This window comes from Parabacteroides sp. AM58-2XD, assembly GCF_003463685.1.
In the GTDB taxonomy this organism is placed as follows: domain Bacteria; phylum Bacteroidota; class Bacteroidia; order Bacteroidales; family Tannerellaceae; genus Parabacteroides; species Parabacteroides segnis.
Map to the genome: position 1 here is coordinate 1 of NZ_QSDP01000004.1, position 102,475 is coordinate 102,475.

Here is a 102,475-nt window from a genome sequence, read left to right on the forward strand (position 1 = left end):
AGAATTAGATATTCATTATCCAGTGTTTTTTGACAAAGGTGATTCTTTTAGAGATAGTAATAAATCAATGAACCATAAGGTTTGTCATACCTTTATTATGAATAAAGTAATAAATCAATGAACCATAAGGTTTGTCATACCTTTATTATGAATAAAGATTATGAGGTTATATGGATTGGTTCTCCAATAAAAAATGAGCAATCGTTAATTCGTTATCGTGAGATGATGAACTTATTGTTAAAATGAGATATGTAAAATTTACTTGACAAAAGTGTATTTGTCATATCTGCGGAGTTCAGAGATGATACTTAATTGATGGGTTTTTAATCCGTGCCTTTGGACGATAAGTGCATATGAAATGGATAAATAGGCGCCTCTGTTATGGACAATCTTTCTACCTTTGTGTTCAAAGCAAATAATAGTATCATGAGAACACAGAAATGTTTAACCTTATTTTGCCTGCTATTCGGAATAATAGCATCTGCAAATGCTTATGTCGAACGTGATCTGCTGCAAAAGGCGGCAGATATATCTGAATTGAAATCCGTTTTATTGATGGACCGGCAATGGGTTCCTTATCCGGATTATACCGATCGCACTGCCTGGGAGCAATTTTTGGGAGATTACAGGAATGATTACATCAAACAAGGAGAGAAACGTTTGGGTTATGAATGGAAAGTTGTTAAAGCAACCGACTATATCGAGTATGAACGCAGCGGAAACCGGCGAATCATGGAAGATCCTTTCGGCAGTAATAACGGAGCCATAGCCGACTTGGTGATGGCCGAACTGGCAGAAGGAAAGGGGCGCTTTATCGATCAGCTGATCAATGGTGTCTTTCAGTCCTGCGAGATGACTTCCTGGGCATTGTCGGCGCATTTAAGCGCACAGCATTCAAAACGTTCTTTACCCGATTATAAAGAAGATGTGATCGACCTGACTGCCGGCGACCTGGGTTCCTTATTGTCCTGGACTTATTATTTCTTCCATACCGAATTTGATAAAGTAAATCCTGTTATTTCCGAGCGCCTGCGCCATGAGTTGCAGAAAAGAATACTGGATACTTATATGAAAGAAGACCGTTTCTGGTGGATGGCCTTCAATTACAAACCCGGAACTTTGGTCAACAACTGGAATCCGTGGTGTAACTTTAATGTACTGCAATGTTTCCTACTGTTGGAAAACGATAAAGAGAAACTGGCAGAAGCCGTTCATCGTACAATGGTCTCTGTCGATAAGTTCATCAACTATACCCATTCGGACGGAGCCTGTGAAGAAGGTCCTTCTTATTGGGGACATGCTGCGGGAAAGATGTATGATTATCTGCAATTATTGTACGACGGAACCGGTGGAAAGATCAGTTTGTTCGATCAGCCGATCATCAAAAATATGGGCGAATATATTGCCCGCTCTTATGTAGGGAATGGCTGGGTGGTTAACTTTGCGGATGCCTCGGCGAAAGGTGGCGGAGATGCCCCGATTATTTTCCGCTACGGAAAGGCGGTAGGCAGTGATGTGATGATGCAGTATGCCGCTTATCTGAACAGCCTGTCAACCAGAAAATCGCTTTCTTCCGGGAGAGATATGTTCCGTACCTTACAAAGTCTCCTGTATGCAAAGGAGATGGGAGAGGTGGAACCTTCGTATCAGTCTCCGGCTTATACCTGGTATCCGGAAACGGAATTTTGTTATATGACGAACAAAGCCGGTTTCTTCCTGGCTGCGAAAGGTGGATATAACAATGAAAGCCATAATCATAATGATGCCGGAACTTTTTCTTTGTATTCAAATACGACTCCGGTATTTATCGATGCAGGTGTCGGCACTTATACCCGCCAGACATTCAGTAACGAACGGTATACGATCTGGACAATGCAGAGCAACTACCATAATCTGCCGATGATAAACGGAGTGCCCCAGTCGTTTGGTTCCCGGTATAAAGCGACTGCGACTTCTTTCGATCCGAAGCGGATGACTTTTACCGCTAATATTGCTACCGCTTATCCCGAAGAAGCCGGGGTGGACAAATGGGTTCGCTCATATACATTAAATAAGAATAAGGGCGAAGTGAAGATTCAGGATTCATTTACCCTGAAAGAGTTGAAAGAACCGAATCAAGTCAATTTCCTGACCTGGGGTAAGATAGATGTCTCTTCGGAAGGAATCGTCCGGATAGATGTAAACGGAGAAAAGGTGGAATTGCTGTATGATAAAAATACTTTTACCCCGTCTGTAGAGACAGTCGCGTTGGATGACCCGCGTTTATCCAACGTATGGGGAAAAGAAATCTATCGTCTCTCCTTGAATGCCGGAAAAATGGTGAAATCAGGGACTTATACATTTACAATTAAACAAAACAATAAATAAAAGAAGAATGAAAAATTGGATCGCTTTAGCTTTCTCCGCATTCCTGATCTCTTGCGGGGGAACACCTAAAACATTAGAAAAGAGTTTTATTGACGAGAATATCGATTTCGCCCGTGCACAGCTCGGTAACGAGATAGAAGTCATTGAAGCCAGTGGCAAATGCCTGAATCCTGTGACTTTGAAAAAGGATAGCTCAGTTTATTATTGCGGCTATGGAGACTGGCGTAGTGGGTTCTTCCCCGGCTCGGTGTGGTATCTGTATGAATTGACGGGCGATACGGCATTGCTTCCACTCGCTCAGAAATATACATGGGCCATAGAAGAAGCCAAGAACCTGACCTGGCATCATGACATCGGGTTCATTGTTAATTGCAGCTTCGGTAACGGTTTGCGTCTGACGGCCGATCCGTCTTATAAAGATGTGATGGTACAGGCTGCCAAGTCATTATCAACCCGTTTCCGTGAGGCTCCCCAGGTAATCCAGTCATGGAATGTAGATAAAGGATGGCAGTCGGAACGTGGTTGGGAATGTCCGGTGATTATCGACAATATGATGAACCTGGAGCTGATGTTCGAAGCGACCCGTCTATCCGGTGATTCCTCTTTTTATAACATAGCGATTGCTCATGCAGACCGTACGTTGCAGGAACATTTCCGTCCGGACGGCAGCTGTTACCATGTCATCGATTATAGTCTGAAAGATGGTTCCGTTCGTAACCGCCATACGGCACAAGGATATGCGCATGAATCGGCCTGGAGCCGCGGACAGGCGTGGGCTATTTACGGATTCGTTGTTTGCTACCGTGAAACGGGTGATCGCAAATATCTGGACCAGGCGTTGAAAACATTCAATTTCATGAAGAATCATAAAGCAATGCCGGCTGACCTGATCCCTTATTGGGATATGGATGCACCGAACATTCCGAATGAACCGCGTGATGCTTCAACTGCTTCCTGTATTGCTTCCGCATTGTATGAAATCAGTACGATGGATGTGGAAGATGCCGTAGCGTATAAGACATATGCTGACAGTATCATGACTTCGCTGGGTTCTCCGGCTTACCGGGCTGCTCTGGGAACGAATGGTAACTTTCTCCTGATGCATTCCGTAGGTAGTATTCCTCATAACTCGGAAATAGACGTTCCGTTGAATTATGCCGATTACTATTTCATGGAAGCGTTGAAACGTAAGAAGGAGTTAGAGTCGAAATAATATTTTCTTATGAGAAAAGGTATGAAATGGATATGCGGAGCAGCTGTCATTCTGATGATGGCTGCCTGCAATACGAGACCGGCAGATGAATGGCAGTTGGTCTGGGAAGAAAACTTTGACCAGGCAAACGGGTTGGATACGACAAACTGGTCGAAAATTCCCCGTTGGGCACCGGAGTGGGCAAAATACATGTCTGACAGTGAACTCTGTTATGATTTGGTTGACGGTAATCTTGTTTTGAAAGGTTTAATCAATCCGGACCGCTCGACCGATACGGTTCCTTACATTACCGGAGGCATCTATACCAAATATAAGCGTGCTTTCCATGGAGGTCGGTTAGAGATAAAAGCACAGCTGGGATGTGCCACCGGGGCATGGCCTGCCATCTGGCTAAAACCGTTTGAAGAAGCGAAGTATCCCTGGCCGTCGGGCGGCGAGATAGATATCATGGAGCATCTGAATTATGATAGCATTGCTTATCAGACCGTTCATTCTACTTATACGCATAACCTGAATATCAAGAAATACCCGCCTCAGGGAAGTACCGGGTCTATCGATCCGGCAGGTTATAATGTATATGCGGTAGAAATGTATCCGGATAGCCTCGTTTTCTTTATAAATGATGTACGAAACTTTTCATATCCCCGCATAGAAACCGATAAAGAAGGTCAATTCCCATTTGACAAACCCTATTATCTGTTAATCGATATGCAGCTGGGTGGCCCCTGGGTCGGTCCTGTTGACCCGGAAGATCTTCCGGTCGAGATGAAGGTCGACTGGGTTCGTTATTATCAGAAGAAAAAATAATCGTTGAAGGCAGGCATTAGTCTGCCTTCTTTTTCTTGTATTCCGCCGGTGTCGTATCGAACTGTGCTTTGAAGCAACGGGTGAAATAACGCGGGGAACCAAAACCCAACATGTCGGAGATCTCGGCAATCTGCAAATCCTGACGGGTTATCAACAAGGTGGCGGCCCGCTTCAATTTACAATTCAGGACGAAATCGTTCGGTGTCATTCCGGTCAGGGCTTTGAACTTGGCGTAAAGGGAGCTGCGGCTTAATCCCAGTTCTTTAGCCAGAGTATTCATGTCGAATTCCATATTACTCAGGTTTTCTTCTACGATTCGGTTTACCGTGTCCATGAACTTCTGGTCGATCGGGTTGCTGGCCAGCGATTGCGTATCGAAATCCCGTTGCTCGTTGAACTTCTTTTGCAGGATAATACGGTTGCGCACCAGGTTGTTACAACGGGCAAGCAGCACTTTGGCATTGAACGGCTTGCTGATATAATCGTCGGCTCCCCGCTGCAAACCTTCTATGCTTTGCTCTGCCGAACCGAGCGCAGTCAACAGGATGACCGGTATATGGCAGATGTCGAAATCGTTCTTGATCTTCAGGCACATTTCGGTTCCAGACATTTCAGGCATCATGATGTCGCTGACGATGATATCCGGTTTTTGGGAACGTGTGATCTCCAGTCCCTCTTTTCCGTTCCGTGCCAGTAAGACATTATAAACCGGCGAGAACAGCGAGTTCAGTATCTGGAGCAGTTCTTCGTTGTCATCGACCAACAGGATGGTGTAGGTGGCATCTGTCTCGGCCAGTGATAATTCGGAGGTACTTTCGGGGATTTCCTGAGTCAGGCTTTCCGGCAGTATCTCGTTGCGGATCATCTCTTTCTCCGGTTGTACAAACTGACATTCGCCTTCTTTGAAATGGCTTCGGCCCTTCGGCAGGTGCACGATGAATATGCTTCCGTATCCCGGCGTACTTTCTACCTGTATTTTTCCATGATGCAACCCGATGATGCTCTTGGTTAGTGACAGGCCGATGCCGGTGCTCGGCTGCGATATTCCCGATGAGTTATTTCCTGCCTGGTAGAAACGGTCGAATATCTTGTCGATATCTTCTTTGCTGATACCGATACCGTTGTCTATGATTTTTATGATGATCGCCTGGTCATTCTCTTCGACGACCATTTCGATGGCAGCACCCGGTTTGGAATATTTGAATGCGTTCGACAGCAGGTTGTAGAATACCTTCTGCATCTGTTTCGGGTCGAACCAGCATTCGATATCTTCCGTCCCGGAGGTGAACTGATAAGTCACCGAACGGCTGGAAGCATATTCGTAGAAAGACAGATAGATCTCTTTGAGGAAAGGGATGATGTTTTGTTCATATACTTTCAGTTTCACATGCCCTTGTTCCAGTTTACGGAAATCCAGCAACTCACTGATCAGCATCCGCATATTGTGCGTGTTCCTGTATATCTTCAGCAGTTTGTTGTAAATGGATGGGGCCACCGAACTGCTTTGCAGCAAGAGTTCTATCTGCGAAATGATCAGGGTAAGCGGTGTCCGGAACTCATGCGAGATGTTTGAAAAGAACTGTAGTTTAGCCTGGTTCAGTTCCTCGATCCTCTCTTTTTCTTTCCGTTCAAACTCCAATGAAGTTCTGAGCAGCAATTGCGATTGTTTGAAGCGGAAGAAGCCGTAGATCAACCCGCCGCCGACCAGCACGTATAAGAGATAAAATAACGGTGTGGCATAGAGCGGGGAATGGATCGTGATGCCCATCCGGATCGTTTGCGGTTCGATCTTTGTGTCGTATTGTTTCTCACGCACGACCAGGGTATATTTGCCCGGATTGAGGTTCGTGTATTGGATGCTGTTGTCGGTATTGTTGATCCATTTGTTGTCGAAGCCTTCCAGCATGTATTCGTAAGCCGTCTCTTTCAATGTATTGATATAGTTGTTCGAGTTGAACGAGATGATGAGGTTGTTCTGATTGTGGTTCAACTCTATTTCCTGCGTATAAGGCAAAGCATCGGAGAGAACCCGTGAACGGTCGGAAGGATTTACTAATTCATTGTTGATATACAATTCGGAGAAATATAACCGGTAGTCTTTTGCCGGCCGGAACAAATCCTGTTCGAAGAACGTACTTAAACCGTCTATTCCTCCGACAAAGATTTCGCCGTTCGGGCTGACCAGCAGGCCGCATCCTTTGTTGATTCCGGAAACAGGCAGTGCGGTGCCCAGTTCTACCACCTTAAATAACTGTTGTTCCGGGTCCAGGAAAGAGAGTCCTTTATCACCGGATATGATCAGGTAACCTTGTATCGATTCTTTGATGTCGTAGCAATAGTTGCTCAGGATCATACTGTTTTCGGTGGTATATCCGCTGAAAGTATGGTTCTTCTCATCATACAGATAGAGCCCGGCTCCGAGCGTACCGAAGAAGATACGTCCTTTTTTGTCCTCATAGATGGCAGATACCGGCTGGTTTCCCAATCCGTTTTCGCCGCAACGGAAGACAGTCCTGTCTTCCTGGTTATTCAGGTTGATCTTGTTGATGACTCTTCCTGTTGTTATCCATATATAATCTTGCGAGTCGATCAGGAAACAATGATTACCGTATTGCTTGCCTCCGTCGAAAGTCTGGGTGATCTTTTCGGTATCGAGATCCATTTTGACGCATCCCCATTGCGTCAGGAGTACCAGGTATTTGTCTTTCCAGATGGCCATCTGATTGATACGGTCGCCGGCTTTTACGGCATACGAAGGGTCTTCGAAATAAGGATTCCGGAACCGTTTCTTCGGGATATCGAATATGGATAGTCCGCCGGTGTGGGTACCGATGTAAAGCTTATTGCGGTTGGCACTGTAGGCAATAGATTTCAGATTGTCATGGGCGATAGAGTTTCTGTCGGGATCGGCCATGAAATAGGTAAATGTTTTCTTTTTCCGGTCGAAGAGGTTCAGTCCGCCACCCTCGGTGCAGATCCAGATATTATCGTCTTTATCTTCCGTCATATGCCCGACAAAAGGGAAACTGATGCAGTCTTTCCTTGTTTTGTCTGCCGTATAAATCGTGAAAAGATCCATTTCAGGATTGAAATAGTGGACGCCACCGTAATAAGTACCCAGCCAGATGCTTCCCTGCCGGTCTTTGTAAACCGGGAAAACGGAGGAGTGGGCGAGGCTTCCGGGAAGGTTGTCGCGGGTATATACCTGGAAATGATCGTTGTAGGGATTATATTTGTTTAGTCCGGTGAAGGTTCCTATCCAAAGGTTACCGGAGTTGTCTTCAACGATTCCCCTTACCTGGTTGCTGGATATATTGTTATCGTTGTGCGGATCGAAGCGGTAGCGTTTGAAATTACCCGAAGGTTCGCGTTTGTAAAGTCCGTTCATGCGGGCGGATATCCATAGGTTCCTATGTGAATCTTCGTATAAGGCATAAATATCTTCACTGGGAATGATATAGGCAAGGGGTTTGTCTTCCTCTTTCATATATAATCCGGAATTGGTCCCTATCCAGCAGCGTTTTTGGGAATCGACCATGATACAGGTTGCATGTTGGTTGGAGAGTTCCAGTTTGAAGCGGAAACGAAGTTCTTCCGTCTGTGTATCCCAGACAAAGATAGAATCGGACGCGTTCACCCAAAGTTGTTCGCCACTGAAAGCGATCGCATTCACCCATGCTTGTTTCAGGCAGGTAAACTGCTGGGAACGCAGGTTGTATCGCACCAACGAATTATCCGAATTGAAATAAATATTCCCTTGGTTGTCTCCGGTTATGAAGTCGATGCTGTTACCAACGGTTGTTTCCTTCCCGTTCTCATTCTTTAATGTCGGTTTATGTGAAGTCACGTGAACACCGTCGAAAACGCTTAACCCTTCTTCCGTCCCGAACCACATGCGGCCCAGTTCATCCTGATAGATAGACATGACGGAGAGTTGCGAAAGTCCTTCTTTCATCCCGATATGTTTGAAATAGATAGGGAAGGCGTAAGACAAGGTATGCAGAAATATGAAAAGGATGATTGATTTTCTCATGGCTTTTACATTATTTGAAGGCGAAGATAATGATAAATTCTGAAACAGCTTTACGTATCAGGTCATATAAAATGGTATCTTTGTAAATCAATGTAACCAATAAACTATTACATATTATGAAAGCAGATTTCAATTATGATGAATTCCCGGGTAGTTTTGCCCATTGTCTCAACGAGAAATGCGTGCGTCGTGATACCTGCCTTCGGCATCAGGTATGGCTTCGTGTTCCTCAAACGCGCGGAGGCGTATATATTATCAATCCGGGCCACCTTGCATCTCTCACCGGCGAAGAGTGTCCTTTCTTCCTGCTCGACCAACCGCAGCGGTTCGCCAGAGGCATAACCTGCCTGTTCGATGATATCCCTTTGCGAAAAGCCGAGACAATCAAATCACAGCTTATTGCCCATCTGGGACGTAATACCTATTACCGCTGTAAACAAAAGAAGCGCCTGGTCAGGCCGAAAGAGCAGGCATATATCAAAAAGCTGTTCCTTGCCCAAGGCATTACCGAAGAGCCGCAATATGACGAATATATGGAGTATTATGATTTGGATAGAGATTGATTCATAGTCTGTTACGGACTACTGAATGATCTATCTGTATAGATGCAGAAATATCATATATTGTGATACTCAATTCTCATATATTATACGAATGTTGTATCATAATATATGAGAATATGGTATCCTAATATAAGATACAGAAGTTGTCTGGTTGCGGAATGAAAAACAGGTGCGCTTACATTCTCCGAAAGACCGGATTTCTTGGATTTTTGTGCTTGAAAATGGAAAAAGCCGTAATAGTATGGATTTTTTGCTTCCGATAAATAATAATATTAATGTACGCGCATGTACATTATATATAAGACCTTTAATATTTCTCTAACGGATTAAAGACGGAGATGAATGTGTAGCTATTGAATTATAAAACGTGAAGTGCGAAAAAGGACTGACTAATTTAAAGGTTCCTTTTTTCTCGCCAGCAAAATTACGACATTCTTTTAAACCACCAATCTTTTTCCGAATATTTTTTTCTTTTCTATGTCCTTTCTTATCAATACAATAACAAAGTTAGTACAAAAATCATCCTTTTTTATACGAAAGTAAAAGAGGGGGAAAAACGTGACTAGAAAAAAGGAACGTTTAAACTCGTCATTTAACATTTGGCAGTCTCTGAACGGATCCGTGAAATGGACTTTTATAACACTATTATTAATATTAAATTTATTGATTATGAACAAAAAGTTTTCTACTTTGATGGTTGGCTTTCTGCTGGCCGCAACAGTAGGGGTAACTGCTCAACAGAATCATGCCGGAAATGGTGAAATACCTTACCGTACCGACATGGTTAAAAGTGCAGTCACTTCTATACATTGTGACGGTGTAAACAAAATTGAATCAGACAAATGGTACCAGTTGGTGATTAAGCACGGAATGGAACAAGGAGAAGAAGGCGTTGCTCCATTAGGTTCTGCTACTACTGTCCTGACTATGGAACGTGATTATTCTACGGGTGCATTACATCTGGAAGCAAAAAAAATTGAGGATGCAGCTTTAACTCACTCTCTTTGGAAAATCAAATTTGATGAAGATGCTGTGAGCGGTCATAACTATACCTTTATTAATAAGGAAACAGGTTATGAACTGACTTTCGATCATACCAGAGCTGTAGAATTGGTTGCAGCAGATGCAGCAGCAGCCGTTCGTAATACGGAAGCTACTATTTTGGATGGTTGCAATGACATGTGGACTTGGTATTCAAATGATGACAACGGTGATACTCGTTTTGACAATCATCTGGTTTATTCTTATTATCATAGAACTCAAAGAGTCATGGCAATGGCTTTGAATGCAAACAATGAAGTCGTTTTAGTAAGTGCACCTCAGAGTCTGGCTAAAGTAGATGCTTCTGGTTTGCAGAATATTATCTCTTTCCAGCCGGTAATTGCCGGAGCAAAGGTGTTGAGCGCTGCTGAAATCAATTCTATGATCGATGCTGATGCTTCTTATAAATCATTCCCTCCTGCTGCAGGAAATAATGCTTCAAACCTTGCCGGAAAGTTAGCCAAGTTTAAATTTAATGTCGATATGACAAGCAATCCGCTGGCCGTTTCCGATTATGTAGCAGAAGACACTCAGGTGGCTGCTTTAAGCCGTGATAATTATAGCAATGCTGAAGGTAGCAATGTTATTACAGCTGGTCAGTCTTCTGTATATGCAGGTTATGGCATTCTGTTCAGAAAAAATCTGACTACAGACAAGTATTTGCACGTATCTATGACTTATCATGAAGGTGCAACTACCAGCAATTACAATGGTTTGAAGTTGGAAGATGCTACTTATGCAAACACTGCAGAGATTAATGCAACTAATGCTCGTTTCCATTTCAAGGTAACTTACTATCCGACAAACGATAGTTTGGTAATCGAACCGTTGAATGCATCTATGCCTAACAAGAGCCTTCTTCCTGCTGATATTACAGCTAATCTGGCTGCTTTGGCTGCATTGACTCCGGCTCAATATCTGAACACAATCAATGCCGGTGTAGCTTATGGTACTGCTGCTCCTGCTGTTGCAAATTGTCTTTCAAATAAGGCTGCCGGTGTTCCGGTTGCTTTGGCTGCAATGAACTTTGCTACCCCGGGTAACCAGTCTCAGGTACTGACAGTTAGTGTTCCTTACGGCATCAATGCAGACGAAGCTAAATTTATGGCTATTGCTAAAGAAGGTTATAATTGCTCTGCAAGCAGCCATGCACTGGGAACAGCCGGATATCCTGGCAACCCTGCTTATGTAACATTCAATTGCGACAATCACAATGGTGATGGTACAGGTGCAGTTGAATACAATGCAGACATGAAGATGAAGGTTACTTTCGATAATGCTTACAAACCGTTAGTTCGTACTACTAAAGAAAATGGCGTATATCTGATTCGTCTGTCTACAGCTAATCCGGATGCAAACGATGTAACATTGACTCAAAAACGTGCAGACGGTTCTTATATCGTTGCCGATATGGGTGGTCATCTGGTATATGACGTACTGGAAGCTGATCAGGATTTCAAACGTATGCCTGCAACTCAGTGGGTTATCGAACAGTTAGGTTGCGATGTGGATAAAGATAATGCAGATCCTACTTACAACAAAACTCCGAGAGTTAAAATTACAAACCGTGAATATGAAACTGTTGTTGGTTTCGAAGGACAACTTTATGATGCAGGAAATGGTAAATATTATATTATTAACCATGAATATGCAAATGGTATGACTACCAGCGGTACAGTTCATGCAACAACTCCTGCTGCAAATAACGTCTTCTCTTGTGGTGATACTATTTATTTTGAAAAGGTAGAAACTCCTAATACAGCCGGTTATTCTGTAATTGCCAGCGATGTATTGGCTGAAAATGTATATGCATTGCAGCACTATAATGCAAACGTAAATAATTTGTTCCTGGGTATCAGTGCAACAGATAACTATATCAAAGGTATTCCGGGTGATCCGACTTATTATGAATTGCACTTGATCGAAGGCGCTCAGGATTATGGTTATACGAGTGCTAAAGCTGGTGCAACTCAGTTGAGTCGTGATGTATATGCAGTGAAAGTAAAAGATGCAAACAAGATCGACAATGACCATAAATATATCGCTCTTGACCACATGCATCGTTATATCGTTGCTGACGAAGCTGACATTCAGGCAGGTAAGAATGGTTTGACATGGGCTATCTTCTATTTGAAGGAAAATAATAATGTAGACGGTACTCCTTATTATGCATTGGTAAATCAAAACAGCGTATGGACAAAGACAGGAGCTGATAAGAAGGAAATCATCCTGAACAATAACAAGACAGCCGGTAAGATGGCTATCAAACAGGGTACTAACGAAAGTTATATCGATCAGTTATGCGGAACAACTTCTGATGTATTTGCTTTGACTTCAGATCCTCGTCCTTTGTACAAATCTTTGAGTGCAGATGCTGCTTATGCTGAATATGTAAATAATCTGGCTAAGTCTGTTACATTGTCTTCTCTTTCAGGAAACGAATATCTGTATGAAGATTCACAATCTGGTATCCTGAACTATCTGGCTGTTGAAAACAAATCTGTTCAGACAAAACATGAAGGTCTGTATGTTGATTATGTGGCTAAATCAAAAGATCGTATGCCTCAGTATCTGTTTGCTGTTGCTGCTGATAGCGTGAAAGCATATTACTATTGTGGTGAAAACGCTCATGGTGCAACTCACGGATTGAATCCTAGCTGTGATCATAAAGTTGAGTATCCGGGTTATGTAAGCGGTCGCTTCCTGGTTAACCTGAACGACTCTATCCAGAACTCTATCAACAAGGTAGAAGCTGCAAGCAAATTCCAGTATGACAATTACACTCGTCTTGCTTTTGTTGAAGCTGTTCACCGTGGTAATTCACTGTATGTACTGAAAGCTCCTTATACATTGAGAGGCGAAAATGCGATCACAGGTGCAGATGCTGATGGAAATATCCTGATTATCCCCGACTATCTGGCAGCAGACCAGGCAGGTATTGTTTATGATGAAGTTGTATTGGATGGAACTCATAACAATGTTGCTTTCTCATTGCGTTATGTCGGTGATACGGAAGAAGAAGGTTTCTTGCTGGAATCAAATGACGGTCAGTTCTCTTCTGTAGGTTCATTCGAAGGTGCTTGGTTACGTTTCGTAAACGGCACACCTGTACTTGCTAAGTTCTTCAACACAAATGGAAACCATAATACGGGTGATATCATCGACGGTAATGGCTCTACAGGTGTTACAGACTTCGGTCAGGTATTGAACCAGGCTGCTATTCTGACTTTAGGCACTGTTGATAAAGTTGCTACAGATAATGAAACTATCAACGCTGTTTCAGAAGTAGAAGTTTCAGTAATCAATGGTAATGTAATTGTTAAGGGTGCAGAAGGTAAGAAAGTTGTTATCAGCAACGTTCTTGGTCAGATATTGGTTAACGCAGTGATCACTTCAAGCGAAGCTACAATCGCAGTTCCTGCAGGTGTAGTTTATGTAAAGGTTGAAGGCGAAGCTGCAGTACCTGCAATCGTTAAATAAGAAATTATTTATAATCAAATAATTCTAATAGAGTATCACGCAGCGCAATAGCGTTAATTACCCTGTGACAGGTGAACAAGTGATATTTATTAATACTAAAGTAATGAAATAAAGTTCTTCTGTTCTGCCTCTGTGAAGAGTGAAAACAGACAAAAAAAGCAAGCCCTGGGGATTCGTCTTCCGGGGCTTTGTGTGTTTATCGAAGTTCTCTGTCGGGAAAGGAGATATCAGGTATGCCCCCAGAGGGCGCTTTTCTTTTGTTTATGATAAAGCAGCCTTCCGTAAATAATCCTTTTGTAATGTATTGTCTCCCTGTATTTGTTTATCTTTGCACGAAATAAGACAGTAAACACTATATGACGAAAGATATAACACCCGAATATGTGCTTGGTGATCTGCGTTATCTGCAATTGTTGGCACGTAGTTTCCCGACAGTTGCGGATGCCAGTACAGAGATCATTAACCTGGAGGCGATCCTGAACTTACCGAAGGGTACGGAGCATTTCCTGTCTGATATTCACGGAGAACATCAGGCGTTCAATCATGTGCTGAAAAATGCCTCCGGTGCGATCAAACGTAAAGTGAATGAGATATTCAGCAATACATTGCGCGATTACGAGAAGAAAGAACTCTGTACGCTGATCTATTACCCGGAACAGAAACTGGAACTGGTCAGCTCGAAGGAACCCGATCTGGACGACTGGTATCTGATCACCTTGAACCAACTGGTGAGGGTGTGCCGTAATGTATCGTCCAAATATACCCGCTCGAAAGTGCGCAAGGCATTACCGAAAGAGTTCTCCTATATCATCCAGGAGCTGTTGCATGAGTCGTCGGTCGAGCCGAATAAGTCGGCCTATGTGGACCAGATTATCAAAACGATTATCTCGACCGGGCGGGCAAACGATTTTATTATCGCCATGTGTAACCTGATACAGCGGCTGACGATTGACCTGCTGCATGTGATCGGCGATATCTACGATCGTGGCCCGGGAGCACATATCATTATGGATACGCTTTGCGACTACCATCATTTCGATATCCAGTGGGGTAACCACGATGTCCTGTGGATGGGGGCGGCCTCGGGCAACCTGGGGAGCATCGCCAATGTGATCCGCATGTGCCTCCGTTTCGGTAACCTGGCAACCCTGGAGGATGGCTATGGCATCAACCTGCTACCTCTGGCTACCTTTGCAATGGATATTTATGGCGACGATCCCTGCGAATTGTTCATGCCGAAGACTAATGGGGCCGACTCGGCTTTCGACGAAAAGACGATCCGCCTGATCTCGCAGATGCACAAGGCAATAACGATCATCCAGTTCAAGCTGGAAGGGGATATTATCCGCCGCCGCCCCGAATTCGATATGGACGACCGCCTGCTGTTACACCATATCGACCTGAAACGCGGGACCATCCATCTGGACGGGAAAGAATATGAACTGAAAGACAAAAACTGGCCTACCATCAACCCGAAAGACCCGTACGCGCTGTCTATCGAGGAGGAAGACCTGATGCACCGCATGCTCCACTCGTTCGAATGCAGCGAGAAGCTGAAGAAACATATGCGTTGCCTCTTCCGGCATGGCAGTATGTATCAGGTTTGTAACTCCAACCTGCTGTTTCATGCCTCTGTCCCGATGAACGCCGACGGAACGTTGAAGAACATTTGTATCGAAGGGCAGGAATACAAGGGTAAGGCTTTGCTGGATAAAGTCGACCAGTTGATCCGTACCGCTTATTTCGATTCGGACGGCTCTCCGGAGAAGGACTTTGCCCTCGATTACATCTGGTATCTTTGGGGAGGAAAAGACTCTCCTTTGTTCGACAAGAGCAAGATGGCAACCTCGAACGGGCTTTTATCGATGATAAAGAGGTGCAGAAGGAAGAGAAAGGGGCGTATTATACCCTGCGTGAAGAAGAAAAGGTATGCGATATGATACTGGACGAGTTCGGGGTGACCGGGCCTCACCGCCATATCATCAACGGTCATGTGCCTGTCCGCTCCATCCAGGGAGAAAACCCGATCAAGGCAAACGGCAAGTTGCTGGTTATCGACGGCGGTTTCTCCAGACCTTACCATCCCGAGACCGGTATTGCCGGTTATACGCTGGTTTATCATTCCCGCGGTTTCCAGTTGGTGCAGCACGAACCGTTTCTGTCTACCGACCAGGCGATTAAGGAAGGCCGTGATATCCGTTCCACCACGATTGTGGTCGAGTTGAGCTCTCACCGCCAGATGGTGAAAGATACCGATAAAGGCGCCGACCTGCAACGCCAGATACATGATCTGGAGAAGCTGCTGTATGCTTACCGTAATGGGTTTATTAAAGAGAAGGAACGGAGTGAGTATTGAATATAGAAATAATTGAACCTACTTTTCCCTTGATGGAAAAGTAGGCAAAAGATCAAGGCTTAACCGGCTTCACTGCTCCGGTGAAAGACTTCGCTGAAAAATCCGAAACTCGCTTCGCTCAGACAACGGATTTTTTTAACCGCTTCGTCTTCCCCCTACGCGGACGTTCACCCGCTTAGGCCTTTTCAAGGAAGCTGTGCTTCCTCTTAGGATGGCCGATACCGGTACTTATAGAACAAAAACTTGCGGATTTAACAGGTAGTATCGGCAATCTTAAGAGAACGCAAAGCGTTCTATGAAAGGCCTCATCTGATGAGCGTTAAACGAAGCATCCGTAGAGAGCGCCCGGAGGCTGTGCTGTTTGAGCGCAGCGAGTTCACAGACGACAGCGAACGTAGGATGCGGAGTAGCGAAGCGGATGCAGCCTTGAACTTTTGGTTACTTTTCTATCAAGAGAAAAGTAACATTCAAAACTGATAAGATGTGAAACTCTCAAATAGGATAATAACTAAATAGAAATGTTTAAACAAATCGCTTTACCATACTTCCTCTTGCCGCTTCTCCTGGCCCTACTTTTTATGGGAGGCCTGGTGTACGGTGCCGTTTCCATCCCGCTGGAGAGCGTGATCGATATCCTTCTGGGGAAAGACGTGGGCCGGCCCGCCTGGCAGAATATCATCTTGCAATCCCGTTTCCCGCAGGCGGTTACGGCTTTGCTTGCCGGAGCCTCGCTGGCTACCAGCGGCCTGTTATTGCAGACTCTGTTCCGTAACCCGCTGGCAGGCCCTTCCATCCTGGGGATCAGCGACGGGGCAAACCTGGGAGTCGCGGCCATCATGCTCTATTTCGGCGGGACGCTCAGTATGGTGACGGAGTTGCCCATCAGCGGTTACCTGGCGGTTATTATCGCTGCCTTTGCCGGTGCCGCTTGTATCCTGGGACTGATCATCTGGTTTTCGGCAAAGGTGAAGAGCAATGTCATGCTGCTGATCATCGGTATCATGATCGGTTACCTGGCCTCTTCCCTGATCTCCGTCCTGAATTACTATGCCTCGACGGATAAGGTGCACGCCTTCGTCATGTGGGGCCTCGGCAATTTCTCCGGCGTATCGCTGATGCAACTGCCTTATTTCCTCCTGTTCACGTTGACCGGACTGCTGCTGGCAATCCTCTTGATAAAGCCGTTGAACGCCCTGCTACTGGGCGAAATGTATGCGGCCAACCTGGGGATCAAGATCAAGCGGACCCGTATTGCCATCCTGTTCTGTACCGGTTTACTGACGGCTACGACGACCGCTTTCTGTGGCCCGATCTCCTTCATCGGACTTGCCGTGCCGCATATCGCCCGTCTGATGCTGGGTTCGTCCAACCATAAGATGCTGGTGCCCGTCACGATGCTTGCCGGTTCCTGTATCGCCCTGTTGTGTAATATACTGATGGTGATGCCCGGAACCAATAATATACTCCCGTTGAATGCCGTAACCCCCATGCTGGGTGCGCCGGTCATTATTTATGTGATTGTGAATCGTAAAAATATCCAATACTTCGACTGATGAATATGCAAGAACCTGTAATAGAAGCCAGCCGCCTCAGTATTGGCTACCTGCTGAAAGGCGGAAAGCGCAAGGTCATCCACGACGACCTGAACCTGCGCCTGCGACCGGGCGAAGTCACCTGCCTTCTCGGACTGAACGGTGCCGGAAAGTCAACGTTGCTGCGCACGCTCTGCGGTTTCCAGCCTCCCTTGAGCGGCGAGATCCGCCTGATGGGAAAACCGTTGTCTTCCTACTCTCAAAGCAACTTTTCACTGACGGTAGGTGTTGTACTGACGGAAAAGACGAATGCGGGCGGCATCACCGTTTACGAACTGGTGTCTTTGGGCCGTCATCCGTACACCGGTTTCTTCGGACAGTTGAAGAAAACCGATAGGGAGATTATCGAACAATCGCTGACGGCAGCCGGCATTGCCCATAAAGCACAAAACTACGTATCCGAACTGAGCGACGGAGAACGGCAGAAGGCCATGATCGCCAAAGCCCTGGCACAACAATGCCCGATCATCCTGCTGGACGAGCCGACGGCTTTCCTCGACGTTACCAGCCGGATCGAGACCATGGTGCTACTGCATAAGCTGGCCGTAGAACAACATAAAGCGATCCTGCTTTCCACCCACGACCTCGACCTGGCGATCCAGATGGGCGATTGCCTCTGGCTACAGGAAAAAGGCCGTCCGATGGCGTGCGGTACGCCCGAAGACCTGATCCTGAGCGGCGCCTTCGAGTCTTTCTTCGGAAAAGAAGGGATTGTTTTCGATCCGTCAACCGGAAAACTGAATACGAAGGCACCCGTCGAACCGATAGGAGTGGAGGGCGATTTTCTTGTTTCCTATTGGGTAGGCAATGCTATGATCCGTAACGGCTTCCGTCCTTCGGCAGTGAAAGACGGACAGCTCAATATCAACTGCTTCGACGCCCGTCATCTGTCACTGACCCTGCCCGGAGGGGAGGTGAAGGTCTTATCCGGGGTGGCGGCACTGGTCGAAACGGTAAGGAGAGTAGGACCGATCCCTACTGTTCGCACACTGCCGCATCCCGATGTGGAACACAACTGCATCCCGGTGCGGTAGCCAGCCGCATCCTGATGCGGAACTTTACCGCATCCCGGTGCGGTATCATGCGAACAGCAGGGGGCGACACCTCTCTCCTTACCGGAGCAGCCTGCCAGCATAAGGGCGGGCGTTGTAACCTCCTTGGTGCACAGGGAGGAAAGGATGAATAGAACGAAAGTATAACAAGATAAGTGTAGATGAATTATGGCAAATGAAATAATCGGACGGCTGGAGAACGAGAAAGTGAGCCGCCTGCTGTTGCAGTATGCTATCCCGGCGGTGATCGGGACGATGGTAAATGCTTTGTATAATATTGTAGACCGTGTCTTTATCGGTCAGGGAGTCGGTGCGCTGGCTATTGCCGGACTGACGCTGACCTTCCCGATCCTGCTCTTCTTGCAGGCATTCGGTATGCTGGTGGGGGCAGGTGCGGCTACCCGTGTCTCCATCCATCTGGGGCGGAAAGCAAACGAGATGGCGGAAAAGGTCCTGGGAAATGCCTTTACGCTGACATTCATTATTACGATCATCACGGTCGTTCCCTGTATGATCTGGATGGAAGACCTCCTGCTGGCCTTTGGCGGAAGCGAACAAACGATTCCTTATGCCAAAGACTACCTGAATATTGTGGTCCCCGGAACGATCCTGACTTCGCTCAGCTTTGGTTTCAACGCTGTCATGCGTGCATCCGGCTATCCGAAGAAGGCCATGTTTACCATGCTGATCGGAGCGATAGCCAACGTGATACTCGACCCGATCTTTATCTTCTGGCTGGATATGGGTATCCGGGGAGCGGCTATTGCAACGATCATCTCCATGCTGCTCAGTACCCTGTTCGTCATGAACCATTTTATTCAGAAAGACAGCATTGTCCGTTTCCATAAAGGCACTTTCAAACTGGAACGCCATGTGGTATGGAATATCCTGACGATCGGTGTTTCGCCTTTCGCCATGCAGTTGGCGGGCAGCTTGGTTGTCGTTATCCAGAACTACGCCTTGAAACAATATGGCGGCGACCTGGCTTTGGGGGCCAACGGTATCATCACCAGCGTCGGGATGCTTCTGGTGATGTTGATTATCGGTATTGCGCAGGGGATGCAGCCGATCGTCGGCTTCAACTACGGGGCCGGTCAGCATAAGCGTGTGCAGGATACCCTGTGGCTGGTGATTATCACATCGACCGTTATTATGGGGATCGGTTGTCTGTGCAGTGTCCTGTTTCCGGAAATAATAGCCCGGGCCTTTACCAACGACCCCGAACTGATTGAGGTGACGGCAAACGGTTTGCGCATCAGCCTGCTCGTTTTCGTGGTGGTCGGTTCGCAGATTTCCATCAGCCAGTTTTTCCAGAGTATCGGTATTGCCTGGAAAGCGATGTTTCTGAGTCTGAGTCGTCAGTGTCTTTTCCTGATTCCTGCCCTTTTGACATTCCCGCATGTGTGGGGACTGGACGGGGTGTGGTACGCTTCGCCGTTTTCAGACTTCATTGCGGCCGTAACTGCCTGGGGTTTCCTGTGGTACCATGTTAAAAACATAAAAAGTAAGGGGATAAATTGAACTTACCGGCACGTTATTTGTCTATATATACAAAAAGAGATATATTTGACGCGGATGGCCTGGCTAAGAAAAATGTACATTGATGTTTTATCCGCGTTATCCGTATCATCCGCGTCAAAAATATCTCAGTATCCGATTAACAATTAAAAAGAATAGAAGTATGAAAAGAGTATTATTATTGCTAGCTGTCCTGCTGTTTAGTGCCGGTTCAGGGACAATGATGGCACAACAGGATAAAGCAGCCGAGAAAGCTGCCAAAAAAGCAGAGAAAGAAGCCCGTAAAGCAGCCGAAGAAGCTGAAAATATGGCATTGTTCGAACAAGCCGTCCAGGCTCTTAACGACAAGGACTTCGTGCTCGAAGCCGATCGTGTGGAATTTAAACGCGGACGTTTTGTTTATGTCACTCCGAGTACCAACTTCGTCTCTATGGATGGCAACCGCGCAACCATCCAGTTGGCATTCAACGGAGCTTACGCAGGTCCTAACGGTATCGGTGGAATCACTGTAGAAGGAAACGCTTCGAATGTGGAAATGAAGACCGATAAGAAAGGCAATATTACTTTCAGTATGATGGTACAAGGCGTAGCCGTTTCGGCAAACGTGACTTTCCGTATGGTGAAAGGTTCCAACAAATGTACGGCCACTGTCAGTCCTAACTTCAACAGCAACCGTATTTCATTTACCGGTACCCTGTATCCGACCGAACAGTCTAACGTGTTTAAGGGACGTTCCATTTAACGTAACAGATAACACAGATAACACAGATCGAGCAGATTGACGCAGATATTTTAATTAATAAATCTGTGTTCATCTGCTCGATCTATGTTATCTGCGTGCTATTTGTATTTTAAACGATCACTCTGCCTGATTACTTCTTTATCTGGTCTACCGTGTGGAACAGCATGATCTGTAAAACCGGATTGGCGTCGTCATCGAGTGTTTCGATCAGTTTTTTCAATTCGGCATCGCCATGTTTACCTTCGGCCTCCTGTAAGGCGTAGACCTGGCGGGTACGTACGGCAACGTTGCTATTCTGTGTCGTGCTCCAGTTGGTGATGTGCGGATAATCGTCCATCAGCGTCCAGTATGAATTGCCCGGATAGTCAGTCATCTTGTAGATCTGGTTTTCTTTCTTGTCATAGATGTAGTAATGCTCGTCGACATACGGCTTATACGAATGGCAACGCAGGATATAGAACATCAGGTAGCGCTCGGTCTCGATCGTCGGATGCACCTGGGCGAAAGTGGTGGGATATTTGCTTTGGTCGATGATACGCGGAATGACCTGCAAGTCTTGCCGGATTTCAAAGATGGTATCATTGCCCAAATTAGCCATAAAGGCCCCTTTAGGGCTCTTTACCAGGCTTCCGTAGGCCAGGCGCCCGTGGCTATCGTGAGGCAGTTGGGTTGGGAAGCGGATCGGTAATTTTTTTACCGTGCTTCCGTCTTCTTTGCGGACGACCGAATAGCGCGGACCTCCCGGATTGTATCTGAAATAATTGAGCAGGAGCGAGTCGTTGAGGATCGTGATCTCTTTCGCTTTGTTGAGGAAGGTACGTTTGAAGTTCCCTTCGAGGTCGTAGACATACGTGCATCCCTTCTTTAGGTTGGCATCCTGAACGAAGATCTCTTTCCGGAGGGTATCGACGGCATAGCTGCTTATGTAGCTGTATTCGCCCGGTCCTCCGCCCTTATGGTCGATTTTCCGGACCAGGCTGCCGTCTCTTTTGAATATATAAATAGCCGCTTGGTCTTCTTGCGCGTAGATGAAGTCGTTAGTCAGCAAATATTCGTTGCCTTCGCATGTCCCGATTTGCCTCAGAAGCGTACTGTCGTTGGTCTCCAGTGGTATATACAACGCATCGGAGAGATCGCTCAGGCGGATATTCGTTTCCGGATAATTCTCTTCTACATTAAAAAAGATAGGTTTTTCTCCTTCATACCAGACGGGAGCGGCCGGCTGTATTGCTGTTTCTGCCGTTTCTTCTCCGTTATCCGGTTGTGCGGCGGAATCTTTTTTCGTACCTGAGCAACCGGTTGCCAGGAAAAAAGTAAAAAATAGAAGAGGTAATGTTTTCATGTTGTAGTCTGTTATAAAGTTGGCGTAATATAAGAATAAAGAAGAGTCAGGCAATGCCTATGGCCGTTTTTTATACTTATTCGTCTCGTATATAAAGATATTTTGTAGATTTGTTCTCATTTATTAATTCTATTTATTCAGTAATTATGCAATTATCAATCGACCAAAAAGACATAGACAAATTCATCATGATAGGCGACAAGGTGCTTATCAAGCCGAAGAATCCGCAGAGTCAGACTAAATCAGGCCTTTACCTGCCGCCCACCGTACAGCAGGAGAAGATACAAAGCGGTTATATCATCAAGGTAGGTCCCGGTTTTCCGCTACCTTCGCAGAAGGAAGAGCATGAAGTATGGGAGAAGAAGGAAGACGAAGCCGTCCATTATCTGCCTTTGCAGGCGCACGAAGGCGATCTGGCTGTTTATCTGCAGAATGCCGCCTACGAGATTAAGTTTAACGACGAAAAGTTCCTGATCGTGCCCCATTCGGCGATTTTAATGCTGCTTCGCGACGAAGGATTGTTCGAATAAAGCCTTTTTCTTTGGCAAAATACTAATAGATTCACTTTTTTGATATATTTTTGCAAGCAAATCAACAAAATAAACTATCAACAGTAGCGATTAGAATGAATAAAATTGTAAGTAAAGAACATTTCTCTGCCAATGTCGTGAAGCTGGAAGTGGAGGCTCCTCTGATTGCCCGCTCACGCAAAGCCGGTCACTTTGTGATCGTGAAGGTGGGAGAGAAAGGTGAACGTATCCCTTTAACCATTGCAGGTGCAGATACTCAGAAAGGAACCATCACACTTGTGATTCAGGCTGTAGGCGGTTCATCCAAGAAGATCTGCGATTTGAACGTAGGCGATTATATTACCGACCTGGTAGGTCCGCTGGGACAGGCTACCCATATCGAAAAGGTAGGTACCGTAGTTTGCGCCGGAGGTGGTGTAGGTGTAGCCCCGCTGCTGCCTATCGTTGAGGCTTTTCATAAGGCAGGCAACCGGGTGATCGTTGTTCTGGCGGCCCGTACGAAAGACCTGGTGATTCTGGAAGACAGATGAGTGCAAACTCAGACGAAGTGATCGTTATGACCGACGACGGCTCATACGGTACCCAGGGACTGGTAACAAACGGCGTAGAAAGTGTCATCAACCGTGAGAAGGTAGACCTTTGTGTAACCATCGGCCCGGCCATCATGATGAAATTCGTTTCAGCCCTTACAAAGAAATATGAGATACCTACTGTCGCTTCGTTGAACACGATCATGGTAGACGGAACCGGCATGTGTGGTGCTTGCCGTATCACGGTAGGCGGAAAGACCAAGTTTGTCTGTGTGGACGGACCGGAGTTCGATGCCCACCAGGTTGATTTCGATGAGATGCTTATGCGTCTGGGTGCTTATAAAGATATTGAAAAGAAATAACCACTGAAACAAATGACAACAGCAGAATTAATTGCAGCCCGCCGTTCCGAACCCTGGAGAGAAAAACTGCGCAAAAGCAAAAAAAATAAAGAACGCACGGATATTCCCCGTGTAGAAATGAATGAACTGGATGCCGAATACCGTAGTCATACCCGCCTGGAAGAGGTGAACCTGGGATTGACGAAGGAACAGGCCATGCAGGAGGCACAACGTTGCCTCGACTGCCCGAATCCGACCTGTATGGAAGGTTGTCCGGTAAGTATCAATATCCCGACATTCATCAAGAATATCGAACGGGGTGAATTTCTGGAAGCGGCTAGGGTCCTGAAAGAAACCAGTGCCCTGCCTGCCGTTTGCGGCCGTGTATGTCCGCAGGAAAAGCAGTGCGAAAGCAAATGTATCCACTTGAAGATGAAAAAGGCTCCTGTTGCTATCGGTTATCTGGAGCGTTTCGCAGCCGACTACGAACGGGAGAGCGGCAATATCTCCGTACCGGAGGTAGCAGAAAAGAACGGTATCAAGGTAGCCGTAATCGGTTCCGGTCCTGCCGGACTGTCTTTTGCCGGTGATATGGCAAAACGCGGATACGACGTGACGGTGTTCGAGGCGCTGCACGAGATTGGCGGCGTATTGAAATACGGTATTCCCGAATTCCGTTTGCCGAATAAGATTGTAGACGTGGAAATCGAAGGCCTGCGTAAGATGGGAGTGAAGTTCGTCACGAACTGCATCGTCGGAAAGACTATCAGTTATGACGATCTGCATGAAGAAGGCTTCAAAGGCTTCTTTGCAGCCAGCGGTGCCGGTCTGCCTAACTTTATGAATATACCGGGCGAAAACCTGATTGGTGTCATGTCGTCCAACGAATACCTGACACGTGTCAACCTGATGGATGCCGCCAATCCGGAAAGCGATACGCCTGTATTGCAAGGCAAGAAAGTGGCCGTAATCGGTGGTGGTAACACGGCGATGGACTCTGTACGTACAGCCCGCCGCCTGGGAGCCGAACGTGCTATGATTGTTTACCGTCGTAGCGAAGAGGAAATGCCTGCCCGTGTGGAAGAAGTAAAACATGCCAAGGAAGAAGGTGTGGAATTTATGACACTGCATAATCCTATCGAATATATCGGTGATGAAAGGGGACGTGTCAAACAGATGCGTTTGCAGAAGATGGAGCTGGGCGAACCGGATGCTTCCGGACGTCGTCGTCCGGTGGCTATCGAAGGAGCCATCGATACCATTGATGTGGACGAAGTAATCGTCAGCGTTGGTGTTTCTCCTAACCCGCTTATCCCGCGTGCCTTCAGCGGCCTGGAAGTAAGCAAATGGGGAACAATCGTAGTCGACCAGGATACCATGCGTTCCGCTTTGCCGGATGTATATGCCGGAGGCGATATCGTTCGTGGTGGTGCAACCGTAATCCTGGCCATGGGCGACGGTCGTAAGGCTGCTGCCGCGATGGATGCCGGCTTACAAGGAAAATAATCCGTATCTGATAAAGATAAGGCCCGGTCTGATTGCAGGTCGGGCTTTTTTATTGTTTGTGAAAAAAACGTCAAAATAACTGTTATAAGCCGAATTTTAAGCGCTTACATCCGAAATGTTATTGGAATGTTGAATTAATTCTTATATTTGCGTCTAATGGATTATTCAGAAAAGACATATAGAGAGGTAAAGAAGATATTTATACGATAGTTATAAATATTGGTGTGTCTATGAAGGGAGGGCTGTGGTAGAAATGCTATGGCCCTTTTTGTTAAATTGTAAATATGATATTGTTTGCAACTAATTAATAGTTACATTTGCAAAAAGATTAACCAAATGGGGACTAAAGAAAAACTTATAGAACGTTTTAAGGCTTTACCGTCAGATTTCACATTTGATGAATTAGAAAAGTTTTTAAAATGTTTTGGCTATGAAAAATCGAATAAAGGCAAAACGTCTGGTTCGAGGGTGGTTTATAAGAATAAGGATAAACGTCCGATCATGCTGCATAAGCCGTATCCGGGCAATATTATTAAGGCATATGCTATGAAGCAGGTATTAAATGATTTGATTGATGCAGGATTTATTAAATGAAGGAGGCTACGATGAATACATTAACTTATAAAGATTATATCGGCTCTGTTAATTTCAGCGAGAAAGATAATGTCTTCTTTGGAAAGGTAGAAGGCATTAATGCACTTGTGAATTTCGAGGGAGAAAGCGTGAGTGAATTACGAAAGGCCTTTCAAGAGGCTGTGGATGATTATCTGGTATATTGCGAAGAAGAAGGCATTGAGCCTCATAAAAGCTATTCAGGTTCTTTGAATGTGCGTATTTCGCCCGAAATTCATAATAAAATAGCCATGCTGGCTAAACAAGCAGGGATTTCTATAAATGCATTTATAAAAGAAGCATTGGAAAAACAAGTAGCATCTTCGTTCTGACACACGGCCTCGCTTTTAGAGCGGGGCTTTTTTGTTATCTCTTTTTGCAAAATAAAAAGCCCCGATATTACAAGCAATACCGAGGCCTTTTGGAAGCGAGCGGAAGACGGGACTCGAACCCGCGACCCTAACCTTGGCAAGGTTATGCTCTACCAACTGAGCTACTTCCGCAATTAAATCAAACTGTACTCGAAGCGGGACTTGAACCCGCACAGCCGCAATGGCCAAAGGATTTTAAGTCCTTCGTGTCTACCGATTCCACCATTCGAGCATCCCTTCTCTTAGAGATGAGCGGAAGACGGGACTCGAACCCGCGACCCTAACCTTGGCAAGGTTATGCTCTACCAACTGAGCTACTTCCGCATTGTTTTCGTTTGCGTGTGCAAGGTAGACGAAATTTTTGTATTTGCAAACATTTGACTAAAAAAATCTCTTTAGAGGATGATTTTTTTAATACCGGATTAATAATTTGTTCCCCTGCTGAGTGACATCGAATCTCGTTAATGCAAATTCTGACGGGCCATCTGACGGAGTTCCAGTACCATACGCTATTTCGTATTTGGTTCCGCACTTGGGGCATTCTGCCCAGCCGGTATTGTCAGCTTTGACCGTTGTATTTTTATTTGCTTCGTGAGGACAGCAGAGGTCATAGGCATAATACTTGGTGTTGCCGCTGGAATCGAATCCGCTAACCACCAGTACTCCCGAATATCCGAGCTGCGTACCGTAGTTCTGACCGCTGGTAGATGTTATTTCTTTAAAATTAAGAGCACCTACCAGGTCCTTGTCTTTGTAGGTCAAATCCAGTTCCAGATATACCCGTGCATAAGGAATGTTCGAGACGTTTACCTTATTGCACGACATCGCCAACAGTACTACCAAACAAAAAAATATTCTTTTCATATGTTTATGCTAACAGTTCCTTTTCTGCTTCGTTTACTTTACTAAACGAGAAACCGTCAATAATATTTTGCATCAGAGCAGAAATACTATCATTGCATAGATTACCGATACTACCTTCGTGCGTATGGCTGACCGCTTTATTCGGAGTGAATTTGCCCGCTTCTATATTCAGACCGACCTGTTTGTAAGCGTCGCGGAAAGGTACACCCTCCAATACGAGGCGGTTCACCTCTTCTACGCTGAACAATAAGGCATATTTGTCATCTTCCAGAATATGGTCGTTCACCTTCACTTCGCGCATCATGTGCGTTACCATGCGGATACAATCCTTCAGTTCGTCGAAAGCAGGCAGGAACACCTCTTTGATAATTTGCAAGTCGCGGAAATAACCCGACGGCAGGTTGTTGCATATTAATGTAATCTGCTGCGGCAGGCCCTGTATCTTGTTACATTTTGCGCGCGTCAGTTCGAACACGTCCGGATTCTTCTTATGTGGCATGATGCTCGAACCTGTCGTAAACTGATCCGGCAATTTGATGAATCCAAAGTTCTGGCTATTGAACATGCAAGCATCGAAGGCCAGCTTTGAAAGCGTTGCGGCAATGCCCGCCATAGCGAAAGCTACCGTACGTTCCATCTTGCCGCGTCCCATCTGTGCATAGACAACATTATAGTCCATCGAGTCGAAACCCAGCAGGTCGGTTGTCATCTGGCGGTTCAGCGGGAAAGACGAGCCATATCCGGCTGCCGAACCTAGCGGGTTGCGGTTGCATACCTTATAAGCTGCCTGCATCATCTGCAAATCATCCGCCAGGCTCTCGGCATACGCCCCGAACCACAGGCCGAACGATGAAGGCATCGCAATCTGTAAATGCGTATACCCCGGCATCAGTACTTCTTTGTAACGGTTACTCTGGCTGATCAGCACCTCGAACAAGCCGTTCGTTAGTTCTACCAACTCCCGGATTTGTGCACGCGTGTACAGTTTCAAATCCAGCAGCACCTGGTCGTTACGCGAACGTCCGCTATGTATCTTCTTGCCGATATCGCCCAGGCGGCGTGTCAGCATCAGTTCCACCTGCGAATGGACGTCTTCCACGCCCTCTTCGATCACGAACTCGCCGCGGTCGGCCACGGCATAGATGTTTTTCAGCTCCGCCAGCAGAACCGTCAGTTCTTCTTTTGCGAGCAACCCGATGCTTTCCAGCATCGTTATATGAGCCATCGAGCCAAGAACGTCGTATTTAGCCAGGTAAAGGTCCATCTCGCGGTCCTTACCTACGGTAAATGTTTCGACTTCCTTGTCTACCTGTACATTTTTTTCCCAAAGTTTCTGAGCCATAATGCGGAGAATTAATAGGGCAGGGAGGCAATCACTGTTGATATTTTGTCGAGAGCGTCCTGCAACGGTTTTGATACCATCGGTTTGATGAACGGGTTCAGATCGGCGCGGATCGTCATTTTCAATCGCGTATCGGCCTCTTGCACTTGTTTCAGTTGAATCCACAAGAAGAGTGGCACGGGCGAATTGGTTGTAGTAAATTTGATCGTTTTGTTCGGTTCGCGTTCTACGATCTGAAAAGTTATTTTACCTACGGGATCGACAGCGAAACTGCAAGAGTCGCTGTCGAACTCGAAGTCTTTGATTTTATCTTGTGGAATGCGGTCCTTCACCCGTTCCAGATTGGAAAGGTCGGACAGCATTGCATAGACACGATCCTCGTTATAGGGGATCGTTTTGATCTCACTTACAAATTCTGTCATTCCGGGTCATTTAAGATTAAACACCGGGATTCCAGTTAGAGGGATCCTTGCGCCATTCTTGGAGGATTGAAATTTCGGATTCGTCGATATAATCCGTGCGTACGGCTTCTTCCAGGACTGCATCGTAATTGCTCAAGGTTGTCAACTGTACTTTTGCATCCTTGAATGCTTCTACAGCAACAGGGAATCCATATGTAAAGATAGCAACCATACCGACCACATCGCAACCGAAATTACGTACTGCTTGTACGGCTTTCAGACTGCTTCCTCCGGTCGATACCAAGTCTTCGATGATGACAACTTTCGAACCCGGTTTCAGTTCACCTTCGATCAGGTTTTCCAGTCCGTGATCTTTTGGGGTAGCACGAATATAAACAAATGGAAGTCCAAGCAAATCGGCTACTAATGCGCCCTGTGCAATAGCCCCTGTGGCTACGCCTGCGATAGCATCTGCGTTTTCATATTTTTCGCTGATTACGCGTGCCAGTTCCAATTTGATGAAACTACGAACAGCCGGATAAGAAAGCGTCTTTCTGTTATCATTATAAATGGGTGATCTCCAGCCTGAAGCCCAAGTGAACGGATTTGCCGGTTGTAATTTAACGGCTTTAATCTTTAATAATTTTTCTGCAACTAATCTTTCCAGTGTTTTCATACAATCCTACATATATATTTATATCAGTCTGCAAAAGTAGGTAAACAGAATGAGATAACCTTGTAGAACCTGAAAAAAATGAGGGGTTAAAAAGATGTTATTGAAAATAAAAGGCCACCGGCCAGCCTTCGGGAGGCGTTGACCGGCAGCCTTATCCCTACGGAAACCCTAGCCGTATCCTAAGGGATAGTTTCAAATACAGGGTGATCCCTTTCCGTGCCAGGCGGAGCAGCAGGGCTGGGATAAATTTCAGTAACGATAGCCGTTTTATCATCTGTTGACGGTTTAAAATGAAACAAAAAATTAAGCAAAGCAAGAATGAATTCGATGATTCGTTTGAATTTGGACATGGTCGTTTTAGGATTAAATATGGTTTGAATTTTATCAAAAGTGAACTATCCTGTCCCCGTGCTTGACACGGGGCCGCAAGAGAACTGGAGGTATCAAAAGATATTATAGGAAACGGTCTGTGCCTTTGCGATCCCGTGTCAAGCACGGGAACGGGATAGTTCACCTTTTTCTAAATAATAATCTCAACAATCGCCCGTACCGTCTTCTCCATCTGGACCAGACTTCGACGGTAGGTTTCGCGGTCGTCGCCGTTTAGTTCGCTGATATACGGGCTGTAGGCTATCTCGCGGGCATAGGCTTCCGGATTGTTGCTGGCCTGCCAGGCGGTACGGTAGTTGTTGCGGATCAGGCGGGCGAAGTCGAGAAAGGAATTTTCGCGGGTGTCGTACCGGCGGAAATCCAGGGAGTAGCTGCCGGTGTTCACTGTCGTTTTACCACCGTGCCAGTACTGGTTGCTGCAACCGTAGGCCGTCAGACCGAAATAATTGTTACTGCCCGTTGCCAGTTTGCTCATTCCCCATCCGCTTTCGAAGGCAGCCTGTGCCAGTATCACGGTGGGATTCATGTTGAAAGAGGCTCCCGCGGACACGGCGGCCTGCAGGGAGTTCTTGACGAAGCTGATTTGTTGTGCTGTCATACTTTTTAATTGAAGATTGAAAATTAAAAATTGAAGATTACTCAATTTCCGGGCGGTCGCTTCCGCCTTCTTCCGGCGCTTCCGGCTCCTTGCCGATGCGTTCGAGGCTTACTTTTTCGATCATGGCGCGCAGCTTATCGCCGGGGGTGAAGATGATTTTCGGTTTACGGATCATGTTGGCTTGAAAATCTTTTTCTTCGACTGTTCCGGAACTACCGATCGACAACCGGAAATTACCTAGTCTTCCAAGTTGAACTACTTCGTTGCGGAGTAAAGCTTCTTCCATCGCACGAATCAGGCCGAGAACAACCAGTGCCACGTCGCCGTCGCTCGCTGTGGAACGGTCGGCTATCAATTCACAGATGGAGTCGAAATCCATCATTCCGCTCACCGGAGCAGATGCGTAATAACGTTTCGCATCTGCCGTCGCTCCTTGGGTAAGGTCTTTTTTCAAGACCAGTTTGTACTTTACTGACATGCTGTTAAATGTTTAAGGGTTAGTGTAATAAGAACTTGTTTCTGAACTACATTGCAAAGATAATACAGGCTTTCTCCTTCATGGGAGGCTGCGGGATGGTGCGTAATGTTCAGTATGTATTTTTTATTTGATAAATATTCGTCTTTTGCGGAACAACGTATTGATATAATGCTTATGTTGTGGTGTGTTAATATTATAATTTATAAATAATTATGGAAGACAAAAAAATAGAAGTTTCTCCCTGGAGGAGAGCCTATGGCGTAACGGAATTCGCCCAACTGTATTTTCCCGGTCACACGCCGGTCGTTGCCTATAAACGTATGTGGGAATGGATACGCACCTCCCGCGGCCTGAAAGCCAAGCTGGAAGCCGCCGGATGGGTAAAATTTCAGAAGCTATACACACCAAAACAGGTCGTCGTCCTGGTAGAACACCTGGGCGAACTCTGAAAATGTTTAATTTAATTATAAATCCATGGATTTAGAAAAACGACAAACTGTTGAATGTACGTTGTATTTTTCGGCATTCGACACGCAAACGTTGATGTTAACCACCCTCGAACGCTACATTGCTGACGTCAGAAGCGGAAAACACAAAAAAGCGGTAGAAAAAGTGCAAGCCTATTTAGCTGCCAGTGAAAATGAAAAAGCCGAAGCCGGCAAGAAGAGACTCCCTCTGCTGGTACCCGGCGGAGCGATGGCCGGAGGCCGTAAACTCGAACATATGGTTCGTTACTCCGGTTGCATCTGTATCGATCTTGATGATGTGCTGTTGCCACCTGAGCAAATTCTCGGCCAGGCTGTGCAACTCGGTTATGTGAAAGCCGGGCATATCAGTCCTTCCCATACGGGAAACAAACTCTTCGTGCTGGTGGACAGCGATCAGGAACATCATCTGCAAGCATTCGAACAGGTACGGGCGATGATCGAGAAAGACCTCCCTGGTGTAACGGTGGATATCTCCGGCAAGGATGCCAACCGCGGTTGCTTTGCCAGCTATGATCCGGATGCTTTTTATAAAGAGGTGGCCGAAGTGGTACATGTCCCGCAGGAAACGGTGCTGGTGGCGAAAAAGGCTCCGGCTGTCCGTCCGTCGTCCTATCCGGACAATTCGCTGTCCAACTACATCGATAAATTTGAAGTAAACAATCCTTTTGCCGATGGCGGGCGTCATAGCTTCGTTTTGAAGCTGGCTTCGGCCTTGAACAGTGCGGGGTTCGATGAAAACGAAGTGATGGCCGAATGCCTGCGCCGTTATGTAGAACCGGGGTTCGGGGAGAAGGAAATCCGTGGTATCGTCGCCGACGTGTACCGCCGTTATCGTTCGTCGCACGGCAGCAATCCCTGGTGCCCGCCGACAGCTTCCACCGGCAAGAAGAGTCTCACGAGTCTCACAAGTCTCACCCCCATTTCTGAAAATCTACCAATAGAGGGTGATTCGCCTCTAGGCTTTGATATTGATCCTGACGAGGTCGATTTGCCCCACTTCGACAGAGCGATTTTGGAGCGTTGCCCCGGACTGATCGCTGAGATTCTGAAGGTGGCAACCAACGACCGCGAATACGACCTGTTGCTCCTCTCTTCGCTGACCGTACTGAGCACCATCATGCCCGGTGTTAGCGGCATGTTGAAGAATCAACTGTATAAACCTCCTTTCTATACCTTGATCGTCGGCCCTTCCGGAAGTGGCAAAGGGAGCATCAATGTGGTCCGTAAGCTGGCCGATCCCTGGCAAAACTATGTGTACGACGTTTCGAAAGCACAAGTGAAGGAATACGAGGAGAAAAGAGAGGCATCAGACAACTACAAGGCGCAGGTACGTGCCGCGAAAGGTAAGAAGCCGGCTGGGCCTCCTCCCGAAGAGCCGGAACTGGTCCGTCAGAAGCACCTGCACATGAGTGGCTACACGACGACGGCGCGTATGATCGAACAGTTGGATGTGAACAGCCTTATGCTTCGTTTTTGTATGAGACGGAACTCGAGTCGGTCAATAATACCATTGCGCAAGAGTTCGGAGGGTATAGTTATGTCTTGAACCAAGCTTTCCAGCATGAACGGATCAGCTGTTCGTCGAAGACCAACGGGACTTCTTATATCGAATTTCCCGAACTGGGTTTTCTGGCAACAGGTACTCCCGGCATGTTGACAAAGCTGATCCCTTCGACCGAGAGCGGGCTATATAGTCGCATGTTGATTTACCGCATTACCGGCCGTGCCGAATATCAACCGCTTACGTCGGCCGACGATACGCTTTGCAGCTTGCGTTATTTTGAAAGACTGGGGCAACGGGTGCTTGACATGGCGGTGCATTTGGAGAGTTCACCGACTTTTGTCTCTTTTTCCGACAAGCAGCGTAAAAGACTTGACCGCTTCTTCGAACGTGAATATAATAATGTACGTGTATTTGGCAACAACGACATAGCCTCTGTCGTGTTGCGCCATCGCCTGGTCGTTTTCCGTATGGCAATGACGTTGACGGGGATCCGTAAAGGTGAATCGCGGAATATGGACGGTAAAATCGAGATAGCGGACGACGATTTCGAGATCGCTTTCCATATCGGGAAATGCTGCCTTCGTCATTCGTTGCTGGTGAGCACTTCGTTGAAGCATAGCGACACGGAGCAGCATTACAAGTTGCCGGATGCGCAAGTCGACCTTTTCGAGGCCATGCCGGATGAGTTTAAAACGTCGGATATACTCGAAGAGGCTCGTGTCCGCGGAATTAGCCGTGCGAGTGTGTTCCGTATGTTGAAAAAGGCACAGGAATATGGCCTAGTTCTTTTAGTATCAACCGGTTGCTATCGAAAGACGGAAAAAGGCAAAAATGTCAAGAAATGAAAAAGGGGGGTGAGACTCGTGAGACTTTTGAGACTCATCGGTATTTCATCGGTCTAAAAACGGCCTTTTTCTGAACGGGTAGTTATCGCTCCGAAAACGAGTAGGCATCGGAGTTCTGACGGGTAGGCATCCGTTGGAAAGGTATTAGGGAAAAACGTCTGTTTTACCGGATTCCGAAAGTGTTTATATCGGTTGAATATTAATCATTAGAGTGGGAAAAACGTGTGACTAAAAAAAACGTTCCTTTTTTCTAGTCACAAAATTACAACAATCTTTTTAACCACCACTCTTTTTCTCTATATTTTTTTCTTTCTCTATATCCTTTCTTATCAACAGAATAACAAAGTTAGTACAAAATTCGACCTTTCCGGTATGAACTCAAATCATACACCCAAAAATGACGAGAAAAAAGGAACGTTTAAACTCGTCATTTAACAATTTGTGACATTTTGACGCTCCTACAGATAGAACTTTTATAACACTATTATTAATATTAAATTTATTGATTATGAACAAAAAGTTTTCTACTCTTTTGGTCAGCCTTCTGCTGGCTGGGGCTTGGACAACATTGGATGCAGCGATTGTGAAAACAACTCCTGCGATCGGTGGTAAGTATGCCATTGGTACGGTTGTTGAGGGCGATCAGATGAAAATCTGGAATATTTCTAGCATGAAAGTTGCTGACGCTGCTGAAGTGACTAGTGACAAAGTTACATTTGAACTGGAAGCAGTGGCAGATAAAGATGGTGTTTATTATTTGAAAAGTGGAGACACTTATCTGCAGTATGCCGGAACTGAAACTGACGCTACTGGTTATCTATCTTTTGGTGTCAATGGTACGAAGCTACAATTTAAGATAGAGGGAGGTCAGTTGGTTTGTTTGCCAGGTGTTGACACTTTTAATGGCAAATTGCATATGGATGCGGAAGGTAATGTTCGTGTTCCTTACCCTGGTTATACAATGTCGGCAGATTCTAAAGATCTGACTTTCGTTGTTTACAACGACGATGTTAAATTTGCTGGCGAAAACCTGCCTTTGCAGACAACTATCACAGCTAACGAATACTATGTTATTGCTGCTGACGGTACCCATGTTTTGAAAGCTGATGGTACTACTGGTGCAATGGTTGAAGAAGCTGAGTTGGATCAGGTACTGTGGGCAGTAACAACAGGTACAGCTGCTGACGGTAAAACTGTAACTTACAAATTCACAAACAAAGCTACTGGTAAGGCTTTGGTAATCGAAAAGCGTGACAACTTCATTGTGGCTGGTTCTCCTGCTAGCTTCACACTGGGTGTTGGCGAAGGTCAGTTGCTGGGTAGTGATCTTCAAGTAGGTACTGCTGCTAACTTTGGTATCTACAAATCTCCGATCGTTAAACTGAGCGCTGATAAGCTGAACGCCCTGTTGAACGACGGTTTCAATATGACAATCAATGGTGGTGCTGAAATCGAAGGTGCTGAAGCATTCGCTGGCGACTTGGTTGCAGTAGCTGTAGAGGGAGAACCTACTCGCTTCCAGTTGAAGAGCGATGACAAATTTGTTGTCCTGGACAAGACAAAAAAATGGGGTTCAAACTTAGGTGCTCCTGATAACAGAGGTGCTAAGTTTGATTTGGTGAAAACAGTTGGAGCTAATCAGTTGTCTTATTTCGAATTCACTCAATATGCAGGTTGTGCAGAAGACAAGATTGTTTTAGTTACTGTATTTGCTGCTAGTGACGCTACTGAAGCATTCGGTAACCTGTTCGTTCAGACATTGGGTGACAAAGTTGTTTTGACAACAAGTGCAAATATTGGTAAAGATGAGGTTCTTGAAGAATCATGGCCGACCATCACTTTGGGTGCTAACAACATCGTTAATCCGAAAGAATTCTTACAGAACAAATTTGCTGTAATCAAAGCGCTGAATGAAGAAGGTACAGGAGATGATGAATTCTTGGCTGCAACATGCGATAATGAATATGTTTGGACTAAGACTGTAGCTAACGATTTGGAAAAACAGTGGGCTATTGCTTACAACGAAGAAACAGAAGTGTACACAATTGTAAACCGTGAAGACAAAGATGTTAAATTAACTATCACTAAGAATGAATTGCGTGAAAATGGTGATAAAACTGATAACATCTATGTTTGGAAGGGTAAAGACTACGAAATCAAATTCGTGTCGGTAGATGACAGCAAACTATATTACAAATATCTGGCTGAAGATGCAGCGGAATTGAAGGAAAAGTCATTCGAAATGTCTTTCTGGTCAAATGTATTCGAAGGCTATGCTAAGGTTGGTATGAATGATGCTAAAAATGCTATCGTTGGTACTTCTGTTGATGCAGTAGAATTTACAGCTACAAAGACTGGTGATTATGTTGTGAAATCTTTGATAAACTATTACGAAGGTGGTCAGTTGAAAAAGAACGAACCGGAACTGAAAGCTCCGATTTACACATTCAACGTTGGTGAGACTTTCTTCAGCTTGGCTGGTGAAAAGGCTTCTTGGGCTGCAGAAGCAGGTACTAATGTGGTTATCCGTAAGGCTGATAAACATTTCAATTTGGTTGAAGCAACTACTTCTGTTTTGAAAGGTAAAGCTTATGTAGGAACAGACGATTCTTATATGTATCAGCAGGAATGTGTATATAGCGCAAACAAGAACACCTTGTTCGAAGTTAATGACAACAACCGTCCTGAATACCGTCGCTTGGGTGTAACAGTAAAAGATGGTTACAATGATATCGAAGGCGAACTGAACATCTTGAAGTTCTTCCGTACAAACGATCAAAATCAGTTCTTGTATGAAAACACTGGAAACCGCAATGCTCAGAATGGTGAAGCTTGCTTGAACTTCTTAGGTGAAACTAACTTGGCTGACAAACCTGCAAATGCTCAGTTACCGTTCTTGGTAGATACTGCATACATCCGTAACAATACTCGTAAACCGTTGTATATGCTGGCTGTACGTAGCGAATATCAGGAAGCAGGTGAAGAGATTATCCCATGTCCGGAACATGGATATGATTGCGAACATGCAACAAAAGTTGCGACTCCTGCTTACCGCACTGCTGACTATTTGGTAGCTTTGGATGACTCAACAGAAATCTATCCGCAGGCTAAATACCAGGGTGATGTTCGTCTGGCATTTGTACCGGCTAAACATATTGCAGATACATTGGTGATCGAAAGCTCTAATGGTGCTGAAACTAACTGGTTTGCAAACGACTCTATCATCTTCTCTAATGAAGATGGCAAACAGATCGACGCAACTCCGGCTGCATTTGCATTCAAGTTGGTTGACCGCTCTGTTGATCCGGAAGGTGACAAGGCTGCATTTATCATCGAAAACCAGGATAAGGATGGAACACACGTTATGTACGTATCCACAACACAGTTCCTGTATTGGTTTCTGAAATTGATCAAGCCGCTGAATTTGAAGTAATGGCTGCTGCTGAAGGCGAAACTCCGACAGCTAACGAAGGCGTAGAAACTACTACTGTTAAAGTAATTGCAACAGACGGTGGTGTAATCGTTAAGGGTGCTGAAGGCAAGAACGTAGTAATCACTAACGTACTTGGTCAGACAATTGCCAACACAGTTGTTAGCTCTTCTGAAGCTACCATCGCTGCTCCTGCAGGTGTAGTTGTAGTAGCTGTTGAAGGCGAAGCTGCTGTAAAAGCAATCGTAAAATAAAAAGTAATTTATAATCAAAATAAAATTCTAAATTTTTTACCGCGCATCGTAGAGGCGGTTCGCGAACCGCCCTCACAGTAAGTACCCCGTGAAGGGCGAACAAGCGGTAAATATTAATACTAAAGTAATGAAATAAAGTTCTTCTGTTCTACCTCTGTGAAGAGTGAAAACAGACAAAAACAAAGCCCCGGTTGGATTTCCAGCCGGGGCTTTCGTGTTTTTATAAATAAAGACTTAGCATATTGTGAAGTTTTATCCTATCTTTGTGTTATAACTAAAAAGAAAGGATGAAAGTATGAGTAATACAATACAATTGCAACAGTCGGTATTGCAAGATGTAGCATCTTTGCTAGATGACAATGAGGCAATGAAGAAACTTCAAAAATATCTCCAGCGGCTCAAAAGCGAGAGAATGGCAAAAGAAGAAATGTCTGCCAAAGAAAAAGAGGAAATCCTGGATGATATCAGGGATGGATTGCGGGAACTAAAGTTGACGAAACAGGGGAAACTGAAAAGTCGTCCCGTAGAAGAGCTGCTCAATGAATTATAGTATTGATACCTTGCCAAGCTTTGACAAAAAGGTCAAGAAGTTGGCTAAAAAGTACAAATCGTTGAAAAGCGATCTTCGGGAACTTGTTAAAGAATTAATGCAAAATCCCACTGTCGGTGCCGATTTGGGCAACGGTGTCCGTAAAGTGCGCATGGCTATTAGCGACAAAGGAAAAGGTAAAAGCCATGGAGCACGAGTAATTACTTATACTACAATTATTAGCGTGGAAGAAGGTATAATCACTCTTCTCGCCATTTACGACAAAGCAGAGCAAAATACTATTACCGAGAAAGAAATCTCTCTCTTGTTGAAAGAAATTTAATTTTGTTTACAATTCCTGTGTGGAAATTCACCTTGTTTTTTTTACGCCATCGCTATCGCCAGCACGCTCACCTGTACTCCCGGGATCGTCAGCAGTGCTTCGGCACATGCTCCGATGGTCGATCCGGTGGTGATGACATCGTCGATAAGGAGGATGTGTTTTCCTGCCAGGACTTCGCGGTCGACGACAGAGAAAATATTCTGCATATTCAGCCAACGGTCGTAAGTCTGTTTGTGCGTCTGTGTTTCTGTCTCTTTTGTGCGTCGGAGGCTGGTGGTGTCGATCGGGAGTTTCAAAAGGGTGTTGAGGCCGCGGGCGATCCATTCGGACTGGTTGTAGCCGCGCTGTTTCCGCTTTTTGGGATGGAGCGGGACGGGGAGGAGAAGGTCCGGGCGGTCTGACAGGATCGCTTTTTGATACCTCAGGCCGGCCATACGTCCCAGGCGGAAACCGATCTCACGGTTGTCGTGGTATTTCAGGGAATGGATAAGCTGTTGCACATGGCCACCTTTTTCGTAATGCAGGAAAGCGGCTGCATGGTAAACCGGGACTTTTCCGCCGAACAGGTAGGTGGCGGGGTTCTCTTCCAGAAAATTGTGTCCTGTACGGGGCAGGTCGCAAAGACATTTCAGGCAGATATGTTCTTCCCCTCCGACGAGAGGCATCTGGCACAGCATGCAGAGCTTAGGAAAAAAGAGGTGTAGCAGGTCATTAAAAATCTTCCTCATAATCGTTCCCGTTGAATAATTGTTTCAGACAACGGGATGCTTCCCGGCTTTCAAAGCCACGGCCGGCAGCAAAACGGAGAAGTTTGATGTAGATATCCCGTTCATCTTTGCCTTTGGTCGATTTCTTTTTCGCCTTCAGCAACGATTGGAGGATATCGGCATATTCTTTTTCGTCTATCCCTTCCAGCGCTTCCGAACGGATGGGGGCAGGGATATTCCTTTTTTGAAGTTCGTATGCGATTTTGATGCGTCCCCATTTGTTGAAACGCAGTTTGTCGTTTACGAAATAACGGGCGAAACGATGTTCGTCAATGAATTTTTCCTGGAGCAGACGTGCAATGATTCGCTCGCCTTCCTCTTGGGAGAGGCCGGCGGCTTTAATCTTTTTTTGTACATCCTGGATGCAGCGTTCGGCAGTCGAGCAGTAAGCGGCTGCGCGGCGTAGCATTTCGGGTTCGGTTATCTGTTCCATGTCTGTGCCTTTACGAAGCGGTCTTTACCCGATAGGTCCTGTATCAGTTCCACATTCTTGAATTCCATCATGCGCAGCTATTTACCACGGCTTCGCCCATCTGTGCGTTGATCTCGAAATAGAGGTAGCCTTTCTTTTTCAGTTTCTGTTCGGCAAAGCGGGCGATGTTATTGTAAAACAACAACGGGTTGTCGTCGGGTACGAACAGTGCTAGCGAAGGTTCGTAATCAAGCACGTTTTTCTCCATTTCCGCTTTTTCCTTCTCCATGACATAGGGAGGGTTGCTGACGATGACATCGAATTCATCTTCTATGGAATCAGCCGTTTTGGATGGCTGGAGGATATCTTTTTCGTAGAAAGTCAACTGTACGCGGTTGATCCCAGCATTTCTTTTGGCTATTTTCAACGCCTCCGGAGAGATGTCGAGTGCTGAAACCTGTGCTTTCTTCAGTAATTTTCTTAAAGTGATGGCAATGCAGCCGCTACCGGTACCTACATCCAGGATGTCAATACTCTTTTTGGCATAATCGTGTACGATCAATTCCACCAATTCTTCCGTTTCCGGACGGGGGATCAGCACTGACGGGTTCACTAGAAACTCAAATCCGTAAAAGTCTGTTTTACCGAAAATATATTGGATCGGCTCATATTTTACCAATCGTTCTACGATATTATAAATCTGTGTCTTCTCCTTCTCAGATAATTCTTTATCTTTGCAGAGTAAGAATTGGTGCGGCTGAATATCGCAAACGCGTTCCATTATCAAACGAATGAATGCTTTAATTTCACTTGGCGGATAATAATCTTTGAGCGTATTTTGTATATAGGCGACAGTCCCAGTCATATCAATTTAATTTTAATGCAAAAGTAATGCAAAAACCATTTATAAGCAAAGAAAATGGTCGAGGTTGAGAATAAATATATGGCTCGTTGTATTTCACTAGCCCGTGGCGGAGCGGGCAATGTGGCACCGAATCCGATGGTTGGAGCCGTGATCGTGCATCAGGGTAAAATTATCGGAGAAGGCTATCACCGGAAATATGGCGAAGCGCATGCCGAGGTGAATGCAATCGCTTCGGTTCGTGATGAGTCTTTGTTGAAAGAGGCTACGATATACGTAAGCCTGGAACCCTGTTCGCACTATGGGAAGACACCTCCCTGTGCGGAGTTGATCATAAAAAAGCGGATACCGCGTGTGGTGATCGGGTGTCTGGATCCGTTTCCGGAAGTGTCGGGAAGAGGGGTACGGATGCTGCGTGAAGCAGGTGTGGATGTGGTAACCGGTGTGATGGAAAAGGAAGCCCGGGAGTTGAACCGGGTGTTTATGACTTTTCAGGAAAAGCGGCGGCCTTACATTTATTTGAAATGGGCGCAGAGTGCGGACGGTTTTATGGACCGTGGGCGGACGGATAATACCTCACCGGCTGTCGTATTGTCTTCACCGGAGACGATGCGCAGGGTGCATTCTTTGCGGGCGAATGTGGCGGCTATCATGGTCGGGACGCAGACGGCTTTCCTGGATAACCCTTCGTTAACGGTACGGCATTGGGCTGGAAACTCACCTGTCAGGGTGGTGCTCGACCGGACTTTACGTATTCCCTCGCATTATCATTTGTTTGACGGAACAGTGAAAACACTGGTCTTTACTGCCGGAAAAGCGGAAAACGGGGAGAATGTGGAGTATGTCACCCTCGATTTTTCACAGCCTGTCTTGCCGCAGGTGATGCACGAATTGTATATCCGTAAATTAAATTCGTTGATGGTGGAAGGGGGAGCTGTGCTTCTTGAGCATTTTCTGGAGGAGAATTTATGGGATCAGATATTGGTTGAAACAGCCCCTGTCAATCTGGAATCGGGTGTAAAAGCACCGGATTTGAACAGGGTGGCATCTTTGTCGTTAACGGACGTGAAAAAAGTTCAGAACCACGTAATCACTGTTTTCTCACGGAAAAATCAGTGAGCGAAGTAGTTTAACGGAACTAAAATATTATAAATATTAGCCGATATTGGGAATAAAGCAAAAAATGTTTCTACTTTTGTGGCTTTATATGCAACAAACTTATTTTTGGATGAAAAATAGAATAGTACTATTTGTAGCGGGATGTATTGCATTGTTTCTGTCTTCTTGTCTGAATTCAGACGATCAGGAGTATGAGATACCTAAGGATTGTCAGATAACTTCGTTTTCTGTGAAGAATGATTCAATTCTTGGTGTCAAGGTGGATACAGTGAAGTTTGTGATCGATCAGGTAAACGGACGTATTTTTAACCCGGACTCTCTGCCGTTTGGTACAGAGGTCGAGAAAGTTATTTGTACAGTGTCTGTAGCAACGGGCACCTATACAATCGAAGTGACTCAGGATGCTTTGCCTGACTCTACTTTTTTCTGGAATAGGGAAGACTCTTTGGACTTCTCCAAACCCGTTAAATTTGTAACTGCCGCATACGACGGTATTACAAAGAAAGTGTATAACGCTCAAATAAATGTTCATCAGGTGGTGCCCGATTCCATGAGTTGGGAACTGTATGATTCTAGCGTTTTAGGATTCCCAGTGAAAGAACAAAAAGTGGTTACATGGGGTGAAGAGAATAATGAATATTATTATATGTACGTACAGGGAACTGATGCAAGCAAAGGATATTCATTATATAGTTCTTCTGTTTCCGATGCAAAAAGCTGGACGGAAATGACATTGAACGGTCTGCCGGCTGGTGAGGTTCGTCTTTCTCAGATGACTGAGTATGAAGACGCTTTATTTGTGCCTACAACCAAAGGGGCGCTCTATTGCTCTGTTAACGGACAGGACTGGACGCTTGTTGAGCAGAATTACTCTGTGAAAACTTTATTGGGTGCGATTGAGGCTGTCAATGATGGTAGTCTGAAACAACCTTCGTTCTTGTCTGCTATTGTTGATAATAACGGAGTGTTGAGTTTTGCTTCTCTAAATAATTTGAAGGAATGGCAGCTTGGTGAAGCTGTTTATGACAACTTCCCGGTTACAGGTTTTGGTTCGCTGGCATCTTATTCGACCAGTAGTAAACAAAACAATTTAACAGTGGTTGCTGGAAAAGACAAGAACGGCAAACTGCTAAATTCAGCTTGGAGTACCATGAATGGTTATCAGTGGGTTTTGTTGACCGATATAGAATCTGATTATTTTGATAAGAGAGAAGGCGTAATGCTTTCTGCTTATGATGATAAGTTCTGCCTGATAGGTGGTATTGGTGAATCGAATAAAGCATTTAAAGATATTTATTTCTCCATAGACAGAGGTGTGACATGGACATTGTCGGACACGCTGACTGTGATGCCGGAAGATTATAAAGCGAGAGGTTTTGCTTCCGTTTTAGTGGATAAAGAGAATTTTATGCTAATTTTCGGCGGTAAAGAGAATAATAATGCAAATGATCTGGACCAGATCTGGAAAGGCCGTATAAACCGTTTAGGTTTTAAGGATTGAGAAAGTTCGTGGAGGAAAGTATAATTTTAGGAAGAATTTAGCGTTAGAAAAAGAGGTGTAGAACATAACAGCATTGCATATGACTTCAACTTTTTTTCAACGGATTCTTATACTGATACTGATGGCCGGCTCATTTACCGGTCTCCACGCACAGGAATATAAATATGAAATAGGCGGAATGGCCGGTGGCGCTTACTATATGGGGGATGCCAACAAGAATGCTTTCTTTAAAGGAATGAATCCGGCAGTGGGAGCAGTATTCCGTTATAATGCCAACTTCAGATGGGCTTTCAAAGGCAATCTGATGTGGGGACAGGTTTCAGGCAGCACGGAAGGACTGGAAAATGTTTTTCCGGACAATGCGCAGGCATCGTTCAGCCGTAGCCTGGTAGAACTGGGCGGACAGATGGAGTTTAACTTCTTTCCGTACAGTGATAAATTTGCTTATGCAGGGGCGAAGCGCTTCACTCCTTATGTATTCCTGGGATTAGGAATTACATACGGAACAGGTAATGACGCGTTTTTCGGACCGAATATCCCGTTAGGGGTAGGCGTGAAGTATAAGATCAAGAACAGGATTAACCTGGGGTGCGAGTTCTCGTTCCGTAAATTGTTCGGAGATAAATTCGATGTTACGAACGGGGATAATGCAATACTGGATAATCCGTATCAGATAAGTGGCAGTTTCTTGAAGAACAAAGATTGGTATTCATTTTTACTGCTATCTGTTACCTGGGACTTCGGTCCGCGTAACAGGCCATGTAATAGTATAAACAGCAACAGTACGTTTAGATACTGAGAAACACTATGTCATTGATAGAGGAAATAGACAAAGATCGCTTGCCGCAACATGTGGCGATTATTATGGATGGAAACGGACGTTGGGCCAAAGCGCAAGGGAAAGACCGGAGCTATGGACACCAGGAGGGCGTTATTTCCGTACGTAAAGTGGTAGAGGCGGCAACGACGATTGGACTGAAGTACCTGACAGTGTACACATTTTCGACAGAAACTGGAACCGGCCTGAAGCGGAGGTGAAAGCGTTGATGAGCCTGCTCGTCTCTGCCATCCATCGTGAAACTCCGGATCTGATGAAAAATAATGTACGTCTGATGGCGATCGGTAATTTGGACCGTCTGCCGGAGGATGCGCACGCAACGTTGCTGGATTGTATTAAACAAACTTCTGCTAATACGGGAACTACCCTGGTATTGGCTCTTAGTTATTCTTCCCGCTGGGAAATAACAGAAGCTGTCAGACAGCTCGCCGTCCAAGTACTGGAAAAGAAAATAAACCCCAACGATATAACCGAGACAGTGGTCTCGGACCACCTGACGACCAAAGGCATTCCCGATCCGGATCTGCTGATTCGAACCGGAGGAGAAAAACGCATCAGTAACTTTCTGCTGTGGCAATGTTCGTATGCGGAGTTCTACTTTACCGATGTTTTTTGGCCGGCATTCAGAGAAGAAGAGTTGTATGAAGCTATATTGTATTACCAGCAACGTGAACGCCGTTTCGGTAAGACAAGTGAGCAATTAATCTTATAACAATAGCTGTTATATGTACAAAAGAATAGTGCTGTTTTTTATTTTCCTAGGTTTTGCCTGCGGAGCATTTGCCCAGGAAAGTGACACTACCCAGGTTGAAGTACCGGCAGAAGTGCCGGTCATTAATTATTCGTCGACGCCGAAGCGGTATAAGATTGCCGATATTAAGGTGACGGGTATTAAGAATTATGATGATTTCGTGTTAATCGGTTTCTCCGGATTATCGGTAGGTGACGTGGTAACTATCCCCGACGCCGGAGGTGAGATTACAACAGCGGTAAAGCGTTTTTGGAAACACGGATTGTTCTCGGATGTAAAAATCCTGGCAACCAAGATTGAAGGTGACCAAGTTTGGCTGGAAATTCAGTTGAAACAACGTCCCCGTATATCGGAAGTAAATTATCATGGTATCAAGAAAGGAGAGAGGGAAGACCTTGAGGCCAAGTTGGGTTTGAAGAAAGGTTTTCAGGTGACTCCCAACCTGATGGACCGTGCAAAGATCGTTATTCAGAAGTTCTTTGACGGCAAAGGTTTTAAGAATGTAGACGTTGATATTGTACAGCGTGACGACTTGTCGAAAGAAGGTGAGGTGATCGTTGATATTAATATCGATAAGAACGAAAAGACAAAGATCCACCGTATTTACTTCGAAGGTAATGAAGCTCTATCAGCAAGGGACTTGAAGAAGGCGATGAAGAAGACGAATGAAAAGTTCAGTCTTCCGAACGACTGGAAAACCAGTATCTTGGAAGCATTCAGTACAAAGAAGTTCACTACAGAAGAATACGAGAACGATAAGAATAATATTATCGCTAAGTACAACGAACACGGTTATCGTGATGCAGTGCTGCTATCGGACAGTGTTGTCAACTTTAATGAAAAGAAAGTCGACATCTTCCTGAAGGTAGAAGAAGGTGATAAATATTATCTGAAAGATATACGTTTCGTGGGTAATACACAGTATGCCTCTGATTATCTGGAAGCAATCCTGGGTATGAAACCGGGAGAGGTGTATAACCAGAAGAAGTTGAATGAACGTTTGACGACAGACGAAGATGCAGTTTCCAATGTGTATTATAATAATGGTTATATCTTCTTCAGTGCCGACCCGGTAGAAGTGGATGTGGATAACGACTCTATCTCTTTGGAAGTACGTATTCAGGAAGGCCCGCAGGCTACCATCAACCGTGTAATTATTAATGGTAACGACCGTTTGTATGAAGATATCGTACGTCGTGAGCTTCGTACCAAGCCAGGTATGTTGTTCAGCCGTGAAGACTTGATGCGTTCCGTTCGTGAAATTGCCCAGATGGGACATTTCGACCCGGAAAATATGGAGCCGAAGCCGATACCTGATCCTGATAACGGAACTGTAGATATCCAATATAACCTGACATCGAAGGCAAACGACCAGATTGAGTTCTCGGCCGGTTGGGGACAAACAGGTGTGATCGGTAAGTTGAGTCTGAAGTTTACGAACTTCTCCATGAAGAACTTCCTGAACCCGAAAACTTATAAAGGTATTATCCCGCAGGGTGAAGGTCAGACATTGACATTGAGCGGACAGACTAATGGTCGCTACTATCAGGCTTATAGTATTTCATTTATGGACCCGTGGTTCGGCGGAAGACGTCCGAATACACTTTCTGTAAGTGCTTATTTCTCCAAACAGACTGATATCAGTAGTAACTACTATAATAACAGCATGTCGAATTATTTTGGGGGATATCCTTATTACGGAAGCAGCATGTATGGCGGTTACTATGGTAATTATGGCGGTTATTATAATAATAATTATGAATTGGCATACGACCCGGATAAATCTATCATGATGTTCGGTCTTTCTGCCGGTTACGGTAAGCGTCTGAACTGGCCGGATGACTATTTCCAGTTTATGGCTACATTGAATTATCAGATGTATATCATGCATGACTGGGCATACTTCCTGGTGCAGAACGGTACTTGCCACAATGTAAACCTGGAATTGATGTTGCAGCGTAACTCTATCGACAACCCGTTGTATACTCGTAGCGGTTCACAGTTCTCTATGTCAGTCAGTGCTACTCCTCCTTATTCTTTATGGGACGGAAAGGATTATGCTAATATGTCGGACGATAATCCTGATAAGTTTAAGTTTATCGAGTATCATAAATGGAAGTTCAAAGCAAAGATCTTCTCTCCGTTGGCTCCGAGAGCGATCAAACGTACACCGGTATTGATGACACGTGTTGAATACGGATTCCTGGGATCTTACAACAAGCACAAACGTTCTCCGTTTGAAACATTCTATATGGGTGGTGACGGTATGAGTGGATATTCCAGTACTTACGCGACTGAAACGATTGGTTTGAGAGGTTACGAAAATGGTAGTATTGCCGGTAACGGTGGATATAACTCTTACGGTTATGCTTACTCTCGTTTGGCAATGGAATTGCGTTATCCGTTCCTGTTGGAACCGTCTTCTACGATTTACGGTCTTGTATTTGCTGAAGCAGGTAATGCATGGCGAGATTTGAAGAGTTTCAATCCGTTTGACTTGAAACGTTCTGCCGGTGTCGGTGTACGTATCTTCTTACCGATGATCGGTTTGATGGGTATCGACTGGGCGTATGGTTTCGACAAGGTGGATGGACAACGTAGTGCAGGTGGAAGCAACTTCCACTTCATCATCGGACAGGAGTTCTAATAATAAACAATGGATTAATTTAAAATTAACAATTCATCGTCAAGCGTTAACCATAATTCGTTGGAACAAAGTAAACCCTCTGCTATATTTGCAGTCAGAGAGTGAAACTATAAAAAGAAAGCGTATGAAGAAGATTATTGTTTTGAGTTGTATGATGCTCCTTTGCTCTTTTGCCGGTATGGCACAAAAGTTTGCCTTGATAGATATGGAGTATATACTAAAAAATATTCCGGCTTATGAGATGACGAACGAACAGTTGAGCCAGGTATCGAAGAAATGGCAGAATGAGGTGGAAGCTATCCAGCAGGAAGCACAAAACATGTATAAGACCTATCAGAGTGATTTGGTATTCCTTTCTGCTGAGATGAAAACGAAGCGTGAAGAGGAGATTGTGAAGAAGGAGCAGGAAGCACAGGACCTGAAACGTCAGTATTTCGGACCGGAAGGCGAGTTGTACAAGAAGCGTGAAAGCCTGATGAAGCCTATCCAGGATGAAATCTATAATGCCGTAAAAGAGATTTCGGAAGACAAGGGGTATCAACTCGTTGTTGACCGTGCTTCGGCGATGAGTATTATTTTTGCTTCTCCGAAGATAGATATCAGCAATGAAGTGCTGTTAAAGTTAGGATATTCAAAATAAATGCTTACATTTGTGCGCTTTATGCACAAAATAACATGATTGATTAATAACAATAATATTTTATAGAAAATGAAGAAACTGATTATTTTTTTGTTGATGATCCTCCCGTTAGGAGTTTTTGCTCAGGAAGCAAAGGTGGCAATTGTTAATTCGCAGGAAATTATGATGCTATGCCGGAAATAACTGCTATGCAGGAAACAATGAAGCAGATGAATGACAAATATGCGGGCGAAATGAAGACGATGGAGGATGAATTCCAAAAGAAATATACAGATTATATCGCTCAGCAGGATTCAATGACTGAAAACATCAAACTGAGAAGAACACAGGAATTGGAAGATATTCGTCAGCGTGTTGAAAACTTTACACAGGTTGCACAACAGGATATGAATAAAAAACAGCAGGAATTGTTGGCTCCGATCCAGGATAAGCTTAGAAATGCTATCAAAGCTGTAGGTGATGAAAAAGGCTATGCTTATATCATCGATAACAATCCTGGTATCGTACTTTATACCGGCAATGCTGCAATCGATGCTACTCCGTTGGTAAAAGCTAAATTAGGCTTGAAATAATAGATTCTAATTAGAGATATAACAAAGGATGCCTTTCTATGGAGGGCATCCTTTGTTGTATTATATAAAGAAGGAAGAAATATGTTTTCACAAAAAGCAGGACCTATTGGGATTTTTGACTCTGGCTATGGTGGATTGACTGTCTTTGATAAGATTCGCCAGGCAATGCCTGAGTATGACTATATTTATCTGGGCGATAATGCACGTACACCTTATGGACCACGTTCATTTGAGGTGGTTTACCGTTTCACCCGCCAGGCCGTAATGAAATTGTTTTCCGAGGGGTGTCAGTTAGTGATTCTGGCGTGTAATACGGCATCGGCAAAAGCCCTGCGTACCATTCAGCAGCGTGATCTGCCGGACTGGGATCCTGCCCGCCGTGTGTTGGGAGTTATTCGTCCGACGGTGGAAATGATGGATCAGGTCAGCATTACAAAACATATAGGTATTCTGGGGACAGCCGGAACAATATCTTCACATTCCTATTCACTGGAGATAGAGAAAATGTTTCCTCATATCACTGTGACTGGAGAGGCCTGTCCGATGTGGGTTCCATTAGTTGAGAACAATGAGTTCGGTTCTCCCGGTGCGGATTATTTTGTACAAAAACATCTGGATCATATTCTGTCAGTCGATCACCGGATAGATACGCTGGTACTGGGGTGCACGCATTATCCGCTTTTAATCGGCAAAATCAGACAGTATTTGCCGCAGGGGATAACCGTCTTTGCGCAGGGAGAATACGTGGCAGAGAGCCTGAAAGATTATTTAAACAGGCATCCGGAAATGGACTGCCGACTTACCCGTAGCGGAGAATGCCGTTTCCTGACTACGGAGTCTGCCGCGAAATTCTCGGAGGCAGCCTCAGTCTTCCTGAATGATCCGATAGAAGTGGAGCAGATATCTATTGATTAAAAAAGAATCCGATGAAGTGGCCGAAGCATATATTCCTGTTAGCGGTACTGTTTGTTTGTGCCTGTGCCGATGCGGAAGAACTGGATACCTATCTGCGCAATAAAGGACTGGTCGATATCTCTGCACAGGATTCTACCATTCGTGTACAACTGGTTTATGCAACTCCCGATAATTTTATGGGAGAAGCTGTTTACTCCGGAATCACACGTGCCTGGCTTCATCCGGATGCCGCCGGGAAACTTGTGGCCGCTCAACGGCTGTTGAAAAAAGAAAATCCCGACCTTACGCTGGTTGTTTATGATGCGGCCCGACCGATGTCCGTACAACGTAAAATGTGGGCACTTGTTCGCGGAACCGATAAGGTGAATTATGTCAGTAATCCGGCTAATGGCGGAGGATTGCATAATTATGGAATGGCGGTAGATGTTACTATTTTTGATAAAACAGGCGCTCCCCTTTCTATGGGAACGCCATTCGATTTCTTTGGCGAAGAGGCTCATACGAATAATGAAGAGGTTTTATTGGATGCCGGGAAAATAGATCGCACAGCCTATGATAACCGGCGTTTGCTTCGCCGGATCATGAGAAATGCCGGGTTCCGCATCATTCCTTATGAATGGTGGTATTTCAATGCTTGCAGCCGGGCAGAAGCCCGGCAAAACTATCCTGTTTTGGATTAGTTGATATTCTTACCGAAAGGAGTCAGGGCAAGGGCTGCCATCTTGAAATGTTGCCTTCCCCAGGGGATACCGATGATGGTGATGCACAGCAGTAACCCAAATCCCAGGTGTGTCAGGCAGATCCAGAAACCTCCGAGTATGATCCATAGAATGTTCATGATAATGCAAAGGCAACCTCCGGAATTGCCGTTATCCGTAACCGTGCTGCCAAAAGGCCACAAAGCCAGCAGAGCCAGTTTCAATGTCTGTAGTCCGAATGGAATGCCGATGATCGTAACCATCAGCAGGAGGCTTGAAACCAGATATTCAATACTGGTGATCAGTCCGCCGAATATTAACCAGATGATATTACCTAAAAATTTCATACTTGCATGATTTATAGTTCCTACAAATGTAGCATAATTCTACTTAAAAGCAATAGTTATCGGAGCTGAAACCGATAGGCACCGCTTCATCCGCGGGTAGGCATCCGTTTGAAACCTTCCTGTCCGGATATTTATTCCGTTATCAGAAGTGTATCGGCAACTTCTATATGCCGTGTTTGCATACTGTCCAATTCGGCAAGTACCTGTTGTTTTACGATAGCAAAACTGTCGCGGAGTTCCGCTTTGACAGGTAATGAAGGAGGTGCCTCTATGTTCAGGGGATTTATCGGCTGGCCGTTTTTGTGTACACGGAAATCGAGATGAGGACCGGTTGAGAGACCGGTAGAACCCACATAGGCGATCACTTCACCTTGCTGCACATGACTGCCCACCTGTATGCCTTTGGCAAACTTACTGAGATGCATATAAGTGGTGGTATATACGGAGTTGTGTTTTACTTTCAGGAAATTTCCGCCTCCATTCTGGTATCCTTTGGCAATAACGGTTCCGGCTCCGATGCTTTTAACCGGGGTACCGACCGGTGCTGCATAATCAACCCCATGGTGAGCGCGATAGCGTTTCAGAATCGGATGGAAACGGGCATTCGTAAAACGTGACGTGATACGGAAGATATCCAGCGGGGCTTTCAGGAATTCTTTACGCAGACTGTTCCCGTCCTGGTCGAAGTATTCGAATACGCTGTCCTGGGTAAAGGGGATAGCGACGAAGTCTTTTCCCTGATGAGTGAAAATTGCTCCCTGAATACCGCTTATATTCAGTGCAGTTGTGTCGTCGATATAAGCAATATCATAGAGTACACGGAAAGAATCACCTTCTTTTACATCATAAAAGTCTATTTGCCAGGCAAAGACATCGGAAATATTGATCGCCAGCAACGGGTTTACGCCTTTCGATTGTAATACGTTCCATAAGGAAGAATTGATTGTTCCTTCTACGTACTGGCGTTTTAAAGTAATAGGCTTGTTAAACTCGTAGGCACTGATTGTATCGCCGGTAAAGTCGATCACTGCGTAATCAGTTTTCGATTTAGCAAAAGCAATGTAGCGTATTTGTGCAGTGCTGTCTTGCATGGAGAAGGTATAATAATGCATGCCCGCTTGAAGTTTTGTAGGGTCCAGAACTTCTTTGGAAGATCTGCTGATACTGTCAGCCATTAAGGCAGAGAAACCGAGGTTAGAGAAGATTGCAGCCGGATTATCACCGTTTTTCATCTTATACTCTTTCAGGTCGAGTGTATCGATGCAGATACCGTATTGATATACGCGTTGGAGGCTGTCGATCCATTCGCTGTCAACTTCTTCTTCGCATTGTTTAGGGGTGTTTTTGCAGGAGATACCTACTATGAACAGTAAAATCAAAATAGGTGCAATGCCTGATCTCTTCATTATATCCTCATTTATAGTTTGTTCGTCGGGTGCAAACTTACGGAAAATTATGTAAAGCATCAGGCGCATGGAAGTAGCGTAGAAGGGAAGATTTGTTAATATTGACTAAATAGAATATCTTTGGGGAACAATTTGGACGGATTTGGCGTCTTATCCTTGTAAGTGATATAACAAATAGTATAGATTATGAAAAGAGTGATTTTTTATGTATTGATGCTCCCGATGGTACTTGGATGATGATTTCTTGTTCTGAAGCCAAAACAGACGCAAAGAAACTGGAAGGTAAATGGAATGTGGTGGAAGTAAAAGGCGAGAAGATTCTGAAAGAAGGACTGCCCTATATGGAATTCGATATGGCTCAGAATAAATTGCATGGTAATGCCGGTTGTAATATGTTCAATACAACCATTACATTAGATGCCAACGATGTTTCTTCGATCACTATTGCACCGGGTGCTGCTACAATGATGGCTTGTCCGGACATGGCAACGGAAGATGCGATCATGAAAGCGATGGGTGATGTGAAAGCGGTTAAAGCCGGTAATTCAGAAAGCGAAATGACCCTGGTAGACCAGGACGGCAACGTATTGCTTGTTTTATCTAAAAATTAAACCGTATGAAGAAGTATTTATATCTCTGCCTGGCAGTTGTGGGGATAGCCGTATTTGCTTCCTGTAAATCACAAAAAGCCGTGGTGGCTTCCTATTCAGACCTGGATGGCGAATGGAGTGTAGTGGAACTGAACGGTAAGAAACTTGATCCGGCAGACAGCAAACAGCTTATTGTCATTGATGTTGCCCGTAACCATTTGTCTGGGAATGCCGGTTGTAACCGGATGAACGGCAATATCGAATATTCGGAAGCCCGGAAAAACATCATTAAGTTTCCGCAAGTTGCCACAACGCGCATGGCGTGTCCTGATCTGAAAGGCGAACAGGAGTTTCTGGAAGCCCTGAATAAAGTCGTTCGTTTCGAAGCGGAAGGAAATGTAAAGCCCGTGAATACGATTGCTTTTTACGGGACCGATAATGGAAAGCTGATGGTTATCGAAAAGAAATAAATAAGTAATTTCATAAAAAAGGAGAGGTGGCCCTGTTGAAGGAGGCCACCTCTTTGGTTTAGAGATTGAACATTCCTGTTTGTTGTTGTTTACTTCGCCAATAGTATAAACCAGTATGTTCTAAAAACCACCAATGTATTTTTTTTATTTTTCAATGCCAAAAGCGTGATTGCAAAGTTTTACAACTTGTTCGATAGAATTGAAATCAACTTTGTTTTCGTCAATGTATTTCTTTAATAATTCCTTTTGTTTAGGGAATAGTTTCAAGAATTGTTTTTCTGTAGAGAATCGTTTTAGCCGTTTGTTTTTTTCGATATAGAATTGATATTCTAATTTGGTTATGACAGTGTTTTTTGTATCGTCTCCTGTTCCATAAACCATATTGGAATAGCTATCAACAGAAGCTGTCTCTGTTTTCCCTCCAAATGTTAAGTCTTTTTTTATTCGTTTTTGACCTGAATATTGAACCAAAATTCGTGGGTCAGATTGTATTACTTCTGCTGCCTTATTCTTGTCTACTAATATGAACATCTGTTCTCCAATCTTTATGGATACAATCATTTCAGGGTCTGCAAATTCTTTTATCTCATTATCCTTGTCGATGAATTGGAACATGTTTTTCAGAAGATCGTAGTTTGACTGTACTTGAAAAACTCTTCCATCTTTATAATAAATATAAGAATCAGTAAATTCAGGAAATAAATAGTTGGTATGAACTCCTTGTGCCCAACAGATAAGTGAATTACAACAAATAAAGAATAGAAAAATAATCGATTTCATATTATTAGGATCAAGAGTGATGATAAGAAAGTTACAAGAAGAGAGTTCCAGATGGTTTTATCATCTGGATCCCTCCTCTTCTTGTAATTAATGATTTAAATGGAACCTGAGGTCCATTTATATGCTTCTTCCGAAGTTGCAGGCAACACATGTACTTGAATTTCATACAAGCGTTTGTATTCCGGAGCTCCGTCTGGACGAATAGCAGTGTTGGTCACTAAGTATTGTCGTGGTTGTGTAAAATCGCCTGGTGTACCTAACTTGGGTGCTCCGTTAACCGGATCTACTCTACATGCTCCTTGGTCGTCAAGAATAAATTCTAATACCATTTCGTTTATTTTCACAGGCATGATGACACTACGGAACATACCATCTTGTACTTCTTCGTAATAAGCTGTTGGTTTCACGTTTTCAGAGTCGAATGCCGATTTAACAAACAAGTGACCTTTGTTGGGTGTTATGTATTCAACTTTGTCTAATGTGAAAACATGAATGATATGTTTTTTCCCTTCCGGGGCAGAACTGTCATCAACAATTTCTTTTGTGTTATTGACTTTCATTGTTTCACCAGCAGCTAATGTCTTGTTCAATATTGTCATCGGTGCTCCGGTATTGTTAGTATATTCAATACCGTTCTCGATAGCATCCATAACAGAACGAGCGAGATAATTTTCCAACCATTGCCCTTTTCCGTCATTATGGTTGACTTGCCATACTTTGTTTACGAAAAGTTCACGCGGACGGTTTCTAACCATGGCTCCAGCTAATTCAAGATTTGAATAGACTGATTCGGGCACTTCATCCCAAACAATGCCGCTTTGGCAGCTGGTAAGGGTTGTTATACCAAATATGAAGGCAAATAATAAATTCTTTATTTTCATAATTTCTTTTGTATATATTATTGATAACTTCTGTTTTCCCATCCAGGATTTTGAACAAAATTACCGTTTACATCCAATGTTGTGCGAGCAAAAGGTAATTTATAGAATACAGCATCATTAAATTTACGTTCATAATAAACCACATTACCACTTAGTGAAGTGATCGGACGGATATCGAAATGAGGAGTGAAATATTTAGGATCATCTTTGGGTGCCAAATATCCATTGTCAACTACTTCTGTACTTTCAATACCTTTTCGGAAAATAAACATACCTTTTGATGATTTGTTTAACTCATCAATGGTTGTTTTACCTTCTGATTCACCCCATCTCAACAAGTCGAAATAACGGAATCCGGGGACTTCGAATGCAAACTCGATACGACGTTGCAATTTGTATTCTTCCCACAGATTGTGTCCAACTACTGATTCATCAAAGTTATCTAAACCTGCACGATTGCGAATTTGGTTAACTGCATCGCGAACTTCGTTTTCTTTGCCTCCCAGTTTATAGGCCGCTTCTGCATAGTTTAGCAGTGCTTCTGCGTAACGAACCTGGAAATAAGAAAGTGCGGATTGCGTATAGTTGACAGTTCCGTCTTCATTAAAACGACCTACAGTGTATTTTGTCGGATAATAACTTGTTACTGTTGATTGTGCACGTCCTGTAATAGCTAACTTTTCAGAATTTCTGAATTCGGTGTGAAGCGCGCTATATTTTTCTGAGCGGGTTGGTTCCGACAAGTCGATCCAGGTACGAACTAAGTAACGGAGTTCTTTTTTGTTGTCGAAATAACTGCTATCGTAAATGACTGTCGCGTAGAAACGTTTGTCACGGTCAGTGTACATCTGTAGGTAATTTTCGCTTTCAGCAGCCCATTCTCCGTCTGCATTTTTGGCAACACCCATTTCTTTTGCTTGAGTTGTTTTCCACCATTGCATCCATTTGCCGGTTACTTTATCTTTTTGATAGTAGCAGTCAACCAAATCTTGTGTAGGGTATGAACCACCACGACCACCACCCCAATCAGGAGAAAAGTCGGTAGTAGCTCCATACATACGTCCTTCCGGATGTGAGTTGTTCATCGGGTTGAATCCGGATCTGTTTGCTTCATTAAACATAACCGGCCAAATGGCTTCAACCGATTGGTGTCCGCTGGAAGTATTAAACAGATTGCTATAATCCGGATCCAGTTGATATTTACCGATCACAGATTTTGCAGCGTCATAAGCCTGCTGATAATAATGGTTTGCATTTTTTGAGAATTTGTAAAGCGTTTTACTTTCAGCAGATCCTGAGAGCTTATCGTAAAGACCCTTTGCTGAAGCTTCGGCAGCACATGCAGCAGCTAATGCCGAACGCGATTTTAATACTTGTACGGCCGATTCGTTTATCAATCCTAAAGCGGGTGTAGCAGTTGTCTGCTTGAAGTATTCCAACGCTTTGTCGTAATCAGCTAAAATTTGGTCGAATACCTCCTCACGACTGTTTTGCGGCAGCATGGTCTCATCGAAAATGGTCATCGACTGAGTGACAATCGGCATAATACCCCAATATCTTTCCATGTCGGCATAAAATAGTCCACGGAAAGCATAGCTTTCTGCTAATAGTTGAGCGCGTTCAGAATCAGTCATGTTTGGAACTTCCGGGATACGTTCGATAGCCAAGTTCGCTTGACGGATATTTTTATAACCTGCATCCCAAGGTGCACCGATTAAACCGGTGACACTGTTGAGTTCATCATATTCTCTGTTATTGAAACTATATTGGCGGAACGTATTTTGATCGCGGTCGATATTACCGCAAGCATTGTCAGACCATTGTTCAGCTTGGAATGCACTATTGGCACCGGCCGGACTCCACAAATAAAATTGATTGACAAAAGTGCGGGTCAGTTGGGCATTTGACCAGAATTGTTCTTCGCCTACTTTGTTAGTCGGTTCTATACCCAACGGATCACAGCTGGAGAGACAAACCGCAGCGCATAAGGCTAATATATTTAATTTCTTCATTTTGTTTTTGTTCTAATTGTATTACAATGTTAATGTAGCACTCAATGTGAATGAGCGTTGAGTTGGATAGCTACCCAATTTATTGCCACCCCAAATAGAGTTGGCTGGTAGATATTCCGGGTCTGTCATGTTACTGAATGGGTTGCTTTTCTTTACCCAAGTACAAACGTTGTTTGCAATGAAGTTTACACTTAATCCCTTAATATAATCTACGTTCTTAAGAACGCGACGTTTCAAATCATAGCTAACACTGATGTTCTTTAATTTCAGATATGAAGCATCGTATCCCCATACGTCTACATAGTTATATCCCCATCCGTAGCTGGAATTGGTTGGCAACGGAAGTTTATTGGTAATAGGGTTACTCGGTGTATAAGATTCTTGGAACAGGTATTTGCCATATTTCCAGTAATAATCCTGTTGTGAACGGGCTGGAGATGTAACATCACCTGAAACACTGGTAGCTCCCTGGAAGAATACTTCGAAACTGAAATCTTTCCATCCCATGCCTAATGTGATACCATACAATGTTTGAGGAGTAGTACCTCCACCTTCGTTATATGCATAGTCAGCAATACCTAACACACCATCACCGTTACGGTCGTCCATTCGGAATGTACCGACTGTGTGATTACGTTTGAAATGCAGATACGAGTTATACATATCATCGTAAGAAGTGAAAATACCATTTGTCTGCCATGAGATGTTATAAGTTTCTGCATGAGCATTTACACCCAAGTCGTTCAGGTTGGCATAGTAATAATCTGTACTTTTATCTGCATGTCTTACTGTAACTTCTTCCCAATGTGTATAGTTTGCACCGACTCTATAGGTGAAGTCACCGATACGGTCGTTCCAGTTTAAAGAAAATTCCACACCACCTTTATGGGTTGTTACGTAGGGGGCATTCATTTTCGGAGTATTAGGCAAACCTAAGATCGGAGTATAGGTCAATTCTGGGTTCATGTCAATTTCATCACCCTTGTTTAGGTATAGATAGGTGTCGAATGATCCGGACAAACGGTCTTTCAAGAAACTGAAATCAACACCACCACTGATTTGCTGTGATTCACCCCAAGTCAGATTACTGGAAACGTTGGTCTCGGTCCAAGCTGTACTAGCTCCCATGTTTTCCCCTAACAGAATGGTTTTAGACAAACCATATTGGTTCATGTAGCTGAATGGTTTTGACAATTCGTTACCTACAATACCGTAGCCGGCACGAATCTTGAATGAGTTGATTAAGTCAGTGTTCAGAATGTCTTTGATGAAGGTTTCCTCTGTAAGCATCCAACCTGCAGATGCTGCATAAAAGAATCCCCAACGTTTATCCGGGTGGTAACACAATGATCCGTTATAGTTGGCACTCAATTGTAACATATACTTGCTATCGTAATCGTAAGTGACACGACCGACCAGAGATGCAGAACCCCATAAGCCTTCGTCACCATTCATAGAGTCCATGGTCGATCCACCGTCTATCTGCGTGTTGTAGATGGCTGGATAACCATACTTTTTAGCCATTGTCGAATTGGTCCTTCTCTTTTGGCTGGTATAGTTGAGCATCGCGCTCAGGTTATGTTTACCGAATGAACGAACGTAGTCGGCCTGGACAATACCGGTTGTCAATGAATAATTATTCCAGGTTTGAGACAATTTGGCATTATTCGGGTTGTAGCTGTTTTCCTGAGTTGAATATGGAGCACTGTACACACCTATTTGCGGGTGTTCGAATGTCTTGTTCATGGAATTACTGTAGTTGAAGTTGACACTTGTACTAACAGATAATCCTTCTACCCAGGGCAAACTCCATTTTAAACCGATGTTACTTTGCAAACGATAGTCATCTGTGTTATTGAAACCTGTTCGTAAACGAGCATCTAAACTATTATTCCTTTCTAAACCGGTTGTCCAGTTTCGGGGGATGTTGTTCATTTCATTGTCCTCAATCAAGACGTTGTTGAAAATGTTATCTCCTCCGTACGGTTTTTTGTTCTTAGCCATTACGCCATTTAAATTCAATGTGAATTTCAAACTTTTGTCTTTCAACAAATAGGCGTCGGTGTTGACAATGGCGTTATACTGTTCGTAATTGTAGGAATCACTGATACCGGATTGGTTCATGTATCCCAAACTTGAATAGTATCTAACTCTTTCGCTACCACCTCTTACACTCACATTGGTTTGCGACATAGGTTGAACATGATCAAACCAATCCCATGGATCATAGTTACCATAGTAGTTTTCAATGTCTCCGCCTTGTGTTTTAAATGGGTTAAAATAGTCGTTTATTTCATCTAGTGTATATCCTAAACCGTATTTTTGATTCACCATGTCGGTGATTTCTTGACGGCCGTATCCCTGAGAAGAAAGGTGGTACATATAATATTTGGACATTTCCGTTGCATTGTATGCGGGACTTTCAGCCATACTGGCAGCATACAATTCGTTTTTCTTGTTCACATAGTCCCAAGTACTCATGGGCTTAAACTTATAGGAAGGTGTCATCATGGTCATCTTTTGGCTTACTGATATTTCCAGCATACCTTCTTGTCCTTTTTGGTAGTTACTACCACAACACCGTCTTTTGCACGTGGACCGTATACAGCAGTAGCAGATGCGTCCTTCAAGATACTCATAGAAGCAATATCATCCGGGCGCAGGCGGTTGAAGAATACTTCACCCTGTTCCGTTTCCATTACAACATCATCGATTACATACAAGATTTGGCTACCGCCACGGATCCAAATTTTGGAAGTTTCACCCGGAGCACCTGAACGTGCCTGTGTGATGATACCAGATACACGTCCACCTAATCCGTCACTAGGAGAGGTTACTGGTAATTTAGCGATTGATTCGACTTTTACGTTAACGGCAGCTGCTGTCAAAGTTTTTGTTTTTTGAACACCGGCAAAACCTGTTACTACAACTTCATCTAGTGCTTGGGAGTCTTCCTGAAGTTTGATGTTTAAGTTAGGATTCCCTGTGTACTTGACTTCTTGAGTGGTGTAACCTACAAACGAAATTTGGATAGTTGCTCCATTTTTGACATCTTCCAAAACAACTTTACCATCTAAATCGGTAACATTACCATTTGTTGTGCCTTTTACAACTACGGATGCTCCGGTGACAGGACCGAAATCATCCTCTACAATAACCGTCACTTTCCCATTTTGTTGGGTGATGTTTACGCTTGGTCTAATGGGAAGGGTATCGGCAAGCATACTCGCAGGTGAGCATGTCATTCCGGCCAACAATAATAGACCAATTGGCTTGAAGTTTTTCAACATAATTGATTTAGTTTATTTGTTAATTTAACAAGTTCTAGAAGAACTATGGTTCTTTTTAGGTTACAAAGTTACATATTAAATTAAAATAACAAAAAAATGCATCGCTTTTATTTGATTTCTTTTATAAAACTCTCCGTTTATATAAATGAGAAAATATATAGAGCATTTTCGCCCCAACTTTTTATTATTGTACATGTAGAAATGTATCCTTCAACCATAGTTCTTCTAGAACAATGGTTGTCAAGCCCCCGTTAGTGGCATTAAATCGAGTGTTTATTTAAATTTTATTTATCAGAGGTACGATTTTAGAGAAAGAAAAGGAAAAGACAGATTCCTATGGGTGCATTTTAACAATGCCCATTCTAAGGTCGTTATAATGCCCATCCAAGTTACCTTATAATGCCCATTCAAGCAACCTAACAATGGGCATTGTTAAAATGACTGTTCCTCCAGTCTTAGGATTTGTATCCATTCTGCAATTGACAAGTGCAGGTGTGAAGGTGGTGAAGACAGTGAGGGGTGTTTTGTAAACTTTCTAAATGTATAAATAAAATACGTGGTCTCTTTAAAGAGAGGTCATATTTTATTTATTTTCTCGCGAAGTTTACAATGAGGGGGTAAAAAACTTCACATCCGTCACATCCATATCCGTTTTGTAAAGAAAAAACAGAAACGACTTCTCCAATTGGTTTGAAGGGTGGGATTCTTTTGTCTCCTCTTTGATAGTAATGTTACTGGAGATATTTCATACGGGTAGGCACATTCGTTTTCATTTTTTTTTACTGGTTGTATTATTCTATAATACAGTGGATTGTAGCAAAGGAAGAGTGAGGGGTGATAAAATTGCTTTATGTCGGTAGAAACGGCGCTTGGTCGAAAAAGAATAGTTCTTGACCTGTATTCTTTCGGCCGAGAACGTTTTTGGGTACGGTTGCCTTTGTTTTGTGATTTTTTGTTTTATATTTAAGGCGATTTTAAACAGGAGCTAAATTATGATAACATCCATCCCGTATCAAACTCAAAGAAAGTTCCTTTTGCCTGGCTGCATCAGTGGCAGATAAGTGGAGTGATGCAGCTTGTGGACCACGTATTGTTTAATCGTTAATACATTATTATTATGAAGGCAAGATTTTTTAGTTTGGTATTATTAACCGTATCGATGTTGGTTGTACAGAAGTGAATGATCCGGTCTTGGATCAGGAGGTTAATCAGAATGAAGAAAACATAGCTCAGTTGAAAGCGATGGCAGAGGAAGCCGGGTGGATAGTATCGCCTAAAGTAGTGGAGGGTGAGAGAATAACACCTTTGACAAAAGAGGAAATAGATGCTTTTAAGATTAGGGTGAAAACATATTCTGATTATCCAAGGATGCAGAAAGAACGAGAGATTTAAATAGTATTAGAGGATAAACTGTATCTATGTATGTTCCCATTTTCTCCTATGTTGAAGATCAAAGCTTATGCAAGTGGCTCAATGGTGGTATATGCAACTTATGGGTATTGTTGGAGTAATAAATGTAATCAGTTTCCAATTAAAGTCTATTATGATTTGGATGAACATGGTGATATATGTTATGCTTTTGCCGGTTCGGATTTTATTTTTTGAACCATACGAGTTTTCCCTTTTGAGAAATGCCCTCCAGCAGGATGGAATAGGAGTCGTTTTCGCTGGTCGTATAAAATTCGATGGAGGCTTTACCTTTCCAATTGGTTTGAAGGGCAGGATTCCAATAGAGGGTGGTGCGTAAATCTGTTTTGAGTTCTTCTTCTTTCCACTTAGTCTCATATTTGGGGACATAAAACGTGGCCGGTTTCTGATAACCTAAAAGCCGGGTCATTTGTATGTTCTTAGGTATATAGTTGTATTCCGGGACATCCTTTTTCAATGTAATGGCTATGAAGCTGGCACCGGTCATTGGAAACCAGGCTAATCCGGCTGCGGGTTCTCTGTTGTAATCAATTTGTTCTATGTGTTGTGGGGGGATATTCTCTAATAGCTTTTCGCTATGGATGAATCGTAAACGGGGAATCCGTTTAGAATGATTGTGATGGGTTTGGCTTTTTCGAATTTATCCATATCCCTTAGGCGGTATAAACCACTAGGTTGCAGGGTTAATCCCGGGAGACGAGAGGTTAAAAAAGTTGGTAAATCGATCATCGGTGTCTTTTTCAGCTCCTCCTCTTTGATAGTGATGGCACTGGGAATGCTTTCATACGGTGTTTTATACACCTTTTTCTTAGCCGTTACTACGACATCTTCTAAAAAGATAGAACGCATGCCATTTTCATACGTCATTTTCCGTTCAGCTTTGTTCAGAAACTCAACCGTTTCGGGCGAATCGGAGTAGATGTAATATCCGGTAGGCGTTTCAGTATTGTTCCTCGTAGCAGGTGGCAACAAAGGGTAAACAGTACCTGTTTCCGGGAAAGTCTCTGTGTCTAAAGCCAGTAGAACGTTTTTTCCGTTTTTCCGTGTCGTGGCCTGTATATTGTAGATGGTACTGTCCGGAAATTCGAAGCCGTTGAAAATAAACCTGCCGTTTTCGTCAGCGTGTACTTCCTCCAATACCCTTTGGTTGGGTATGTGTATTTGTATTTTGGCATGGGGTATGGGTTTGTTGCCAACTAACCTTTTCACAGTTCCGGTGATTTGTTGATTCTCTTCGGTAGGAATGGTCGGTCGCTTGTAATTGGCGACCAGAGCTTCTTCGATGGGGTATTTCCGCCATCCTTGCGTCAGCATGAGCAGGTCCAGTCCCGCTCGGTGTATGCTGTCATTCCCTCGGAAGTACCATCCCGGATCCTCGATATGCCCTTTCAGCTCGGAGTTCAACAGCAAAGAGGTGAATATGGTATGGGTAGAATCCGGTAACAGATCGGCATTGTTGGTTATGGCGAGGGAGAAATTGCCTTGTACGGGTTTGCCTCTGGCATCTTTCAAGGTGATGTCCAAACGGATTTTTCCCTTTGGAGTATTAGTCTCTTGGGCTGTTTCTATATAAGCAGTGACCGGTAGGTCGTTTTGGGCGAAGATTTGCCGTTCGCTGATGATCTTGCCTTGCGGGGATAGCAATAGCAGATGGACGATACCGGAGGTGAAAGCCTCTTTGGGCAGGGTGATCCGGTGGGTTTGTTGGAATGAACGAACAAATAGTGGATATCCCCGTTGATGGATCAGTAAAGTCAAAGGCGTTTCGGAAGCGACACCGTTGGGGTAGAGCAAGAAAATGTGGTAGCTGTACGCGCTTTCCTTTACGTTCAGCGTGTAGGTGTTCGTTTCGGCGGCGGGCAGTTTGAAGCGTTTTTCCACGCCGGCTTGTGAGGTACATTCCGCATAGTAGTCTTTTCCGGCTTCCGGTGTCCAATAGAATGCCCCCATACCGGCATGAGACGTTTGGAAGATACAGATTTCATTCCCTTCTTCGTCTTTTACAACTCCGAATATGTTTTCAGAAAGTCCGTAGGTATTGATAGCTTTGAACGCCATCTTGGATTGTACCCCAGCTGGCAGATTCCCCCCTTCCGGCAGGAAGTCAACATGGAAATCATTGTCGGGAAACGATATGGGAAGGAATTGCTGGAAGTTGGCCGCTTCGAGTTTGATGGCTTTTTGTTTGTATTTGGCAGGAGAGAGCTTAAAGTTCACGGCTTTGTCTTCCGTCCAATGGTCGATTTTTTTTTTTTCGTTGTAGAGGTCGATATTCTCCAGGGGAATGTATTCTTTAGAGGCGTTGTTGAACATTTTGAGCGTTCCTTTGACCTGTTTCTGTCCGTTTTCCCTTTCGTAAGAAATTTGTGTGGACAATGATTTGCAGAGTGGTGAAACGATCTGTATGGGTTTGTGAAAAAAGAAATCTTCATCAGCGTTTTGCATGTAGCGGGTATATGCCCTGAGTGTGTATAGGCCTGTTGGCAAGACTTCATCCAAAGGAAGGTAACCGTGGAACAGGTTGTTTTTGTCCGGTCTGATCTTTATACGACAGACTGTTTCCCCGAACGGGTTGACCAGTTCGGTGTAGATATACCGGCTGTCAATTTTCTGCATGTAATCCAAAGCATTGACTAGATAGGCCTTGAACCAGATGGTGTCTTTTCCGGCATACAGGGAACGGTCGGTATGCAGATGCAGTTTTTCATTCGGGTATAGTTCGCTCTGCAACCGTAACCTTTCGGCAATCGTGTCGGGTTGTAACTGGGCTTTGGCAGGGACGCCGATGAGGCATATCAATATGAGTATGGCTGTAATCATGGTAAGCGTCTTTTATATTTTTGCAATAATACGAAAAAAAGAATGAAGTTTGATTTTTTTGTTTTATATTTAAAGCAATTTTAAACAGGAGCTAAATTATGATAACATCTATCCCGTATCAAACTCAAAGAAAGTTTCTTTTGCCGGGCTGCATCAGTGGCTGATAAGTGGAGTGATGCAGTTAGCGGACCACGTATTGTTTAATCGTTAATACATTATTATTATGAAGGCAAGATTTTTAAGTTTGGTATTATTAACCGTATCGATGTAGGTGTCTTAGGATATTTTTCTTTAGGGTACATAAGATTAATGTAAAGCATCCAGGCAATGAGTAAATGTATCTATTTTATTTTGTTAGCAGTTATAATACCTGTCTTTGCACAAGCACAACTTTCCCCCGATTTGGTGGCGACGCGGTTGTGGCAACAAACTTGTCTGTTCCCGAATGAGAAGATATATCTGCATACCGACCGGTCATTATATATGGGAGGCGATACGCTGTGGTTTCGTGCTTATTTGGTGAATGCGATTAATAACCAACCGGAGAAAACAAGCCGTTATATCTATACGGAGTTGGTAAATCCGTTCAGTAAGGTGGTGAAGCGTGTGAAGATCAAGCAGGATGTGGAGGGCTTGTTTTATGGGTATTTACCATTGGATATGGATTTGCCGGGAGGTGAATATACGGTTCGGGCATATACTCGTTATATGGAGAATAGTGGAGAGTCGTTCTTTTTTCGCAAACCGGTCCGGGTCGTTCAGGCTTTAGGTAAATCAGTTAAAGCCGAAGTTGATTTCAGTGGTAAAGCGGGGCAAAAACAGGTCAAAGGTGTTGTGTGTTTAAAGAATATGACATCCCGGCAAATGATTAAACTGGAAAATGTCTCGTTCTTTGATGAAAAAGGTAAGATTGACTACTGGACAGAAGATGGGCAATGCCATTTCAAGATCACTCCGGACGACTATAAACAGAAAGTAGTCAAGTTGGAAGCCGCCAACTTTCAGCAGTTTCTGCCTGTGGATCTACCGGAAGCCGATTATCATGTGGCTTTCTTGCCCGAAGGAGGTAATCTGCCTGCCGGTGTTTTGTCGAAGATGGCGTTCAAGGCACTGAATAGTTGGGGGCAGTCGGAAGAGGTGTCCGGTATCGTGAAAGATGAGTCCGGCAACGTAGTCTGTAAATTCCAAACAACCCATGCCGGTATGGGGACTTTTAATTGGATACCGGAAGCGGGAAAGAAATATTATGCCGAGTGTACTTCGGAAGCCGGTGTCACCCGTCGTTTTGATTTGCCGGTAGCCCACCAGGATGTGGTTTCTTTGAATGTGATAGAAAATAGGGGAGCTTATGTTGTTTCCATTCGAGGCGGGCAGTCTTTGAATGAACCCCCCCGACCATTTACTCTTTTGGTTCATGAACGGGGGCTTCCTCTTTTGGCGCAGGAAATAGATGTGGAAAAGCCGGTACGCATCAAGCAAGAGGGGATTGCCTCTGGCGTGTTGCATTTTGTCTTGCTTTCTTCGGTCGGGAACATCCTCAGTGAACGGTTGGCGTTTGTAAAGAATGATGACCAGGCTTGCCTTTTGCTTCGTCCGGATAAAGGAACGTACGGCTGGCGGGAAAAGGTAAATCTGTCTGTCGCCTTGCAAGATGTGTCGGGGAATCCGTTAACCGGAAGTTTTTCGGTGTCAGTGACTGATACCAAGGATCTATTGCCGGATTCTACCTATACGATTTATACCTCCTTATTGTTGACTTCTGAGTTGAAAGGGTATATCGAAGAGCCGGGGTGGTATTTCTATTCGGATGAACCTTTCAGGAGGGAGGGTTTGGATTTGCTGATGTTGACGCAAGGCTGGAGGAGTTACCGGTTGGAGCAAGCACTAGTTACCGATTACCAAACACCGGCGATTGCTCCGGAGTTATATCAGCGTCTCACCGGTGATGTGAAACGATTGGTAGGAAATAAGGTCGTGAAAGGGGCGAAAGTGACGGTGAACATACCGGATCAGGGGGTACTGGAAGAGGTGAAGACGGACGAAGAGGGATGTTTTGACTTCAGTCCGTTTGAATTTCCTGATAGTGCGCTTTATAGTGTACATGCCGTTTCTCCCAAAGGAAGTTCTAATGTGTTATTGTCTCTTTCTCCGGAAGAATATCCGGCAGTTGAACAAGCATGGCCTTTCATGGAAGAGAGGCACGTCGCTGGTCGGCCATTGGCTGAAAATGTTTCGGTTGATGTCAGTTTCATGGATAAATCCAACCGGCGGGTAAGTTATGAAAACGGCTTGCGTAGTGTGTTTTTGGAAGATGTGGTGGTGACTGCCAAAAAGAGGAAAGCCCCTAAAACCCCTTATGAAACGATACAGGGAAGTATAACTATTCGGCAAGAAGAGATAGAACAGGTGCCGGATATGTCTTTAAAGACTTTTTTGTTGTCAAGGTTTCCAGGATTGTATTTTAAAGAGAATGTAGTGCCTTACTATCGTGGTGATGATCCGGGTAATAGAGTAAGGGTTGTCTTGAATGAATTTCCGGTAAATGACTCTATCATGGAGAATCAGTTGATACAAACGTTGAGCTTGAAAGATATCGAACAGATTGATATCAACCGGGATCGAACAGCAGGATTGGCTTGGTTTCCTATGACTGGCGCTTATTTTATTGCTATCAAAATGAGGCAAGGCATATCTATGGCGAATTATATACCTAAAAACGTTGGGCAAATCCATTTGTTAGGTTACCAGAAACCGGCTGCTTTCTATTCCCCCAAATATGAGACCATGCAGCAGCAAGAGAATCCGATGCCTGATTTGCGGACAACCCTTTATTGGAACCCGAAGGTACAAACCGACGAGCAGGGCAATGCTTCGGTCGAGTTTTATACCGCCGATAGCGAAGCCCCCTTTTCTGTCGTGATAGAAGGAATCACCGATGATGGGCGGTTGATTCGTGGGAAGTGGTAGTCTTATTTAGATCGGTAATCTGGGTATAATAAATACTTTTTTCGCATTTGTTTATATTTATCCAGTTCCGGTTGCCAGCTCTCACGTATTTCCTCCTCTGTCAGTCCTCTGACAATCTGGTAACGGAGTTCTTTGGTGCCGGCCAGCAGGTCGAACCATTGCGGACGGGAGAAAAAGAAAGCCTGTTCGTTTCCCGCCTTATTATAGAAGTCCAGGAAAAAGCGCAGGGTCAATCCTCCCTCGAAAGGATATTCCCGGAGGTCGATGCCATAGCATTCCTTGTCTTTTTGCAAAGGATTCGTATCGAAGCCCGGTAATGAAACAGGAGTGAATGCGAAATCGCCGTATTTCCGGTCCGGGTATCCGATCACCTGGAACGGATAGTAAGTACCGCGTCCGACACTGACGTTGGTTGCCTCGAAGAAGCATAACGACGGATATAGGCGGATCGACTGGTCGTTTGGCAGGTTAGGCGAAGGCTTGACCGGTAGCCAGTACGGATCGCCATGTTTCCAGTTTTCCATTTTAACGATATGCAGTTTGCAACTGTCCGGAGAGCTTTTCAACCAGCCTTCACTGTTGATCATCCAGGCCAGTTCGCCAACCGTCAGGCCGTGCAATAAAGGGATCGGATCGACACCGACAAACGACTCAAAACCTTTCTGACGGATCGGGCCGTCCACAAAATCATTGGGATTCGGACGGTCGAGTACGATAAACTCGACACCGTTTTCCGCACATGCTTCCATGACATAATGCATGGTACTTATATACGTATAGAAACGGGCTCCCACATCCTGAATATCGAATACGATAACGTCCAGCCCGTTCAACTGTTCGGCTGTCGGCTTTTTGTTTTTACCATAAATAGAAACGATAGGAACGCCGGTTTTCAGGTCGCGGCTGTCTTTTACTTCTTCCCCGGCATCGGCTGTTCCCCGGAAACCATGTTCGGGTGCAAAAACCTTTTTCACTTGAATGCCTTTTTCAACCAGGGCATCCAGTAAATGTTTCTGTTGTTTTTCCAGAATAGAAGTCTGGTTGATAACCAGTCCCACTTGTTTGTCTTTCAGCAAGCGGGTAATCACATCCATACGCTCGGCGCCTAAAATCAAAGGTCCCTGAGTTGTTGCGGCTTGTAATCCGGGCATGAGCAATATGCCGATAAACCAAAGTGTAAGTCTGAAAACTGTTTTCATAATCCGTTTCCTACTGTTTATTATCTGCAAAAGTAGCAAATGTTCGTCTCTTTAAGGCAACGAAAGGATTAAATGTGTTTCTATTTAACATGTTTGCCTTGAACCATCATACTTGATTTCGTGTTGAATTAATATAAACAAAAAGAATAATCATATGACAACAAAACTTCCAAAGATCAAAGAAAAAGCAAAAACCGAAGCGTTAGTGTTAGATCACAAAGAAGATCGGTATCCGGTACAGCAGGTAGCAACAGGCGGTAAAGTAACAAAAAAAGAGGTGAAAGACGCCGTTAAAGAAATCAACCCCGACTTGAATAGCTTCGGCAGCAGGGGATAGTATTTTATCGGCCGGATAATGGATAGCCAATATAAAATATCTGTATCTTCGCAACCGGATTAACTTAAAACAAGGTATGGATAAAATGAATCCTATTGATATTATCTCAAAATATTATCCGGCAGAATCGGATGCTTATCATATATTGGTTACCCATAGCCGGAGTGTCGCCGACAAAGCATTGAGTCTGGCCCGGATGCATCCGGAAATGAATCTGGACATTCCGTTCATTGAAGAAGCCGCTATGCTGCATGATATAGGTATTTTCCTGTGTAATGCTCCGGAGATCGGCTGTTTTGGAGATGCCGAATACATCTGTCACGGCTATCTGGGAGCCGATCTGATGCGTAAAGAAGGCTTTCCCCGCCACGCATTGGTTTGTGAACGGCATACCGGGACCGGTATAACCCGTGAAATGATAGAGGAGCGGCATCTTCCGCTTCCTTCACGTGTAATGGTGCCGGTTTCGTTGGAAGAACAGCTGATCTGTTTTGCCGATAAGTTTTACAGCAAGACAAAACTGGATAAGGAAAAGTCCGTTGAGAAGGTAAAACAGGGCCTTTCAAAGTACGGAGAAGATACTGTAATACGTTTTGATAACTGGTGTAAACTCTTTTTAGGGGAATAAAAGCTATAGGGCTCATTAATTTATTATACATTTGCACGCTGTAACGATTCAGTTGACAGTTGACAGTTGACAGTTGACAGTTGGCGATTGGCAATTAGGATAATCTTCATTCTTAATATCCAATCCTCAGTTATCAATTATCAACTGTCAGTTGTCAACTGTCAACTGTCAACTTAATTAATGAGACACAGAGGCTTATTTATCCTTTTATATTTTCTCGCAGGGGCTTTGATGATGTATTCGCAGGAGCTGGTTGCCCCGCGTGATACCGTATTGCCAGTCAAAGGGGATACGATAGCGCTGGCAGCCACTGATAGTACAGTCCTTGTATCCGACTCTACCAAGAACAATAAGGTCGGTCTCGATGCACCGGTTGTTTACCAGGCGAAAGACTCTATGGTAATGACTGCCGGCAACTGGGCGTATCTCTATGGCGAAGGGGATGTAAAATATCAACAGATCGGATTACAGGCTGAAAATATAGAGATGAGCCTGGATAGCAGCCTGGTGTTTGCCAAGTTCGGTCTCGACTCTATCGGTGAAGAGTTCGGTTACCCGTTGTTTAAGGATGGTGATCAGGAGTACGAATCGAAAACGATGCGTTATAACTTCAATACCAAGAAAGGGTATATTACCGATGTGATCACCCAACAGGGAGAGGGATTCGTAACTGCCGGCCGTACAAAGAAAATGGACGACGATGTCCTGAATATGGTGGGCGGTAAATATACCACCTGCGACGAGCATGATCACCCTCACTTTTATATCCAGATGACCAAGGCGAAGGTACGTCCTAAAAAGAATATCGTGACCGGTCCGGTCTATATGGTGATCGAGGATGTACCGTTATATCCGATCGGTCTGCCTTTCTGCTTCTTCCCGTTTTCCAGTACTTATTCTTCCGGTGTGATCATGCGACCTATACTGATGACTCTCAGAGGGGATTTGGTCTGCGCGACGGAGGATATTACTTTGCACTGAGCGATTATGTCGATCTGGCGGTGACCGGTGAGATTTATACGAAAGGTTCCTGGGGGCTTCAGGCACAGTCTTCCTATAAAAAGAGGTATCTTTTTTCGGGTAACTTCAATGCGGCTTACCAGGTCAGCAGGTATGGCGATAAGGGGCTCGACGACTATAGTCTGTCGAAAGACTTCCGGTTGAACTGGACGCATAGCCAGGACCCGAAAGCGAATCCGTACCGGACTTTTTCTGCCAGTGTCAATTTTGCGACTTCCAGTTTCGACCGTAACAGCGCGATGGGTATTTATAACCCGAATACGACAAACAATACAAAAGGTTCCAGTATCAATATCACGCAGCGTTTCCCGAATAATCCGTTGACGCTTTCGGCAACCATGAACGTGAACCAGTCTTCCAAAGACTCCATGATCTCTGTGACATTGCCTGACCTGACTATTACGCTGAGCCGTATATTCCCGTTCAAGCGTAAGAATCCGGTGGGAAAGGAACGGTGGTATGAAAAGATCTCCATGAGTTATTCGGGATATTTCAAGAATAGCATCACAACGAAGGAAAACCAGTTGTTTAAGTCGAATATCATAAAGGACTGGAAGAACTCGATGGATCATAGCATTCCGGTCAGTGCCACATTTACAGCATTCAAGTATATCAATATATCTCCGTCTTTCAATTACAAGGAAAGCTGGTATACCAGTAAGATCACCAAGCAGTTCGATCCGCACCTGAATACTTTGGTAAACCGTGATACTACTTACGGATTCTATCGTATTTATAACTACAGTGCGTCGTTATCAGCTTCGACTACGTTGTATGGTTTTTACAAGCCGCTTCCTTTCCTGGGAGATAAAGTGGAGATGATCCGCCATCGTTTCGAGCCTTCTGTCAGCATTAGTGCCGCGCCTGACTTTGGCGGTAGCATCTTTGGTTTCTATGATCATTATCAGTATATAGATGCGAATGGCGATCCTATCGATTATGTTTATTCTCCTTTTTCCCACAATGGTTCTATCCCAAGCGGAAAACAGGGAAGTTTGAACTTCTCTCTGGATAATAACGTAGAAATGAAAATTAAGTCGGATAAAGATACTACCGGCTTTAAAAAGATCAGCCTGATCGATAAGTTATCCTTGGGGATGAGTTATAATATGGCGGCGGACTCTTTCAAATGGAGTGACCTCTCTGTCGGATTGCGTCTGAAGTTCTCAAAGAGCTATACGTTGAATCTGAACGGACAATTCGATACTTATACCTATGGTGCGGATAAAAACGGAAAGCCGATAAGGCTGGACATTCCCCGTTGGAAAGCCGGCAAAGGTATCGGACGTCTGCGTTCAACAGGAACCAGCTTCTCCTATACTTTCAACAACGATACGTTCAAGAAGTGGTTCGGAGGTAAAACGGATAGTAATATCCCGGAAGAGAATGCAGGAGACGGCGAATTGGAAAATCTGACAGCCGAGAATGCGGATGGTGAGAATGCGGATGCGGAAGGAACTCAGGAAGGCGGCCGTTTGCGTGGCAAGAAGAAAGATACCGGAGAGTATGATTCGGATGGTTATCTGATCTCGAAAATCCCGTGGAGCCTTTCTTTCAATTACAGTATGCAGTTGCGTTATGGCGATTTCGATCCGAATAAGCTGGAATATAAATATAAGCTGACACATGCACTGAGCTTTAACGGAAATATCCAGCCGACAAAGAACTGGAGTTTTAACTTCAATGCCACTTACGATGTCGAGAACAAAAAGATTTCGTTTATGACCTGTAATATAACCCGTAACCTGCACTGTTTCCAGATGTCGGCAAGTATCGTTCCGGTGGGAGGATATAAGTCGTACACATTCTCTGTAGCAGTAAGTTCTTCCCTGCTGAAAGACTTGAAGTATAACCAGAGCAGCAGCGTTCGTTCAGGTCAGGACTGGTATTGATCTCATAGGCTAGAAAAGACATAAAGAAAGGGCGATGAATTTATTTTCACCGCCCTTTCTTTATCCTGGTATCTTACCATTCTATAGGAGTCTGCCCCGTGGCTATCAAATAATCGTTTGTCTTACTGAAATGCTTGTTCCCGAAGAATCCGCGGTAGGCGGAGAGGGGGGAAGGATGTGCTGATTTGAGTATCATATTGCGCGAAGCATCGATAAAAGCACCTTTGCGCTGTGCATATGAACCCCACAGGATATAAACAATGTGGCTGCGCTCTTCTGCCAGTTTGTGGATAACCGCATCCGTAAATGCTTCCCATCCCCGGTTCTGGTGTGAACCGGCCTGATGTGCACGGACCGTCAGTGTTGCATTCAACAATAAAACACCCTGGTCTGCCCAACGCAGCAGATTACCGCTTTTAGGCATAGGCGTACCCAGGTCGCTTTCTATCTCTTTAAAGATATTGATCAGGGATGGAGGATAAGGAGTCCCGTCCTGAACAGAGAAACAAAGCCCGTGAGCCTGTCCCGGTTCGTGGTAAGGATCTTGTCCCAGTATGACTACTTTTACTTTATCAAAAGGACAATGCTCGAAAGCATTAAAGATGTATGGTCCCGGAGGATAGACTGCTCCGTGACTGTATTCCTGTTTTACGAAGTTGATTAACTCTTTGAAATAATCTTTTTCAAATTCGGGGGCTAACCGTTCTTTCCAGCTTTGTTCGATCTTTACGTCCATAATTGAAAGTTAAATTAATAGCATTCCGGCAGCACGGGCTTCCTGACGCATTTCTTCCGGCCAGATGCTTGCCTGGATTTCTCCGATATGAGCTTTGCGCAGATAAAACATACACAAACGGCTTTGTCCGATACCGCCGCCGATGCTTTGGGGCAGTTCGCCGCTCAAGAGGCGTTTGTGGAAGTATAGTTCTTTCTTTTCTTCCGCATTACAAGCCTTTAGCTGGCGTAGCAGTGCTTCTTTATCCACACGGATACCCATAGAGGATAGTTCCATCGAGCGGTTCAGTACGTCGTCCCAGACAAGCAGGTCGCCGTTTAGTCCGACCTGTCCGTTTTCAGCGACAGTCGACCAGTCGTCGTAGTCCGGAGCACGTCCGTCATGTTTCTGTCCATTGCTCAACTGGCATCCGATGCCGATGATGAATACGGCTCCGTATTCCTTGGCAATAGCGTCTTCCCGTTCTTTCGGTGTAAAGGTAGGATATTTTTGTAATAAATCCTCGGAATGTATGAAATGAATCTGCTGGGGGAGAGACGGCCTTATCTGCGGGAACATTTCGTAGACCAGATATTCCGTACGTACCATAGCGGCGTAGATACGGCGCACAATCTCTTTCAGAAATTCAATATTGCGTTCTTTTGGGCTCATAACACGTTCCCAGTCCCACTGGTCAACGTATAAAGAATGCAGGTTCCCCAGTTCTTCATCCGAACGGATAGCATTCATATCGGTATAAATACCATAACCTTCTTCTATATTATAGTCTGCTAAAGTGAGGCGTTTCCACTTAGCCAGCGAATGGACAATCTCAGCTTTTGAATCGTCCAGGTCCTTGATAGGAAAAGTAACAGCCCGTTCGGTTCCGTTCAGGTCATCGTTGATTCCCATACCTTTCAGAACGAACAAAGGAGCCGTGACACGACGCAGGCGTAATTCGGAAGATAAGTTTTGCTGGAAAAAGTCTTTGATTTTTTTGATACCCATTTCTGTTTGAGACAGGTTAAGCAAAGCCTTATATCCCGCAGGTTTAATTAGATAGCTCATATACTTGTTGTGCTTTGTGTTTGTTAAATATGCGTGGCAAAGATAATGATTAATGGCAAAATAGCAATATAGCAGCCCTTTTTATTTGCAAAATGGCAGTATATCTGCTAAAGAGAGTTGCAAAATATCAGAAGTTATGTTTTTCGGCAGAAAAAAGAAAGAATGTGAAAACTCATCCTCAATACATTTGCTTTCCTCCGATATTATATTTACTTTTGCCCCGTCTTTGGCCTGGTAGCTTAGTGAATAGAGCGTCAGATTCCGGTTCTGAAGGTCGAGGGTTTGAATCCCTCCCGGGTCACAACGAAAAAGCGATGTCGTATGATGTCGCTTTTTTTGTTGTATATGGGATGAATACTACACCTATTTTTGAAATGTACTATCATACTATCATTGTTTAGTATATGGATCTATATATCAGCTGTTTGGCTTATGATGGTTGCTGTTTTCAACTATCATTCAACTCTCATGCATCTATCATATGTCCTGTTCTGAAACAGGAGGGCTGGTGTATTTTTATTATAAATATATAGTTGAAAGTTAGCGATATAGTGACAAAAGTTGTTTGACACCCGGGTCTCGATGCCCTCGACACCCGGGTCTGAGCATCGTCGGGATGGGGGTGTGAAACGGATTGAAACGGGGATCTCGCTGACGAGAAGCAAGCATTCTTGTAAAATAAAACAATAGCTTTCTGCTAAAAAAGTAGTAGGACAACAAGCCGGTAGGAAGAATATGAATCTGTTTCAGGCCTTTTTGCCGGAGTAGATGACGATACCTACAGGGAAAAACGCTGAAATGATGGTTTTATTATAGTTGAATGATAGTTAAAAGCTACAACTATCATGGCTCAAATGATTGATATATAGGTGTGTATCTAGGAAAATGATAGTATGATAGTTAATTTGTTTTATTATATTAGAATAGCTGATCGGTTCCCTTTATTCGGATTGGATAAGAAAAGGGAAGTCTGTGATCTGAAAAATAATGAACCTTTTATTTTCTTTATTGTTTTATATATAAGTTCATTAATTGTAATTAAATAAAATAATATGTTGGCGATATACAGATTTTTATTCCCCTCTAAACCGGACGGCACAGCTATTTCGCTGTTGTTATTGGCGTTACGTATCCTTTTCGGAGGATTGTTGTTAACTCATGGTATCCAGAAATGGACTAACTATTCAGAAATGTCGGCTGTATTCCCTGATCCGCTGGGAGTTGGTAGCCAGGTTTCACTAGGACTTGCTATCTTTGGAGAACTGGCTTGTTCGATAGGATTTATCTTCGGTGCCTTATACCGGTTGGCCATGATTCCGATGATCTTTACCATGTGTATGGCATTTTTCGTTATTCACGGAAATGATGCGTTTGCGGTGAAAGAGTTGGCTTTCATTTATCTGGTTGTATTTATATTAATGTATATTGCCGGTCCGGGTAAATTTTCGATTGACCGGTTCATCTCTGTGCCGCTGTCGAAGAAGAGAAGGTAAAAATCAGGTGTCGCAGAGTAGGGTTACGATCCCTTGTTTTGCCGGATAGGTGCTATTAATAGACTACATTCTTTTGTGTCTATGTTTATTTGGATTATGGTATTCTGTGTGATCCATCCTTCAAGGAGCCGATCGCACGGATAAGTTTTACTGCAATAATCGATATAATGAATAAGTTCCATTGTATCGTCGAGGAAAAGAAATGCCCCTTTGCACATTTTGTTGGAATCGAATAAGCAAGTCAGTGTCGAAGACTCGAACCGGACTTCCAAGCTGGTTTCTTTCTGGGCATTAAATATATAATGTTTTTCATTCTGTTCTCTGTTAAGAAAAATCGTTTTTACAAAACTAAGGGGTTTGTTGATTGCGAGGCATCCCAGGGTTATTTGCTCTGCATAATTCCTATTGTTTTTTTGAGTCATTTTATTGTCTGTTTAATGAATGATAGGCAAAGGAATAAAATGTAGACGGGATGATTCATCAGGTAAGCTGATTTCTTATTAAATGTGGTAGTAATATTATTCGGAGTCTTATCGGCTGATATTATTCTATTAAATAAAATATTATCAGGATTAATACTTACTTTTGTATTAGGTAAATCATATACAATAATTAATATGGAGGCAACAGTAAAGAAAAGTAATCATGGAGCGAATGTTCGTCGTTGGAGGGAATGGCGAAATGTTAATCAGGATGTGCTTGCAGAACAGATAGGTGTTTCACAGGCTACTTTGTCCGGTTATGAGAAAAGGGATAAATTGGAAATAGAAATACTGGAAAAGATTGCTAAAGCTTTAAATATTCCTGTTGAGGCCATTACCGAAATGGAAGATGGAACTTCTATTAATATTGTTGCAAATACATTTGATAATCAATCATCCGCTGTTAATTGGTGTCCTACCTTTAATCCCATTGATAAAATAGTGGAACTTTATGATAAACTTCTGGAAGCAGAAAAAGAAAAGGTTGCTATGTTGCAGGAGGTTTTAAGGGATAAGAGATGATTTATATAGGTATTATAGATTAGGGAAATTGTATTTAAACTGCTCAGTTATTATCAGATATGAGCTATCTAATTATTGACCGGTTGTACCTGGCTCCCCTCTGGAGAGGGGGAAGGGGGTGTGTCATATTCCAGCCTATACAACCTCCATAATCAGAGTTACTTAACTATTGTAGGTTCATTTGCCGTTTGCTTCAGCTGACGGTTTACAAGTTGTTTCTCTCTTTTGGCTTCAGCCACATTTCTCCTAGATAGAAAACTGTAAGAAATGGGACTAAAGTCCAATGAGATAGATTCTTTACTAATCCGTCAGCTGAAGCAGACGGCAAATAAACCTGTAACAAGGCTTGTTTTATTAACTGGCTTTAACACACCCCCTACCCCCCTCTCAAGAGGGGAGCCAGTTACAACCAGTCACTAAACAGATAGTTCAATTATTCTAGATTTGAATGTATTAGTGTCTGATAAGCCTATAAGTTATTGAAGTATTGTTGGGTAGGTAAAAAACACATGAATCTTTGTTGTCATCAAGAAATTTTGGGTAGTATTCTTGGATCAATTAAGCAGATGCGTCTATAGCTGAATTATATAGAATAAAAAAAGACTTACAATTACTTGCAAGTCTTTCTTTTAGTGGGCGTTGACGGATTCGAACCGCCGACCCTCTGCTTGTAAGGCAGATGCTCTGAACCAGCTGAGCTAAACGCCCTTTCATTACTTCAGTAAATTTTGTATGCCTTATCTCTCTAAAGCGCTGCAAAGATACGGCTTTTTTATTACCTCCAAACATTTCAGCAAAAAAGTCGAAAAAAATTCATTACTACCATTTAATCTGAAGAAATGTAGTAACTTTGCATCTCTATATTATTAATGTATATAAGTATTCGATATCGTTGGTATATCGCCCGGACACTCAGGGATATAGGTGTATAAACTAAATGAATATGGTATTTTCAACACTAACTGCCATATCGCCCGTAGATGGTCGATATAGAAATAAAGCCGAAAACCTGGCGGCTTACTTCTCAGAATATGCACTTATCAAGTATAGAGTGCAAGTCGAAATAGAGTATTTTATTACTCTGGCTGAGTATCTTCCACAGCTGAATAATCTGGCTACAGTGGAAAACAAAGAAGCGTTGCGTAAAATTTACAAGGAATTTAGTCTGGAGGACGCAACCCGTATTAAGGAGATCGAGAGCGTAACCAACCATGATGTAAAGGCCGTTGAATATTTTATCAAAGAAAAATTTGATCTGCTGGCTTTGCAGGATTACAAGGAGTTTATCCATTTCGGATTGACCTCGCAGGATATTAATAATACTTCGGTTCCATTGTCTATAAAAGATGCTTTGAACGAGGTTTATTATCCGGGCATCCAGGAAGTGATCGACATGCTGAAAAAGTATGCGGAAGAATGGAGTAATGTTTCCATGCTGGCAAAAACACACGGGCAGCCTGCATCTCCGACCCGTTTGGGTAAAGAGATCATGGTGTTTGTGTATCGCCTGGAACAGCAGGTCGCTTTATTAAAGGCTATTCCCGTATCTGCCAAGTTCGGTGGTGCGACAGGTAATTTTAATGCACACCATGTGGCTTATCCGCAGTATGACTGGAAGGCTTTCGGAAACAAGTTTGTGAATGAAGTGCTGGGCCTGAGCCGTGAGGAATGGACTACACAGATTTCCAATTATGATAATCTGGCAGCCATTTTCGATGGTTTGAAACGCGTTAATACAATTTTGATAGACCTGAACCGTGACTTCTGGCAGTATATCTCTATGGAGTATTTCAAGCAGAAGATCAAAGCGGGCGAAGTAGGTTCGTCGGCAATGCCTCATAAGGTGAACCCGATCGACTTTGAAAATGCAGAAGGTAACTTGGGTATGGCTAATGCAATCCTGGAACACCTGGCTACAAAGTTGCCGATCTCCCGTCTACAGCGGGATTTGACAGACTCTACCGTGTTGCGTAATGTCGGTGTACCTTTGGCACACATCGAAATCGCATTCAAGAGCTTAACAAAAGGACTGGGTAAATTGTTATTGAATGAGAACGCCCTGTACCGGGATCTGGACAATTGCTGGGCTGTCGTTGCCGAGGGCATCCAGACGATCTTGCGTCGTGAAGGTTATCCGAAGCCCTATGAAGCTTTGAAAGCCTTAACCCGGACAAATGAGGGAATCACTGAAAAATCAATCAGTGACTTTATCGAAACGTTGCAGGTTAGTGATGCCGTGAAAGCTGAATTAAAGGCGATTACGCCGCATAATTATACAGGTATTTAGTGTGAAAATAAACGTAACCGTGAGGTTACCAATTAGTTAATTATTTATTAATTTACAACAATGAGCACAGAAGAAAGAGAAGAATCTCAACCGCGTCCTAGAAAGGTGATACCAAGTATCAGACGGGAAAACACAGATCAGGAAGGTGAAAGAAGACCTTACAATCAAGGTTACAACAGACCTGAGGGAAACAACTATGAACGGAGACCATATGACCGTCCGAGCCGGGATGACCGCGGCGGTTATAATTCTTATGGGGATAACCGCTCTTCTTACGGAGACCGTCCGAGCCGTCCTCGTACGTATGACAACCGCGAAGGTGGTGGTTATAACAGCAGACCATCTTATAACAACCGTGGCGGCTATGGAAATAATCGCGAAGGCGGTTACGGCAACAATCGTGAAGGTGGTTATAACTCTAATCGTGAAGGTGGCTACAACAGCCGTCCTTCTTATGGCAACAATCGCCCCTCTTACGGCAACAATGACCGTTCGTATGGTGGTGGCGGTTCCTACAACCGTCCTTCTCGTCCTAACTATGACGAAAGACCAAGCAGACCTTATACTCCTTCGCCGGAAGGTGCTGCTGCTGGTGACGGCCTGAAGAAAAGAAGACCGAGAGTGGGTGATACTCGCGTAAATTCGTATGACTCTCGCGACAATCGTGGTGGTGGCAGACCTTCGTACGGTAATAATAACCGTGGCGGTGGTTATGGCAACAACAGCGGATACGGCAACAGACGTCCGGGGGGTGGCCAGCAACGCCGTACAAACGATTACAACCCGAATGCCAAGTACAACTTCCAGAAACAGTTGAAGTATAAAGAAGTACTGGCTGACCCTAACGAACCGATCCGTCTGAACAAGTTCTTGTCGAATGCAGGTGTTTGTTCACGTCGTGAAGCTGACGAATTTATCACAGCCGGTGCTGTGAAAGTAAATGATGTAGTGGTTACTGAACTGGGTACAAAAATCACCCGCCAGGATAAGGTAGAATTCAACGACAAACCGGTACAGATCGAAAGCAAGGTCTATATCGTGTTGAATAAGCCGAAAAACTGTGTAACTACTTCCGACGATCCTCAGGAACGTCTTACCGTTATGGATCTGGTGAAGAATGCTTGCCAGGAACGTATTTATCCGGTAGGCCGCCTCGACCGTAACACAACCGGTGTATTGCTTCTTACTAATGATGGCGACCTGGCTTCCAAGCTGACTCACCCGTCATTCAAGAAGAAGAAGATCTACCACGTATGGTTGGATAAGAATGTCTCTATCGAAGACATGGAAAAGATTGCTAACGGACTGGAGCTGGAAGACGGCGAAATCCATGCAGATGCAATCAGCTATGCAAGCGAAGACGACAAGAGCCAGGTGGGTATCGAAATCCACTCGGGACGTAACCGTATCGTTCGCCGTATCTTCGAATCACTGGGATATCATGTGACGAAACTGGATCGTGTATATTTTGCCGGACTTACAAAAAGAAACCTGGGAAGAGGAAAATGGCGTTATCTGAACGAACGTGAAGTGAACGCGCTCCGAATGGGTGCTTTTGAATAATACAAAGATTAGCCGGTTGACAATACCGGCTATCTTGTTTTGATTATCTAAGAATAAACATATAAACATGGAAACAATTACTAGAACAAAAATTGTAGATGTACTGAAAAGCGAAGCTTACGGTACAACCGTTAACGTGAAGGGATGGGTTCGTACCCGTCGTGGTAGTAAACAGGTTAGCTTTATCGCGCTGAATGACGGTTCTACAATAAATAATGTTCAGATCGTTGTGGATGTGGAAAAATTGGGTGAAGAATACCTTAAACCGATTACGACCGGTGCTTGTATCAGTGTGAACGGTGAATTGGTTAAATCTCTGGGACAAGGTCAGAATGTAGAGATCCAGGCTACCGAAATTCAGATTTACGGTACAGCCGATCCTGCTACTTATCCGTTGCAGAAGAAAGGTCATTCGCTTGAATTCCTACGTGAAATAGCTCATTTGCGTCCGCGTACCAATACGTTTGGTGCCGTGTTCCGCATCCGTCATAACATGGCGATCGCTATCCACAAGTTCTTTCATGAGAGAGGTTTCTTCTATTTCCATACACCGATCATTACAGCTTCAGACTGTGAAGGGGCCGGACAGATGTTCCAGGTGACGACAATGAATCTGTATGACCTGAAAAAGGATGAAAACGGCTCTATCATTTATGAAGACGATTTCTTTGGAAAGCAGGCTAGCCTGACTGTTTCAGGCCAGTTGGAAGGTGAATTGGCTGCCATGTCTTTGGGAGCTATTTATACGTTCGGACCGACATTCCGTGCCGAAAACTCCAATACACCGCGCCACCTGGCTGAGTTCTGGATGATCGAACCGGAAGTTGCTTTCAATGAGATTGCTGAAAATATGCAATTGGCGGAAGACTTTATCAAATATTGTATACAGTGGGCTCTGGATAACTGTATGGATGATATCCAGTTCCTGAACAATATGTTTGATAAAGAGTTGATCGAACGTCTGCAATTTGTCTTGAAACATGACTTTATCCGCCTGTCTTATACGGAAGGTGTTAAGATTCTGGAAGAAGCGGTAGCCAAAGGACATACCTTCGAATTCCCGATATACTGGGGGGCTGACCTGGCTTCTGAACACGAACGTTACCTGGTGGAAGAACATTTCAAATGTCCGGTTATCTTGACTGATTATCCGAAAGAGATCAAATCATTCTATATGAAGCAGAATGATGACGGAAAGACTGTTCGTGCTATGGACGTATTGTTCCCGAAGATCGGAGAAATCATCGGCGGGTCACAGCGTGAGGAAGATTACGAAAAGCTGGCAAAACGTGCATCTGAAATGGGAGTACCCGAAAAAGATATCTGGTGGTATATGGATACCCGTCGTTTCGGTACGGCGCCTCATTCTGGCTTCGGTTTAGGTTTCGAACGTTTGTTGCTGTTTGTTACAGGTATGACGAATATCCGTGACGTGATTCCTTTCCCGAGAACTCCGAACAATGCGGAATTCTAATAAGGGACTTTCGAAAGTAAAAGATATAACTTTCGTACATAAAATAAGGGACTTTTGATTTCAAAAGTCCCTTATTTTTTTATTCGTCATCCAGGTCGATCGGTATCTGTCTTTTAAAGGCTTCTTTGAAAGATATTAGTGACTCTGTCCGTGCCAGTCCTAATGGCTGGAGTTTGTTATGGATGATATTCAGCAGATGCTGGTTGTTCTTCGCATATATTTTGATGAACAGATCGTATTGTCCCGTCGTGTAATGGCATTCCACTACTTCTGGAATTTTCTTCAATGCTTCCGTAACAGAGGGGAATTGTCCCGGTGATTTCAGGAATAATCCCATATAAGCACATGTTTCGTAGCCAACTTTAGTGTTATCCACAATGAATTCAGAGCCTTTGATAACGCCCAGATTAGTGAGTTTCTGTATTCTTTGGTGTATAGCGGCTCCTGAGACGTTACATTCTCTGGCAACTTCCAGGAAAGGCATACGGGCATTACCTATAATCAGTTTTAATATTTTTTCATCCAATTCATCCAGTTGATGGTGTGCCATAATTTACGTATATTTGTATTTCTGTTATTCTATATGATTACAATTAGATACAAATATAGTCAAACTATAATAATTAGACGATATAATTCGCTCAATTATTTTATTTCGTAAGTTTTCTTTTATTAATCAATCAATATTATAAGAGTATGAGTTTAAGTGCGGTAATCGAATGCAGGCCGGTAAAAGATTTTTCCGATCCTTTGTTGGATAAAGTAGAAAATACATATAATGATTCCTTTCCGGAAGTTGAGCGACGGGCATTCTCGCTGGTGCGGGAGTTGGTCAAAGATGAGCCCCGTTTTACTGTTTATACGTTGTTTAAAGATCAGGCTTATGCCGGTTTTATTACTGCCTGGTCTTTCGGGACGTTTATTTATGTGGAACATTTTGCAATTGACGCCTCTGCCCGTAATGGCGGAATAGGAGGGGAGTCGATGAAGCAGTTTATGGCGCTTTGCGACGCTCCTGTCGTGTTGGAAGTGGAAATGCCTACCGAGGAAATGAGTAAGCGTAGAATAGGCTTTTATGAGCGTTTGGGATATGTGCTGGATGATCATGTCTATTTTCAGCCTCCTTATCGTCAGGGGGAACCTTTGCTGGAAATGCGCCTGATGACTTATGGAGCTATCGATCTGAAACAATCATTCGAAGAGGTAAAGAATTGTATCCACCGATATGTATATGGTGTTAATGAGTAAGTGCTGAATTTACTCCAATAAAAAAGGCAGAACGGAAGTCCTGCCTTTTTTTATTATCGTTGAATTAGTTAATCAACAGCTTGTCTGGCTGAGTAACTGATCTTCAATGCGTATGCTTCACGAAGCGCCTGCTTTACGTCTGTGATAACACCCATCTTAGTCTCTTTATCGGCTTTGATGGATACAGTCATAAACGGCTGGTCTTCCTCTTTCATACTTGACTTTTCCTGAGCGATGTAATCTTGAATCTCATCTACGTCTGCGATTTTATCGTTTAACTGTACACGAGTTTCAGAACCCATTTTAGCTCTTAATTCCTGAGTCGGTTTACCTACATAAATGAATGTTACTAAAGATTTCTTTTCCAACTTCTGAAGCTCTGTAGCTTGAGGAGCCTGGAATACAACTTTCAAAGTAACTTCACGCATAGATGTAACCATCATGATGAAGAACAGGAAGGCAAATACCAAGTCAGGTAATGATGAGGTATTCAATTCAGGCATCTCTCTGCCGCCTGCTTTACTAAATTTTCCCATTACTTTTTGTCTCCATAATTTTTAGGTTCTGCTTCTGATATCTTTTGCGGATAAATCATCTGCACAGCCTTTTGTTGATCTTCATCCAAGTCTGCGAAAGCTTTACCGAATTTGGCTCGGGATACTTTGTCTCTCAGTTCGTTATAGGCTGCTGCCAATTCGTTCTGTACGTCAATGTATGCTTGGTATTCCGTACCCCGGTCGTTCTGCAAAGAGATAACATGATTTTTTGTTACCATCTGTTTGCCGAAGAACGGTACGTCAATTTCTACCTTTTCGGGTTTATGCTCATCGTTATAAGGATTCTCAATGAATTCTCTAACCTTGTCTTTCAGTTGCTTAATATCAATGAATTCGTTATTACAGAGAATCTGGTTGTTACTGTTGATCAGCACGACCATGATATTTCTCTTTTTGATATCCATTTCTTCGTTTTTCTTCTGATCTTTGGGTACAGGAGGCGGCAAACGTCTTGCCAAACCTTTATCTGTGTCCATTGATGTAGTAATAAGGAAGAAGATAAGCAACATGAAAGCAATATCGGCTGAAGAAGTCGCATTCATTGCGGGCACTTTTCTTTTCTTTTTTGCCATATCGCTTTTTTTGTTTTATCGATTCGTTATTACTATTATCTATTAAGCATTCTTTTTACAGAACCTGCAGCAACAGCGATGATGATCAGAATCATCAAAACTACAGTAGAATAAATCCACATATCCGTTACTTTCAACCACAGAGGAATATTGTATTCTTGTGAATCTGTATTCAGACCTTTCAAAGGAGTCGGGTCACCAATGGAATAAGTAATGAATAACATTGCTGCGAAGCAAACTACCACAATTAATGAAGTCAGTGCTGATTTAGGACTAGTCTTCAATAATGATGCGAACTGCCAGAGGGCGAATATTACTGTACTGATAATTGTAACAAAAAACAGTACAGAGGTCCAGTTGAGCAATAAGCCTGTATAAATAGGCTCTTTCATTTCAACAGAAGGGTCTACAACGCCTCCTGCGTAGAACATACCCAATACGACAAGACTGATAATAGAAGTAATCAGTAATGTCCAGCTGGATACTTTTCTTATTTTAGTAACTGCCATAATTCTAAATTATTTTTTGAATTTAAGGTTGTATTTGATAACCATGTCGATCAATGTGATTGAAGCATCTTCCATCTGGTTCAGGATAGCTTCCAATTTGCTCAACAAATAGTTATAGAATACCTGAAGGATCAAAGCAACAACAAGACCACCTACTGTTGTGATCAAAGCCACTTTCATACCACCGGCAACAACCGTCGGGCTGATATCACCAACCTGTTCGATTTTGTCGAACGCCATAACCATACCTACTACAGTACCCAAGAATCCTAATGACGGAGCCATAGCGATAAACAATGTGATCCATGACATGTTCTTTTCCAAAAGACCACCCTGTACACCACCGTAAGAAACGATTGATTTTTCAACAACGTCGATACCCTGGTCAATTCTCATCAAACCCTGGTAAGCGATAGATGCGATAGGACCTCTTGTATCACGAGCGATAGCTTTTGCTCCTTCTACATCACCTTTATCAAGTGCATCTTCAATACCTTTTAATAATTTGCTTGCATTAGTTTCAGCCAGATTCAAGTAAATAATTCTTTCAAGGCAGAAAGCCAAACCGAAAATCAAAGCGATAGCAACCAAACTCATGAAGTCGGCACCACCTTCGATAAACTTAGTTTTTAAAGCCTGATACATGCCACCTTCAACAACTTGTTCAGTAGCCTCTTGAGCAAATGCTACAGTAGAAGTTCCAAGGGCGCAAATACCCAAGAATGTTTTTGCAAAATACTTTTTCATTGTGTGTTTAATTTTTAAGATTAATAATTCTCTTATTTGTTTTTATTTTTGTTGTTAATAATATCCTCATGGTATTTAAGCGGAGAGAGCGGGATTCGAACCCGCGATACACTTTAGGCGTATACACGCTTTCCAGGCGTGCCTCTTCAACCACTCGAGCATCTCTCCAATTTTCAGCCTTCGTCTCCTCTAAAACGAGCGCAAAATACGAAAAAATTCCCATATGCAAACGTTTCAGTGCACAAATCTAAAGTTTTTGCTTGACATATACACAATATCTGAGGGAATAAATTTTGCATCTGACCTTAAAATTTGAAACTAAGCCTTTTTATTTGGAATTTTGAATAAATCCAAGGCGTTTTTTCTTGTTATTTGTACGGTTTCATCAAGCGTAAGACCGAATGTGTCCGCTACCTTCTCTGCCGTCTTCCATATATATACTGGTTCATTTCTTCTCCCTCTGTAGGGCACCGGAGCCAGGTAGGGAGCGTCGGTTTCCAGTACTATATGATTCATGTCGGTGCATTGAATAGTTTCCGACAGTTTCGAATTTTTGAAAGTTATGACACCATTGATTCCCAGTTTGAAATTTTTTAGCTTTCCGATCTCCTCCAATTCGTCTGTTGTACCGGTAAAGCTATGAAAAACACCCTTTAATTTGTCCGCACCGACTTTACGGATACTGTCCAATACCTCGGAATAGGCTTCACGGGTGTGGATGGCAACCGGCAAGTCCAGGTCGATACTCCATCGCAACTGTTCTTCAAAGACTATTTTTTGTTCTTTCAGATAGGTTTTATCCCAGTAGAGGTCGATCCCGATTTCCCCGATTCCACAGTAAGTCCGTTTCCCCAGATAGGATTCTGTCGTTTTTAGATTTCCGGCATAGTCTCCGTTCACACTGGTCGGATGCAGCCCCATCATTGGATAGGCAAAATCAGGAAAACGATCACATAGATCATGCATCCGGCCGATAGTTTCGACATCTACATTGGGGAGCAGGAGCGTATCGATACCCGATTCACGGGCGGCGTTTACCAGCACCTCTTGTTCCGGATCGAAATCTTCCAGATACAAATGGTTGTGCGTATCTATTAGTTTCATTTTTTAAGACTGGCGGTACATTAAACGGTTACTGACCTCTTTTAATATGTTTAATTTCTCCGGGGCAACGTTCAATCGGGATAAATGCTCCATTGCCTTATCGTAATATCCCTGCATTTTAGCAATGGTAATATCTTTCAGATGCAATTCATTATATATAGCAGTGACAGCTTCGATCTTTTCTGCCGCTACAAATGTCGTTTTGCCGATCCAGTCATTCAGGACTGCTTTTTGTTCGGGTGAAGCCAGTTCAAACGCATGTATCAGCAGGAATGTCTTTTTATTGCAGGTGATGTCGCCTCCGATATTTTTTCCGAAAGTGGCAGTGTCTCCATAGACGTCCAGCAAATCATCCTGTAGCTGAAAAGCCAGTCCGATGTTTATACCGAAGTCATACAGGTTGGCAGCGTCTTCTTTGGATGCACCGCCTGTAATTGCTCCGATTTTTAAACTGCAAGCAAGTAAAACCGCTGTTTTTAACCGGATCATTTCTATATATTCAGGCTCGGTAACATCCATGCGGGATTCAAATTCCATATCATATTGCTGTCCTCCGCATATTTCGAGTGCTGTTTCTGTGAACAGGTCGAATACTTCCTTTAAATAGTCTGGTTCTGTTTTTCCGATCAGCTGGTAAGCTGCAATCAACATGGCATCTCCGGAAAGGATGGCCGTATTGTCGTTCCATACTTTATGGACAGTCGGTTTATTTCTTCTTTTATCAGCCTTATCCATCAGGTCATCATGAAGCAGGGTGAAGTTGTGGAATACTTCAACACCCAATGCAGGGTTGATGACGTTATCAATATTTTCTTTATATAAATTACAGGCCATTAAAGCCAGTGCCGGACGGATCCTTTTTCCTCCAAGCGACAGGATATATTCTATTGGATCATATAAACTTTTGGGGGGATATTCAAAACTCAGTTGGGAAACTTCATGTTCTACTTTTTCCAGGATCTCATTGAAAGACAACATATAGATTAAAATTACGGATAAGACGAAATAAAAAAGGCTGCAAATTCACAGCAGCCTTTTTTAGTATGTTAAAAAAATATTATTGCAATCTGAAGGTAACAGGTACTGTATATTTAACACGTACTGGTTTACCTCTCTGCTTACCAGGAGACCATTTCGGCATGGTGTTGATCACACGGATAGCTTCTTTATCCAAAGAAGGGTCTACACCGCGGATAACTTCTGCGTCAACGATTGAACCGTCCTTATTAACCACGAATGAACAAGTAACACGACCTTGGATACCGTTTTCCTGTGCAATAACCGGATATTTGATGGATTTGGCGAGGAACTGAAGCAGTGCTCCCTGTCCACCCGGGAATTCCGGCATTGTTTCTACAACGGTAAAGATCTGTTGAGCGGATTCTTCTTCTTCTTCAACGACTGCCGGAGCTACATAGGCTTCTACCTGTGCAGAACTTTGGTCGTCCTCAGATGAGATGATATCCACTTGGTCCAGTTCCACGTCGTCATCCACGATGTTCAGCTGTTCTACGGCAGCTGGCGCAGGGGGTGGCGGTGGAGGCGGAGGAGTGTCCTCCGGTCTTGTAATTTCAATTTCTTCTTCAGCGATGATATCAGCTACGCCTTCATTCTTGACGATTTCGATATCACGGGTTCCCCATTCGAACCCAACGAACAGAACAGCCAAACCCACAATCATACCCATCAGGATACCGAGTGTTTTGCCTCCTTCCAAGTCCGCTTTCGGTGATTTCTTAACTTCCATACTCTTATAATGTTTAAAGATGTGTTTTCCTGTACTGCAAAAATACAAATTATTTTATATCCCAATATAAAAAGGGAGAAATACTTCAATATTTTCACTTTATTTTTGAACCAAAATAAAAATAATGGTGTTTATATACCTTTTTCCTGTTTTTTCCGTTTCTCTTTATGGAATATATTATAACTGCATTTTATCTTTGTACGCATTTTGCTAAGAAAATATGAGACATACATTAATTATATTGTTCTTTTCTTTCGTTTTACAATCGGTCGCGGCACAATCCGGAGATCAGGTGTTTGAATTTCTGACTTTACCATCATCTGCCAGGGCCAATGCTTTGGGGGGGCATACCGTGTCATTGGTAGAACGTGATCCGTCCCTTATCTTTCACAACCCGGCGCTGCTTGGAGGTGAAATGGACGGGATGATCAATCTGGATTACATGAATTATATTGCAGATGTGAACGTGGGGAGCGCCCTGTTTACTAAAGCATTTCGTGAACGTGGAGCCTGGGGAGCAGGAGTCCATTATTTCCATAACGGGAAATTCAAGGGAATGGATGAGAATAATCAGTCGACAGGTGACTTCACAGCCAGTGATATCGCTGTGAACGGTTTCTTTTCGTATGATCTCTCTGAACGCTGGCGGGGCGGTGTCTCCATGAAGTTCCTTTATTCCAATTATGATATTTACACCTCGTTGGGATTATGTTTCGATGCCGGGCTGAGTTATTATAATTCGGAAAAGGAGTTTTCATTCGGTGTCGTACTGAAAAATATCGGGGCACAGTTGAAGCCTTATTATGAAGACCGCCAAAAAATGCCGTGGGATATCCAGATGGGGATTTCTAAAAAGATGAACCATGCCCCTTTGCGTTTGTCACTAACGGCTATGTATCTGAATCGTTGGAAATTTGATTATATAGATAATGCGGATAAAGAGTATAAAGGTGATAATTTTGCCAAAGCATTATTTAAGCATCTGGTAATCGGTATCGATTATATACCAGCGAAAACTTCTGGATTGGGGTGGGATTCAATCCGAAGACTAAAATGGATATGAAATTGCAGGGAGGCGGAAACGGGTTGGCAGGCTTTTCTGCCGGAGCCGGCGTGAAGATAAAGATGTTTGATGTCGGTGTCTCTTTTGCTAAATATCATCCGTCGGCTATGTCGATGATGATGAGTGTTTCGACTACGCTGGCCGATTTTAAACCTTAGGAAATATAAATAAATGTAAGAATGAAAAAGATAGTAATCGCTATAGACGGAGTTTCCTCTACAGGAAAAAGTACTATGGCAAAAGATTTGGCAAAGGAAATAGGTTATACATATATTGATACCGGTGCCATGTATCGTGCTGTTACATTATATTGTATACAGCATAATTTGTTTAAAGGGGATCAGATCGATGAAGAGAAACTTCAGGAATCGATGAATGATATCCATATATCTCTCCGGTTTAATCCGGAAACCGGCCGGCCGGATACTTATCTGAATGGCGTGAAGGTTGAAAAGGAAATCCGTGGAATGGAAGTAGCCAGATGGGTCAGTCCGGTAGCGACTTTGGGTTTCGTTCGCCGTGCGCTGGTTGCCATGCAGCAGGAGATGGGCAAGGAGAAAGGTATAATCATGGACGGAAGAGATATAGGTACGGTTGTATTTCCGGAGGCAGAATTGAAAATTTATGTGACAGCCAGTCCGGAAGTACGTGCGCAGCGCCGTCTGGATGAACTGAAAGCAAAAGGGGAGGCCGCTTCTTTCGAAGAAGTACTTGAAAATGTGAAGACGCGGGATCATATCGATTCTACCCGTAAAGAAAGTCCGCTGCGCCAGGCCGATGATGCTGTGGTGCTGGATAATTCGCACATGACTATCGCTGAACAAAAAGCGTGGCTTCTTGTTCAATATAATAAAGCTGCGGTGGAATAAATAATCATGATTGAAGTCGAAATAGATAAAGGTTCCGGATTCTGTTTTGGAGTTGTTACAGCTATTGAAAGCGCTGAACGTGAACTGGACAACACAGATATCCTGTATTGCCTGGGTGACATTGTACATAACAGCCTGGAGGTAGAACGTCTTCAGGCACAAGGATTACGCACTATCGATCACCATGAATTTTCCAGGCTGAAAGGAAAAAAAGTCTTGCTTCGTGCACATGGAGAACCTCCTTCTACCTACGAGATTGCAAAGCAGAATGAGATAACGATCGTCGATGCAACGTGCCCGGTTGTGCTCCAGTTGCAACGGAAGATACATAAATGTTATCAAGAGACGCGTGAAAATAAAACACAACTGGTGATTTACGGCAAAAAAGGACATGCCGAAGTAAACGGCCTTGTCGGCCAGACAGATGGTACGGCCATTGTGGTTGAAAAGATAGAAGACCTGGACCGTTTGGATTTCAGCCGTGATATTTGTCTTTTCTCCCAGACGACAAAGTCTTTGGACGGGTTCCGTAAGATCGTGGAAGAAATATATAAACGGAAAACGGAGGATACCCGTTTTGAATACCACGATACGATTTGCCGTCAGGTGGCAAACCGCCTTCCAAATATAAAGGCCTTTGCTTCCAGCCATGACTGGGTTTATTTTGTGGCGGGAAAGAAAAGTTCGAACGGTAAGATGTTGCTGGAAGAATGCCGGAAAGCAAATCCGAATACTCTCTTTATTTCTGAGGTAAAAGAGATAACCGAACCGCTGCCTGCCGGTGTCCGCCGTGTAGGAGTCTGCGGTGCCACATCGACCCCTAAATGGCTGATGGAAGAGGTTGCCGTGCGTATCCGGGAGTTGAATGCAAGCCGGTGATAAAACGGTTAAGATTTCATGAAGTTTAAGAGAAAATGAAAGAATGTTGGTAAATAATTACTATTTTTGCCGCGAATAATTTAAAATAAAGACGCTATGTCTACAATTAAATGTATTGGCATTTTAACGTCCGGAGGTGATGCTCCCGGAATGAACGCTGCCATCCGTGCAGTGACGCGTTCCGCTATCTATAACGGGATGAGAGTTAAAGGTATTTTCCGAGGATACAGAGGATTGATTACAGGTGAGATTGAAGAGTTCAAGACACAAAATGTAAGTAACATCATCCAGCGTGGTGGAACAATATTGAAGACAGCTCGTTGTTTGGAGTTTAAGACTCCCGAAGGCCGTAAGCAGGCATACGACAAGTTAATGGAAGAGGGGATCGACGCCCTGATCGCCATCGGTGGTGACGGAACGTTGACCGGTGCGCGCATCTTTGCACAGGAGTTCAATTATCCGATAGTCGGCGTTCCCGGTACGATCGATAATGACTTGTATGGTACGGATGTAACGATCGGTTATGATACGGCATTGAACACTATCATGGAATGTGTGGATAAGATACGTGACACAGCCACTTCCCACGACCGTCTGTTCTTTATCGAAGTAATGGGACGTGATGCCGGTTTCCTGGCTTTGAACGGTGCGATTGCTTCAGGTGCCGAAGCGGCTATTATCCCGGAAATTTCCATGGAGAAAGACCAGTTGGCAGAAATGATCGAAAACGGTTTCCGTAAATCGAAGAACAGTAGTATCGTATTGGTTGCAGAAAGTGAAGTAACCGGCGGTGCCATGGGAGTTGCCGAACGTGTGAAAACTGAATATCCGCAATTTGATGTTCGTGTATCTATCCTCGGACACTTGCAGCGTGGCGGATCTCCGACAGCCCAGGACCGTATTCTGGCTACCCGCATGGGAGTTGCAGCCGTTGATGCTTTGCTGGATGATCAGCGTAATGTCATGATGGGTATCCAGAATGACCAGATCGTATATGTTCCGTTCTCAAAAGCGATCAAGAATGACAAACCGATCAACCGTGATCTGCTGAATACACTGCGTGTGTCTTCTATCTGATCCGGCATTGAAAAAGAGAATATAAAAAAGCCCGTTGAATCAAATGATCCGACGGGCTTTCTTTTTATATATCAATTAAGTTTATTTCTTTGACAGGTTTTCCAGAAACAGGTCCATCATTCTTTTGGCAGCTACGAATGAACTGATCTCATTCTTTAGCACCTGTTGTTCGGTGGAAGACAGCATGCTTTCTACAGCCGGATTGTGATAGAATGTTTCCCGTAATGTATCATTGATGCTTTCGTACATCCAATACTTGGCTTGTTCGTTCCGCTTATAACCGAAATAGCCGTTCTTTTTAGTAAATTCCATATATTCACCGACCATATCCCAGATTTCCTTGATACCTAAATTATAATATCCGGAGTAAGTCAGCACTTTGGGAAACCATCCGGAATCAGCGGGTGGAAAAAGGTGCAAAGCGTTCTTGAACTGGGCAGCAGCCAGCTTTGCCTTATCGATATTGTCGCCATCCGCTTTGTTGATGATGATCCCGTCTGCCATTTCCATAATACCACGCTTGATGCCCTGCAACTCGTCACCTGTGCCGGCTAACTGGATGAGTAGGAAGAAGTCGACCATCGAGTGAACAGCCGTCTCACTCTGTCCGACACCAACCGTTTCAACGAATACGGTATCGAAGCCGGCAGCTTCGCACAAAACGATCGTTTCACGTGTTTTGCGGGCGACACCTCCCAATGATCCTGCCGAGGGGGAAGGGCGGATAAACGCATTTTTCTCACGTGACAGGGCTTCCATACGGGTTTTGTCACCGAGAATACTACCTTTGGATCGTTCGCTACTCGGGTCGATAGCCAATACAGCGAGTTTGCGTCCCTCTTTGATCAGGTGCATGCCGAAAGCATCGATAGACGTACTTTTTCCGGCTCCGGGAACACCCGTAATACCGATACGGACTGATTTGCCTGCATGCGGAAGACATTTTTCAATGATTTCCTGGGCTATTTGCTGATGTTCATATTTCGCACTTTCAACCAGCGTGACAGCCTGGCTGAGGATGGTTATATTACCTTTCAGTATCCCTTCGACGAACTCGGAAGGGGTATATTCTCTGCGTAGTCTTTTTTTGAGGTATGGGTTTACAGTCGGTACGTCGGCTACTCCCTTGTTTACCTTTAATCCTCTGTAAAGATCGTCGTTTTCGGGATGTTCCATGATGAATAATTATTTAATGTGCTAATGTGCCAATATGCCAATCGAAAAAAACATTGGCATATTGGCACATTGTTTTAATTGGCTTATTATTTCTCTGCTGTTACCTTTATCAGGCGAACAGGACCGTTCGGGTCGTTACATACAATATTTACTAGTGCTTCCAGTTTCGTCTTGATCTCTCGCGGACGGACTGATATTTTAAATGTCGCCGTTGTTCCCGGTTTTACTTCTTTCTTTCCTCCTGAAATATCTACCCGTTCATCGTCGCAGGTAAAGCTATGGATGATAAGCGGAGACTTCCCGGTGTTGGTCACGTCGACAGTACCGGTCACTTTTCCACCGATCAGAGGAATGAAACTTCCCTTTTCCGGTAATTTGCCGAAGTCAAGTAATGTGCCGGATAACTGTGCAACCGGTGCCTGTGCCTTTTCTGCAACCGAAAGTTTACCGAAGTTGTCGATGATATTGGCTGCGACATGTACTCCACCGGAAACATCTTTCTGACCTATACTTTCGATCGTTAAAGGTATTTCTGTTGTAACCCGGCCTTTTCTTTTGGTTGCTTTGGCATCGAGGAGTAAAGTTATTTCACCGACTTCATCCGGTGCCAGTTGGGTTGGATGTACTTCGACAGTCAGGAAATGAGGAACTTTTCCCGGATGGATTGTCAGGGTTGTCTTTCCTTCATTCTTTACGCTGATCTTTTCACCCAGAGTTTCGTCGGGACGGATACTGCTGTACAGGACCGTCTTGGTCTGCATCTTCAGGTCACCAATCGAATACGGGTAAATTAGAACCGGTGTAAGCGGTTTCGGTGTCACATTCCCTTTGATTGCCAGTGTATAACTGCCTTTCTTACCATTGCTGAATATGGAAATCGTTTTATAAAAAGGGCCGGGACGGCCTTTGGGGTTGTAAGTTACTTTTACATTACCCGTTTTTCCCGGAGCGACCGGCTCTTTTGTCCATTCCGGCTGCGTACAACCGCAAGACGCTGTAACACGGGTGATGACGAGTGGGCCGTCTCCCGTATTTTTTATTTCAAAAGTATGACTGGCCGGTCCGTCAGCTTCAGCGATTGTACCGAAGTTGTACGTCAGTTCGTCTGCACTTATCTGAGCTCCGTTCTGTGCTGCCATATGCACAGCAAAGAATAATATGCCGCAAAGGATAAAGCTCAGTCTTTTCATATTCAGCATTCTTTGTTTTTAGTTTTGCTTGTTGGAAATCAAATTACCTCTCCCCGTATTGTCAGGATAAAACTTCCGGTTTTCCCGTTACTGTAAACAGAAATTGTTTTTGAGAACGGGCCGGGACGTCCTTTCGGATCGTATGTTATCTTGATGTCTCCGCTTGCTCCCGGAGCGATCGGTTCTTTTGTCCATTCCGGAGTCGTACAACCGCAGGAAGCGATGACGCGGGTAATAACCAGCGGCGCATCTCCTGTGTTTTTTACGACAAATGTCGCGGAAACTTTTCCGTCAGCTTCTTTTATCTGTCCAAAGTCATGAGAGGTTTCGTCTGCTGCGATAACAGCTTTTTTCTGAGCTGAGGCCATTCCTGTAGCAAGCAGGATCGCCATAAAAATAAAAATAATCTGTTTCATTTTACTTTTTATTTAGCTATTGTTTATTCTACAAAGATAGACAATTGAATTGAAAATTGAGAATTGAAAATTGAAAATTACCTTTGGACGGATATAAGAACATTCTGCTACTCTTCATATTCAATCCCTAATTTTCAATTTTTAATTTTCAATTAACCGTGAGGTTCGTGCCTTCCGTATGTGAAACGAATTCAGGTGCGTACAGGCATTGGATGGTACTTAGTCCTCCGGCATATTCACCGGTGCGGGACACGTAAACCGGATATTCAATAACGAAAGTTCCTTCCGGCAGGCGGCTGAAGAAGAAGTTTTCGGAAACATCCGTAGGCGACTGGTAATAGGCGACTCCGTCTCTGAACTGTGTTCCTGATAGCTGGTTGGCTGGTTCGAAACAGCCGGCGCGCAGGTCTTTCAGGAATACGTAATCCATTTCGCGATCTGTCCGGATAGTCAGGCGTACGATTACTTTGTCTCCGACGCGGAGCTTTCCGTTTTCTACCGGTACAATCTGTAAGCCGCTGCCGCTGTTGTTTTCGATGAATAATTTCTTTTCAACATTGAGTACACCTTTCTGTTTTTCCACTTTGTCGATGTTTTCGAAATACTGTTCGTAAACGGCTTCCCAGGCAGGTGTATTTCCTTCCTTCCGAATGGAAATGGAATTACTACCGGAAGAAATTTCTTTTTCATCCAGTACCACTTTCAGATAACCGGTGGCTGTTTCACCTTCGGCAGTGCTGTATGTTTTGCCGCCCCATGTTACGGTGCAGGTATTATTTTCATTCAGCCAGTCGTTTCCGGTCAGGATTAATGCGTAGATTGCATTCAGTGTTGCAGGAACAGATTCCCAGTTCTGCGTACGTTTCTGATTCAACAGCCATTGTTTCATACGGTCGGTGTCTTTCTTATCTTGCGATAAGGTATTGAACACTTTCATCAGCAGGCAATGAGTGTCGATCGGCGAAGTGAAATAACTGTTACTTCTCCGGTTATTGGCCCAATACATACCCTGTTCGGTAGTCGTGGTGGCTGTTTTGCGCAACCAGGCCAATATCGTATTGGCAACCTCTTTCTTGCCGTTGCGGTACATCAACAGGGCGATTTCACCTTTTCCGTAAAGGGATTGTTCGCCCCAGGTCTTTTCTGCCTGCGTTGTATAGAAACGGATTGCTTCGCGGGCATCACCCAGTTCCGGAATGTCGCGGTAAGCGCTGCGGACATAGAGAAATTCGAGTTGCAATGCGTTCGGAACGCTGCTCTGCCATTTCTTGTTGTTCTTTTGCAGGCTTTCATAATCGGACTGCATTTGTTTGTCCAGATATTTGAGCGCTTTCATCTGCATTTCCTTTTCCTGTTGTCCGTATTGTACGGCGCTCATTTCAACCAACTGGGACATCCCTTTCAGGATAGACAGTGTTATTTCGCGGCTTGCCGGGAAACCTTTGAACCAGCTCCATCCGCCATCTTCGTTTTGTAGCTTTACTATTTGTTGCATGGCTACTTCGCGTTGTTGTGCTGCCCGGTTCATATCAAACAACAGGGATAAACGCTGTTTTTGTTCCGTTTCATTCTCGGCTGCCAGCACCCAGGGAGTTTCTTCCAGCAGGATATTTTTCAACTCCTGATTCTTCTGGAGATTTGAATAAAGGGTAGAAGCGGTTCCGCCCTGTGCCTTCCACTGGCTGATTACTTGCTGGATGCGCGGATTGGCTGTTGCGATATAATTAGCCAGCGTATTGCTATAATAAGAGGCGAACCAGGAAATGACATTGTCATTTGTCGGTTGGGTAAGCGTAGGCAAAGCCTGTACGGCATACCAGATTGGATTGCCTGTCAGCTCCAATGTCATTCTGAACGGATTGCGGCTGTCCGTTCCATTCTTTCCCGACAACCGGATTTGTTTTTCTCCGTTCTCCATCAGGTAGAAAGGTGTGCTTTCCGTTACCAGTATTTGGTTGGAGAGAACCGGAATCAAATGTTGTTCACCGTCACTACCGGATTCGGAATCTGCTACGATGCGGCAACCAATCAGATTGGTGGTCTCCGGTACGCGGAAAGTCCATGAAGCGGTGGTGATGCTGTCGGCAGACAAGGTAAACGGCTTTTGTGATTTTGTCAGACAGATAACCGGTTGGTCGGTTGCCGGGTCGAACAATTCAAGGCTGACACGTCCGTTGATAGTCGCTTTTGAATTGTTGATAACCTGTGTGCTGACGGATACTTCGTCACCCTGGCGCATGAAGCGTGGCAGGTTCGGCAATACCATCAATGGTTTGCTGCTGATGACTTCTTTGGTCAGCATGCCGTATTTCATGTCTTCCGTATTGGCCAGTGCCTGGAACTTCCAGGTCGTATTGCTTTCCGGTAACGTGAACTGTACCATGACGTCTCCCTCCTCATTCGTCAGTAATGACGGATAGAAGAAAGCGGTTTCGTTGAAGTTTTCGCGTATCTGGACAACTTGCTGCTCTGACATTCCCTTTTCAGCCGGAGCTCCGTCTGCCAGAGAGAAGACAGCCATATCTGATTCAACCTCTACTTCATCGTCTGCAACCATTTCTACATTTCCGGTAGCGGTTGCAGCGTCATGAGTTCTGTAACCGATAACCTGTGCTTCAGCAGCGGCCATAGGGGCTGCCGACTTCATCATGATGCCTCCGGCATACATTCCACGGTTTCTGAAATTCATGATTCCTTGCCAGTTCAAGCGGTCATATTGATAATCCGGAACATTGACATTTTTCGACTCTTCTGATTTATAAGCTGTCTTATCATCCATGCCGATGCCTCTGTTGAAAGAGGGGGCGGACAAGTAGAAATATCTTCTCGGGTCGAAATTCCATCTGAAGGAACCGGATGGTAATATCTTATCTAACGACGCATCGTACATGCTGGCCAGCATTTCTGCAATAACAGGCATGGAGTCTGCATCTAAGATCCTGAATTTCCATGTCTCTTTATTGCCGGGTAGCAGATGGTCACGGAAGGTAATCGGTTTGATTGCCAATGAGAGATTCGGTTGTTGGCGTTTAATATCAGTTCGTGATGTATATAATTTGCCGTCTTTTACAAAGGTAAATTGTGCCACGACTCCTTCCCCGTAGCTTTCCATGAATGGGATACGGAAGAGATGGTTTTCATTACTCAGTACGATGCGTTTGCGTGAAATACATTGGTTGTCCTGGTAAAGTTCATATAAAATATGTGCGTCTTTGTCGGATGTGCCAAACAATATCTTCGCCTCTTCACCGGGAAGACACCAGACTTTTTCATCTAACATCCAGGTGTGCATGAATACCGGCGGTCTTTTATCGCGTAAACTATATAGGATGAAATCCTGCTTTGTAGTAACCGGACGTCCTTGTGAATCATTTGCATCCAGCTTGATTTGATAACGGCCGGAAGCTAGTTTGGCGAATACATTTTTATCAATCGTTTTACCGGATGTAAAATTACCGGTTGCCACCTGTTCTTTTACTTCATATTCAATGATTCCGTATTTGGACGGTTTTTTGGTGTCGCCCAATCTGTTTATCGTATAAGTCCCATTCACTGTTATTTTTTCACCGTTCAGTGTTTGTGCCGATACGGAAGCCTTTACAGAATCTTTGTCGAGCTGTCCGGAAAGGTCGGTATTCAGGACAATACTTGATGTCCCAACAGAGAATACGGAAGTCGCTTCCTGGGTTTCACCATTGCTGTCGGTTAATGTGGCTGTGACCAGATAACTTTGATAGGCAGGGAAATTGCTACTTGATTTTTCCGGACGGAAACTGAAAGAGAATGTCCCGTCGCTGTTCACAGTAACCTGTCCTTCTGCTACTTGTTCGTTAGAAAAACTACTGATGTAGCTGCGTAACCAGAAGGGACGTTTGTTGATACGATAAGTAATCTCTCCGCTTTGCAGGGAGATACCGGAAAAAGTCTGTGCTTTTCCCTGGATTGTCACCAGGTCGCCAAACGTAATTTCACCTTTTACCGGAAGTAAATCAATGAAGAAAGTGGGACGTTTGTATTCCTCTACACGGAAATTCACACTTTGATATTCGGTAGACAGCGTGAACATTCCTCCAAGGGTTTGCTGAGGCAAAGTGAATTCACCGTTGAAAGAACCGAATTTATTTGTCTTGAACTCTTTGGTGGCCACTTCTTTCCAGTTCGCATCCCTGAGAGTTACTTTGAACGTTTCGCCTTCAATGGCATGAGGCTTGTCGGTCGTATTTGTGTAAGCGATTCCTTTGAAATACAGATTTTGTCCCGGGCGGTAAAGTCCGCGGTCTGTAAACAGGGCCAGTTCCGGACGTTTTGTCTGGCTGATTTCCCGTCGTCCGTTCGGATAAACGGCTGTCAGCATTGTTTGTGAATCTCCCGGACGGGCCACCTGATAAGCCATCATATCGTGTTTATGTGGAAAGACAGCGATGCCGTCTTTATCTGTTTTTACGGTTCCCTGTGGTTGCATCTCACGGCGTTTTCCCGAATAATAAGTTACTGAGGCATCAGTGATTGGTTTGCCACTTAAATAATCGGTCACCAATACTTCCGTATTTCCATTTTGCATACTGCGCGAAATGGCAGCCAAGCGGCTTACCTCGAATAGATTGTTCGTTTTCAGATTCGTTCCGGGAGCGGTAATAACACATTCATACAATCCTGTCTGGTCCATCGGGATGACGAGGCTCGTATCCAGCTCGGTATAGGTATTCGGTACTTTTAATGAAAAAGTAACTTCTTTGACCAGGGTTCCCAAATTGTTTGCAGTATCCTGAGTGTTATAATTAAGTGTCTGTTGCGGAGTTTTCAGGCTCTTGTATATGCGAGCGGTAATCTGCCGGATATTTTGATATCTGAGTTTTAGAGTCAGTTTTTTTCCGGGATACACATTATTGTCTGTGTTGACTTGCAGGAACGGGTTTTGCATATTGGCCAGCCTATTTTTTATCAGGCCGATCCGTTCATAGTTCGGAAAGCGGGCAATTGTTTCTTTGCAAAGTTCGTACTCGGCAGTTTTCAGAGAATCCATATTGGCTTCTGTTCCATATCCGTAAAATCCGTTATTCAGTTTAGCTGCAATGATTTCCACGGAATAATCTTTATTACCGTAGATGGCCAACAGGCTATCCAGTGCGGATGTATAATTATTTCTTGCCTGTTCGGAATAGCGGGTGGTATATTTGAATCTCAGATAGTCCAGGTTGGCAAGCATGGCTGCTTTTTTGTCCGGTTGCGTGTTCAGATAGGCAATAAGTTCTTCATATATCTCTGTGGAAGGAGCGATGTCAAGAGCACGGAACGCCAGAAAGTCATATAATGTAGGGCGCAGGGCAGGCGTGTCTTTTCCAGTCTCCAGTATGGCTTTGAAATCGGATACCGGTGTTTCCTGCAACAGCTTCGCCGGTTGCAGGGATGCGGTCAGTTCTTCCTTTATCTTATTCGTGAAAAGGTTTGAAGTCCATTCGCGGATATCTTCGGGAACGTATCCGGCCAGGTCGGTCCGCTGATTAATCTTCCAGCGGTTCATCGTATAATACTGATTGTACATCTCGGCAACCATCGAGTGTAGTACGGCTGTAGAAGCCGGTTCTTTACATTCGGCCGCATAGTTTTCCACTTCCTTGATAAGTTCGGGGAAGTCATCGTCATTCACATCCAGTTGTTCTTTCATCCGGCTGATCAGCGCTTTGATGAGTTGCGGTGTATTTTTACCTTGAATAGCCTCGGTAATCATTTTGCTTTCATTTTTAGGTTGTGCCGCATTTGTATACATGATAACCGCTGAAATACAGCATAGTATCAGGGCGGAAACAATAATAGCTTTTATCTTCATATCTATATGGGTTTACATGTTAAACAACGTTCTTTGCTATATAGATACAAAGAAAGGGTAAAAAGATGTAAACTGTTTGTTAATAAGGTGTAATAATAAATTGGCGTGGTAATAAGTAATGAGGAGGTGTAAGGTTCAGGATTTCTATAGGAAGGTTATTGTTTTCGACGTCCTCATAAATGTTTTCGACGTCCTCATAAACATTCACGAGGGCGTCAAAAATATTTATGAGGCCCTCGTGAACAGGAAACTATCTGTACTATCATTTATTTCTTGCGAACGTAAGTCAGGAATGTGTACGGATAAGCGTGTTTTGCATCCGCCGGGAATTCCTGGCGTTCTACTTCTTCCCATAAATCCCAGTTTACGACAGGGAAAAAAGTATCAGCATCTTTAAACTCACCATGTACGCGGGTGATGTACATTTTGTCTGCGATGCGTAAAGCCTGACGATACACCAATGCACCGCCGAGGATGAATATTTCATCTTCTTTTTCACAAATATCCAGTGCCGAACCCATCGATTCGCAACCGAAGCAGTTCACAAAACCGGCTTCCGGCAAGGTGGTCAGGACTACATTCTTCCGGTTGGGAAGCGGTCCTTTGGGCAGAGATTCGAATGTTTTACGTCCCATGATTACGGCGTGGCCGGTTGTCAAATCTTTAAAACGTCGCATATCGGCAGGCAAACGCCATAACAACTTGTTGTTTTTACCAATCGCGTTGTCATCAGCAATAGCGGCAATAATTGAAATAGTACTCATAAACTTATCGATTTATTAGTAATGTTTATATTCCGAATTAATAGTGTCACCGTTTATACCGCCACTTCTCCTTTGATATGGGGATGCGGGTCATAACCGGTCAGGTTGAAATCTTCGTATTTGAAATCGAAGATGTTTTTTACGTCCGGATTTATTTCCATCCGGGGAAGAGGACGCGGTTCGCGGGTAAGCTGAAGCTTTACCTGTTCGAGGTGATTGCTATAGATATGAGCATCCCCCAGCGTATGAACGAAATCTCCGGCTATAAGTCCTGTCGCTTGTGCCATCATTTGTAATAATAATGCGTAAGAAGCAATATTGAAAGGTACGCCCAGGAATATATCTGCACTGCGCTGATACATCTGTAAACTCAAGCGTCCGTTTGCCACATAAAACTGGAAAAACGCATGACAAGGCGGGAGGTTCATATTATCCAGGTCACCCACATTCCAGGCACTGACAATGATCCGTCGGGAATCCGGATTATGTTTGATCGTTTCGACAGCTTCGCTGATCTGGTCGATAGAACCACCTTTATAGTCCGGCCACGAGCGCCACTGGAAACCGTAGATATGTCCCAGGTTTCCATCGGGGTCTGCCCATTCATTCCAGATACGTACTCCATGTTCCTGCAGATATTTTGCATTGGTATCCCCTTGAAGGAACCAGAGTAACTCGTAAATGATAGACTTCAGATGCAGCTTCTTTGTCGTAAGCAGAGGAAATCCCTCTTCCAGATTGAATCGCATTTGATGACCGAAAATACTTTGTGTACCGGTACCTGTACGGTCTTCCTTCCTCACTCCCTCGGCTAATACGCGATTCAGCAATTCTAAATATTGTTTCATTTTTATCTCTATAGTAGCTTACAAAAGTACGAAAGGGATTTGTATAAAACAACAGGTATTTTTTTTTATGTTCTTTTCTCCGGCTACACGGGAGCAGGATATAGATAATAATGAGCCAATGTGGCAATATGCCAATGTTCCAATTTAGCAATAATTGAATCATCTGTTTATTGACAGGTTGTACCTGGCTCCCCTCTCGAGAGGGGGTAGGGGGTGTGTTAAAGCCAGTCAATAAAACAAGGCTTGTTACAGGTTTATTTGCCGTCTGCTTCAGCTGACGGATTAGTCAAGGGGTTATCTCATTGGACTTTAGTCCCATTTCTTACAGGTTTCTATCTAGGAGAAATGTGG

Annotated in this window: 80 protein-coding genes, 6 tRNA genes and 7 pseudogenes; 51 read left to right on the forward strand and 42 right to left on the reverse strand. The window is 44.0% G+C overall.

The window, feature by feature from the left end:
• Window positions 1-426: 426 nt before the first annotated feature.
• From DXA15_RS01670 to DXA15_RS01680, 3 genes are read left to right on the forward strand one after another with little or no spacing between them, the layout of a single operon-like run.
• Entirely contained in the window at window positions 427-2,367 is a 1,941-nt protein-coding gene (locus DXA15_RS01670; protein WP_199676178.1) for a heparinase II/III-family protein, read from the forward strand.
• A gap of 7 nt (window positions 2,368-2,374) precedes the next feature.
• A complete protein-coding gene (locus tag DXA15_RS01675; protein ID WP_199676180.1) occupies window positions 2,375-3,580 on the forward strand; it encodes a glycoside hydrolase family 88 protein in 1,206 nt (401 codons plus the stop codon).
• A gap of 9 nt (window positions 3,581-3,589) precedes the next feature.
• The gene (locus DXA15_RS01680; protein WP_128132909.1) at window positions 3,590-4,387 is read left to right on the forward strand and encodes a glycoside hydrolase family 16 protein; all 798 of its coding nucleotides are present in this window, start codon (window positions 3,590-3,592) and stop codon (window positions 4,385-4,387) included.
• A 16-nt stretch (window positions 4,388-4,403) separates the two neighbouring features.
• Here the strand turns inward: DXA15_RS01680 and DXA15_RS01685 are convergent, their stop codons facing one another.
• Window positions 4,404-8,420 (reverse strand): two-component regulator propeller domain-containing protein, encoded by a 4,017-nt coding sequence (locus DXA15_RS01685; protein ID WP_128132910.1) that lies wholly within the window; start codon window positions 8,418-8,420, stop codon window positions 4,404-4,406.
• Between the two features lie 116 nt (window positions 8,421-8,536).
• On the opposite strand from DXA15_RS01685, the gene DXA15_RS01690 reads away from it, so the two are divergent.
• From DXA15_RS01690 to DXA15_RS01725, 8 genes and pseudogenes are all read left to right on the forward strand, one after another.
• Window positions 8,537-8,983, forward strand: a complete 447-nt coding sequence (locus DXA15_RS01690) for a DUF6078 family protein (protein ID WP_128132911.1) — start codon at window positions 8,537-8,539, stop codon at window positions 8,981-8,983.
• 669 nt (window positions 8,984-9,652) lie between these two features.
• A complete protein-coding gene (locus DXA15_RS01695; RefSeq protein ID WP_128132912.1) occupies window positions 9,653-13,504 on the forward strand; it encodes a DUF6383 domain-containing protein in 3,852 nt (1,283 codons plus the stop codon).
• Window positions 13,505-13,860: 356 nt separating this feature from the next.
• Window positions 13,861-15,860 (forward strand): annotated as a pseudogene (locus DXA15_RS01700) (fructose-1,6-bisphosphatase).
• Window positions 15,861-16,172: 312 nt separating this feature from the next.
• Window positions 16,173-16,337, forward strand: coding sequence for a hypothetical protein (locus DXA15_RS25225; RefSeq protein ID WP_158579629.1), 165 nt, complete (start codon window positions 16,173-16,175; stop codon window positions 16,335-16,337).
• Window positions 16,338-16,378: 41 nt separating this feature from the next.
• On the forward strand, window positions 16,379-17,413 hold the full coding sequence (locus DXA15_RS01710; RefSeq protein WP_010801948.1) for an iron ABC transporter permease: 1,035 nt from the start codon (window positions 16,379-16,381) through the stop codon (window positions 17,411-17,413).
• A gap of 5 nt (window positions 17,414-17,418) precedes the next feature.
• On the forward strand, window positions 17,419-18,486 hold the full coding sequence (locus tag DXA15_RS01715) for an ABC transporter ATP-binding protein (RefSeq protein ID WP_233566686.1): 1,068 nt from the start codon (window positions 17,419-17,421) through the stop codon (window positions 18,484-18,486).
• Window positions 18,487-18,672: 186 nt separating this feature from the next.
• Entirely contained in the window at window positions 18,673-20,025 is a 1,353-nt protein-coding gene (locus DXA15_RS01720) for an MATE family efflux transporter (protein ID WP_010801950.1), read from the forward strand.
• A gap of 160 nt (window positions 20,026-20,185) precedes the next feature.
• Window positions 20,186-20,764, forward strand: coding sequence for a DUF4251 domain-containing protein (locus DXA15_RS01725; protein WP_010801951.1), 579 nt, complete (start codon window positions 20,186-20,188; stop codon window positions 20,762-20,764).
• A 130-nt stretch (window positions 20,765-20,894) separates the two neighbouring features.
• On the opposite strand, the gene DXA15_RS01730 is transcribed toward DXA15_RS01725, so the two are convergent.
• On the reverse strand, window positions 20,895-22,106 hold the full coding sequence (locus DXA15_RS01730) for a 6-bladed beta-propeller (protein ID WP_128132914.1): 1,212 nt from the start codon (window positions 22,104-22,106) through the stop codon (window positions 20,895-20,897).
• A gap of 146 nt (window positions 22,107-22,252) precedes the next feature.
• On the opposite strand from DXA15_RS01730, the gene DXA15_RS01735 reads away from it, so the two are divergent.
• The 5 genes and pseudogenes from DXA15_RS01735 to DXA15_RS01755 all read left to right on the forward strand — a co-directional run bounded on the left by DXA15_RS01735 (window position 22,253) and on the right by DXA15_RS01755 (window position 25,957).
• Window positions 22,253-22,636 carry a co-chaperone GroES family protein gene (locus tag DXA15_RS01735; RefSeq protein WP_007654999.1) on the forward strand — a complete coding sequence of 128 codons (384 nt, stop codon included), beginning with the start codon at window positions 22,253-22,255 and terminating at the stop codon, window positions 22,634-22,636.
• A gap of 95 nt (window positions 22,637-22,731) precedes the next feature.
• Window positions 22,732-23,528: pseudogene (locus tag DXA15_RS01740) on the forward strand (sulfide/dihydroorotate dehydrogenase-like FAD/NAD-binding protein).
• A gap of 12 nt (window positions 23,529-23,540) precedes the next feature.
• Window positions 23,541-25,013 carry an NADPH-dependent glutamate synthase gene (gene gltA, locus DXA15_RS01745; RefSeq protein WP_128132915.1) on the forward strand — a complete coding sequence of 491 codons (1,473 nt, stop codon included), beginning with the start codon at window positions 23,541-23,543 and terminating at the stop codon, window positions 25,011-25,013.
• Between the two features lie 336 nt (window positions 25,014-25,349).
• Window positions 25,350-25,607, forward strand: coding sequence for a type II toxin-antitoxin system HicA family toxin (locus DXA15_RS01750; RefSeq protein WP_128132916.1), 258 nt, complete (start codon window positions 25,350-25,352; stop codon window positions 25,605-25,607).
• An 11-nt stretch (window positions 25,608-25,618) separates the two neighbouring features.
• Entirely contained in the window at window positions 25,619-25,957 is a 339-nt protein-coding gene (locus DXA15_RS01755; RefSeq protein ID WP_128132917.1) for a type II toxin-antitoxin system HicB family antitoxin, read from the forward strand.
• Between the two features lie 98 nt (window positions 25,958-26,055).
• Here the strand turns inward: DXA15_RS01755 and DXA15_RS01760 are convergent.
• The 9 genes from DXA15_RS01760 to DXA15_RS01800 all read right to left on the reverse strand — a co-directional run bounded on the left by DXA15_RS01760 (window position 26,056) and on the right by DXA15_RS01800 (window position 30,745).
• Window positions 26,056-26,128: transfer RNA gene (locus DXA15_RS01760), tRNA-Gly, on the reverse strand.
• 15 nt (window positions 26,129-26,143) lie between these two features.
• Window positions 26,144-26,228, reverse strand: a tRNA-Leu gene (locus DXA15_RS01765).
• A gap of 19 nt (window positions 26,229-26,247) precedes the next feature.
• Window positions 26,248-26,320: transfer RNA gene (locus tag DXA15_RS01770), tRNA-Gly, on the reverse strand.
• 87 nt (window positions 26,321-26,407) lie between these two features.
• Window positions 26,408-26,860: a Rieske 2Fe-2S domain-containing protein gene (locus DXA15_RS01775; protein WP_128132918.1), complete on the reverse strand. Its 453-nt coding sequence runs from the start codon at window positions 26,858-26,860 to the stop codon at window positions 26,408-26,410.
• A 4-nt stretch (window positions 26,861-26,864) separates the two neighbouring features.
• Window positions 26,865-28,202 carry an argininosuccinate lyase gene (argH, locus tag DXA15_RS01780; protein WP_007654988.1) on the reverse strand — a complete coding sequence of 446 codons (1,338 nt, stop codon included), beginning with the start codon at window positions 28,200-28,202 and terminating at the stop codon, window positions 26,865-26,867.
• Window positions 28,203-28,213: 11 nt separating this feature from the next.
• The gene (locus tag DXA15_RS01785; protein ID WP_128132919.1) at window positions 28,214-28,624 is read right to left on the reverse strand and encodes an SRPBCC family protein; all 411 of its coding nucleotides are present in this window, start codon (window positions 28,622-28,624) and stop codon (window positions 28,214-28,216) included.
• Between the two features lie 16 nt (window positions 28,625-28,640).
• Complete coding sequence (gene pyrE, locus DXA15_RS01790; RefSeq protein ID WP_007654984.1) at window positions 28,641-29,279, reverse strand: orotate phosphoribosyltransferase; 639 nt, start codon at window positions 29,277-29,279, stop codon at window positions 28,641-28,643.
• A 520-nt stretch (window positions 29,280-29,799) separates the two neighbouring features.
• Window positions 29,800-30,267 carry a glucosaminidase domain-containing protein gene (locus DXA15_RS01795; RefSeq protein ID WP_128132963.1) on the reverse strand — a complete coding sequence of 156 codons (468 nt, stop codon included), beginning with the start codon at window positions 30,265-30,267 and terminating at the stop codon, window positions 29,800-29,802.
• Between the two features lie 37 nt (window positions 30,268-30,304).
• Window positions 30,305-30,745: an HU family DNA-binding protein gene (locus DXA15_RS01800; protein ID WP_128132920.1), complete on the reverse strand. Its 441-nt coding sequence runs from the start codon at window positions 30,743-30,745 to the stop codon at window positions 30,305-30,307.
• Window positions 30,746-30,957: 212 nt separating this feature from the next.
• Here DXA15_RS01800 and DXA15_RS01805 point away from each other — a divergent pair, with 212 nt between their 5' ends.
• The 7 genes and pseudogenes from DXA15_RS01805 (at window position 30,958) to DXA15_RS01825 (ending at window position 38,138) form a co-directional block, all read left to right on the forward strand.
• A complete protein-coding gene (locus DXA15_RS01805) occupies window positions 30,958-31,194 on the forward strand; it encodes a DUF4248 domain-containing protein (protein ID WP_128132921.1) in 237 nt (78 codons plus the stop codon).
• Between the two features lie 25 nt (window positions 31,195-31,219).
• Window positions 31,220-32,779 carry a BT4734/BF3469 family protein gene (locus DXA15_RS27490; protein ID WP_255419908.1) on the forward strand — a complete coding sequence of 520 codons (1,560 nt, stop codon included), beginning with the start codon at window positions 31,220-31,222 and terminating at the stop codon, window positions 32,777-32,779.
• A complete protein-coding gene (locus DXA15_RS27495) occupies window positions 32,707-33,582 on the forward strand; it encodes a DUF3987 domain-containing protein (protein ID WP_255419909.1) in 876 nt (291 codons plus the stop codon). The genes DXA15_RS27490 and DXA15_RS27495 overlap by 73 nt, the downstream gene beginning before the upstream one ends.
• A 508-nt stretch (window positions 33,583-34,090) precedes the next feature.
• Complete coding sequence (locus DXA15_RS01815) at window positions 34,091-37,015, forward strand: hypothetical protein (RefSeq protein WP_233566670.1); 2,925 nt, start codon at window positions 34,091-34,093, stop codon at window positions 37,013-37,015.
• A gap of 23 nt (window positions 37,016-37,038) precedes the next feature.
• Window positions 37,039-37,266: pseudogene (locus DXA15_RS25790) on the forward strand (DUF6383 domain-containing protein); the annotation flags it as partial.
• Window positions 37,267-37,561: 295 nt separating this feature from the next.
• Window positions 37,562-37,816, forward strand: a complete 255-nt coding sequence (locus DXA15_RS01820; protein ID WP_128132922.1) for a hypothetical protein — start codon at window positions 37,562-37,564, stop codon at window positions 37,814-37,816.
• A complete protein-coding gene (locus tag DXA15_RS01825; protein ID WP_048315111.1) occupies window positions 37,806-38,138 on the forward strand; it encodes a type II toxin-antitoxin system RelE/ParE family toxin in 333 nt (110 codons plus the stop codon). The genes DXA15_RS01820 and DXA15_RS01825 overlap by 11 nt, the downstream gene beginning before the upstream one ends.
• 41 nt (window positions 38,139-38,179) lie before the next feature.
• On the opposite strand, the gene DXA15_RS01830 is transcribed toward DXA15_RS01825, so the two are convergent.
• The 3 genes and pseudogenes from DXA15_RS01830 to prmC all read right to left on the reverse strand — a co-directional run bounded on the left by DXA15_RS01830 (window position 38,180) and on the right by prmC (window position 40,182).
• Complete coding sequence (locus tag DXA15_RS01830; protein WP_199676186.1) at window positions 38,180-38,866, reverse strand: ComF family protein; 687 nt, start codon at window positions 38,864-38,866, stop codon at window positions 38,180-38,182.
• Window positions 38,850-39,338 (reverse strand): regulatory protein RecX, encoded by a 489-nt coding sequence (locus DXA15_RS01835; protein ID WP_010801965.1) that lies wholly within the window; start codon window positions 39,336-39,338, stop codon window positions 38,850-38,852. The genes DXA15_RS01830 and DXA15_RS01835 overlap by 17 nt, the downstream gene beginning before the upstream one ends.
• A pseudogene (gene prmC, locus DXA15_RS01840) lies at window positions 39,326-40,182 on the reverse strand (peptide chain release factor N(5)-glutamine methyltransferase). Before prmC ends, DXA15_RS01835 begins: the two are co-directional and overlap by 13 nt.
• Window positions 40,183-40,236: 54 nt before the next feature.
• Here prmC and ribD point away from each other — a divergent pair.
• From ribD to DXA15_RS01885, 9 genes and pseudogenes are all read left to right on the forward strand, one after another.
• Window positions 40,237-41,298: a bifunctional diaminohydroxyphosphoribosylaminopyrimidine deaminase/5-amino-6-(5-phosphoribosylamino)uracil reductase RibD gene (gene ribD / locus DXA15_RS01845; protein WP_128132923.1), complete on the forward strand. Its 1,062-nt coding sequence runs from the start codon at window positions 40,237-40,239 to the stop codon at window positions 41,296-41,298.
• Between the two features lie 64 nt (window positions 41,299-41,362).
• Window positions 41,363-42,799 carry a DUF6242 domain-containing protein gene (locus DXA15_RS01850; protein ID WP_199676187.1) on the forward strand — a complete coding sequence of 479 codons (1,437 nt, stop codon included), beginning with the start codon at window positions 41,363-41,365 and terminating at the stop codon, window positions 42,797-42,799.
• A 79-nt stretch (window positions 42,800-42,878) separates the two neighbouring features.
• Window positions 42,879-43,598 carry a DUF6089 family protein gene (locus DXA15_RS01855; protein ID WP_128132925.1) on the forward strand — a complete coding sequence of 240 codons (720 nt, stop codon included), beginning with the start codon at window positions 42,879-42,881 and terminating at the stop codon, window positions 43,596-43,598.
• An 8-nt stretch (window positions 43,599-43,606) separates the two neighbouring features.
• Window positions 43,607-44,349, forward strand: a pseudogene (locus tag DXA15_RS01860) (isoprenyl transferase).
• A gap of 13 nt (window positions 44,350-44,362) precedes the next feature.
• Window positions 44,363-47,035, forward strand: coding sequence for an outer membrane protein assembly factor BamA (gene bamA / locus DXA15_RS01865; protein ID WP_128132926.1), 2,673 nt, complete (start codon window positions 44,363-44,365; stop codon window positions 47,033-47,035).
• Window positions 47,036-47,159: 124 nt separating this feature from the next.
• Window positions 47,160-47,675 carry an OmpH family outer membrane protein gene (locus tag DXA15_RS01870; protein ID WP_007654951.1) on the forward strand — a complete coding sequence of 172 codons (516 nt, stop codon included), beginning with the start codon at window positions 47,160-47,162 and terminating at the stop codon, window positions 47,673-47,675.
• Between the two features lie 69 nt (window positions 47,676-47,744).
• Window positions 47,745-48,247, forward strand: a pseudogene (locus DXA15_RS01875) (OmpH family outer membrane protein).
• Between the two features lie 81 nt (window positions 48,248-48,328).
• Window positions 48,329-49,162, forward strand: a complete 834-nt coding sequence (murI, locus tag DXA15_RS01880; RefSeq protein WP_128132927.1) for a glutamate racemase — start codon at window positions 48,329-48,331, stop codon at window positions 49,160-49,162.
• A gap of 11 nt (window positions 49,163-49,173) precedes the next feature.
• A complete protein-coding gene (locus DXA15_RS01885; RefSeq protein ID WP_128132928.1) occupies window positions 49,174-49,842 on the forward strand; it encodes a M15 family metallopeptidase in 669 nt (222 codons plus the stop codon).
• On the opposite strand, the gene DXA15_RS01890 is transcribed toward DXA15_RS01885, so the two are convergent.
• Both DXA15_RS01890 and DXA15_RS01895 read right to left on the reverse strand, forming a co-directional pair.
• Window positions 49,839-50,207, reverse strand: coding sequence for a YccF domain-containing protein (locus DXA15_RS01890; RefSeq protein WP_007654943.1), 369 nt, complete (start codon window positions 50,205-50,207; stop codon window positions 49,839-49,841). The genes DXA15_RS01885 and DXA15_RS01890 overlap by 4 nt on opposite strands.
• A gap of 131 nt (window positions 50,208-50,338) precedes the next feature.
• Window positions 50,339-51,613 (reverse strand): peptidoglycan DD-metalloendopeptidase family protein, encoded by a 1,275-nt coding sequence (locus DXA15_RS01895; RefSeq protein WP_128132929.1) that lies wholly within the window; start codon window positions 51,611-51,613, stop codon window positions 50,339-50,341.
• A 233-nt stretch (window positions 51,614-51,846) separates the two neighbouring features.
• Here DXA15_RS01895 and DXA15_RS01900 point away from each other — a divergent pair, with 233 nt between their 5' ends.
• Both DXA15_RS01900 and DXA15_RS01905 read left to right on the forward strand, forming a co-directional pair.
• Window positions 51,847-52,224: an META domain-containing protein gene (locus tag DXA15_RS01900; RefSeq protein ID WP_233566674.1), complete on the forward strand. Its 378-nt coding sequence runs from the start codon at window positions 51,847-51,849 to the stop codon at window positions 52,222-52,224.
• Window positions 52,225-52,229: 5 nt separating this feature from the next.
• A complete protein-coding gene (locus tag DXA15_RS01905; RefSeq protein WP_007654936.1) occupies window positions 52,230-52,673 on the forward strand; it encodes an META domain-containing protein in 444 nt (147 codons plus the stop codon).
• A 144-nt stretch (window positions 52,674-52,817) separates the two neighbouring features.
• Here the strand turns inward: DXA15_RS01905 and DXA15_RS01910 are convergent, their stop codons facing one another.
• From DXA15_RS01910 to DXA15_RS25795, 5 genes are all read right to left on the reverse strand, one after another.
• Complete coding sequence (locus DXA15_RS01910; protein ID WP_128132930.1) at window positions 52,818-53,453, reverse strand: hypothetical protein; 636 nt, start codon at window positions 53,451-53,453, stop codon at window positions 52,818-52,820.
• Between the two features lie 95 nt (window positions 53,454-53,548).
• Window positions 53,549-54,376 carry a hypothetical protein gene (locus DXA15_RS01915; protein ID WP_233566675.1) on the reverse strand — a complete coding sequence of 276 codons (828 nt, stop codon included), beginning with the start codon at window positions 54,374-54,376 and terminating at the stop codon, window positions 53,549-53,551.
• Window positions 54,352-56,346, reverse strand: a complete 1,995-nt coding sequence (locus DXA15_RS01920) for a RagB/SusD family nutrient uptake outer membrane protein (RefSeq protein ID WP_128132932.1) — start codon at window positions 56,344-56,346, stop codon at window positions 54,352-54,354. Before DXA15_RS01920 ends, DXA15_RS01915 begins: the two co-directional genes overlap by 25 nt.
• Window positions 56,347-56,367: 21 nt before the next feature.
• Entirely contained in the window at window positions 56,368-58,890 is a 2,523-nt protein-coding gene (locus DXA15_RS01925) for a SusC/RagA family TonB-linked outer membrane protein (RefSeq protein WP_233566677.1), read from the reverse strand.
• Window positions 58,872-59,636 carry a carboxypeptidase-like regulatory domain-containing protein gene (locus DXA15_RS25795; RefSeq protein ID WP_233566679.1) on the reverse strand — a complete coding sequence of 255 codons (765 nt, stop codon included), beginning with the start codon at window positions 59,634-59,636 and terminating at the stop codon, window positions 58,872-58,874. The genes DXA15_RS01925 and DXA15_RS25795 overlap by 19 nt, the downstream gene beginning before the upstream one ends.
• A 1,176-nt stretch (window positions 59,637-60,812) precedes the next feature.
• Here DXA15_RS25795 and DXA15_RS01930 point away from each other — a divergent pair.
• Window positions 60,813-61,028, forward strand: a complete 216-nt coding sequence (locus tag DXA15_RS01930) for a hypothetical protein (protein ID WP_128132933.1) — start codon at window positions 60,813-60,815, stop codon at window positions 61,026-61,028.
• Between the two features lie 202 nt (window positions 61,029-61,230).
• Here DXA15_RS01930 and DXA15_RS01935 read toward each other — a convergent pair whose 3' ends face one another.
• Window positions 61,231-61,551 carry a hypothetical protein gene (locus DXA15_RS01935; protein ID WP_128132934.1) on the reverse strand — a complete coding sequence of 107 codons (321 nt, stop codon included), beginning with the start codon at window positions 61,549-61,551 and terminating at the stop codon, window positions 61,231-61,233.
• 74 nt (window positions 61,552-61,625) lie between these two features.
• Window positions 61,626-63,884: an MG2 domain-containing protein gene (locus DXA15_RS01940; protein ID WP_128132935.1), complete on the reverse strand. Its 2,259-nt coding sequence runs from the start codon at window positions 63,882-63,884 to the stop codon at window positions 61,626-61,628.
• Between the two features lie 327 nt (window positions 63,885-64,211).
• Here DXA15_RS01940 and DXA15_RS01945 point away from each other — a divergent pair, with 327 nt between their 5' ends.
• Complete coding sequence (locus tag DXA15_RS01945) at window positions 64,212-66,851, forward strand: TonB-dependent receptor (protein ID WP_128132936.1); 2,640 nt, start codon at window positions 64,212-64,214, stop codon at window positions 66,849-66,851.
• 2 nt (window positions 66,852-66,853) lie between these two features.
• On the opposite strand, the gene DXA15_RS01950 is transcribed toward DXA15_RS01945, so the two are convergent.
• The gene (locus DXA15_RS01950) at window positions 66,854-68,050 is read right to left on the reverse strand and encodes an exo-beta-N-acetylmuramidase NamZ domain-containing protein (protein ID WP_128132937.1); all 1,197 of its coding nucleotides are present in this window, start codon (window positions 68,048-68,050) and stop codon (window positions 66,854-66,856) included.
• Between the two features lie 154 nt (window positions 68,051-68,204).
• Between DXA15_RS01950 and DXA15_RS01955 the strand changes: the two genes are divergently transcribed.
• The 3 genes and pseudogenes from DXA15_RS01955 to DXA15_RS01965 all read left to right on the forward strand — a co-directional run bounded on the left by DXA15_RS01955 (window position 68,205) and on the right by DXA15_RS01965 (window position 71,927).
• On the forward strand, window positions 68,205-68,387 hold the full coding sequence (locus DXA15_RS01955) for a hypothetical protein (protein ID WP_128132938.1): 183 nt from the start codon (window positions 68,205-68,207) through the stop codon (window positions 68,385-68,387).
• Window positions 68,388-68,472: 85 nt separating this feature from the next.
• A complete protein-coding gene (locus tag DXA15_RS01960; RefSeq protein ID WP_128132965.1) occupies window positions 68,473-69,015 on the forward strand; it encodes an HDIG domain-containing metalloprotein in 543 nt (180 codons plus the stop codon).
• Window positions 69,016-69,195: 180 nt separating this feature from the next.
• Window positions 69,196-71,927: pseudogene (locus DXA15_RS01965) on the forward strand (putative LPS assembly protein LptD).
• Between the two features lie 73 nt (window positions 71,928-72,000).
• On the opposite strand, the gene DXA15_RS01970 reads toward DXA15_RS01965, so the two are convergent.
• Together DXA15_RS01970 and asnA are read right to left on the reverse strand one after the other, a co-directional pair.
• Window positions 72,001-72,663 (reverse strand): uracil-DNA glycosylase, encoded by a 663-nt coding sequence (locus DXA15_RS01970; RefSeq protein WP_128132939.1) that lies wholly within the window; start codon window positions 72,661-72,663, stop codon window positions 72,001-72,003.
• Window positions 72,664-72,672: 9 nt separating this feature from the next.
• A complete protein-coding gene (asnA, locus tag DXA15_RS01975) occupies window positions 72,673-73,710 on the reverse strand; it encodes an aspartate--ammonia ligase (RefSeq protein WP_128132940.1) in 1,038 nt (345 codons plus the stop codon).
• Between the two features lie 228 nt (window positions 73,711-73,938).
• Between asnA and DXA15_RS01980 the strand changes: the two genes are divergently transcribed.
• The 3 genes from DXA15_RS01980 (at window position 73,939) to DXA15_RS01995 (ending at window position 76,207) form a co-directional block, all read left to right on the forward strand.
• Window positions 73,939-74,011 (forward strand) — tRNA-Arg (locus DXA15_RS01980).
• Between the two features lie 751 nt (window positions 74,012-74,762).
• Window positions 74,763-75,203: a DoxX family protein gene (locus DXA15_RS01985; protein WP_128132941.1), complete on the forward strand. Its 441-nt coding sequence runs from the start codon at window positions 74,763-74,765 to the stop codon at window positions 75,201-75,203.
• A gap of 617 nt (window positions 75,204-75,820) precedes the next feature.
• Window positions 75,821-76,207, forward strand: a complete 387-nt coding sequence (locus DXA15_RS01995) for a helix-turn-helix domain-containing protein (RefSeq protein ID WP_010801982.1) — start codon at window positions 75,821-75,823, stop codon at window positions 76,205-76,207.
• Window positions 76,208-76,840: 633 nt separating this feature from the next.
• On the opposite strand, the gene DXA15_RS02000 is transcribed toward DXA15_RS01995, so the two are convergent.
• Window positions 76,841-76,915 (reverse strand) — tRNA-Val (locus DXA15_RS02000).
• Between the two features lie 235 nt (window positions 76,916-77,150).
• On the opposite strand from DXA15_RS02000, the gene purB reads away from it, so the two are divergent.
• From purB to asnS, 3 genes are all read left to right on the forward strand, one after another.
• Window positions 77,151-78,494 carry an adenylosuccinate lyase gene (gene purB / locus DXA15_RS02005; RefSeq protein ID WP_128132943.1) on the forward strand — a complete coding sequence of 448 codons (1,344 nt, stop codon included), beginning with the start codon at window positions 77,151-77,153 and terminating at the stop codon, window positions 78,492-78,494.
• Between the two features lie 60 nt (window positions 78,495-78,554).
• On the forward strand, window positions 78,555-80,057 hold the full coding sequence (locus tag DXA15_RS02010) for a pseudouridine synthase (RefSeq protein ID WP_128132944.1): 1,503 nt from the start codon (window positions 78,555-78,557) through the stop codon (window positions 80,055-80,057).
• 67 nt (window positions 80,058-80,124) lie between these two features.
• Window positions 80,125-81,531: an asparagine--tRNA ligase gene (gene asnS, locus DXA15_RS02015; protein ID WP_128132945.1), complete on the forward strand. Its 1,407-nt coding sequence runs from the start codon at window positions 80,125-80,127 to the stop codon at window positions 81,529-81,531.
• 79 nt (window positions 81,532-81,610) lie between these two features.
• Here the strand turns inward: asnS and DXA15_RS02020 are convergent, their stop codons facing one another.
• Window positions 81,611-82,081 carry an Lrp/AsnC family transcriptional regulator gene (locus tag DXA15_RS02020; protein WP_007654892.1) on the reverse strand — a complete coding sequence of 157 codons (471 nt, stop codon included), beginning with the start codon at window positions 82,079-82,081 and terminating at the stop codon, window positions 81,611-81,613.
• 146 nt (window positions 82,082-82,227) lie between these two features.
• Here DXA15_RS02020 and DXA15_RS02025 point away from each other — a divergent pair, with 146 nt between their 5' ends.
• Entirely contained in the window at window positions 82,228-82,779 is a 552-nt protein-coding gene (locus DXA15_RS02025) for a GNAT family N-acetyltransferase (protein ID WP_128132946.1), read from the forward strand.
• A 68-nt stretch (window positions 82,780-82,847) separates the two neighbouring features.
• Here DXA15_RS02025 and DXA15_RS02030 read toward each other — a convergent pair whose 3' ends face one another.
• The 8 genes from DXA15_RS02030 to DXA15_RS02065 all read right to left on the reverse strand — a co-directional run bounded on the left by DXA15_RS02030 (window position 82,848) and on the right by DXA15_RS02065 (window position 88,015).
• Entirely contained in the window at window positions 82,848-83,315 is a 468-nt protein-coding gene (locus DXA15_RS02030; protein ID WP_128132947.1) for a biopolymer transporter ExbD, read from the reverse strand.
• A complete protein-coding gene (locus DXA15_RS02035) occupies window positions 83,315-83,908 on the reverse strand; it encodes a biopolymer transporter ExbD (RefSeq protein WP_128132948.1) in 594 nt (197 codons plus the stop codon). Before DXA15_RS02035 ends, DXA15_RS02030 begins: the two co-directional genes overlap by 1 nt.
• A 35-nt stretch (window positions 83,909-83,943) precedes the next feature.
• Window positions 83,944-84,417, reverse strand: a complete 474-nt coding sequence (locus DXA15_RS02040; RefSeq protein WP_128132949.1) for a hypothetical protein — start codon at window positions 84,415-84,417, stop codon at window positions 83,944-83,946.
• Between the two features lie 9 nt (window positions 84,418-84,426).
• Window positions 84,427-85,164, reverse strand: a complete 738-nt coding sequence (locus DXA15_RS02045; RefSeq protein WP_128132950.1) for a MotA/TolQ/ExbB proton channel family protein — start codon at window positions 85,162-85,164, stop codon at window positions 84,427-84,429.
• A gap of 80 nt (window positions 85,165-85,244) precedes the next feature.
• Window positions 85,245-85,332: transfer RNA gene (locus tag DXA15_RS02050), tRNA-Ser, on the reverse strand.
• 150 nt (window positions 85,333-85,482) lie between these two features.
• Complete coding sequence (locus tag DXA15_RS02055; protein WP_128132951.1) at window positions 85,483-86,268, reverse strand: TatD family hydrolase; 786 nt, start codon at window positions 86,266-86,268, stop codon at window positions 85,483-85,485.
• 3 nt (window positions 86,269-86,271) lie between these two features.
• Window positions 86,272-87,246, reverse strand: a complete 975-nt coding sequence (locus DXA15_RS02060) for a polyprenyl synthetase family protein (RefSeq protein WP_128132952.1) — start codon at window positions 87,244-87,246, stop codon at window positions 86,272-86,274.
• Between the two features lie 79 nt (window positions 87,247-87,325).
• Entirely contained in the window at window positions 87,326-88,015 is a 690-nt protein-coding gene (locus tag DXA15_RS02065; RefSeq protein ID WP_128132953.1) for an energy transducer TonB, read from the reverse strand.
• 220 nt (window positions 88,016-88,235) lie between these two features.
• Between DXA15_RS02065 and porQ the strand changes: the two genes are divergently transcribed.
• The 5 genes from porQ (at window position 88,236) to pfkA (ending at window position 91,903) form a co-directional block, all read left to right on the forward strand.
• Window positions 88,236-89,078 (forward strand): type IX secretion system protein PorQ, encoded by an 843-nt coding sequence (gene porQ, locus DXA15_RS02070; protein ID WP_233566681.1) that lies wholly within the window; start codon window positions 88,236-88,238, stop codon window positions 89,076-89,078.
• Window positions 89,069-89,236 (forward strand): hypothetical protein, encoded by a 168-nt coding sequence (locus DXA15_RS25800; protein WP_233566683.1) that lies wholly within the window; start codon window positions 89,069-89,071, stop codon window positions 89,234-89,236. Before porQ ends, DXA15_RS25800 begins: the two co-directional genes overlap by 10 nt.
• 21 nt (window positions 89,237-89,257) lie before the next feature.
• Window positions 89,258-89,947, forward strand: coding sequence for a (d)CMP kinase (gene cmk / locus DXA15_RS02075; protein ID WP_128132954.1), 690 nt, complete (start codon window positions 89,258-89,260; stop codon window positions 89,945-89,947).
• 6 nt (window positions 89,948-89,953) lie between these two features.
• Complete coding sequence (locus DXA15_RS02080; protein ID WP_128132955.1) at window positions 89,954-90,826, forward strand: 4-hydroxy-3-methylbut-2-enyl diphosphate reductase; 873 nt, start codon at window positions 89,954-89,956, stop codon at window positions 90,824-90,826.
• 96 nt (window positions 90,827-90,922) lie between these two features.
• The gene (gene pfkA, locus DXA15_RS02085) at window positions 90,923-91,903 is read left to right on the forward strand and encodes a 6-phosphofructokinase (RefSeq protein ID WP_007654871.1); all 981 of its coding nucleotides are present in this window, start codon (window positions 90,923-90,925) and stop codon (window positions 91,901-91,903) included.
• A gap of 81 nt (window positions 91,904-91,984) precedes the next feature.
• On the opposite strand, the gene meaB is transcribed toward pfkA, so the two are convergent.
• The 6 genes from meaB to DXA15_RS02115 all read right to left on the reverse strand — a co-directional run bounded on the left by meaB (window position 91,985) and on the right by DXA15_RS02115 (window position 102,124).
• Window positions 91,985-93,079, reverse strand: a complete 1,095-nt coding sequence (gene meaB / locus DXA15_RS02090; RefSeq protein ID WP_128132956.1) for a methylmalonyl Co-A mutase-associated GTPase MeaB — start codon at window positions 93,077-93,079, stop codon at window positions 91,985-91,987.
• A gap of 86 nt (window positions 93,080-93,165) precedes the next feature.
• Entirely contained in the window at window positions 93,166-94,278 is a 1,113-nt protein-coding gene (locus tag DXA15_RS02095; RefSeq protein ID WP_128132957.1) for a DUF1573 domain-containing protein, read from the reverse strand.
• Window positions 94,279-94,307: 29 nt separating this feature from the next.
• Complete coding sequence (locus DXA15_RS02100; RefSeq protein ID WP_128132958.1) at window positions 94,308-94,685, reverse strand: DUF1573 domain-containing protein; 378 nt, start codon at window positions 94,683-94,685, stop codon at window positions 94,308-94,310.
• 148 nt (window positions 94,686-94,833) lie between these two features.
• The gene (locus tag DXA15_RS02105; RefSeq protein WP_128132959.1) at window positions 94,834-100,512 is read right to left on the reverse strand and encodes an alpha-2-macroglobulin; all 5,679 of its coding nucleotides are present in this window, start codon (window positions 100,510-100,512) and stop codon (window positions 94,834-94,836) included.
• 266 nt (window positions 100,513-100,778) lie between these two features.
• Entirely contained in the window at window positions 100,779-101,276 is a 498-nt protein-coding gene (locus DXA15_RS02110) for a dihydrofolate reductase (protein ID WP_128132960.1), read from the reverse strand.
• Window positions 101,277-101,329: 53 nt separating this feature from the next.
• Window positions 101,330-102,124, reverse strand: coding sequence for a thymidylate synthase (locus DXA15_RS02115; protein ID WP_007654865.1), 795 nt, complete (start codon window positions 102,122-102,124; stop codon window positions 101,330-101,332).
• Window positions 102,125-102,475: the final 351 nt, after the last annotated feature.

Bases quoted from the DNA above. Each gene is read 5' to 3' on its own strand.
- DXA15_RS01670 (WP_199676178.1), top strand. From the start codon at position 427: ATGAGAACACAGAAATGTTTAACCTTATTTTGCCTGCTATTCGGAATA.
- DXA15_RS01675 (WP_199676180.1), top strand. From the start codon at position 2,375: ATGAAAAATTGGATCGCTTTAGCTTTCTCCGCATTCCTGATCTCTTGC.
- DXA15_RS01680 (WP_128132909.1), top strand. From the start codon at position 3,590: ATGAGAAAAGGTATGAAATGGATATGCGGAGCAGCTGTCATTCTGATG.
- DXA15_RS01685 (WP_128132910.1), bottom strand. From the start codon at position 8,420: ATGAGAAAATCAATCATCCTTTTCATATTTCTGCATACCTTGTCTTAC.
- DXA15_RS01690 (WP_128132911.1), top strand. From the start codon at position 8,537: ATGAAAGCAGATTTCAATTATGATGAATTCCCGGGTAGTTTTGCCCAT.
- DXA15_RS01695 (WP_128132912.1), top strand. From the start codon at position 9,653: ATGAACAAAAAGTTTTCTACTTTGATGGTTGGCTTTCTGCTGGCCGCA.
- DXA15_RS25225 (WP_158579629.1), top strand. From the start codon at position 16,173: ATGAGCGTTAAACGAAGCATCCGTAGAGAGCGCCCGGAGGCTGTGCTG.
- DXA15_RS01710 (WP_010801948.1), top strand. From the start codon at position 16,379: ATGTTTAAACAAATCGCTTTACCATACTTCCTCTTGCCGCTTCTCCTG.
- DXA15_RS01715 (WP_233566686.1), top strand. From the start codon at position 17,419: ATGCAAGAACCTGTAATAGAAGCCAGCCGCCTCAGTATTGGCTACCTG.
- DXA15_RS01720 (WP_010801950.1), top strand. From the start codon at position 18,673: ATGGCAAATGAAATAATCGGACGGCTGGAGAACGAGAAAGTGAGCCGC.
- DXA15_RS01725 (WP_010801951.1), top strand. From the start codon at position 20,186: ATGAAAAGAGTATTATTATTGCTAGCTGTCCTGCTGTTTAGTGCCGGT.
- DXA15_RS01730 (WP_128132914.1), bottom strand. From the start codon at position 22,106: ATGAAAACATTACCTCTTCTATTTTTTACTTTTTTCCTGGCAACCGGT.
- DXA15_RS01735 (WP_007654999.1), top strand. From the start codon at position 22,253: ATGCAATTATCAATCGACCAAAAAGACATAGACAAATTCATCATGATA.
- gltA (WP_128132915.1), top strand. From the start codon at position 23,541: ATGACAACAGCAGAATTAATTGCAGCCCGCCGTTCCGAACCCTGGAGA.
- DXA15_RS01750 (WP_128132916.1), top strand. From the start codon at position 25,350: ATGGGGACTAAAGAAAAACTTATAGAACGTTTTAAGGCTTTACCGTCA.
- DXA15_RS01755 (WP_128132917.1), top strand. From the start codon at position 25,619: ATGAATACATTAACTTATAAAGATTATATCGGCTCTGTTAATTTCAGC.
- DXA15_RS01775 (WP_128132918.1), bottom strand. From the start codon at position 26,860: ATGAAAAGAATATTTTTTTGTTTGGTAGTACTGTTGGCGATGTCGTGC.
- argH (WP_007654988.1), bottom strand. From the start codon at position 28,202: ATGGCTCAGAAACTTTGGGAAAAAAATGTACAGGTAGACAAGGAAGTC.
- DXA15_RS01785 (WP_128132919.1), bottom strand. From the start codon at position 28,624: ATGACAGAATTTGTAAGTGAGATCAAAACGATCCCCTATAACGAGGAT.
- pyrE (WP_007654984.1), bottom strand. From the start codon at position 29,279: ATGAAAACACTGGAAAGATTAGTTGCAGAAAAATTATTAAAGATTAAA.
- DXA15_RS01795 (WP_128132963.1), bottom strand. From the start codon at position 30,267: ATGACAGCACAACAAATCAGCTTCGTCAAGAACTCCCTGCAGGCCGCC.
- DXA15_RS01800 (WP_128132920.1), bottom strand. From the start codon at position 30,745: ATGTCAGTAAAGTACAAACTGGTCTTGAAAAAAGACCTTACCCAAGGA.
- DXA15_RS01805 (WP_128132921.1), top strand. From the start codon at position 30,958: ATGGAAGACAAAAAAATAGAAGTTTCTCCCTGGAGGAGAGCCTATGGC.
- DXA15_RS27490 (WP_255419908.1), top strand. From the start codon at position 31,220: ATGGATTTAGAAAAACGACAAACTGTTGAATGTACGTTGTATTTTTCG.
- DXA15_RS01815 (WP_233566670.1), top strand. From the start codon at position 34,091: ATGAACAAAAAGTTTTCTACTCTTTTGGTCAGCCTTCTGCTGGCTGGG.
- DXA15_RS01820 (WP_128132922.1), top strand. From the start codon at position 37,562: ATGAGTAATACAATACAATTGCAACAGTCGGTATTGCAAGATGTAGCA.
- DXA15_RS01825 (WP_048315111.1), top strand. From the start codon at position 37,806: ATGAATTATAGTATTGATACCTTGCCAAGCTTTGACAAAAAGGTCAAG.
- DXA15_RS01830 (WP_199676186.1), bottom strand. From the start codon at position 38,866: ATGAGGAAGATTTTTAATGACCTGCTACACCTCTTTTTTCCTAAGCTC.
- DXA15_RS01835 (WP_010801965.1), bottom strand. From the start codon at position 39,338: ATGGAACAGATAACCGAACCCGAAATGCTACGCCGCGCAGCCGCTTAC.
- ribD (WP_128132923.1), top strand. From the start codon at position 40,237: ATGGTCGAGGTTGAGAATAAATATATGGCTCGTTGTATTTCACTAGCC.
- DXA15_RS01850 (WP_199676187.1), top strand. From the start codon at position 41,363: ATGTTTCTACTTTTGTGGCTTTATATGCAACAAACTTATTTTTGGATG.
- DXA15_RS01855 (WP_128132925.1), top strand. From the start codon at position 42,879: ATGACTTCAACTTTTTTTCAACGGATTCTTATACTGATACTGATGGCC.
- bamA (WP_128132926.1), top strand. From the start codon at position 44,363: ATGTACAAAAGAATAGTGCTGTTTTTTATTTTCCTAGGTTTTGCCTGC.
- DXA15_RS01870 (WP_007654951.1), top strand. From the start codon at position 47,160: ATGAAGAAGATTATTGTTTTGAGTTGTATGATGCTCCTTTGCTCTTTT.
- murI (WP_128132927.1), top strand. From the start codon at position 48,329: ATGTTTTCACAAAAAGCAGGACCTATTGGGATTTTTGACTCTGGCTAT.
- DXA15_RS01885 (WP_128132928.1), top strand. From the start codon at position 49,174: ATGAAGTGGCCGAAGCATATATTCCTGTTAGCGGTACTGTTTGTTTGT.
- DXA15_RS01890 (WP_007654943.1), bottom strand. From the start codon at position 50,207: ATGAAATTTTTAGGTAATATCATCTGGTTAATATTCGGCGGACTGATC.
- DXA15_RS01895 (WP_128132929.1), bottom strand. From the start codon at position 51,613: ATGAAGAGATCAGGCATTGCACCTATTTTGATTTTACTGTTCATAGTA.
- DXA15_RS01900 (WP_233566674.1), top strand. From the start codon at position 51,847: ATGATGATTTCTTGTTCTGAAGCCAAAACAGACGCAAAGAAACTGGAA.
- DXA15_RS01905 (WP_007654936.1), top strand. From the start codon at position 52,230: ATGAAGAAGTATTTATATCTCTGCCTGGCAGTTGTGGGGATAGCCGTA.
- DXA15_RS01910 (WP_128132930.1), bottom strand. From the start codon at position 53,453: ATGAAATCGATTATTTTTCTATTCTTTATTTGTTGTAATTCACTTATC.
- DXA15_RS01915 (WP_233566675.1), bottom strand. From the start codon at position 54,376: ATGGGAAAACAGAAGTTATCAATAATATATACAAAAGAAATTATGAAA.
- DXA15_RS01920 (WP_128132932.1), bottom strand. From the start codon at position 56,346: ATGAAGAAATTAAATATATTAGCCTTATGCGCTGCGGTTTGTCTCTCC.
- DXA15_RS01925 (WP_233566677.1), bottom strand. From the start codon at position 58,890: ATGCTGGAAATATCAGTAAGCCAAAAGATGACCATGATGACACCTTCC.
- DXA15_RS25795 (WP_233566679.1), bottom strand. From the start codon at position 59,636: ATGTTGAAAAACTTCAAGCCAATTGGTCTATTATTGTTGGCCGGAATG.
- DXA15_RS01935 (WP_128132934.1), bottom strand. From the start codon at position 61,551: ATGACCGGTGCCAGCTTCATAGCCATTACATTGAAAAAGGATGTCCCG.
- DXA15_RS01940 (WP_128132935.1), bottom strand. From the start codon at position 63,884: ATGATTACAGCCATACTCATATTGATATGCCTCATCGGCGTCCCTGCC.
- DXA15_RS01945 (WP_128132936.1), top strand. From the start codon at position 64,212: ATGAGTAAATGTATCTATTTTATTTTGTTAGCAGTTATAATACCTGTC.
- DXA15_RS01950 (WP_128132937.1), bottom strand. From the start codon at position 68,050: ATGAAAACAGTTTTCAGACTTACACTTTGGTTTATCGGCATATTGCTC.
- DXA15_RS01955 (WP_128132938.1), top strand. From the start codon at position 68,205: ATGACAACAAAACTTCCAAAGATCAAAGAAAAAGCAAAAACCGAAGCG.
- DXA15_RS01960 (WP_128132965.1), top strand. From the start codon at position 68,473: ATGAATCCTATTGATATTATCTCAAAATATTATCCGGCAGAATCGGAT.
- DXA15_RS01970 (WP_128132939.1), bottom strand. From the start codon at position 72,663: ATGGACGTAAAGATCGAACAAAGCTGGAAAGAACGGTTAGCCCCCGAA.
- asnA (WP_128132940.1), bottom strand. From the start codon at position 73,710: ATGAGCTATCTAATTAAACCTGCGGGATATAAGGCTTTGCTTAACCTG.
- DXA15_RS01985 (WP_128132941.1), top strand. From the start codon at position 74,763: ATGTTGGCGATATACAGATTTTTATTCCCCTCTAAACCGGACGGCACA.
- DXA15_RS01995 (WP_010801982.1), top strand. From the start codon at position 75,821: ATGGAGGCAACAGTAAAGAAAAGTAATCATGGAGCGAATGTTCGTCGT.
- purB (WP_128132943.1), top strand. From the start codon at position 77,151: ATGGTATTTTCAACACTAACTGCCATATCGCCCGTAGATGGTCGATAT.
- DXA15_RS02010 (WP_128132944.1), top strand. From the start codon at position 78,555: ATGAGCACAGAAGAAAGAGAAGAATCTCAACCGCGTCCTAGAAAGGTG.
- asnS (WP_128132945.1), top strand. From the start codon at position 80,125: ATGGAAACAATTACTAGAACAAAAATTGTAGATGTACTGAAAAGCGAA.
- DXA15_RS02020 (WP_007654892.1), bottom strand. From the start codon at position 82,081: ATGGCACACCATCAACTGGATGAATTGGATGAAAAAATATTAAAACTG.
- DXA15_RS02025 (WP_128132946.1), top strand. From the start codon at position 82,228: ATGAGTTTAAGTGCGGTAATCGAATGCAGGCCGGTAAAAGATTTTTCC.
- DXA15_RS02030 (WP_128132947.1), bottom strand. From the start codon at position 83,315: ATGGGAAAATTTAGTAAAGCAGGCGGCAGAGAGATGCCTGAATTGAAT.
- DXA15_RS02035 (WP_128132948.1), bottom strand. From the start codon at position 83,908: ATGGCAAAAAAGAAAAGAAAAGTGCCCGCAATGAATGCGACTTCTTCA.
- DXA15_RS02040 (WP_128132949.1), bottom strand. From the start codon at position 84,417: ATGGCAGTTACTAAAATAAGAAAAGTATCCAGCTGGACATTACTGATT.
- DXA15_RS02045 (WP_128132950.1), bottom strand. From the start codon at position 85,164: ATGAAAAAGTATTTTGCAAAAACATTCTTGGGTATTTGCGCCCTTGGA.
- DXA15_RS02055 (WP_128132951.1), bottom strand. From the start codon at position 86,268: ATGAAACTAATAGATACGCACAACCATTTGTATCTGGAAGATTTCGAT.
- DXA15_RS02060 (WP_128132952.1), bottom strand. From the start codon at position 87,246: ATGTTGTCTTTCAATGAGATCCTGGAAAAAGTAGAACATGAAGTTTCC.
- DXA15_RS02065 (WP_128132953.1), bottom strand. From the start codon at position 88,015: ATGGAAGTTAAGAAATCACCGAAAGCGGACTTGGAAGGAGGCAAAACA.
- porQ (WP_233566681.1), top strand. From the start codon at position 88,236: ATGAGACATACATTAATTATATTGTTCTTTTCTTTCGTTTTACAATCG.
- DXA15_RS25800 (WP_233566683.1), top strand. From the start codon at position 89,069: ATGGATATGAAATTGCAGGGAGGCGGAAACGGGTTGGCAGGCTTTTCT.
- cmk (WP_128132954.1), top strand. From the start codon at position 89,258: ATGAAAAAGATAGTAATCGCTATAGACGGAGTTTCCTCTACAGGAAAA.
- DXA15_RS02080 (WP_128132955.1), top strand. From the start codon at position 89,954: ATGATTGAAGTCGAAATAGATAAAGGTTCCGGATTCTGTTTTGGAGTT.
- pfkA (WP_007654871.1), top strand. From the start codon at position 90,923: ATGTCTACAATTAAATGTATTGGCATTTTAACGTCCGGAGGTGATGCT.
- meaB (WP_128132956.1), bottom strand. From the start codon at position 93,079: ATGGAACATCCCGAAAACGACGATCTTTACAGAGGATTAAAGGTAAAC.
- DXA15_RS02095 (WP_128132957.1), bottom strand. From the start codon at position 94,278: ATGCTGAATATGAAAAGACTGAGCTTTATCCTTTGCGGCATATTATTC.
- DXA15_RS02100 (WP_128132958.1), bottom strand. From the start codon at position 94,685: ATGAAACAGATTATTTTTATTTTTATGGCGATCCTGCTTGCTACAGGA.
- DXA15_RS02105 (WP_128132959.1), bottom strand. From the start codon at position 100,512: ATGAAGATAAAAGCTATTATTGTTTCCGCCCTGATACTATGCTGTATT.
- DXA15_RS02110 (WP_128132960.1), bottom strand. From the start codon at position 101,276: ATGAGTACTATTTCAATTATTGCCGCTATTGCTGATGACAACGCGATT.
- DXA15_RS02115 (WP_007654865.1), bottom strand. From the start codon at position 102,124: ATGAAACAATATTTAGAATTGCTGAATCGCGTATTAGCCGAGGGAGTG.